Below are 97,334 nucleotides of genomic sequence, written 5' to 3' on the forward strand. Positions count from 1 at the left end.
CCGGGGCATGCCTTGCCCCATCAGAACTTCAACTTGCCGCAACTTCACGACAATCTCTTCCGGCTTGGGTCTCTTGATAGCCATTCTTGGTCCTCCGCTTTCCTAACTATAGGGGCGGACCACTTCAAAGGGGGAGGCTCAGGCGGGCCGGTCGAAGAGTTCAGGCAAGTTGTGCCATGCGTAACTCCTGAACAATTGACGGGCCGCTATTCCCGTATTGTACTGGCCGTCAAAGCGCATGCGACCGAAACGGCCATGACGCAATTGCTGCCTGATCTGCACGATGATAAGTATGTTCTGTCGGCACAGAACGGCCTGAATGAACGTGTGGGCTCTGCACGTACCATGGGTGCATTTGTGAACTATGGGGCGGATTGGATTTGTCCGGGGCGTATCTTGTTTTGCAACCGTGGCGCCGTGGTGGTTGGGGAAGTCGATGGCTCACCTCGACACCGAACAACCGAAATGCACAGGCTCTTGCAGATATTCGCACCCGAAGCTGTCCTGACACAGGACATCTTTGCCTACCGCTGGGGGAAACTCGGCTATAGCGCGATGCTGTTTGCCACCGCGCTCACCCCCGACAGCATGCAGGCGAACTCTGCCGATCCGGCACGCGCTCCGGCTTTGATTGCGTTTGCCCGCGAAGTGATGCAAACAGCTGTGGCTGAAGGCGTCAATCCAAAGCCATTCAACGGATTTGAACCCCGCGCCTTTCTGCCCGGTGCAGCAGACACCGCCGCCTTGCAAGGCCTTGCCGATCTGGCGTTTTTCAACTCTAAGACCGCAAAGACGCATACCGGCATCTATCGAGATCTGGCTGTGCGCAAACGCAAGACCGAAGCCGACCCGCAGGTCGGTGCGGTCGCAAATATTGCAGCAGGCCATGGTATCGACACACCGGCGCTTATCCGGCTTGTTGAGCTGATCCACGATATCGAAGATGGGCGCAGAGATATCTCGGCCAAGACCTTCCACGAGTTGACCAAGGTACTGACATGACGCGGCACATTGCTCTTGTTACCGGCGTTGTCGGCGGTATTGGCGCGGCTATTGCCAAGCGGCTGTGCCAGGATAGGGCCCGCGTCATCGTAAGTGACTTGCCCGGGGCTGCATTGGACGACGCCGCAAATCGGCTCGGTCTGCCAGCCATCGGTGCCGATCTGGGCGATCCGAGAGCAATGACTAGCATGCGCGATCGGATCATCTCGGCTCATGGTGCGCCTGACATTCTGGTGAACGCCGCAGGTGGTGTGCGCAATCAGGTTGGCACGCCACTTGAAAAGGTGGTTCCCGAAGAATGGCACAGCATTTTCGCCGCGAACGTGGATGCATCGCTGTATCTGGCTCAGGCTGTGGTTCCGGCTATGAGAGCGTCCGGTTGGGGCAGGATCGTGACCATAAGCTCCGGTACTGGGTTGCGCCCAAGTTTGACTGGCATCCACGCCTACACGGCGTCCAAACATGCATTGGTGGGTCTGACCAAGCAGTTAAGCCTTGAGTTGGGCCAGCACGGTATTACCGTCAACTCGATCGCGCCCGGCTTTGTCTTGTCCAATCCGGCCACACAGCGCCAATGGGAAGCTTACGGCCCCTACGGACAGGCAGAGCTGATAAGGCGAATCCATACCCGCAAGCTGGGCACCCCAGAAGATATCGCCGCCGCCGCGTTTCTCACATCCGAGGAGGCCGGATGGATCAGCGGCCAGATCCTGAGCGTTGATGGCGGTGTGAGCTGACATGGACGACAGGGGATCGCGATTTGTATAAGAATGGCACTCGCACTAGTTCTCGATATCAGTCCGCAAGGTTAAGCAATGGCTAATGCTCGTTATCGGATTGATCCATCACGAGGTTCTCCGGAAACGCGATAAATTGCTCCTGCGCTTCGGTATACATCTCTTTGAAGCGGGCTGACCATTTTGGATCATTTTACTTGAAGTCACTTTGAGCGACACGTTCAAGAACAACTTCGCCCAAAGCCGTAGTTGCTGATCCGCATGCGATCATCGCACACAGTGCAATAAGTCTCATTCTAGTCCCTCGCGCCCCTTCAAAAACTGTGCAGAGAAAAATCGGGCCTGAAACCCTTTGCTCAGAACCGCCCAGAGCCGCGTAACAGCGCCTCTTAGTGGGGCATCGTGCAACCCCCGTTAGGTTGGAACGCAAGCACACTACGAGTCAGGCCTTAATCTTGAGGTTTCCTACGGTGCGGGATCTCGGGCAGTTCGGGCACTTTCGGATCCGCGAGGTCTTCATGGCTGGCGGTTCCGTCAGCTTCGGGTGCGGCCGGGACCGGACCCGTTTCGATCATCCCTGTTGTGGACAGTGGGTCGGCCTGCCCGTCTAGCCCGTCCGGCACAGGGCTCAGAGACAACGGCGTTACATCCAACTGATCCAACGCTGATAGCTTGGTTGAGGCGGCGTAGGGCAATCCGGTAAAGCTGTCTTCGAGCGTAAAGACGAGGCGGTCACCCTGTCTGCTTGGTGCCGCAATTGATGTGAAGTCGGGGACGCCGAAGTCAACCCGTCGCGGGTGATCCTGGCGCCAGGGTTTGGTGGAATCCCCCTCTGCCAGTGCGGCCCGATAAGCTGCTTCGAATGCCTCCGGTTCGCTCACCACGCGAAACGCCCGGCCTTTTGCAAAATGCGTAACAAGGCGCGCAAGAGCAGCTTCGTTACCCGGATCGGTCAATGCAGGATACGCCTCCAATAGCTCCGTCATCGAAGTAAAGCGATCCTCGCCACAGCTTGCGAATGACGTCCCGTCTTCGATGTGAACAAAGGTCGAGATTTCAGGGATATCGGTCATTTCAATCTTCCTTTCTCAATTTAGAGATTTGCATACCACTTGGCGGCAAGCCAGTTTTCGTCGTTCTCCATTGGCATCAACTTTCCGGGCGGGTCGATTTTCCTGAACAAACGGGGTTGGCCAGACAACGGATCGGGGGCGAGCGCGAAGAAGACATGGCCTTCCGGGCTGCCCCAGTTGGTGTCGGCCAATACGATATGGGGCAGCTTGAAGTCGGCGATCAGCCGGTCGGTAAGCGCGCCGTCGCGCCAGTCTTCGAGGCCTGTCTTGCGCTTGGTCTTTTCTGCGGCCAATGCGGCGGCATCAGGCTGCCTGCCGGCTGCAATCTCGCGCGCGTTCCAGCGGTCGGCGCCGGCCTGTGCCTCATCATCGGCCCATTGATCGGTCGCAGCGGCGAGGTGATTGGCGAATTCGCGCGGTGTCATCGCTATTGTCGGTGTGTTCGCGGCCCAGGCGAGTTTGAGCGTATCGCGCGCGTCGCCTTCGGCCCCGCCGACCAGTGCCTCCATTTCCCTGTCAAAGAGATAGACAACCCGTTCTACAGGCATAGTCGTCGCTGCCGCCTGACGGCCCGGCACCAGCATCTTTGTCTCGACGTTTTCGGCCACCGTGTCTGAATCAGGCGAGTAGAACGGAGTCATCGTCGGATGATTGGGCAAAAGGTTGAAGGCGTGATTGTATTCGCCGCTTGTGCTGGCTCCGACGGTGGTCTCCCGGGTCAGACCGATATGCCCAGTGATATCGGCGACGAGTGCCTTGGCCCGGTTGCCCCGGTCAAGCGTCGCGGGATCGACACGCTCATTCATTTTTTCGGGCACCGTTTCCCGGCCTTCGAGAACAAGCGCGGCCTCGTCGTCAAAGCCCCCTGACTCAAGTGCCCAAGGTGTCTCTCCACGAACCGTCATCGCCGCTGCAAATCTAGGGTCCGCAGCGATTTTCCGCAGGCGCGTCATTTCGGATTTGCTCAGCTTGCCCTTGCGATCTGCCAGAGGCTTGACCACAGCGGCGACAAACGCGAGGGGGCTGTCGATTTCGCGCCCGTCCGATTTGCGCGTCAGGACGAAACGCCCGCGAGAGGACTGACCATCACCGCCGTCCGCTATTGCGTCTTGGCGATATTGGAAATCGACAGCATCCATCATCTGCTGATGGACTGCGTCCTGTTCGTCCTTTGGCAATTTTACTTTCAACGCCTTGCTCAGAACCTGAGCGGCGCGCCCTACCATTTTGCCAACCTTCTTCCGCTCCCGGCTGTCAGCCAACCGCGCGGTGGCCGTGGCAGCAGTGTATTCGAAACTGCGCATCAGCGCGTTTTCCTCGCGCGAAACATTCTGAACAGCGGGCAGCGGCTCGCCCACTATTGGCTCGAAAACACCTTCGGTTGCGAGTTTTGCGAACCCCCGCATAAGATCCAGGGGTTCGTCATCGCGCAATTTGAGCAGCGGACCCGTGGTAAAGCATGACCCGACGGGTCCCTGATAGACCGGAGTCATCATCGCAGTTACGACCGCGACCTGTGCATCCTTTTTGTCCACCTCGTTCATCGGTTTGCGGTTTGCACCCGCAAGCAGCGCTGCACCGCCGCCTTGTGGATCGGGTATCCGAAAGATCACGTCCTGCGCATCGTTTGACCCTTCGAGAAATTCCAGCGTCTCGCTCATGTGCTGCACTTGCGCCATCGACGGCGACGCGGTCACTGCATCGGGGTGGAATGTGACGTCCTGAAATGCAGCACGCGCCTGGTCAAAATCGAGCCTTCCGTCGTCACCGACAAGCGCCTTGCCCACATGGTCCACGCGCTTCTTGCCAGTGTATTCAGCGCTGTGCTCTGCAAGAACTGCGGGAACCGGCTGCAGATGGCGGTCGGCGTCCAAATAGGCGCCGAGCTCGACGGCTTGATCCGGCGCCAGACCCGCTGACATGTTCACGAGCGCTTCTGCATAGCGCTGCGCACCGGCATCGGTCGCCAGCGAACCTTGCGTTGCACCAAATTTCGTATCTACCCGGGCCGCCGCGCATTGCGCGACCGAGACCACGCTTTCAGGATGCTCTGCGCCAGCAGCGCGCTTGGCGGCACGGTCGGCGAGTTGCGGATTGACTCTATAAAGCTGCATTAGCGCGACTTGGTCTGCCGTAGACATGGCCGTCTTCCGCTCAGGGGACAGCGGACCGAATGCGATCGCATCAAGGAGGCGTTTCTTGCCTTCGATGCATCGTTGTTCTTCCAGCGCTTCATCGCGGTCGGACTTGGCGGTGACCAATTCGGCGCGCGTCTGATTGAGCGCTCCGTCCGCCGCCCGAAACTGCGCCGTTTCATCCGCAAGCAACCGCTGACGTTCCACGTCAAGCTCTGCTTTTGCGGCCTCGTACGGCGCCTCGAATTCAAGCTCATAGCGGTCCCAAACCGCGTCATAGTCATCATGGGTGTCATCTTCCATAATGACCTTGTTCCGCTCGTAGAAATCGGTCGCGGCGGCATTGGCCTCATTTTTGCGCATGATGATCGGGCTCTCGGCATCCCAACGTGCTTGCCGCAGAGTCGTTGCAAGTTGCCGCTTCGTCTGATCCGCCGCGTTGCGTGCGGCGCGCTTTAGGTTTACTTCGGTCTGTGCGTCTTTGACGCGCAGTTCAGCACGCATGACATCGGCCTGATCGACGGTGCGGCCTTGCAATGTCCTGTCAAAGTCATCGAGCGCGGCGGCAGCAGCATTCTTCAGTTCCGGATCAGCGACCGCAAGGTTTTTAAGGGCCTCGATCTCTGATGCGGCGCGGTAGCGCATGATCTCGATATCCAGCATGTCGTCCTTGAGCGCGGTCGCCGTGTCTGCGGCAAGCTGATCGAGTTGCGCGCGCACCTCGTCGATTTCCTCGACGTCACTGCTGAGCGGCGCCAGGTCGGTGGTCATCACAGCCTCTCTCATCGCGTCAATCTGTTCAACGAGACGGGCTGCTTCGCGTTCGAGCGTGTCTCGGCCGTTACCCTCCGCAACCCTGTCGATCTGCGCTTTTATCGTATTGAGCCGCGATCGGGCCTCGCGTTCGGCCTGGCTCAATAACAGCGCATCCCGGTCCCGGTCGCGCACTTCCGTCTCGGCGTTCGCGCGCAGATTCTTCAGGCGGGTGAGATCGGTCTCTGCAGCGTCCATGTCCTCAGTCGAGGGCGGATTGCCAGCGAGCGCCGCGGTGATCCTAGTCACCGTGTCGGTCATCAACCCGCGATACACGGCGCTGGCGGGATCGGGGATCGCCGTGCCATTCAGGCGTTGCAGGAGCGCGTTCTTACGCTTTGCGCGACGGTCTACTTCGGCTGCGTCAACGAGCGCCTGTTGCGCGGTGGCAAAGGCCTGATCGAAATGGCTGGCATTCTTCTGGTCCGTCGCTGTGCGCAGCAGCGCGGCGATCCGCGTGGCGTCGGGTCCGGCAGGATCAAGCTTGCCAAGGTACTCCTGCGCCGCCGCCTCGACCTTGATGAACTTCTTGTAGGCTTCGGTTGTTTCCCGGTCCTTACGCGGCACAAAGAATTTTCGGCCCGTAATAAACCTGCGCAAAAACTCCATCTGCACATCTGTCAGCACCACATCTGTTGCCCCGTCCGCCATGCCGTCTCTCCGATCTTCGTTGAGCGCAGATTGAGGCCGTTCAGCTCCGCCTGCGAGAAGTCCACTATCGGGGCAACTGCCCCATGTTGATCAGAGGTTGGTCGCGTCAGGTCGCTATTTGGTTCAAAGAAAATCGCGTTTTCACGAAAATATCTGGAAACCACTAGCCCTCTTTCCTCGCGGAGATTGCGTTTGGGCTGAGTTGGCGAAAGGGAGTCACATCGGGTGTTGTACGTGATGGAAGTAGGTATCTGCTATGGAGACCAGCGTGCGGTGACACTTGTTGGCCGACGAGCAATGGGCGCTTTCTGAAGGTTCCGTCCTCGTCGAAGAGGCTTAAACCCATGAACCGTCGCTACAAGGTTCCTCAGGGAGCGATCCGTCCACCTTTCCATGAAACTATCTTTTAACCTCATGCAGCGCATGAAAGCCGGGTCAGCCGCTCACTGTGCCGCACGGCGCCTTGATTGGAGAGCTATTGCGTGTGGCCGCGCAACCAGAAAAGGCCGGCAGAACCGAAAATATGTAAATAATTATTACTGAAGATAGCAGCATATGCATTGCAATTCTCAATAATGCCAACATTTATTATTACTAATCTTGACATATACTCACATTTTGCATACTGATTCTCGACAACTTGTTAGGGGGATGGGGCGATGCGTAAGCATTTGAGATTCGGTAGCGGGCGCATCACTGTGGACCGCAATGACAGCAATCGCGCGATGTTTAGGGCGACGCCTCGGTTGATTTAAGCCCAGCCCAATCGATCTGCCCCAAGGACGACGCAGGTCGATGCAACCGGATACCCGAAAAGCGGTGCGCGTTTGGGGGCGGGGCTCGTTGACTGAGTTCCTCTCGAGGTGAAGGCGCATCAAATCACGATAACCATGGCTGGCCAAAGCCACACAATAGGAAGAGACAATGACCGATTACATATTGTCCGATGAGACACGGGACAAACTAAAGAAAGTCTCCACGGCGTCTGTTGCAACGGCTCTGTACAAGCGCGGACTGCGCGGCCAGTTCGTTCAGGGCGTTGCTCCGCTGGAGAGGAAACCAGTCGTCATGGTTGGGCAGGCGTTCACGTTGCGCTATATCCCCGCCCGCGAAGACCGCAACCCGATCACCGTTTTCCGCAATCGCGATCACAAACAGCGCGTAGCAGTAGAAACCTGCCCTGAAGGTCATGTCCTCGTGATGGATGCGCGCAAAGATCGCCGAGCGGCCACAGCCGGATCTATCTTGGTGACCAGGCTGGGACAACGCGGTGCCGCAGGTGTCGTGTCGGACGGTGGAGTGCGCGACGCGGCAGGTATCGGTGCGCTCGACATACCTGCCTATTTCGCCTGCGCATCGGCCCCCACAAATCTCACGTTGCACGAAGCCATTGAAATTAACGTGCCGATTTCTTGCGGCGATGCACCGGTCTTTCCCGGCGATGTGATGTTGGGTGATGGCGATGGCGTCATGGTGATACCCGCGCACCTTGCCGATGAAATCGCCGACGAATGCACGAACATGGAATCGTATGAAGACTTCGTGCTGGAGCAGGTGAATGAAGGTGCCGGGATCATCGGCCTCTACCCGGCGACCGATGAAGAAAGCCTTGTGAAATATGACGCATGGCGCAAACGGACAGGACGATAGCATGACCTTTAGTCCCCATGGCGATCATTTGATCGCAGGCAAACGCGTCAGTTCGGAGACGTGGTTTTCTTCGGCACCCGCTACAGGCGAGGCCTTTGACTACTCGGCCGGCTCTCCTGATCTGGTGGCCCAGGCCTGTGCGGCGGCCCACGCGGCATCTCCTGGCTTTGCGGCCACGTCGCGCGAGGACCGCGCCAAGCTTTTGGAAACCATTGCGGATGAAATTGACGCCCGTGGCGAACAGATCACAGAGATCGGAAGTGCCGAAACCGGCTTGCCAGCAGCGCGCCTGCAGGGGGAACGGGGCCGGACGACTGGTCAGCTCCGACTCTTTGCGTCGCATATACTGGCCGGAGATTTTCTGGATCGACGACATGACAAGGCGCTGCCCGAGCGGCAGCCGCTTCCGCGTCCCGACCTGCGGATGATGCAGCGTCCGGTTGGCCCGGTGGCGGTCTTTGGGGCGTCCAACTTCCCGCTCGCCTTCTCAGTGGCCGGAGGTGACACTGCAGCCGCACTTGCCGCAGGTTGCCCGGTGGTCGTCAAAGGGCACGGCGCACACCCCGGCACCAGTGAAATTGTCGGAGATGCTATTGCTGCGGCGCTCGAAAAACTCGGCATGGATGCGGGCATCTTCAGCCTCGTTCAGGGCGGAAACCGCGCCGTGGGCGAAGCGCTGGTCACCGATCCACGCATCAAGGCCGTTGGTTTTACCGGCAGCCTTGGTGGCGGGCGCGCTCTCTTTAATCTTTGTGCGTCACGTCCCGAACCGATCCCGTTTTTCGGGGAACTCGGCAGTGTGAACCCTATGTTTGTCTTACCGCATGCAGCCTCTGATCGTGGCGCGGACATCGGTGCCGGCTGGGCTGGAAGCCTGACGATGGGCGTCGGACAATTTTGCACGAATCCGGGCATCGCGATCGTGATCGACGGTCCGGATGCGGATGCACTCGTCAAGGCGGCCACAGAAGGGCTCAAGGCAGTTTCCGGGCAAACCATGCTGACCGATGGGATGGCCGAAGCTTATCGTGATGGCGCCCGCCGGGTGTCTGAAGGCGCAGGTGTCAAGCCGTTGTTGGTGACGAACTGTGAAGGACGGAGCGCAGCACCGTATCTTTTCGACGTATCGGCAAGTGACTGGCAGGACAATGAAGAACTCTCCGAAGAAGTGTTCGGTCCGCTCGGGCTGGTGATCCGCGTCAAGGACGCGGCCCAAATGAAGGAGATCGCGGAGAGCTTCAAAGGACAATTGACCGCAACACTTCAAATGCAAGATGGTGACATTGACCTCGCTCGTGCCCTTTTGCCGGTGCTTGAGCGCATGGCTGGCCGCGTTCTGGCCAATGGCTTTCCAACTGGTGTCGAAGTCTGCGATTCCATGGTTCATGGGGGACCATACCCGGCAAGCACCAATTTTGGCGCCACTTCTGTCGGCACACTCTCCATCCGCCGGTTCCTGCGACCGGTGTGCTATCAGGATCTCCCCGAAGCGCTCCTCCCGGCCGATCTCGTGGAGGATTAACTTTCTCCCGGATCGGCACTATCGGCCCGCCACCGCGTCTGGTCGCGTTTGGCGGGCCGTTTTTAGACCGCGCTAGGTGCTCTCCAAGCGCATCGGAATGATGCCTAGGCAGCAACTAACAGAACGGTATACTCAAAGTTGTTATTACTAAGTACCAATTTTCCGATATATGCCTGACTAAATCTCAATATTAGTAATAAATTGCGTTGATTTGTAAATCTTGCTGCAGTATGGTGATTCGAGCTTGCATGAGCTTCCCGCCTGACGCGCTGACGGCATGAAAGGGGACAGCTCTGTAACAAATGGGAGGGGTTCTAGACTGCACCAGAGGCACTGATTTGCGTGCTTTGCGAAGTGCAATGAAGTGACTAGCTGTCGACGCGAAATTCGCCAGCTAATTTAACCCGGTCATCTTCAGAGCGCTCAATCAATATCCGGGGATGCTCCCCGCTTTCCATCCTGGAAAAATTTCGAAACCGAACTGGCGAGGCACCCTGTTTTTCCGGGCCAGTCGGTTCGTTCAACTAACCAGATTTATCTGGATGACGACATCTGAACTGGAGGAATATGATCATGCTATCTACAAACCTGAAAAGCAAACTCGTGCTGGCTCTTGGGGCCTGCATCGTCGGCACCACGGTCGCCGCTGCAGACTTTCCCACGCGCGACATTCGCCTGATCGTTCCGTGGCCGGCTGGCGGCGGGGCGGATGCGATTTCGCGCAAGATCAGCAACATCGCCGAGCAAGAACTGCCGAAATCCATCTATGTGGAAAACATCGCGGGCGCCGTGACTGCGACGGGCCTGATCCAGATGACCGGTTCGCGCCCTGATGGGCACACCGTCGGTGTTCTGACCTATGACAGCATCATCACCTTGCCGCGTGGTCAAATGGTACCCGGCTATTCGCTGGATAACATGACCCCCATCGCCCGCATCACAAGCGAAGCTGATGCAATCGTCGTTTCCAAACATTCGAGCATCAACACCTTTGAGGAACTGGTTGAAAAGGCCAAGGCCAACCCCGGCGAAGTGCGCGTCGGCGTGGCTCCAAAAGGGTCTGGTCCATATCTGTCGGTCAGCCAGCTCGAACAGCTGCTGGACGTCGATTTCAACGTGATCACCTATGCTGGGTCTTCCAGCGCCGAAGCCGAAGCGCTTCTGTCGGGTGAACTTGACGCGGCAATCTCCAGCCTGGGTGATTTCAGCGGCATTATCGGTTCCGGCGATGCCAAAGGCGTGGTCGAATTGACCTCGGTGCAGAACCAGACCTACACAGATGTGCCCACGATCAGTTCCAAGGGCTTTGATCTGCAAACCGGTAGCTTTATCGTTCTGGCAGCACCGAAAGACACGCCTGCTGAGTCCATCGCAACATTGGAAGCCGCATTCAAATCGGCCTACGACACCGCAGAGTTCCAGGATTGGTTGAAGCAGGTCGGCGTGACCGCCGATTGGCTTGGTTCTGATGGCGTTAATGTCTGGATCGACGAGCTGCAGAACAAGACGTTCACGCTCATGGATCAGCTGAACCTGTAATCCACCGAACAAACCTGTCTCCGGTCCAAGAGATCGGAGACAGGTCCCATTGTCCACGATCCCTGACGGGTTGTGTCGACATACGTTGCAGTGAAGCAAGACGGTTTGGACCAAGTTTGACCCTACGGCTTCTTCCGACCTGACACATACAGTCGCTTGGTGCTGACGCACCCCATCAAACACATCGCAGGAGAAGACGATGCTCTTGAACAGACAATTGTTATTTCTGTACGTCACTCTTGCAGTGTCGGTTGGTTATCTCATTACGGCTCTCAGCTTGGGCGCCCCCATTTCCGAGGGCAGACTGACGCCGTCCTTCTTCCCCATCGCTGTTGGTGCCTCGGCGATCGTCTTTGCCAGCATTCTCATCGTTCAGGCGCTACGTTCCGAACCCGATGACGTGCGATCGAGCGATCCGGGAAACTACACCCATGTGTGGGTTGTCGCGGCCATTTTCGTCTACATCGTGGCGTTCAAACCAGTTGGATATTTCATCTCGTCCGGCCTCTTCGTCTTTGCGCTGATCGTTATTTTCTCGTCCTTTGAGAAGCTTCTGGTGAAGGCCGCAATATCCGCCGCGATCGTGGTGATCGCCTTTGTCATGTTTCAGCAATTGTTCGGGGTTCGCCTCCCGACCCTGTGGGGTTAAGTCATGGATTTCATTTTACTTGTTTTCAGCAGCTTCTCGCTTCTGCTGGACCCGTTCAACCTGGCCTATGTGATCCTTGGCTTCATCATCGGCACGATCTTTGCCGCAATTCCCGGTTTGACGGCGACCCTGGCAATGGCGCTGTTGCTGCCGCTGACCTACACGCTCAGCGTCGAAACCGCGCTCATGGCCTGCGCCAGCATTTACATGGCGGGCATGTGTGGCGGCAGTATCACGGCAACGACGATCAACATTCCCGGCGCGCCGTCGTCGATGATGACTGCACTCGACGGCTATCCCATGCAGCAGCAGGGCAAGGGCGCCCTGGCTCTGGGACATGCGGCGCTAGGTTCCATGTTTGGTGGGGCCGTGGGAGCGCTTCTCCTGATCGCCCTTGCGCCTCTTGTGGCCGAGGTTTCGTTGCTCGTCAAAACGACAGGCAAGTTCTCTCTTCTGGCCTTTGCTATTATCGTTGTCGTGATCGCACAGCGCGGCCGCATCCCACAGGCCGGTCTCGCCGCCTGTATCGGACTCATGCTGGCCACCGTCGGTCTCGACACGATGGAGCCTGTCACCCGGTTCACATTTGGCTACAGTGACCTGACGGCCGGCATTGCCTTGATGCCCGTCATCATTGGCACATTTGCCATCGCAGAAGTGCTCATGCAGGCCAGTTCTTCGCGCGACCTCAGCGCTATCACTGCAGCCGCCAATAAGGTCAAGATCAGACGCAGGGATTTCCTGCCGCCATTGTCAGACATCCGTAAGATTGGATTTGGCTGCTATTTCAAATCCTGCTTGATTGGGTATTTCGTCGGCACCCTGCCGGGCGCCGGCGGTTCCATGGGGTCTTTCCTCGCCTATACCGAAGCAGTGCGCACCTCGTCCGAACCTGAGACATTCGGCAAGGGCAATCCGAAGGGCATCGCCGCTTCGGAAAGTGCCAACAACGCCGTCTGCGGCGGAGCGATGGTGCCGATGTTGACCTTTGGCATCCCGGGTGATCCGATCACGGCCATCATGCTTGGCGTTCTGGTGATCAATGGTATTCAGCCAGGGCCGCAGCTGATGACAGATCAGGCCGGACTGATCGCACCAATGCTGGCTGCGCTTCTGTTCAGCGCCGTGGTGCTAATCCCGCTGACGCTCTACCTCATCGGTCCGTATTTCATCAAGATTGTGTCGGTGCGCAAGGATGTGCTTTACGGCGTCATCGCTCTGCTCGCTGTCGTCGGAAGCTATGTTGCGACCTTTTCGACCTTTCAGATGTTCATGGCTCTGGCGATGGGTATTCTCGCCTTCTATCTGCGGCGCAACGGGTTCCCGGTGATCACCATGCTGCTGGGTTACATTCTGGGTCCCAATCTCGAGGAATTCCTGCGTCGGTCGCTGGCCCTCTCCAATGGTGATCCGACCACCTTTATCACCAGCCCGGACAGCCTGTTCTTTGTCATGTTGACCTTGGTGTTTTTCTACTTCCTCGTGATCAGGAAGCCAGCAGAGAAATCGCCGGTGACCGAATAGCAAGACCTTAAGATCAATCCGTTCCCGTGTTGGCATGGTCGTCATCATGGGAACGGCTATTCCTCGCTAACAGCACTAGGTGCGTGGCGGCATAGTCACGGCATCCTTCAAACGACGACATGCACGCCGGACCGTTACAACTGCCTGCTGCTGGCTTATAAGGGTTCTCATGCGCTTGGCCGGCATAAGTTCTGGTCGGTACCGAACCAAAGGAGATCACGTTGTCAGAGACGCGGCGCCCCACATTGGCGGATCAGGTTTACGATCAACTGTTGGCAAAAATCCTCGAGGAAGCATACCCGGTGCACAGCCGGTTGCCTGCTGAAGAGGTCTTGGCTCAAGAGTTCGGTGTTTCCCGCCCGATCGTGCGCGCGGCACTGTCCCGGCTCCGCGATGATGGAATTGTCCAGTCCCGTCGGGGCTCTGGCAGCTATGTTCTGCGCCGTCCCGATCGGCAATTGATCAGCTTTGTACCGCTGGAATCGATCTCTGATGTTCAACGGTGTTACGAATTCCGCATCGACGTCGAAGGCGCGGCAGCCGCTTGGGCGGCGCGTCGACGCGACGACGAGGACCTCGCTGCGATGGATCAGGCCTATGAGGTGATGGAGCAAACCTATGAGCAAAACGCCTTGGGTGTCGATTCCGATCAGATGCTTCACCTTGCCATTGCGCGTGCCTCGAAAAATCCATTCTTCGCGTCGGTTCTCGAATCTCTGGGGGAACAGATCGCATTTGGAGTAAAGCTCTCGCGATCCCTAACGCTACTGGATGCGCCGGGGCGTCAGCAGTTGGTTCTGGCAGAACACCGTGCAGTGCTCGAAGCGATCCGTCTCAAGCAACCCGCAGTCGCGGAAGCCACCATGCGCCACCATATTACCGCCGCCAAGGACCGGATGTTCGTTGGTACACAAGACTCCTAGGTGCCAAACCTGACAGATCCCGATTCCAAAACTTGGCCCTTAGTTAGCGACAGAGCCGCTTACATCAAATCCAGCGCTCGGGGAATTGCTAGCGACAGGTCCGGCCAAAACGTTGTCATCAGCATGACCGGGAATGCGACAAAGGTCATCAGACCGAGTGCGGGCATAACGGCCTGCATGATCGGTGCCCGCGTGATCTTGCAGGACAGAAACAGCGTCGGCGCGACCGGCGGGCTATTTGCGCCAATGACGACAGAGCACCCGACGATCGCGGCGAAATGCACAGGATCGACGCCATTCGCCACCATCAGGGGCAGGAACAACGGAGCAATCACAACAGTGACGGATATGTCGTCCATCAATGCGCCCGCGACGATCAAAACCAGATTGACGATCAACAACGCGCCGATCGGGCTGGTTACAACTGATTGGATTGCCTCGGTCAGATCCTGCGGCACGCGTTCAAAGGCCATAATCCGCGAAATCATGAAGGAAAACAGCAGGATCAGGATGATCGTTCCGGTTGTTTCAGCAGCTTGTACGACACTGCGGGTCAAGCTGCGCCATGTGAACTCGCGATAGATCAGCCCGCCGACAATTAAGGCCGCGACCGCTGCGACAGCGGCTGCTTCGGTCGGAGTAAAGACGCCGCCATAAATACCGCCAAGAATGATGATCGGCAGTGATAGTGCAGGTAATGCATGGAGCGTCACCTTACCGAAACTTTCGCGTGGCCCCGTACTTTCATCCGCGGGGAGCTCTTCAAAGACGCGTCCGACCAGAAAGCGGTTGTAGAGGATAAGACCAATGATCAGCAGAATCGCGGGGCCGATGGTGGCCGCAAAACAGGCCGCAACCGACTGACGGGTCACCACTGCAAAGAGGATCATGGTGATCGAAGGCGGGATCAGAATTCCCAGCAGTGATGATATCCCCAGTAACGCCGCAACCCGCCCTCGTGGATACCCGCGCGCGACCAGAGGTTCCGTCATGATGGACCCGATAGAAGCGATGGCCGCGGTCGCCGTGCCGGCGATAGCCCCAAAGACGCTCGATGACAGCACCATCGCGGAACCCATGCCGCCCTTGCCAGTCGCCAGACGCTCGATAAAGGAAATGATGCGCTGCGCAATACCGCCAGACTGCATCAGGAACCCCGTTAGGATGAAAAGTGGCAGCGCCACCAGCACCAGCGAGTTTAGCGAGCGAAAACCTTGTAGCATCAATGTATTAAGGTTCACGTCATAGATATAGGTCAGATAGGCCAACACCCCGGCAAAGGACCAGGCGACCGGCAAACCGATCCCCATGAGGAGGATGAGAAGCGGAAGGGCGACGAGTGCATACATTCAGGCACGCCTCAATCTTAGGAACGCGCCGATGACATCGCGCACTGCGTAACAAAAACACCCCACCGCGGCGAGGCCGATGGCCATCTGCGGTACCCACAGCGGGATCTGGTAGGCCGGGGTCGTCTGCGGACGCTTGAGCCCCCAGGAGAACATCCAGTAGGCCCAGACAATAAAGAATATGGTGATGATCATCGTCAGCGTCGCAATCAGCAGGTCATGCGCTGCCTTGCGTCGCGGGTCGGTGATGTTGCCGGCGATCCAGTCAACGGTCAGGTGATCGCGTTTGCGCGACGCAATGACCGCTCCGGTCATATAAAGCGCAACAGCGGCAAGCATGATCAATTCATGCAAGCCGACAACGGACAGGCCAAGCACGTAGCGGGCGACAACAAGAAAGGCCATCAGACCCGCCACGACCAAGGACGAAATGATTGCCGCGAGGTCGAGTATACGTGCAATGGCCCCGCCAATACGGGAGGTGGGGCCAATTTGTATGTCAGAGCTCTCCGGCATTGGCCCGGATTTTATCCATGATGTCTTTGCCGACACGGTCTTCCATCTGCGGCCAGACCTTTTCGCGCACAGTCTTGGCCATGGCCTTCAACTGTTCGTCCGACGGTTCAATATAGGTCATGCCAGCGTCCTTGGCCTGCTGGACGTAATACTCGTCGCGTTCCTTGGCCTGTTCGAAGGCTTCATTCATGACCGTGTCTGCCGCATCTGCGACAGCTTTTTGCTCGTCCTCGCTCAGCGAGGCCCAGGACCCTTCATTCATCGTCATGACGCCGGTAACGAATTGCATCTTGATCTGGTTGTAATAGTCCAGCACATCACGGAAATACTCATAATCCCAGTAGATGATGTTTGCGCCGTCCCCATCGACGACCCCGGTTTGAATCGCGGTGAACACCTCTGACCAGTCGATGGTCGCAGTTTGATAACCCAGAGCCTGCAGCGACTCGGCCATCGGGAACATCGCCGGAACGCGGATCTTGAGCGCGCTCGCCTCTTCCGGCGTCATCGCGAATTTATCACGCGAGGCAACTCCGTTGAAACCTTCGGGCCAGGGACCAAAGAACTTAACACCAAGATCGGCCCAAACTTCGGTCAGGACCTCGTTGACCCATCCACCCGGCTGGTAGGCTTCTAGGGCCTCTTCCCAACTGGTGACCATATATGGGGTGAAGAGCACACCAAGACGTTCGTCATATGCAGTGATCGGCCAGTTGATCATCATGTCCAAATCGCCGGCAACCAGCAGATCCAGAACCTCGGCCTGGCTACCCAATTCGTTCTGATAGAATACTTCGACCTGCACTTCGCCGTCAGTACTTTCCTCTATCAGCGCAGCCCAACGATCAAGCGCATCACCTGATGGCGAGCCTTTGGCCCCTGAATCCGTGGCAAGTTTCAGCGTCGTTTCGGCCACCACGGGCGCGGCCAATGCCAAGGCCATGGCGGTGCCAAGGCCTAGAAGAGTCTTGAAGAACATTTGCGAATTCCCCTGTCAAACAGACGCAACGGTGCGCCGAATCCTGTTGTGAGCCCACACTGGGCAGAACTGTCTAATTCTGTCAATAAGGATTTTTTGATCTGCGTAAAACTGTATTGCCCATGTCTTACGAACCATATTAGTTGCAGTGGCCCTGCCCTTCGGTTTGTAACTATCTGTATATCGCTTCCCTAAGGATCAAGCCTTTTTTTGGCGCAATATTAGCACTAGACAAGAGTGTCCAATTGGGGTCACGATCAAAAGACATTATTGTCTATTGCGTCAGCTGTGACCTGCATACTCAAGAGACACAGCGAAAATCAGGGAGAAGACCAATGCAGTCACATTACCGTGCCGTGGTGATCGGAGGCGGCGTTGTCGGCGCTTCGGTTTTGTACCACTTGGCAAAATTCGGCTGGAAAGACGTCTGCCTGATCGAGCGCAACGTTTTGACCGCAGGCTCAAGCTGGCATGCGGCGGGCGGATTTCATGCCCTGAACGCAGATCCCAACATTGCATCGCTTCAGGCCTATACGATTGATCTGCTGTCGGAGATCGAAAAGGAATCAGGGCAGTCGGTCGGGATGCATATGACGGGTGGCATGACGCTGGCCGGCACTCCGGATCGGTGGGAATGGCTGCAATCTGCTTACCGCACTTTTCAATCTATCGGCATCGACGATGTGCGGCTGATAACGCCGAAGGAAGCCGGAGAGTTGAACCCGCTGGTGTCGACCCATGGCATTCTGGGTGGCATGTTTGCCGACCGTGAAGGGTACGTCGACACCACAGGCACAGTGCATGCCTACGCTGGGGCCGCCAAGAAACACGGCGCCGAAGTGATCGAACATAACCGGGTGCTGGAGCTGATCCAGACCAACGATGGCTGGAATGTCGTGACCGAAAAAGGCACGATTCATGCCGAACATGTTGTCAATGCCGGGGGTCTCTGGGCCAAACAGGTTGGCCGCATGGCGGGGATCGAACTGCCGGTTTCCCCGCTCAACCACCACTATCTCATCTCTGACACGATCCCCGAGGTCGCAGCGCTCGACAAGGAAATGCCTCTGACGGTCGACCTTGAAGGCTTTACCTACATGCGGCAGGACCAGCAGGGCATGTTGCTGGGGATCTACGAAATCGATCACGAACACTGGATGATGGATGGCGCGCCGTGGGAATATGGGTTCGAGTTGCAACAGGAAGATACCGACCGGATTGAAAAAGAGCTTACGCTCGGCTTTGAACGCTATCCGGCGTTGCAGAATGTCGGCGTGAAAACCTGGGTCAACGGGGCCTTTACCTTTGCCCCCGACGGCAATCCGCTGGTTGGGCCCGTACGGGGCAAGCCCGGCTATTGGTGCGCCTGTGGTGTGATGGCTGGGTTTCTTCAGGGCGGCGGCGTCGGCAAATCGCTGGCCGAATGGATGATCCACGGCGAACCCGAGGCCGATGTCTTTGGCATGGATGTGGCACGGTTCGGCCCCTATGCGGCGAACAAGGAATACATCAAACAGACCACCGGGCAATTCTATACCCGCAGGTTCGTGATGACCTACCCCAACGAACAGCTGCCTGCTGGTCGCCCACTTAAGAAAGCCCCCGCCTATTCCGACATGACGGCGGCAGGGTGCCGTTGGGGCGCAAGCTGGGGGCTGGAGGTGCCGCTCTACTTTGCGCCCTCCGAAGATTTTGTCGAAACGCCGACCCTCAAACGCTCGAACGCCCACGCGATCATCGCGGAGGAGTGCAAAGCTGTGCGGGAGGCTGTCGGCCTGTTGGACATCTCGGGCTTCTCGCGCTTTGAGGTTTCGGACGCTGGAGCAGAGGCATGGCTGAATAAAATCATGGCTTCCAAACTGCCGGCCCCCGGTCGCGCCCGCCTCGCCCCGATGCTGTCCCCCGAAGGCAAGTTGAAGGGTGACCTAACCATATTCAACTGGGGTGACGGTACCTGGTGGATCATGGGCAGCTATTACCTGCGCGAATGGCACATGCGCTGGTTTACCGATCATATGAGCGAAAACGTGATCCTTCGCGACATCTCCGATGCAATCGTCGGCTTCAGCCTGTCCGGGCCCAACAGCTTGAAGGTTCTGGAAAAGCTGACGGATGGCCCGATTGCCGACCTGCCGTTCATGGGATGCGGCACCTTTGACGTCGGCCTGATCCGCGCCAAGGTCGGGCGGCTCTCGGTTTCTGGTGAATTGGGGTACGAGATCCACTGTTCGGCCGCAGAACACATCACGTTGCGCGAGACCTTTCTGGCAGCAGGCGCGGATCTCGGATTGCGCGAGGTCGGCTTCAACGCGTTGCTCAGTCTGCGGTTGGAAAAGAGTTTCGGCATCTGGGGCGCGGAGTTTACCCAAGGCTATACAGCGGCGCAGACCGGTATGGATCGCTGGATCGATTGGAGCAAATCCGACTTCATCGGACGCGACGCGGCTTTGATAGAACGTGATGGTACTGGCCCGGAACAGATTATCGTGACGCTGGAAATCGACGCATCGGATGCCGATGCCAGCGGGTATGAGCCAGTCTGGAAAAACGGCACATTGGTAGGCTTTGTCACCTCGGGCGGCTATGGTCATACGGTAGGCAAATCGCTGGCAATGGCCATGATCGACCGAACGGCCAGCACCGAAGGGACCGAATTGGCCGTGCATATCGTTGGTGCCGAACGTCCCGCGCGGGTGATTTCGGCCTCTCCTTATGACGCCGAAGGCAAAGGAATGCGAGGCGCAGGATGACACCCGAAACCCCGCCAGAACCACGGGCAAGGAGGCGACGCGGGCGCGGCGATGGCAAGCCACCCCCCTCAAAACGCGCAGTCAACTACAGCAAGTTGCGCAACCCCTTTCCCACGATGAACGTGTTCTCGGACGACGAGATCGAGAACATGCATCAAACCGCCCTGCGCATTCTTCAAGAGCTAGGCGTCAAGATCCTCTTGCCCGAAGCGCGCAAAATCTATGCGCAAGGCGGCGCGCGGGTCGATGAAGTCAGCCAGATGGTCTATCTCGGGCATGATATGGTGAAGGCGGCACTCGCTTCGGCCCCGAAATCGATCAACTGCATGGCCGGGGCGCGGGCGCGCGACATAAACATGGAGCTGGGCTGTCTGACCTTCCAACCCGGTGCTGGCTGCCCGAATGCAACCGATCTTGAGCGCGGACGCCGGCCCGGCAGTGGCAGCGATTTCCGCGAATTGATTCAGCTCACCCACCATTTTGACGTCTTCCAAATGGTTTCTCCGCTAGTCGAACCTCAGGATATACCAACCAACCTGCGCCACTATTTCACGGTTGAGGCGCAGCTGACCCTGACCGACAAATTCCCATTCTTCTTTTCGCGCGGCACGCCACAAGTCATGGACAGCTTTAAAATGCTGAAAGACTTCCGCGGGCTGTCAGACGACGCGTTTCAGGCCAACCCTTACTGCTACACGATCATTAACACCAACAGCCCTCGTACGCTGGACATTCCCATGGCGCAGGGGCTGATCGACTTTGCGCGCTATGGCCAGATGCCGATCGTCACGCCGTTTACCCTGATGGGGGCCATGGCGCCGATCACCGTGGCCGGGGCCATCACGCTTAGCCATGCCGAGGTGTTGGCCGCGATCACCCTGAACCAGCTTGTCCGTCCCGGCGCGCCGATCTGCTACGGCACCTTCACCTCGAATGTGGACATGAAATCGGGCGCGCCCGCGCTTGGCACCCCCACTCACTTTCAGGCAAGTCTAGCCGCCGGGCAGCTTGCTCGCTTCATCGGTCTGCCATGGAGGTCGGCAGCAGGGTCCGCCTCCAATCTTAACGACGTACAGGCGGCGAACGAGAACCAGATGGGGCTTTGGGGCTGTCTCATGGCGGGTGCGTCAGTGGTCATCCATTCCGCAGGCTGGCTCGAAAGCGGGCTGACCGTCTCTTACGAAAAGCTGATTACCGATGTCGAAGTCTTGAACATGATCGCCGAACTTTGCGCGGGCAACACCGCAAGCGCTGACGAAATCGGGTTTGAGGCGGCGATCAGCGAAGTGGACCCAAGCGGGCATTTTTTTGCCACCAGTCAGACGATGGCGCGGTATGACACGGCGTTCTACGAACCCGTCGTACATGATTACGCCAATTTCGGGACGTGGACGGAACACGGCGCGCCTGATGCCAACACCCGCGCCACGGCGGTCTGGAAAGGTATTCTTGCCGCGGACAACCGCCCTGACATCGACGAAGCTAAGGCCGAGGCCTTAGATGCCTTCATAGAAAAGCGCACCGCTGAGGGCGGTGCACCGACGGAGAGCTGATATGCCCGCAAGACTTACACCGCTTTTACATCGGGATGACCCGGACAAGGACCCGCTGGTCGGCCATGTAAAGGTCACACGCGAAGACTGGCTGAACGTGGCGCGCGACGTCCTCGTCAGCGAGGGAGTCGCCGAGGTCAAGGTTCTGGCGCTCGGCAGGCGCCTTGAGGTGTCCCGTTCCAGCTTTTATGGCTACTTCAAGAGCCGCAAACACCTGCTCGAAGCATTGCTGGACGACTGGGAAAACCGAAACACAAGGTCGATTGTGGAAAGCGTTGAGGCGCCTGCCGACTCCATTTCTGAAGCTGTCTGCAACTTCTTTCGCTGCTTTTTAGACCCGGGATTGTTTGATCACGGACTGGACTTTGCAGTCAGGGAATGGTCGCGCCGGGACGGTGCGGTGCGTCAACGCATCGACGCTGCCGATGCGGCACGCCTCAAGGCCCTCAGCGCCATGTTTGAACGCTTTGGATACTCTGAATATGACGCTGATACCCGCGCGCGCATTCTCTATTTCATGCAGCTTGGCTATCATGCGCTGGAACTGCGCGAACCGATGTCGGAACGGATCGCACGGCTCGAAGGTTATCTGCGCGGCTTTACAGGGGTTGACCCTGATCCACAGGTGATTGCCGATCTGCGTGATTTCGTGATCGACCTGAACACACAATGAAACGTTATTCTGCTTTCAACCTGCTCCGCGAAGGTTTGCGCGGTCACACCGGCTGGGGCAAGGCATGGCGCTCTCCTGTCCCTAAACCCTCTTATGATGCCGTGATCATCGGGGCTGGCGGCCACGGCTTGGCGACCGCATATTACCTTGCCAAGAACCACGGCCTGACCAATGTCGCGGTGGTCGAAAAAGGCTGGCTGGGCGGCGGCAATACCGGACGTAATACCACGGTGATCAGATCGAACTATTTCTATCCCGAAAGTGCGGCGCTCTATGATCTCTCGGTCAGGCTCTATGAAAACCTGTCGCGCGATCTGAACTATAACGTCATGTTCTCGCAGCGGGGCATGGTGGTGACCGCGCATTCTGACCCCGAAATGGAAATGGCGGCGCGGCAGGTCAACGCCATGCGGCTCAACGGGGTTGATGCGGAACTGCTCGACCGCGATCAGGTTCGCAAGCGGGCACCCTTGCTTAACTTCGGCGCAGATATGCGTGCGCCGATCCATGGTGGCGTGCTGCAACCCCGCGCAGGCACCGGACGGCATGACGCTGTTGCATGGGGCTATGCGCGGGCGGCAGACGCCTTGGGCGTCGACATCATCCAGAATTGCGAGGTTCAGGATTTCATCTTTGAGGCCGGGCGTTGTGTCGGCGTTCACACGTCACAAGGCGACATTCGTGCCGGTGTTGTGGGCGCGGCCGTGGCCGGGCATTCCTCGGTCCTTGCCAAGATGGCCGGGTATGACCTGCCGATCACCTCTTACGCCTTGCAGGCTTTTGTGTCGGAACCGCTCAAGCCGGTTCTGGATACGGTCGTTCTCTGCCCGCCTTACGGCACCTACGTCAGCCAATCCGACAAGGGTGGGTTGGTGATCGGTGGCGGGCTGGACCGGATCCCGTCTTACGCGCAACGCGGCAATCTGCCGGTGCAGGAAACCGTGTTGGCCGGATTGGTGGAAATGATGCCCGCGCTCGCGTCGGTCAAATTGCTGCGTCATTGGGCGGGCATCGTGGACGTGACACCCGACAGTTCGCCCATCATCGGTCCGTCCGGCGTCGACGGGCTGTATCTCAACTGCGGCTGGGGTACGGGTGGGTTCAAGGCGATCCCGGCGGGCGGATATCTATTTGCCCACATCCTCGCGACCGGCACCCACCACGAGATCAGTCGCCCGTTTGACCGCAACCGGTTCGTCACGGGTCATCTGATCGACGAAGGCGCGGCCTCTGGCATCGCACATTAGGACAGGCACATGCAGATTTTTCCATGCCCCTTTTGCGGCCCCCGCAACGAGACCGAGTTCCACTTTGCAGGCGAACTGGGCAAGCTCAGACCCGAAACCACTGAAAAGGTCGTTGAGCAGGACTGGGCCACCTACCTTTACGCGCAGCGCAACGACAAGGGCCTCGTGCGCGAGGTCTGGATGCATCTGACCTGTTCCGAACTCTTTGAGATGGAGCGCGACAGCGTGACCATGCAAGTGCTGGGCAGCCAATCCTTGAGAGAGGATGCAGAATGACCTCGCATCGTACATCTCGGGTCGCATTGATCGACCGCGCGCAACCACTGCGGTTCTCCTTTGATGGCCGCGATTATCAAGGCTTTGCAGGTGATACCCTTGCTTCTGCTCTGCTTGCCAATGGCGTACGCGTCATGGGGCGAAGCTTTAAATACCACCGCGCTCGTGGGCCGTGGGGGGGCGTGGGTCGATGATCCCAATGCGATCATGACCGTAACGCTGAACGGGCAAACATTTCCTAATTGTCCGGCAACCACGACACCGCTTGTTGATGGCATGCAGGCCCGTGCGGTCAATGCCTGGCCCTCGGCGGCCTTTGATATCAAAAGCGGTCTGGATGTGTTGCACCGCTGGTTGAGTGCCGGATTTTACTACAAGACATTCATGTGGCCCAACTGGCACCTGTTCGAGCCGATGATCCGCAAGATGGCGGGTCTGGGCGATATCAGCCGTGAAGTGCCCGAACGTTACAGCGCGGATCAAATCCATGAACACTGCGAGGTGCTGGTGGTCGGCGGCGGTGCTGCGGGGCTTGCGGCAGCCCGCACGGCGGCCGAGGCAGGCAAGGACGTTGTGCTGGTTGATGATCACCCAGTGCTGGGCGGCGGCCTGCACCAGATGCCAAAGGTCGAAGGCCTCGCGCCTGCTGATTGGATTGCGGAACAAGTCCGCGCGATCACATCTGCGGGTGGGCGCATCCTGACCAAGACAACGGCATTCGGCGTCTATGATCACGGCTTGGTCGGACTTGCCGAAAATGGCATCTTTGGCACCGCGCCGCGCCTGCGCCGGATGCGCGCGGACCGTATCGTCCTCGCCACCGGCGCCCTTGATCGGCCCATCACTTTCGCGGGGAACGACCGTCCCGGTGTGATGTCTGTGGACGGGGCCTGCGAGTATTTAGCGCGCTACGGTGTACTTGCAGGACACCGGATTGCGCTGGTCTCTAACAAAAGCCTGGCCGATGCGGCTGAAGTTCTCCTGACGAACGCCGGTACTCAGATTCTACGCTTGAACCCCGATGATGGCCGCTTGCGGGCATTGGGTGGCAAGCAGATCAAGGGGATAGCCCAAGGGGCGAGGCACCATGATGTCGATACGATCCTCGCTTCGGGCGGGATGAACCCTCTTGTGCATCTGTGGCGTCATGCGGGCGGCAAGCTGGATTGGTGCGAAGCGCGACAAGCGTTCCTGCCCGGCACGGCACCGGATGGAATGGTTGCAGTCGGTGCCGTGAACGGGGCGTTTGATCTTGACGTATCCTTGTCCGAGGCCCGAGCGGCCGGGGATGGCAACACTCCGGGCGTGTCGTCGACCAGTTATATGCTTGCCCCGCTCTGGCCCGATCCCGGCAGCAAGGGGCGGCAATGGATCGATTTCCAACATGACGTGACGCTCAAGGACGTCGAACTCGCCGCGCGCGAGAACTATGTCTCGGTCGAACATCTCAAACGCTACACTACCCTTGGCATGGCGTCCGATCAGGGCAAGACTTCGAACATGGCGGGGTTGGCGGCGATGGCTGCTGTGCAGGGACGCCCGCTGCCCGAGGTCGGCACGACAACTTTTCGCCCGCCATTCGTGCCGATGCCGCTTGAGATGTATCACGGTCTGCATACAAAACAGCTCTGGCATCCGCTCAAGCGTCTCGCGTTAGAACCTCAGCACCGTGCGGCCGAGGCTGCGCTAGGAGAGTTTGGTGGCTGGTTGCGGCCCGCATGGTACGGCAAGGGCGAGGCCAAGGACCTGATCCGCCAAGAGGTTCTGACCGCACGCGCCTCGGCAGGGATCTTCGATGCCTCGCCTCTTGGCAAGATCGAAGTGATGGGACCAGACGCCGAGGCATTTGTAAATTTCATCTACTACAACACGATCCGCACCCTGAAACCGGGCCACATCCGCTATGGCTTTATGCTGACCGAAGGTGGAATCGTCATGGATGACGGGGTGATTGCCCGGCTGGGTCAGGACCGTTTTGTCATCTCCTGCTCGTCCAGCCATGTCGATAGCGTATCCATGCATCTTGAGGCATGGCGGCAGGACGGCAATGACCCCGACCGAATATTCATCCATGATCTGACACAGCATTGGGCGACGATCACCGTCGCAGGCCCTAAAGCGCGCGAGATCCTTGCCGCGCTGGCGCTTGACGTTGACCTGTGCCGCGAAACCTTTCCGCATATGACCTTGCGAGAGACGCGTTTCAAAGACTCCCTCCTGCGGGTCGCGCGGGTCAGTTTCACCGGCGATCTCAGCTATGAGCTCTCCATTCGGCGGACCAAGGTCCCCGCGCTCTGGGATGCCGTGATCAAGGCTGGCACCGCGCAGGGAGCTGCGCCGATTGGAATCGAGGCGCTTTCGATCCTGCGCGCCGAAAAGGGCTATATCATGGTCGGCAAGGACACCGATGGCGAAACCATGCCCCATGATCTGGGCTTTGGCATTCCCCGTCTCAGGAAGGCTGCGGCTTTCATCGGCGACCGCAGCCTGCACTGCGACAAGGCCAATGCAACCAACCGCAAGACGCTGGTCGGGCTCGCCGTTACTCCGGACGCGACCCCTTTGCCCACTGGCGCCCATCTCGTCGAGGGCTCACCACTTCGGTCGCTGGGCTATGTTACCTCCAGCTACGACAGTCCGACACTTGGCCATCCCATTGCTCTCGGGCTGGTCGAAAACGGGGCGTCACGGATCGGGGAAACCATCACGGTCTGGCATTTGGGCGAGACTCAAAAGGCCACGATATGCGCGCCTTGCGCGTTCGATCTCAAAGGAGAGCGACTTAATGCGTGACGACAGTGAAAGATGGGACGCTGCTGACCCTAACGGCTACGTCCATGCGGCAAACGGCATAACGCTTGTCCCTGCCGCCGTCTCGCGGCAGACGCTGCTATCGGGATCGCGTGTTCTGACCCAAACAGAACAATCAATCGCAAGCTGGCCAGACATTGTGGCGGACGAGAGCTATGCGCTCTCAATCCGCCGGGATCGCGTTCTGCTGGTTAACGGTCCGGCGGTAGCGGAAGGTTGGCATGAAGACAGCTGCCAGGCAGTCTCCGACGCCAGCGACGCTTATGCTGTGTTGGACATGAGCGGCGAAAAATCACTGGAGGTCCTAAAACGCGGCGCCGAGCTGAACTTGAACATACCTTCCAAATCCACAGCACGGATTGTATTTGGTCTTGGTGTTTTTTTATACAGATATGACGCAGAAAACAGATTTCGCATTCATGTCGCCAGTGGTTATGCCGAAGCATTGGTTATCAGCTTGAAGGGCGCAATCGCCGCAGCGTGAGGCGTCGTTTGATCGATGCAACGAGCTGATATTCAAGCACCGTCGAGGAAGCCGCGTAGAAATCCCCGACCGAACGGTTGTTTTCTTCCTGATGCATCAGATCGAAGCCGCCGTCGATTTCGACCAACGCCCGCTTTTGAGTGATCGATCGCAATCTTTTCTGCCCTGTCGCAATCGTCGATCTTTGACACTTCGGCTTACCTTTGGGCGTCGTCAACAGGGCATCTTAGACTTGTTGTACCAATTCCCGAACGCGGGGGCGCTACGGCCGCTCGGAGAGCGGCCAATATTGGCCCGACAATCTAGCAGGGACTATGTCGAGCGGACGGCCCTTTCAAGTTGGTCCCTGTTCAGCGGCAGGCTCAAGAGTATGCGCCGTTTGAGTATGTCAGCTCGTAGCTATGACTGTAGAGTTCGAACACGATCCCGAACGGATCTTCGACATAGACCATGCGATAGGGCTTTTCGTCGGGGAAATATTCACGCACAGGCATGCGCTGTTTCCCTCCGGCCGCTACGATTTTCGCAAGCAGATCCTCAAGGTTTGGGTCCTGAATGGCGAAATGAAACATGCCGTTCTGTCTGAAGTTCAGATTGTCGTTCGGTGTCTCGTTCCCTTCGAATTCGAAGAGTTCAAACCCTATACGATCTGCCGTCGCAAGATGCGCGATACGGATGCGACTCCAGCCTTTGCCAAAGACATCCGTACACATCTGGCCGATATCGCTATCGTCTTCGATGATTTCAGTTGGTTCCATGATCACATAGAATCCGAGAACATCACGGTAGAATTCGACAGCCTTGTCCAAATCCGGAACCGAAAGACCGATATGCGAGAATGTTCGTGGTGTGGGCTTCATGGTGTTTCCTTTCAAAGCGGTTGAAAGAAATATAGATAGACCGCGCCATGATGAAAAATTATCATTTGATATGATTTTGATAAAGTTTGGTGGGATGGATGCTCAACGCGACCTGGCTTGAAACCTTCACGACACTCTGTGACGTCGGCCATTTCACGCGGACGGCGGAACTTCTTGGAATGACGCAGCCCGGTGTGTCACAGCATCTGCGAAAACTGGAGGCTCAGGTCGGCCAGCCGCTGATCTCGCAAGACGGCAAGTCCTTTACAGTCACACCTGCGGGCGAGGCCGTTCTCTTGGTCGGACTCTCGCGGCGCGAACAAGAGCGTCGTCTGACAGAGACTCTTCAAGTCGATGATCCAGACACCGGTGACATCAGTATCGGGTGTTCAGGCAGTTTTGCCATGTGGCTTTATCCGCGCCTTCTTGACCGGATGCACCAAGCGCCGAACCTGATTATGCGCGTTACCGCCGCGCCGCATACCAGTATTGTAACAGATGTATTGAACGGGAACCTCGACCTCGGGGTTGTAGCGGAACAGATACACCATCCCAGATTGGACGCGGTCAAGCTCGCCCGTGAAGAGTTGTGTTTAGTCGTCCCGCGGTCCTTTGCGACGCAAGGACCTGATCTATGCGAATTGGACGACCTCGGTTTTGTCGCGCACCCTGATGGGTATGCCTATGCAGATGACCTGTTCTCGTTGAATTTCTCCAAAGTCTACAAAGGTGCCGACCGCTTGAATACAAGGACTTACATCAATCAGATCGGCCAAATCCCCATTCCGGTCGCGCAGGGGCTGGGGTATACGATTTTACCGAAATCTGGCATCGATGCGTTTGCCAAAAAGCAGGATTTGGCGATCCTCCAACTGCCAAAACGGCGATTTCACGACCTGTGGCTTTTGTCCCGTAAAGGACGATCAGAATTCGCACGTTTCGAGGCCTTAAGCGCCCTCATCAGACGCGCAGCAGCAGAGCTTGATTGAATTCACTTGAAATTGCGAGCGCAGTTCGGCCTCGTTTGGACGCAAAGGTCATTCGGTAGTGCCGACGCTCTTTGCCGTGTGTTTCCCCAAATAGCCAGACCGAGGCCGGCAACCGAAGGGTCAGATCAGCGTGACAGACACCTTGCCCAACCCGGACATTTCGACTTCGATTTCGCCGGTTCCCCGATGGAACCAGATTGGGCTGTGTGTTCCGCACAAGACGATCTGGCCGGCCTCCAGCGTCAAGCAACGCGCGGCGAGATGACTCGCCAACCAGGCTACCGCGTCCAAGGGTGATTGCGGCGCGGCCCCGGTGACGTCATGTTCGACTTTCCCGCCGATGGTCAGCGTCGTGCGGATATTTGCCGTGTCCAATTCTTCGGGCGTGATGCCGGGCCCGCCGAGCACGGCGCCAACATTGGAAATATTCTGTGCGATGGCGTCGGGGATATGGGTGCTCGGCATATTGGTCAGGCGCATGTCCAGCAACTCCATCGCGGGAACGAACCGCTCGACCGCAGCCAACACTTCGTCGGGCTGCAACGGCGCATCGGACGGAGCCAGCGTAGATTTCATGATCGCTGCAATCTCGGGCTCGAACGCGAACTCGGTATAGTCTGCTACGTTCAACGTGGCCGGGCTGTCGTGTCGCTGATCAGCAAAGACCCGACCAGAGGCCGGCTCGTCAAGCTTGAAACGTTCCAACAATTGCTGGGAATTGGCGGCAATCTTCCATCCCGCAATCTCGCCGCGCGCGCCCGAACTCATCAGAGCCGCGACAACACCGTCTTGAATCTCATAGGCTTGGGCCACATTGCGCTCCGGTTGTGTGGCGTAAGCCTCAAACCGTGCTCCTGTCGTTACATCCTTCACGATTTCCTCGATCGTCCCTGATTGGTCGGTCATGTCATCATCCTCTTGAATTCGGACATCCACCCCAACCCTTCGGTCGCGGTGGATCGCGGATTATATTCGGCAGAGATTTCAGCGTCATAACCGATCTCCCGCAATGCGGCAAAGGCCGCGGCAAAGTCGGTGACGCCGGTGCCCGGCTCGTTCCGACCCGGTGTATCGGCGAATTGTACGTGGCCGATGCACGGTCCCGCACGCCTGATTGCGCCGGGCAGGTCGGGTTCGGTGATCGCCATATGGTACAGATCAAACTGCAGGGCCAGATTGGGGTGATCAATGCCGTCCAGCAAAGCCAAGCCGTCAGCAAGCCCCGAAAGAAAAAAGCCTGGAACATCCCCGCGATTGACCGGCTCGACCATAACGCGCACACCAATTTTCGCCATCACGTCTGCCGTGTGCATCAGGTTATGCCGCAACGTGTCCAGACATGCCCCATAGGCTGCATCCTTGGGTGGTCGGCCAGCCAGAACATTGACTTTGCGAACACCTAGCGCCTCGGCTTGCTCGGCACAGACAGCAACTGCAGCGCGATAGGCATCCTCCTGCCCCGGCAACGCAGCTAGTCCAACCGCGTCGCCCGGTCCGCGCGGGACATTGATCAACGTAACAGGTAGCCCGGTCGCATCCGAAGCCGCCCGAAGGGAGGTAACATCAGAAACCTCCGGAAACTGGATTTCGACGCCTTCAAAGCCTGCCCGTTGCGCCGCCTCCAGCCGGTCAGCGATGGCTGTTTCCGTAAACATCATCGAGATGTTGGCGATCAATTGCATGCGCGTTGCCCTAAATTCTTCGTTGACAGAAAACGACAAACGGTGGTTTGGTTCAAGTATAAATGTTCTTTGATGAAACTTTCTCCAAAGGTGACTACCCATGGCCCCGACACGCGAAAAGCCACTTCGGTCGCGCATCACTACCGATGGCATTGACCGCACACCGCACCGCGCCTTCATGCGCGCCATGGGGTTGGACGACGAAGCAATTGCCCGGCCAATGGTCGGCGTGGTCAGTCAAAAAGGCGAAGTGACGCCCTGCAACATGACCCACTATGCGCAGGTCGATTATGCCAAGGAAGGCGTCGCCATGGCAGGCGGCACACCACGTGAATTCACCACCATTTCGGTGTCTGACGGGGTCGGCATGAACCACGAGGGCATGAAATTCTCGCTGGTCAGCCGCGAGATCATTGCCGACAGCATCGAGGCGGTGATCCACGGCCACGCCTATGACGGCATCGTCGGCTATGGCGGGTGCGACAAGACGCTGCCGGGGGTCATCATGGGCATGGTACGCTGCAACGTGCCATCGGTGTTTGTCTATGGCGGTTCGGCTCTGCCGGGGCGGTTCCAAGGCAAGGATGTCAGCGTTCTGGACGCTTACGAGGCGGTTGGCGCGGTACAGGCCGGAACCATGACTCAGGACGAACTGACCCAACTCGAAGAGGCGTGTAAACCCACGATCGGTGCCTGCGCCGGACAGTTTACCGCAAATACGATGGCCATGGTCAGCGAGGCCTTGGGGCTGACGGTGCCCAATTCCGCGATGATCCCGGGCGTCTATTCCGAACGCAAGGGCGTCGGCCACCGGGCCGGAGCGTTGGTAATGGAGATGATCGAACGCGGCGGCCCGCTCCCGCGCGAGATCGTGACGCGCAAGGCGCTCGAAAACGCCTGCGCCATCGTCGCGGCAACGGGCGGTTCCACCAACACCGCGCTGCACATTCCGGCAATCGCAAACGAAGCGGGCATCAAGTTTACGGCCGATGACGTGGCCGAGGTTCTGCAACGCACGCCTTTCATTGGCAATCTGCGCCCCGGTGGCAAGTACCATGCCAAGGACGTCTATGAGATCGGCGGCGCGCATGTGGTCATCAAGGAGCTCATCGCGCACGGGTTCATGCATGGGGACACATTGACCGTGACAGGCCGCACTCTGGCCGAAGAGGTGGCTGATGCCCCCGCCCCCGATGGCGAGATCATCCGCCCCGTGTCTGACGCCATCATGGTGTCCGGCGGCGTCGTCGTTCTCAAGGGCAACCTGTGCCCTGATGGTGCGTTGCTTAAGGTAGCGGGTTTGAAATCGTTGACCTTCACTGGCACGGCGCGCGTCTTTGAAAGCGAGGATGACGCGGTCGAAGCCGTGCACAGCCGCGACTACAAGGCCGGACAGGTGCTGATCGTGCGCAACGAAGGCCCTGTCGGCGGCCCCGGCATGCGCGAAATGCTCGGCCTGACCGCGTTGATCTACGGACAAGGCATGGGCGAAAAAGTAGCGCTGTTGACGGACGGACGCTTTTCGGGGGCAACGCGCGGCATGTGCATCGGTCACGCGGCACCCGAAGCGGCGTCGGGCGGGCCGATGGGTCTGGTCCAGAATGGCGACACCATTACCATCGACGGCAAGGCCGCGACCATAACTCTGGATGTGAGCGACGCAGAACTGGACGCCCGTCGCGCCAACTGGACAGCGCCGGAAACACGCCACCGGGCGGGCCTGCTGTCCAAATACGCGGCGACCGTCGGGCAGGCGCATGAAGGGGCTGTCACACATCCGGGCAATGCCCAATGGCCGACACCCCGCAGAAAAGGGATGGACACATGACACAGAAACCAACGCTGGGCTATATCGGCACCGGTCTGATGGGCCTGCCAATGTCGGCGCGCCTGTTGGCAGCCGGATACGGACTGACCGTGTGGAACCGCACCGACGCCAAGGCGCAACCATTGGTAGACACGGGCGCGACCATGGGTGACAACCCGGCGGATGTGGCCAGCAAGTCGGACATCGTCTTTCTCTGCCTGACCGATACCAAAGCCGTGCAAGAGGCCGTGTTCGGCGAAAACGGCGTGGCCAGCGGCGCGCGCAAAGGGTCGATATTGGTCGACTTTTCATCCATTCAGCCGGACGCATCCCGCGAGATGGCCGAGCGTTTGAAAGCCGAGGCCGGTATGGACTGGATCGACGCGCCTGTGTCGGGCGGCGTGCCGGGGGCCGAGGCGGGAACGCTCGCTGTCATGGCGGGCGGCGATCAGGCGGCATTTGATCGTGTCGAAGATGTCGTACTCAAGATGGCGGCGCGGTTCACGCTGATGGGGCCGTCCGGCGCCGGGCAGACGACGAAACTGTGCAATCAGGTGATTGTCGGCTGCACCATGGCCGTTTTGGCCGAAGCCGCCCGCCTTGCCACCAACGCAGGCGTCGATGCCACGCGCCTGCCCGATGCACTGGCCGGTGGGTTTGCCGACAGTAAGCCCTTGCAGATTTTCCTGCCGCGCATGATCAATGCACAGCACGAGCCACCACTGGGACATGTCTACACAATGCTGAAAGATCTGGACTCGGTTTGCGATCTGGCGCGATCCTGTACTTCGCCAGTCCCATTCACCGCCATGGCTGCCGAGCAATTCCGACTGCTGAGTGCGCGCGGCGGTGACGAGGCCGACGCACTGGAGATCTATAAACTGAGCGGAGCGAGCAAGCTCTGATCAACATGGCCAACACGCGGTGACATCCGCCTATCAACAAGGGAGAATAAAATGAAGATATTCACAACATGGGCAGTGGCGGCGGCGATCAGCGCCGTCACCCTGCCCGCCTTTGCGCAGGATACCAAAACCATTCGCGTGGGTTCGTGGTTGCCGCCGCACCACCTGATTGTGTCCGGCATCCTGCAGCCCTGGGCCACTGCTATCGAAGAAGAGACCGGCGGCTCGCTCAAGTTCGAGATCATGACCTCTCCGCTGGGCCCGCCGCCGGCACAGTTCGACCTGTTGTTGGATCAAGCCTTTGACGTAGGCTATGGCGTTTCGGGCCATAACGCGGGCCGGTTCACAATGACACAGGTCATGGATCTGCCCTTCATGTCGCCTGATCCCTGGGCCGGTTCCGCCGCGTCCTGGCTGACCTATCAGAAGTTCGGCGCGGAATACGGCGAACACGAAGGTGCGCATGTCGTCGGCCTGTTCACCCACTCCAACCCCAATATCAACATGGCCAAGGGTCGTGTTGAGAAGCTGGACGACCTGAAGGACAAGACGATCCGGGTTGGCGGCAACGTCACCGGGCGTATGATGTCGGAACTGGGTGCCTCGCCGGTGCAGCTGCCCCCGACCGAAGCGCAAACCGCCATGTCGCGCGGTGTCGCGGACGGCATCACGTTCCCGTCCGAGTCCATCGACTTTTTCGGCATCACGCCAGTCATCTCGTCGATCACGCGCATTCCCGGCGGGCTCTATACCGACACGTTCTGGGTTGCCTTCAACCAAGACAGTTGGGACGGTCTGACCGATGACGAACGTGCCGCAGTCGAGAAGCACTCTGGCATGGCCATCGCATTGCTGGCTGGGTTCGCCTGGACCAATGGTGACATCGTTGGAGAAAAGAAGCTCAACGAAAAAGGTGTCGAATTCATCGTCCTCCCCGAAGAGGATGTCGCCGCCGCGCGCGAAAAGCTGAAATCGCTGGAAGCCGAGTGGATCGCTCAGGCGGATGAAAAAGGCTATGACGGTCAGCAGATCCTGACCTACGCGCGGGACATGGTCGAAAACTATCGCGCCGACAAAGAAGTGAACGCGGTCAAGTGACCCGTTCCGGCGGCACCGGGTCACTGGTGCCGCCACTTTTTTCTCTGACGCAGACCCAAAGGCGGCGAGGACCCGGTGACATTGGCAATTACCCTATTTGACAGGCTATGCCTGATTTTTGCATGGCTTTCAGGCCTCATCGCCTTTTTTGTGATGTCCGTCACCTTCATCGGCGTCGTCCTGCGGTATGGGCTGCGGCAACCGTTGATGGGCGGGTTCGAGATGATCGAGATTGGCATGGGGCTGATCGTGTTCACTGCAGTGCCCTTGATGATCCGCCGTCGCGGCAACGTCACAGTCACCATTCTGGCCGAAAAATTCCCGCCGATGCTGGCGCGTGTAACCAGCCTGATCTCTGATCTGATGGGTACCGTTCTGATGGGGTTCATCGCCTGGCGCGTTTGGCTGCAGGGCGAACGGCTGTTGACCTACAACGAGGTAACGATGGAATTGCGCGTTCCCAAGGGGCTGATCGCACAGGGCATGGCCGTGCTGCTGGCTGTCGCCGCGCTGGCGTTTCTGGTTTGTGCAATCGAGGCGCTGCGCCGCACCCCTCCTCCTTTGACCGAAAAGCCGGGCAGCCTCTGATGGGTGTCTGGGAAATCGCCGCGATCTCCTTTGGAGGCGTATTCGTGCTGATGATGGGTGGCATGCCCATTGCGTTAGCGATGCTGCTGGTCGGACTATCAGGCATCTGGATCAACATATCGGAACGCACGGCCATGGGCATGATCGGGCAATTGCCGATCAACGCCACCATGTCCTATGAACTGTCTGTCCTGCCGATGTTCATTCTGATGGGCGTGTTCGTGACCCGAGCCCGCATGTCCGAAGACCTGTACCGCCTGTGTCACGGCTTTGTCGGACATATGCGCGGAGGACTCGCGGCGGCGACCATTCTGGCGTGCGGTGGGTTCTCAGCCCTCAGTGGCTCGTCACTCGCCACAGCAGCCACCATGGCCAAGGTCGCCGTGCCTGAAATGCGACGCTATGGCTATTCCGACGGGTTTGCGGCCTCTGCCGTGGCGGCGGGCGGCACACTGGGCATTCTCATCCCCCCATCGGTTATTCTGGTTCTTTACGGGATCGCCACGGGAACAGATATTGGTTCCCTGTTTATTGCCGGCATTCTGCCGGGGGGTCTTGCCATCTTACTCTACCTCGCTGCGATCCGGATCACGGCGCAGATCGATCCAACCTGTGCGCCCGCAGCGCCGCGCGTCGCATGGGCCGAACGGGCGCGCCACCTGCGTAGCGTCGGGCCGATCCTCTTGCTGTTTCTCGGCATCATCGGCGGTTTGTACAAGGGCGTGTTTACTCCAACCGAGGCAGGCGGAGTCGGGGCCACCGGTGCACTGGCCTTTGCCTTGTGGCGCAGGTCGCTATCTTTTGGCGGATTGATCGCCTCTTTGGTGGAAACCGTGCTGACCACCGCCAGCCTGTTCTTGGTGCTGATCGGGGCGCTGGTGTTCGCCAATTTCATGAACCTTATTGGATTGCCGGCTGCGCTGGCGAACCTGATCACGTCTCTGGGTTTGGGACCGACGGCAGTGATCCTGGCGATCGTCGTGATCTACCTGATCCTCGGCATGTTCATGGAAAGCCTGTCGATGATCTTGCTGACCATCCCGATCTTCTTCCCCATCGTGACGCAACTGGGCTTTGACCCGGTGTGGTTCGGCATCTTTGCCGTGATGGTGACCGAACTGTCGCTGATCACGCCACCCGTGGGTCTGAATCTGTTTGTCATCAAATCGGTGATTGACGACCTGTCGGTGGGCGACATGTATCGTGGCGTTTTACCATTTGTGTTGGCCGATGTCGTTCGTATCCTCATCATCATCGCCTTCCCATGGCTTGTCATGGTATTGCCCGAGCTGGCGCAATAGCCATGGCTGCCCCAAAGAACCGGGACGCACCAGAGGACGAAGTTCTCTCCTATACTTCGGCACAGGCTCCGGACAGCGCGACACTGGACCACGGGATCCTGCATGAATTCGTCGGCATGTACCTGCGTCGTGCCCACGAAGTCGCCTATGAAGACTTCCGTTTCCGGTTGGGTCCGGACGCGCTGCAACCGGGGTACTTCACAATTCTCACCCTGATCGTACGTAACCCGCGCATCAGCCAGACCCAGATCGGCGCCGCATCGGCGCGCGACAAGTCCAGCGTCACCAAGGCGCTGCGGTGTATGGAAGATGAGGGATTGATCCTGCGCCTGCGGTCGGCCCGTGACCGGCGGATCCACCTGAGCGTTGCGACCGAAAAGGGTATCGCGCAACAGGCCCGGATGGAGGCAAAGGCCGTGGCGCATCTCAAGGCGCTGGACGATGCGATCGGGGCAGACAGATATGCCACATTCATCGCTACGTTAAAGGAACTGATCGGCAATCTGGAAAAGATGCGGTCATAGGCATTGGCAAGCGACGCCAGCAAATTGATGCGATAAACTGTTTTGCAGGAATGCCGTCCTTGGATACCGTGGCCAAATTACTATCCCGGCTGATCGGCATGAAGGTTTGCGCGACGGCCTACCATTGGGTTCGTGCGTACAGGCTCCTCCCGCCCGCCTAAGTGAAGCGTGACGTGAAATGGAAAGCTAATCCGTGCAAATTCTAAAACAGCGCGATCTAGTCGACGTTCCATGGAAAAACGGTGGCGGCATTACACGCAACATCGCCAGAGGTATGCGTGCCGATCAAGCCGTTTGGACGATCAGCCGCGCCGACGTCGCGCAGGATGGCCCGTTTTCGGATTTTGCCGGAATGATGCGGGTACTGACAGTTGTATCAGGCGGCCCGATGATCCTGGAAACACCGACCGCTGCTATCGACGCAGCACTGTGGCAACCAGTGCGCTTTGATGGTGGTCTCAAGGTTAATTCACGTCTGACGGGTGGCCCGTTGACCGACCTGAATTTAATGTTTGACCCGGCGCATTGCGACGGGGATGTTCTGGTGCGCCAAGGCGCGTTTGAAGATGAGATCGCCCGTCCCAAGCATGGCCTGCTCGCCTTCCACATTCTGTCAGGTGAACCTTTGATCGATGATACGCGTCTGACCACTGGCGATACGGCTATTGTCGACCAAGACTGCGCCGCAGTTCAACTGAGACCAGACGACGCCCTATTGGAAATTCGCCTGGCCTATCGGTCTCAAAGTGACGCGATCAAGCTTTGCATCGCCGATCGATAGGCTGCTGTGATTTCGCCGCGTTTGACGTGGCGACCGGATTGAACTGCGTGTCGTCCGGCGGACCAGACTTCGGTTACGACATCGTCCTTGGACGCGAACACAAGACCATCCAAGATCTGATCATGACGCAGAGCACATAGTGACGGAGCCGTGCTGTCAATCGCCACCAGATCGGCCAGCCCCCCGACAGAAATATCGCCCGCACCTCGCCCCAATGCCTGAGCACCGCCTATGGCCGCGCCACAGTAAAGTGTTTCACCGACCGAGCCTTCGTCAACAACCATCACGTTGCGCGCGATGTCACGCAAGCGTTGCGAATACTCCAATGTCCGCAACTCTTCGGTTAGCGAGATCAACACGTTGGAATCCGACCCGATGCCAAATGCTCCGCCAGCGCTCAGATATGCGGGGCCATTGAACGGTCCATCGCCGAGGTTCGCCTCGGTCACAGGGCAAAGCCCGGCAACCGTACCGGATTTGGCCAGGTTCGTCGTTTCATCTGCGGTCATGTGTGTCGCGTGAATCAGACACCAATCCGGTGTCACCTCGACATTGGCGAGCAACCAGTCAACCGGCCGCGCGCCGAGCCAGCCCTCTATATCGGCGACCTCTTTGGGTTGCTCGGCGATGTGCATGTGAACTGGCCCAGAACGATGTGCACCCAACACCGTCTTGAGATCATCAGGCGATGTCGCCCGCAGCGAATGCGGTGCGATTCCGACTTGGCAATCTGTTGGCAGGTCCGCGAATATCTCATTGGCCCGCGCCACAAGTGTGATGAACTGATCCACCGAATTGCCAAACCGAGCCTGCCCGTCCTGAAGCGATACCTGACCCGCGCCGCCATAAGTATACAGAACCGGAAGATGGGTCAGCCCAATACCGGTCTGCGCCGCAGCCGCAGCGATGCGACCCGACAACTCGCCCAAATCATCATAAGGCGCGCCGCCCGGCTGGTGGTGCAGGTAGTGGAATTCACCCACACTAGCATACCCGGCTTCCTGCATCTCAAGAAAGACGAAAGCGGCGATTGCCTCGACATGCTCGGGCGTCAGATTTGCCGTGAACCGGTACATAAGATCGCGCCATGTCCAAAAGCTGTCTTTGCCTGCCATCCGATATTCAGTCATGCCCGCCATCGCCCGCTGAAAACTGTGGCTGTGCAGGTTGGCAATCGCTGGCAGCAAGGTATCGACGGAAACATCGGATGGCTGCGCTTTTTGGTTGGTCTCTATCTGCGTGACCCGACCATCATCCATACTCAATCGGACATTTGCGGCCCATCCGGTCGACAGCTTGGCTTGTTTGGCAAAGATCATATTGCGCTCTTTCATTTTATGTATAGACATATTGCATGTTTATGCGTACTAGAAAAGCGAAATTTGACGAATGGTGAGCGGAAATGACTGAGAACAGCAAAGTCTTTGTTGATCTGGATGTCGCGACGATGCGCGAGTCAGATGTTGCCTACGGTATGATCCAAGACGCGGCGATCGTCGTGACGAACGGGGCCATTGATTGGGTCGGTCCGATTGCTGATTTGCCCTCAGGCTATGGTACCTTGGTCCGAACATCGCTTGCGGGGCGTCTGGTCACTCCCGGCCTGATCGACTGCCACACCCATATTGTTCATGGTGGTGACCGGGCTGTCGAATTCGAGATGCGGTTGAATGGGGCGTCTTATGAAGAGGTCGCGCGCGCTGGTGGCGGCATCGTTTCAACGGTGAAAGCCACCCGCAGCGCGACAGAAGATACGTCGCTCGCAGACGCGCTGCGTCGGGTGGATGTGCTGATTGCCGAGGGCGTGACGTCGATTGAGATCAAGTCCGGTTACGGTTTGGACCGGGAAACCGAACTGCGGATGCTGCGCGTTGCGCGCGCAATTGGCAACAAGCGTGACATCACGGTCCGCACCTCATTCCTCGGCGCCCATGCAACGCCGGCAGAATACAAGGGCCGCGACGACGCCTATATTGACGAGGTGTGCATTCCGACCCTGCGCGCCGCACATGCCGAAGGGCTGGTTGATGCGGTCGACGGGTTTTGCGAGGGCATCGCCTTTTCACCGGAGCAGATCGCGCGGGTGTTCGATGTGGCGAAGGAACTAGGACTGCCGGTCAAGCTGCATGCCGAACAGTTGTCCAATCTGGGTGGTGCAAAGCTGGCGGCCCGCTATGGCGCGCTTTCCGCGGATCATTTGGAGTATCTTGACGAGGATGGCGTCAGGGCGATGGCTGACGCTGGCACCGTTGCGGTTATCCTGCCCGGCGCGTTCTACACGCTGCGCGAAACGCAGGCTCCGCCAATCGCCGCATTCCGCAAGCACGGCGTGCCCATGGCGCTGGCGACGGATATCAACCCCGGATCGTCACCTTTGAACTCACTACTGTTGACGGTGAACATGGGCTGCACGCTGTTTCGTTTGACCCCCGAAGAGGCCCTGCGCGGCGTCACCTGCAACGCCGCCCGTGCCCTTGGCTTGACAGACGTTGGGGTCATCGAAAGCGGAAAGCGGGCGGACTTGGCTATCTGGGATGTCAAACATCCTGCCGAACTGGCCTATCGCATCGGTTTCAACCCGCTCCACACCCGCATTTTCGGAGGTGCCGCGTGACCACACTGACCCTCACACCTGGCGCTGTCACCTTGGATGATCTGGCCGCGATCTTCTGGAACGAGGCATCCGTGCGCCTTGATCCGGCGTGTCACCCGGCGATTGAGCTTGCGCACGCGCGGATCGCACAAGCCGTTGCCGGAACCGAAGCGGTTTACGGCGTCAACACCGGCTTTGGCAAACTGGCCTCGGTCAAGATCGCATCCGAGGACACGGCAACCCTACAGCGCAACCTGATCCTGTCCCATTGTTGCGGTGTCGGCCCGGCAATCTCGCGGCGTCACGCGCGTCTGCTCATGGCGTTAAAACTGCTCAGCCTCGGGCGTGGTGCATCGGGCGTTCGGCTTGAGGTTGTGACTCTGATCGAAGCGATGCTGGACAAGGGCGTAACGCCGGTCATTCCCGCGCAAGGCTCTGTCGGAGCGTCGGGTGATCTGGCCCCACTTGCACATATGGCCGCCGCCATGATGGGCCACGGCGAAGCAGAGTTTGACGGCAAAGTGATGTCAGGCGACAAGGCGCTGCAAGCGGCGGGCCTCACCCCCGTCGAACTCGGCCCCAAAGAGGGGCTGGCCCTGATCAACGGCACGCAATTTTCGACCGCCTTTGCCCTCGCTGGCCTGTTCGGCGCATGGCGCGGAGCGCATTCGGCGCTGGTGACCTCGGCCTTGTCGACCGACGCGATCATGGGGTCTACCGCGCCGTTGCAGCCGGAAATCCACGCGCTGCGCGGCCATCGCGGCCAGATCGAGGCGGGCGAGACCATGCGCGCCCTCCTCGCCGGGTCCGAAATCCGGCAGAGCCATGTCGTGGATGACGCGCGGGTTCAGGACCCCTATTGCATCCGCTGCCAGCCGCAGGTGACAGGCGCCGCAATGGACGTGTTGCGTATGGCCGCACGTACCTTGGAGGTCGAAGCCAACGCTGCAACGGACAACCCGCTCGTTCTGATTGATGCTGACGTCATCGTGTCCGGCGGCAATTTTCACGCCGAACCCGTTGGGTTTGCTGCCGACATGATCGCCTTGGCGATCGCCGAAATCGGTGCCATCGCACAGCGGCGCGTCGCCCTGATCGTCGACCCGGTGCTCAGCTTTAACCTGCCACCATTTCTGACACCCAATCCCGGCCTGAATTCGGGCTATATGATCGCCGAGGTCACCACCGCCGCCTTGATGAGCGAGAACAAGCATCTGGCCAATCCTTGTGTGACCGACAGCACGCCAACCTCGGCCAACCAGGAAGACCATGTCAGCATGGCGGCCCACGGCGCACGCAGGCTGGGCCAGATGACCGACAACCTCAATCGCATTCTGGGGGTAGAACTGCTGTGCGCCGCACAGGGGATCGATTTCCGCGCGCCATTGGCAACCAGCGACACCTTGCAGAACGTCGTGGCGCGGGTCCGAGAGGACGTCGCGACGCTAGGTGAAGATCGCTATCTTGCGCCGGATCTGGAACGGGCCGCTGCAATGATCGCCAGCGGCGATATCGTTTCGGCGGCGGGCGTCGACATGCCGGAGCTTCGCACATGAAACCAGTAGACATACATCAGGGCGACAGCCCGATCGTGTTGGGCCTCCCCCACACCGGCACCTACGTGCCCGACGAGATCAAAGCGCGGCTGAACGCGCGGGGTCTTGGTCTGGACGATACCGATTGGCACATCGACCGCCTCTATGACGACCTATTGTCGGGCGCCACAACCGTGCGCGCCACCTTTCACCGCTATGTCATTGACGCCAACCGCGACCCGAGTGGTGCGAGCCTTTATCCTGGCCAGAACACCACCGGGCTGGTTCCGCTGACGGATTTTGATGGGCACGACATTTGGGAAACACTCCCGACCGAGGCCGAGATCGAAGACAGGCGGGCAGCCTTTCATACCCCCTATCACGCCGCTCTGAATGCAGAGTTGTCGCGGGTGCACGCGCGACATGGGGTGGCGATCCTCTATGATTGCCACTCGATCCGGGGCGATATTCCGTTCCTGTTCGACGGCACCCTGCCCGACTTTAATATCGGCACCAATCTGGGAGCCACCTGTGATCCACGTATCGAACACGCGACGCGGGAGACCTGTGATAACGCGACCGGCTACACCAGCGTCCTGAACGGACGGTTCAAGGGCGGTTGGACCACGCGGCACTATGGTCAGCCACAGACCGGAATTCACGCGATTCAGATGGAATTGGCGCAATCCACCTATCTGGCGCAGGAAGCTGCGCCCTGGATCTATGATCAAAACAAGGCCGAACGCCTGCGCGTTCACCTCAAATCCATCCTGACAAAACTGGCCGACCTGGCCCCGACCCTGAAAGGCGCATCATGAGCGATCCCCGCAAGAACACCCGTGACATCTATCCCGCCACCGGGTCGGAGATAACCGCCAAAAGCTGGCTGACCGAAGCACCCATGCGGATGCTGATGAACAACCTGCACCCGGATGTGGCCGAAAACCCGCATGAATTGGTGGTGTATGGCGGCATCGGGCGCGCCGCGCGGACATGGGACGATTTCGACAAGATCGTCGCCAGCCTTCAGAACCTTGAAGAGGATGAAACCCTGTTGGTGCAATCCGGCAAGCCGGTCGGCGTGTTCCAGACCCACAAGGATGCGCCCCGCGTCCTGATTGCCAACAGCAACCTCGTGCCGCACTGGGCAAACTGGGACCACTTCAACGAGTTGGATAAGAAGGGTCTGGCGATGTACGGCCAGATGACCGCTGGATCATGGATCTACATCGGCTCGCAGGGCATCGTGCAAGGTACCTACGAAACCTTCGTCGAAGCCGGCCGCCAACACTATGACGGTGACCTCACCGGCAAATGGATCCTGACAGGCGGCCTTGGCGGAATGGGGGGCGCACAGCCGCTGGCCGCTGTCATGGCCGGGGCCTGCTGTCTCGCCGTCGAATGCAACCCAGATTCCATCGATTTCCGCCTGCGCACCCGCTATGTCGACGAGAAAACCGACAGCCTTGATAAGGCGTTGGAGATGATCGAGCGTTGGACGGCGGCTGGCGAAGCAAAATCCGTAGCTCTTCTGGGCAATGCGGCGGATGTGTATCCGGAATTGGTCAAACGGGGCGTGCGGCCTGATATCGTGACTGACCAGACATCTGCGCACGACCCGATCAACGGTTATCTGCCTCAGGGCTGGACCATGGGCGCATGGCGGCAAAAACGCGAAAGCGATCCGAAAGCGGTTGAACGGGCCGCGCGCGCGTCGATGAAGGTGCAGGTCAAGGCGATGGTTGATTTCCACGCCGCAGGCATTCCAACCGTCGATTATGGCAACAACATCCGCCAGATGGCGCTGGAAGAAGGTCTGGAAAACGCTTTTGATTTCCCCGGCTTTGTCCCGGCCTATATCCGCCCTCTGTTCTGCCGTGGGATCGGACCCTTCCGCTGGGCGGCCCTGTCAGGCGATCCCGAGGATATCTACAAGACCGATGCCAAGGTGAAGGAAATCCTTGCCGAAGACAGCCACCTGCACAACTGGCTGGATATGGCACGCGAGCGTATCGCGTTCCAAGGGCTGCCCGCCCGGATCTGCTGGGTTGGTCTTGGCGTGCGTCACAAGCTAGGTCTGGCTTTCAACGAGATGGTCCGCAATGGCGAGTTGTCCGCGCCTATCGTGATCGGTCGTGACCACCTTGACTCAGGCTCGGTTGCCTCGCCAAACCGCGAAACCGAAGCCATGAAGGATGGATCGGATGCGGTGTCTGACTGGCCTTTGCTGAACGCGCTGCTCAATACCGCGTCAGGTGCGACCTGGGTTTCGCTGCACCACGGCGGCGGCGTCGGCATGGGCTTTTCCCAACACTCCGGGATGGTCATTTGCTGTGACGGCTCCGAAGACGCTGACCGTCGGATCGGCCGCGTCCTCTGGAACGACCCCGCAACGGGTGTGATGCGCCACGCGGATGCAGGCTATGACGAGGCGCTGGACTGTGCTCGCGAGAACGGCCTGAACCTTCCCGGGATTCTCTGACTATGCGTACCGCCGCCAAACCCGGGCGGCGGTGCCCATGATCAATAGTGGGTCGTCAGGCGATGACCCGGTCGATAGGTGAACCGCACATAGGTGACTGCCCGATCTTCCCACCAAGTGGACCGTTCGATGTTGAACACCGGATCACCGACCGAGCAGGACATGTAGTCAGACAAGGCCCGGTCAGCCAATCCGGCGGACAGGTTGATCTCCACTTTTGAGTACGGAATGGTTGCAAGCAACCATTCGGTTGGTCCGAGTTGCGAAAAATCTGCGTCCTCTGCCTTGGGCAATGCGGCGAGGCTGATCCATCGGTCCTCGTGCTCATAGGGAACACCGTCGGAATAATGCATGCACACCAGATGCAGCGCCCTGCCCTCGGCCGGCAGGTTTAGCCGCGCGCGCAACCAATCCGGGGCCGGTTCCACCAGCCTGTTTACCAACGCATATCGATAGATCCCGCCCTTTTCTTCGATCTCGTCGCGCACAATCGGAATATCAAAACGCGCCTGACGGATTGGCGTCATGCGTACACGTGTACCCGCCTTGCGCCGTCGCTCGATGATGCCATCATCGGCCAGTTCTCGCATCGCCCGATTGACTGTCGCTCGAGCACATCCATAGGTCGTCGCCAGTTCGACCTCGTTCGGCACAAGATCGCCGGGTCCCCAATCACCCTTGGTGATCTTGGAAAGAATGTCTGATTTGACGTCCTTGTAGGTGGCTTTCATTTTTATCCAATCCGCCGGTCGCACGCCTGCCCCGCAAGACAGACCCCTTGTATTAAGGCGCCAAATTAAACAGTCATGCAGTCGACTTTTAATTGACCGCACAGGCTTGCTCATCTCATCTTTGTATAAATCTAGACATATAGCAATCTGCTAAGACAATAAGTGTTTGGGTGTCAGTCCATGCGTCAGTGCGACACGCGCGGCATCAGCGCAGCACTCATCGATTTGTTTCAGTCCCATCGCTCATCTCCTTTGTTGCAACAAATGCTATCAATGGAGCGGCGTCAAATCGTGACAGGTCCATGTTGACGATGCCCTTAACCGCTTTAGAATCATTGGCATAGGTATCACAGAAGCTATAGGATAAACCTGTCCGTGGGGTGGTTGCGCTCACCCTCAGAACCACTTCCGCGACCAAGGTTGCAAATGTAAAAAGTTCAATGGGAATGGGATACGCTTAAAATATGACGGACAGGCAGAAAATTATTGTTGCCGAAGACAATCTTGTGCAGCGGGTGTACCTGTCCAGACTGATCGAGACGCTAGGGTACGAGGCGATCCCCGTTGATGACGGTTTGGAAGCCTTGAAGCAGGTACGTGAAACCAAGGTCCAGATCCTGATCAGCGACTATCAAATGCCCAATTTGAACGGAATTGAGCTTACCCATGAAATACGTCAGCTTAATCTAGACCACTATGTTTATATTATCATGATCACTGGCAATGAGAATGATGATATAAGGAACGAGGCCCTAGAAGCAGGGGTAGATGATTTTCTGAACAAGATGCGCAGCCCCGTGATGCTCAAGGCGCGTATTCGGGCCGCAACCAGACTCATTCATCATGCCGAAGAGCTTGCAGAGCGGACCAGAATCTTGAAGGAATCCAACGACCGGATTCAGGATGATCTACACGCTGCAGCCGCCGCTCAGCGACGGCTATTGCCCAACATTCAGAAAGAAATGTTGGGGTTCACGATCGCCTCTGAATTTGTGCCATCATCGTTTGTTTCGGGAGACATGTTCGGCTGCTTTCCACTAAATGATGACACGCTTGGATTCTACGCCATCGACGTATCTGGCCATGGGGTTCATGCCTCTCTCTTGTCTGTCGCATTGGGCTATCTGATCACGCCCGAATTTTTCGGCTATGTCGCGATGGAAGAGGGGAAACCCTTTGACCCTGCAGCATTGGTCACCAATTTGAATGATCGCTTCTGCAGTGATGACAGCGATGAATACTTTACGATGTTCTGTGGGATGATTGATACCTCTACTGGCAAGCTGGATTATTGTCAGGCCGCATACCCGTCCCCTCACTACGTCGATGCAGCCGGAAACATCCATAACGTCGGCGACGGCGGGTTTCCTGTCGGAATGTTGCCGGGGGTTCCCTACGAGAACAACTCGTTGGTGATGGATGCGGGTGGTGCCATTGTAATTTGCTCGGATGCCGCTTCAGAAGCTGAAAATGAAAGCAACAAGCCCTTTGGTCTGGACCGTTTGCGTGACATTGTGGCAACGATTCCTGATGTTGGCACCGAAAACATGCCCGCTAAGGTTGTAAGGACTTTGACCGATTGGCGTGGCGGCAACACACTGGAAGATGACCTTACGGTTGTCGCTCTTGAAAGGAATATCCCTGATGATCCACACAACGCTACATGATCCCGACATTACTGTCGTGCGGCCAGGTGTTGAGCGTCTAACAGCAGCAAATGCGACTGCCTTCAAAAGTGAAGTGATTGCGTTGGTTGACGATGGGGCAAACCAGATCATCATTGATTTTTCTGCGGTCTCGTTCTTGGACTCATCGGGTTTGGGGGCGCTTGTGAGTGCGCTCAAAAAGGTCGGGCATCGGGGTGACTTGCTTGTGTGCGGATTGAACGGAGACGTCCATCAGATGTTTCGTGTCTGTCGTATGGATCGGGTCTTTCCAATTCACAGCACTGTTGAAGCAGCCATCCAAATGCTCAAGGAGCGTCAGTGAGCCATCGTATCTTTGAGATGTCTAACAGGATTGATGCGGTGGACCCTATGGTTCTCACACTTCGGGAAGAGGTCGAAGCGGATCTTGCCGACGATACAAGGTTTCGCTTTGAAATCTGCATAACCGAAATTCTGGCGAATTTGGTAAATCACGCTCAAACAAAGATCTCTGACGCTGCCATCAAGATCAGCCTTTCTGTCAAACCGGGCAGCGCCTCAATCGAGATTTTTGATCCAATCGGCGCAAAGCCATTCGATATACGCGAATATGCAACGGACCTGTCTCAGGTGGATGCCATGGCAGAGGGCGGGCGCGGACTTGGCCTCATTATGGAATGCGCTGACGAGGTCAAATACAGCCGGTCCGGTGACCGCAACAGCCTGCGGCTCGAATTTTGGGACGAATCGCAGACTGAGACAAGCGAGCTACCCTAGAACGGAGCAAGTGAATGAAACGAACAGTATTGGTCAGGTCCGTATTGACGCTGGCAGCATCATTTGTTGCGTTGACGGCCGCGCCGCACCTGCAGGCACAAGAAACCACTGACGCACCATCTTCTGTGACGATCGGGAATATCGTTGTCGAAGGGACAGCCTACGACAGTATGACAATCCGCTCGACCGCGCCGTTGATCATCGAATTTGATGGCGATGGTGATCTGCGAAAGGAATGTAACCGCGGTGCGCGTTTTGATGCCGAGACCCACTTTGGGCGCAATGGACAGCTGACAGATCGTGAATACCAAATGGCCAAAACGGCTTGGTCATATTTTGAAAAGCGATTTCAGCCCGAAACAGGGTTGGTGAACGCTGTCGGGTCTTATCCATCAACCACCCTGTGGGACACGGCGTCATACATCAGCGCATTGGTTGCAGCCTATGAGTTATGTGTAATCGACAAGCGCGACTTTGACACACGCGCGACCAAGCTGATCAACACTTTGCGGAACCTTGACCTTTACCAAGGGGAAGCCCCCAATAAGGTGTACAACGCAAAAACAGGAGAGAAAGTGAACTATGCCAACGAGGCTGGCGAGGTTGGCATGTCTGCCCTCGATATCGGTCGCATGTTGGTCTGGCTGCGTATTCTCAAGGAACGTCATCCGCATCTGGCCAACAGCGTTGATAACATCCCGATGCGGTGGAATTTCTGCAACCTTATCAATGATGATGGCCGCATGTTCGGCTCGTTCAAACGAGGCGATGGGACAACTCGCTACGTGCAAGAGGGCCGTTTGGGATACGAGGAATACGCTGCCAAAGGGTTTGCGTTGTGGGGGTTCGATGTTGATCGCGCCCTGTCGCCAGAACCATTGGACTATACCAACATCTATGATGTGAAAGTCCCCTATGATGGTCGGGATCCACGGGTCTTCAAGAACCAGAACTATGTCCTGACAGAGGGGTATATTCTGGACGGTCTTGAGCTGGGGTGGGATCTGCCGTCAGATATCGAGAATGACGGCGAAACCGCCAGCCACGGGTGGCGCGCTGAATTTGCGAACCGGATTTACCTGGTTCAGCAGCGTCGGTTTGAACAGACGGGCATCGTCACAGCGCGCTCTGAACATCAGGTCAACGGCAAGCCCTATTTCGTCTATGATACGATCTTTGCGGATGGCTATCCATGGAACACGCTGGACCCGACGGGTGAATATCAACCTGACCGCTCGGCAATCGCTGCCAAAGCCGCAATCGGCATGTGGGCGCTGTGGGAGACGGACTATACCGACCTGCTGTTTGAAAGCGTCGCTGACCTCTATGAGCCTGATGTTGGTTTCTACGAAGGTCTTTATGAAAACGGAAACGGCTTCATTCCGCTCCAGTCATCCAACAACAACGGCATCATTCTTGCCGCGCTTTTGTACAAGGTACAGGGTCCGATCCTGAAGAAGGCGAACAACAACACCCAGACCTGGGACATGGCCTTTAACGGAACCGACATTCGCGACAACAAATGCCACCCAAACAAGATGATCAAAGAGGTGCCGTGCTGCGGATGTGAAAACCCAACGCGGATTGACCCTGTCATTCCAGTTGAAGAGTTCATCTATTGTCGCCCGGTCCTGACCGGTGGTGAGATCGGCGCAACAGAGTGCCAGCCTACCGAACATGAACTCGCTCCGCCGAAAGTGCGCAAGGTTCTAAATCAATCATGCCCTATCCCGTCTGATGATGAGCAATGAGCGGGAGCGGAAAACCCAGACTACTCTGGTTTGATTCAAACAGAGTCTTCGCCGCGATGGGCGTGGTCCTGATCCACTCTTCGACGGATTTCGCTGGCCAACCCTTTGCGGCTGCAGAGCCATCCGCGCGATTGATACCTGTTTTCCTGCGTTCCTTGGGAGAGTTCTCGGGATCAGAGATGTTCTTTATGTTCTCGCTGTTCTTGATGGCGATGCGAGTCGATAAAAAGATGCCCGATTACGGGACGGCGATAGGCCAACAGGCGAAACGCCTGCTTATCCCGTTTCTGTTCTGGACTGTTTTCTATGTCTTTTTCAGATTGGTAAAGGCGGATGCCTTTGGCTATGTGCCTTATATCTGGGATCAGATTACCGACGTCAAGAACTGGGCTGGGTACCTCATACTGGGTAAGTCTCAGTACCATATGCACTTTTTGCCCACCCTGTTTGCGCTCTTTCTGTTCTATCCCGTGATGAAGGTCGCAACACGCTATCCGGTGTTCGGGTTTGGTCTGTTGATCACACTTGGTGTGATGAACAGCGCACAGGCGTGGGTGTGGGGTCTTGATCTTGATCCAAGCGTCCGGGACTATGTTGTTCGTGCCCTCAAGATTTTTGGCTATGTCGGATATGGATTGGCCGCTTTTGCGATCTACGGGTTGTGGAAAGACGGTATTCCGCGTGGTGAATCGCGTCTTATCAGGCGAGTTGCATTCTACCTTGCCTGTCTGGCGTACATTGCCACGCTTCCGTTCTATGCGGTCGCCTATGAAACAGGTGGCTGGGGCATAAGAGGTGGCTGGGATTTCTACGGCCATTTCCTGATGCCGGTTTGTGTCTTCTTTATCTTTCTGGGCGGGCAGTATTTGCACTGGTCCAAACGTTGGTCCTTTTTGGCTCAATTCAGTTTTGGCGTGTATCTCGTTCATCCCTTGGTCATCGACCTGATTGATGTTTTCCTGTTCAAGACGGGATTGTCACAAATGATGGCACCGTGGGGCATAGTCGTATCGCGGTACTGCATGGCGCTGCCGATGTCGTTTGGCCTTGCATATGTCATATCAAAGGTCGCGCTGTTGGCGTGGACAATCGGGTTGGGCCCCACTCCGTGGGAACGGTCCAAATCCAGTTCCGCGGCAGGTACCTAGGTATGGATGACTACTTTCTGAAGTTCGAAGATCGGCAGCCCGAGCCACCGCTGCCTTACTCCGCACCGCGTGAAATGCTTTGGCAGGCACTGGCTACCGTCGCGCTGGTCGTCGGAGGCTGGTACATCTGGTGGCGTTGGGCGCATTCGCTGAACCCTGACGCCATGTGGTTCGCGATCCCGTTGGTGCTCGCGGAGAGTTGCGCCTACTTTGGCATGATCCTGTTCGTCTTTAACCTCTGGAAAGACGATCCGCTCAAGATTGAGAGCCCGCCAAAGATACTCGCAAATGTCGTCGACAAGCACCCCGAAGGTGACCGCGAAATCACCGTTGATGTGATGTTTGCAACCTACGACGAAGACCCAGAACTGGTCCGTTTAGGCATCATTGATGCCAAAAAGATGACCTACCCGCATCCAATTGATATTCGAATACACATTCTTGACGATGGGCGTCGCCCCGAAATGCGCGCCGTGACCGAAGATGAGGGCGCGAATTACATCACCAGAACCACGAATGAGGGTTTCAAGGCGGGCAATCTACGCAACGCCATGGAACAAACCTCGGGTGATTTCATGGTGATCTGTGATGCCGATACGCGCCCGTTTCCAACATTGCTGGAACACACATTAGGCTATTTCCGCGATACAAAGATGGCCTGGGTGCAAACACCGCAATGGTTTTATGACCTGCCGGAGGGGGAGCATCTAACGGCCAAGATTAGGCGCCGGTTTGGGGCAAAAGGCGGCAAGATCGGCTGCGCAATTGAACGTTTCATTGGTCCGGTCGTTTATGGTGCCGACCCGTTCGTGAATGACCCCAAGATGTTCTACGATGTCATTTTGCGTCGCCGAAACTGGGTGAATGCGGCCTTCTGTTGCGGCGCGGGTTCCATCCACCGTCGCGAGGCCGTGATGGAGGCTGCCCTGCGGAGTTTTGGCGAAAAGGTCGAGCAACGATCATTTGGGGTCGAAGAAATCGTCACCGTATCCAGCAAGGAACGCGTGATCGCACCCGATCTGCTTGCGGCTATCCGTACGGAATCCGCGGCCACAGAAGTACTGACACCTTATCGTTTTCACGTCTCAGAGGATATCTATACCTCGATTGTCTTGCACTCAGACAGCGAGCGTGGGTGGAAATCCAAACAGCACCCCATTGTTGAAAGCAAGATGCTGTCACCACAGGACTTGCTGACATGGACAGTCCAGCGTTTCAAATACGCTGGCGGCAGTCTGGATATTCTGAAGAATGATAATCCGTTGTTTCGTCGCGGTTTGTCGCTTGGCCAGCGACTGATGTATGGAACCACCTTCTATTCATACCTCGCGCCACTGTGGAACATTGTGTTTCTCTTTGCGCCAGTCATCTATCTGCTCACAGGCATTTCGCCCGTCACTGCATATTCGGATGAGTTCTTTTTTCGACTGATCCCCTTTCTGGTTACACTTGAACTCGCCATCATGGTGGGGACTTGGGGCATCGCAGGATACGCGGCCAAGGCAAGTTATCTGGCGTTCTTTCCGCTTGGGCTAAAGGCGCTGCTTGCTGTCGCAAAGGGCGAAAAAATCTCGTTCAAGGTCACACCCAAGGTCCGCCAAACAGGAAATTTTCTAGCACTTGTGCGACCTCAAATTGCGGTGGTTGTTCTAACTGCTTTTGGCGCCATCTGGGGTTTAGGTGCATTGATCTATGGCGGCACCTCGCATTCGGCAGGCGGCGTTGTCGCGAATATCCTCTGGGGCATTAACAACTGTCTGGCCATGGCCGGAATGATCCGTGCCGCTTTGTGGAAGCCGGACAACACAGAAGAGGTACCAACAGCATGAGCTTTCGTTCGAACCTCATAAAAGCGCGTAGTCATATCACATTCCTGATGGCTCTCGGTCTTGGACTGACACTTGTCATTTTCCTTGAAAGGACAATTGACGCACGCAAGGACCCTTCGACAGAAACGGCGGTTACCCCTCCCGTGGAACTCCAATCTCCGCTCGCAGCCTTCGATGATGTAACACCTTTACCTTTGGCGGTTACAGGAACCAGCGCCAAAGATGATCTCGCGTTTGCTCAGATTGCGTGGAAGTATTTTGAGAACAACACGCATCCCGAAACAGGTCTGGTCAATTCGGCGGACAGGTATCCGTCTACAACGATGTGGGAAACCGGCTCGTATTTTATTGCGGTGATCTCGGCGAATTTATTGGGCCTGATCGATAAAGAGGAGGCGGAGGCGCGCATTTCCCTTGCTCTGAAGACGCTGACGCAGATGCGGCTGTTTGATGATATCCTGCCGAATAAGGCTTACAACGTCCAAACCGGCGAGTTGGTGGACTATGGCAATCGGCCCGTAGAACGCGGTTTGGGCTGGTCTGCATTGGACATTGCGAGAATGGTCGGCGCTTTGGGACAGGTCCAGAACAGCTATCCCGATCTTGCACCCGAAGTTGCGGTGCTGCTTGAAAAGTGGGATCTGGCGCAGATGGTAACGGATGGCCAGCTGATCGGCGGCAATATTGCTGACGACAAATTACGTCGCGATCAAGAAGGTCGCGTTGGATATGAACAATACGCCGCCAAAGCCATGATGCTGTTTGGTTTTGACATGTTTAACGCCTACCGCGCCGAGGACCATCTGATGGTCAAAGACGTATTGGGCCAGCCCATTCCGGTCGATACGCGCCTGCACCGGAACGTGACCCCTGCATTCACCGTTAGCGAACCCTATATTTTCGATGGTTTGGAATTCGGCTTTGATGCCCGCTCACATCGGTTCGCCACCGCGATCTACAAGGCCCAGGAGGCGCGTTATAACGAAACTGGCGTTCTGACCGCCGTCAGTGAATCCCATCTCGATGAGGCTCCGTACTTTGTTTACTCATCCATTTGGGGCGGAGGTGAACCCTGGGCGGTGATGACATTCAAGGGCGACCGTCTGGACAGCAAGCGCACAGTCACAACCAAGGTTGCCTTTGCTTTTGATGCCCTGTTCGGAACCGACTACAGTCGTGAACTTGTTGCCGCTATCGCCCCATTGGGTGATCCTGAACGTGGTTGGCCGGAAGGTATTTACGAGATTGATGGCGCGACAAATGCGTCGATAACAACCAATACAAACGCCACCGTGCTGGCAGCGCTTGCATTTAGAGTGCACGGCCCTGTGATCCATTCAGAACCATGAAATTCCCAGCTCTCTACATAGGTCTGCTGCTGGCATGTGGCGTCACCAAGGGAATGGCCGAACCCTGCGTCTCATCGACTTTTGACGTTCCGATCCCAGGCGCCGTTGACGTCGTTACCCGACACGCGGATGTCCCGTCTCCAAAGTTTCCGGGGCTTTGGCAGGAAGGGAGCTTGGATGGCTACTTTTATGCGTTGTATGCCAATGGCGAAGGTATCCTGAAATCAGCGCGAGAAACCTCGGAGTGGGATATCCGCGTTGTATGCGAAGCAGATCAAGAGGACTGTTCAATCAAGACCAACGGCGTTCCACCGGAGGACGCGCAAGACGTAGTAGATATTCTGACTCAATGTCTGCAAGGTCAGCCACTGACCTCGCCAGAGATCCCAACACCAGACCCCGAAACGCCGCAACCACAGGAAGTCATTCCCTGCGGCCTTGCAACAATTCCTGAAGGACCAGCAGGCTTGTCGCTTCAACGTCTGCTTGTCATCGCAGGCCAAGACCCCGGCCCCGTCGATGGCCTGATCGGAAGGAACACACGAAACGCGCTGGCCGCGATCTTGGGTGCGGAAGCATACGAGATGGAGGTCTTAGAAGCTGTTAGTGCGTTGGATCGTTGGATGTGCAATCCGAGCGAAAACTGAGAGCAACAACACTCAGTAGATGGACTTCAATTTCGCCATCTCTGATCAAGTTCTGGATATTGGGCAATGATGATCCGTCGCTATCTGACTATACTTCTGGCTCACGCGTGCATAGCGAGCTTCCTTGTCACCGGGTGGGCCACGGCAGAAGTTCGGTTTGACAATGTCGTCGGCAGCGACACATTTGGACGCCCCGTCAACTATGCACTTTATCTGCCACCCGATTATGATGAGAGCAGTCGCACATACCCCGTGCTTTATCTGTTGCATGGAGGCGGTAGCGGGCAGCCCAGCGATTGGTTCACGCTCGCGGGGCTGGATCAGATTCTGGACCGGATGATTGAAGAAGGGGAAATCCGGCCATTGATCGCTATTGCACCGGATGGACGCCGAGACTCGGCCAACGAAATCGCGACATATTTTCTCGACGATCAAAACGGTGAGACCTTGTGGGAAACCATGTTTTTCGAGGATTTCATGCCTGCAGTAGAGAAGCGGCATCGCGCGATTGGCGGTGGCGAGGCCCGCGCCCTTCTGGGGATATCGATGGGCGGCGTTGCCGCGACGGTTTACCAACTCCGAGAACCCGAGACTTTCGCCGGCAGCGCCGCAATCAGTGTGGCCTTTAGGACCGAACAGCAGGTCCTTGGCCTTTCGACCGAGGCCTATCGCAGCCGTTACGCGGGTGTATTGGGCACTGATCTAGAAGGACCTGACCGTCTCAATGAGAATTGGACTGCGCTGTTGCCAGAGACGTTGGTGACTGCAACGAACACTGCGTATTTTCAACGCATACCGCGGCTATACTTTGACATCGGTGCCGACGACCCGTTCTTTGAGGCAACCGCCGATCTTCATGTAACGTTACGCGCGGCGGGGATCAAACACCGGTTCCAAGTCAATGAAGGTGGTCATGACTGGGTCTTCTGGCGGCAATCGCTAGTGGGAGCGCTCCTGCATGTCGACGCGGTTCTGACTCGCAAATACGGCGAGTGATGCAGGAAAGCGACTGACCGACTCAAAGATGGAGGGTTTGTCACGCAAGCCGACGTTGGATTGCTCGGACGACCATTTGGACGTGGCTGACAATGATCTCCACACCATCCCTGTGCGCCGCGCGCTACCGTTTCTCATCTTATACCATCGGGGAGTGTTTTATATGTGGAAGTCCCGTCGCGTCTTTTGGGATGAGCAGGCGCCGCTAACGGATACAACATCTGGAAACCCAAACAGCCTCGATTTTCACCGGATGCTTGTGTGAAGAACAGACCAAAAGCGGGAAATGGCATAAACGGGTAGGTGCCATGTTCTTGCGGATATCAAACGTGCGCAGAGGTTTAGCTTTGCCTGTTGCCCAGTTGCGGGAACTCAACAATTTTGCGATGCCCGATTACATTCGCAACTGCGCAGCTTGATACGGTGCGATTTTGCGACAACTTTTAGAAAACGCGGCACCATAGCTCAAGAATTCTGGCCAAACCTGCCACTATCGAAAGCTAAGGAGGTCCTCAAACACAGTCAGAGGAACGAAATCTTGTTATCCGCCCCGCCCATCAACCCGAGGAACAGCACAAAGTTGCGTTGTCTGGGTATGTGCGCGTGATGGAGACATATCGTTTCGGGAACTGGAAAGAGAAATTGCTGTGCGGTGCGGCGGTACTGCTGGTTGGGTCAACAAGTGGGCTGGCTCAAACAGCAGAGCAGATGGCACCAACGTCTTTGTTGGGTTCGGGCCAGGTGGATACCACAAAACCCGCGATACCGACTGCTCAGGAAATAATCCTTGATATACCGAGCGCGGTTCACATGTCGCGTCATCAGCGGGGCGAAATCAACGGGCTGCGATATGTCCTGTTTCCGGATGGTACGGGAACAGTTATGCAGGCCGGAGAATTGCGCACGGCTCTCTATCGATTGAAATGCACTAAAGGTGTTTCCTGTACGATTACCGGGGAAGGCGGCGTCAGCATAAATGTCCCCGCGCGCGGTGCTCCAGAACCGGAGCTGCCCATCGCACCAAATGGTGAGGCGCTCGCTCGTTATCTTTCGGAATGGATACTCGCCGGAACGGGAACGCCGGTCGAAACCACGCCTCCGGTAGAGGTTGCAGAAAACAAGGCGCCTGCGCCCACTTCACTTATTGTTGAGCGTGCAGGCGAATCCATCGCACAAACCTCAGACGAACCCGCCGAACAAAGCCCAAGCGAACCTGCCGCGCAAGATCCAGAGCCGGCAAAGTCGACGACAATTTCATCGGGTCAGACTCCGCCCGTCGAAGAGAGCGCTACCCCGCCCTGTCCGGTTCGGGAAGAAAATGGTGGGTGTGCCCCCGCCCCCGTCGAGGAACGCCAAGTCGAGCAAATACGCAAAGTAACCTATGAGCCCATCACACCGGCGTCTCAACCCGCGCCTCTAGCGCAAAAATCCGCTAGAAAACAAGAGCCAGCGGAACAACCCAAAGAACTCGAACGTCCTTCGTTCATCAAGCGCATTGGCTTGGCGTGTTCCATCACGGGTAGTGTTACCTCACGCTATAAAAATCATAACACTGGCTCTGAACGTTTTGGAAAGCCGCGTGTCAGCTTTGGATGTGGTGCACGTTTTTCCAAGAAGTTTTCGGTACGCTTGTCGGTAATCGGCTACGGAGACAAGAACGAAAAATCGCCATCAGATGCCGATTTCACATACGCGTTCGCTTACCGTGCCACAGATAAGATTACGTTGACGTATACGAACTACTCTGCGCGTTTCGATGGTGCGGGCGGCGGGATTGCATATCCTTTTACCTCGGGTGCCCTTCGAGCAAGCTATAAGTTGCCAAGAATTCCGCTGCCCAACGACAAGACCATAGGTTGCTCAACCAGCCTGAGCTTGCTCCGCCCACACGAGAATTCGCTAAACCTGTCATGCAGCTATCAGGTAACAGATCGTTTTCGGATCAGTGGTACCGCCTATGCATATTCTTCCGGAAAACAAGAAAACTGGGAACCCGATTTTGCATATGTTGCAAGCTACAAAATTAACGACGATTTGAACTTGGTTTATAGCAATTACGCAAACAACAGGTTCTTCTGGAATGACAGCAGCAGCCCCGGTGAAGGCATATATGGCGGTACACTATCGTTAACTTATAACTTCAAGTTCTGAACGACTTCTACGGGTGAGCGATCTCTTAGAAGCAGGCAGAAAGCTCCGCCAGTTCCGTCTGTATCTTCCGAATACACTCAGCGGACTCTTGTCCACCTGTCGGGTTAAGTTCGAGCTGTTTCGCCCAGCCCGAAATATCCGAGAACCCTAAGACCAAAGACGATCCCTTGATCGAATGAGCTTGCTCCGAGATCGTCTTGGCGTCCTCGCGTTCGACAGCATCAAGGATTTTTTCAAGCCGCGCCAGTGTATCATCAACATATTCCTGGGCCAGTTCGACAAGATTTTCTTCCGAAAACAGGGTCAACATTTCAGCTAAGGTTTCCGCCGATATCTTGGATAGAATGGAAGCACTCCCCTTTTCTTTGGGGTCGTCTTCTGCCGGGCTGACTTCATCGAGCGTTTCAGGGTCGCGATCCAACAAGGCAACCTCGAGCGCACTCTTGAGTTCATTGAACGGGATTGGTTTCGATAGAATGGTATCTATCCCGACAATTGCAGCTTCTTCTTCGATTGCATCCATCACATGCGCAGTAAGCGCCAGGATTGGAGGCATGTCGGCATCGGCCCATTTGAGCCTTATACGTCGCGTTGCCTCAAGCCCATCCATTTCGGGCATTGCAACGTCCATCAGAACCAAATCAAATTTATCGGGGTCGAACATCTCTAGTGCAATGCGACCGTTTTCAGCCAGTTCGGCCTTTAGGTTCATACGGTCAGCGTAGGTAAGCAACAGCTTTTGATTGATGATGTTGTCTTCAGCGATCAGAACCCGTTTCCCGTCCAGAACGTCCTGGGGATGATCTAGCGTTGAGGATTTTGATTTTTTACCGGAACCGGCGCCGATGACCACGGGAAGTTCAAACCAAAAGGTCGACCCAACGCCAATCTTGCTCTCGACTCCGACCGTTCCTCCGGATCCTTCAAGTATACGTTTGCAGATTGCCAAGCCAAGGCCAGTGCCTTGCGCTGCAGCCGTCAGGGGATTGGCAACCTGAGAGAAGTCTTTGAATAGGTTCAGGACGCCATCGTCCGATATGCCAACACCAAAATCTTCCACCTCGACCCGCAGCAATGCGCCCTTTTCGTGCGGTGATGCGCTGGCCCGAACAAAGATCGGACCTTCTGTAGAATAACGTACAGCGTTGTTTACCAGGTTTGAAATTACCTGCCGTATCCGCGTGGCGTCACCCAGAAAAATCTCCGGAACGCCGTCATCTACTTTGGTGATGATTGCGCGGTGGGCACTTTTTTCGTTTGAACGCGCCAACATCCGAACGCTTTCGATCAAAGCACGCACATCGACATCTTCTTCTTCAAATACAAATACGCCGGCTTCCATCTTGGAAAAGTCCAAAACGTCGTTCACGATGCGGCCAAGACTTGCCCCGGCAGTACTGGCATAGGTCAACAGTTCTTTTTTGGACGGATCAGTTTCGTCCATTGCGAGCAGGTCGATCATCCCCAGCATCCCGCCTAACGGCGTTCTGATTTCGTGACTCATCGTTGCAACAAAACGGCTTTTGGCTTTGCCAGCGGCTTCCGCTTGTTGAAGCGCCACCTCCAACTCTTTGGTGCGGTCACGCACAGCTTGCTCCAGTTGTGCAGAATGATTGCTCAATTTCTGGTTCGCCATATACAACTCTCGGCTTTTCGCCTCCAAGAGCTGCTCTGCCTCTGCACGCGCGGCGCGCTCGCGTTGATATCGACGGCGAGATACAAAATCTGCTGATTGGGACGTGTCTTCGCTCATCTCATTCGCGCCTGATTACTTCTCTAACTGGATATCAAAAGTCGTCGCGTTCGGTTGATGTGCAACAGGACAACGGTCAATCTTGGCGGTTTGATTATAGCGTTCCAAAGATGCTTCGATCATACCGTGGCAGAATTCGACGAGTGGCCGGGGCGATGAATAGGTCAATTTCAACCGATCCCCTTCGACCCGGTCCGTGGCGAACACTGGCAGTTCTGCTTCCGGATAGAGCTTTTTGACTTCGACATGAATTTCACCATCCACCGCTTCCAACAGGGAAAAGCTGTCGTCTTTTCCGCTAAAGAACTCTGAATAATGTTCAACAAAGTGTTTCAGCATCCAGTGCCCGAACATGCGCTGGAGTGCCTCCGGGCTAATACCCGAGTGATCGCTAAAAGCGACTACAATCTTGACCAATTCGGAACAGGGATAGTTTCCGACTGCGGTGAACGCCCCCCCATTCTCCAGATCCGCCTTATCCAGCACCTGATCAACGACGTCCTCACCAAATGCGTCCTCGGCCATGTTGACGAGTTCTACAAAAATCGTGCCTTTCATGGGGTGTCACTTTCTCTTTTATCGGTCGGGGCAGATCTATCGCAGTTGGCTGGTCTCAAGATCAGTCCGGCATTGTGGTTGTCGTTTTAGGCCGGCTGCCATTCGCCCGTAGTTCCAACTCAGTGTGTTCAACATACCCTATGAACTCAAGGGGAACTATCCATTTGCCCCAATCCATACCCGGAATTGGCTGAAGATGCTTGCAAGCGGAGCGACTGCAAATGTCGATCTCACGTTCGGCTCTTTAGATCATCGACGGGCCCGACCTGTTCGCCATTAAATGCAAACGGCCATTTCACAATCGGGCCGAAGACGACAGAAACAAAGCGGAAACCCTGATCTTAAGGGCTACTGCGTATCTCAGAGCATCACCGCCCGGCGACTTGTTAGACCCCGGTGCGCAGATAGCAGTCGGCGTATTCGCTGACTCATTTGGAAAGAACCCTCAGAAAAGACCCGCCTCGCGGGCAATCATCGCGGCCTGCGTACGATTTGAGGCGTCGATCTTGCGATAGAGAGTCTTCATGTGCAGCTTGACTGTCGGTTCGCTGATGTCAAAGTCACGGGCGATTTCCTTGTTCGACTTGCCTTCTGTCAGACCTTTAAGCATCTGAAGCTCGCGTTCTGACAGCTTGTCCGCCAGTGGATGCGCTGGTCCGGTTTCGTCGGCGGTCATGAAATCGAGCGGTGCGTATTGTTCACCCATTGCCATGAACTTTACCGCGTTGACCATCGACTTTGCAGGCAGCGTCTTGGGTACAAAACCGGCGGCCCCAGCGTCGAGCGCCTTCTGCGCGATTTCCTTGGTCGCTTCGCCTGACATCAGGGCAACACGCTGCCCGCCGTCGAACTCCAGTGCGCGGGACAGCCCCGACAATCCATTCATGCCCGGCATGTTGAGATCGAGTAGCACCAAGTCAAAAGGCCCGTCACTGCGGATACTTGCGCAGGCGGCATCAAAGTCAGCCGCAGTCGCAGTTTCAAAGCCACCCTGCCCCTCCAGGAACAGAACCAACGTGTCACGCAGCAGATCGTGGTCATCCGCAATCAGTATTTTCATGTTCGGCAACCCTTTTACTTAATCATACGTAGCCAGTTCACGCGGAGATTGCATCAAAAACCCGCTCCCAATCGACGAAGAACCTACCCCTTTCGGATAGGTCCGCCCGCGCCCGGATGGATTATGTTTTCCTCCGGAGAGGACGACAAGACCAACGTCCCCGCCTCCTGTTCGTTCGCCACGTTGCGATGAAAACGGCAATCGATCACCTATTGGCCAAGCCACCTTCAAACGGGATCGACACCATGATGCGCACAGAAATTGAAGCTGAATTCGCACTGACTGCTCCGGCAATCGAACCGCGTGTGAAAACAGCGTTCTGCTTGATGCTTGGCCTCGATCTTGCTGACGACGCAACGGAACAGCCGCTCGCAGCCCCGCAACAGCGGGCGTTGGACCTTGCCCTATCCTATGTCGCTATCATTCTGCTTTTTCCGCTGCTGTTGCTGACTGTTCTGGCGGTCAAGCTCGACAGTCGAGGGCCTGCCTTGTTCAGACAGACGCGCGTCGGTCGCGATGGCAGCCAGTTCACGCTGTACAAGTTCCGCTCGATGCATATCGACGCCGAAGAACGCCGCGCTGCGCTTTTGGAAACATCGGACCGTGACGGCATCTGCTTTAAGTCCCGCAACGACCCACGCATCACCCGCGTCGGGCGGTTCATTCGCCGGTTTTCCATCGATGAGCTGCCGCAAATCCTGAACGTGTTGCATGGAGATATGTCGATTGTCGGTCCGCGCCCCGCCCTGCCTTCAGAAGTTGCCGCCTATCCTCCGCATGCTTTCGGACGTCTGGCCGTAAACCCCGGCATCACGGGTCTCTGGCAAGTCTCGGGGCGGGCTGAGGTTTCGTTCGATAGAATGATCGACATGGATATCGAATATGCGAGGAACCGTAACCTGAGCATGGATGTAGCGTTGATCCTCTCGACCTTTCGCGCGGTTCTTTCGGGACGAGGCGCTTACTGAATACGACCGGGCGCTCATCCCTCAACACTCTTCACTCTGAGCGCACGATCGGGAGTGGGCCTATCCAAACGGATAGGTCCATATCCGTCGTCGTCATGGATGCAAGTGCAGAAACGTGCAAAAACGGTGCATCATTTCATAGCGAGGTTTTTCCATGCGGAATATCAATATTGCCGCTTCATTGTTTGCCGTCGCATTTACTGCGGCAGCCTGGGCCGAAGAACTTGCGGCTCCGACAGGTGAAGTGCTCCTGACGGTATCGGGAAACGTGGAGCATACGAATGTCGACGCGACCGCGCAGTTTGATATGGAACTGTTGGAGCAGCTGCCTGTCACGCAATTTGAGACAGCAACGATTTGGACCGAAGGCACACATGTGTTCGAAGGTGTCGAACTGGCGGCCTTGGTCGAACAACTGGGATTGGAAGGCGAGACGCTCTTTGCCAGCGCAATCAACGACTATACGGTCGAAATTCCGTTCAGCGACGCGGCCGAGGGGGGACCAATCGTAGCCTATCGGTTGGACGGCAAGGAAATGTCAGTTCGCGAAAAGGGTCCGCTGTGGATCATCTATCCCTATGATAAAAGTTCGGACTATCAGACCGAGGTGATCTATTCTCGCAGCATCTGGCAGCTGGATCGGATCGAAAGCCGCTAGACCCTGACTGTTCATCGGGTACCGTTGGCCCGAACATACCGGAGTTTAGAGATTGCTGTTCAAACGCCTGCCCCTCCGCATTCAGTATCTGGCGATGGTCTCTTTGGTGGTTCTGGGTATGGGGGTGTCGATCTATCTATCCTTGAATGTCGTCCGCGATCTGAACCTTCTGGATGCTGCTCAGTCGGACAACGTACAATGGAGCCTGTCGCAGGCCGAGGTTGAGGCGCTGCGGTATCAGCAGGCCGTTAGCAAGAGCCTGGACCAGCCCGAAACGGACTTGGACGACCTTCGGCGTGCCTTCGATATCTTCTACAGCCGCATCAACACTATCAAGACCGCTTCGATCTATGAAAGGCTGCGTCAAGACGAGGAACTGGCGCAGAATCTCGCGTTGGTACGGGCCCTTCTTGACGAAACGATTCCGCTGATGGACGGGTCAGATACATCGCTGAGGTGGGCCCTGCCCGGGCTCGAAGCCGACGTCGGTGAACTGCCGGTTCTGGTGCGGGCAATGTCAACGCGTGGTCTCAAGTATTTCGCAGAATGGGCGGATCAGCAGAGAGAAACCGTTTCACAGACGCTTGTGCATCTCGGTGCGGCCGTCGGGGTGCTGATGCTGACCCTGATCTTTCTTGCGCTCAATCTCGGCTCTCTCAATCGTGCCAATGTGCGCAGACGCAGGCAGGTCAAAGAGGCCTCGCAGCGCATGGAAGTTGTCATCGACACGGCGCTGGATGCGGTAATCGTTAGCGACACCTATGGTCAGGTGCTGGAGTTCAATTCGGCCGCAGAACAGATCTTTGGATACAAGGCCAAATTTGCCATTGGCCGCAGCCTTGAGCAGCTGATCATTCCTGACAAATACCGTGAAGCGCATGTGGCCGGTATGAAACGCATGCGGGACAAGGGTGAGAAACGAGTCGTGGGCAAAGGGCGGATCAGGCTGGAAGGCAAGCGCGCGAATGGCGAGATCTTTCCTCTGGAATTCGCGGTCCAGACAGCAGAAACCCGCAACGGTCAGCTGTTCGTATCGTTTTTGCGCGATATCACAAATCTGGTTGAAGCGGAAAACGAGCTGGTTTCAGCCCGCGATCAAGCGTTAGCCAACGAGCGGGCCAAGACCGATTTCCTCGCAACCATGAGCCACGAAATACGCACCCCGCTGAACGGTTTGCTCGGCAATCTGACCCTGCTTGGGGATACACCGCTGAAAGAGCGGCAGAAACTCTATGTCCAGAACATGAACACGTCCAGTGAACTGCTGCTTCGCCATGTAACGGACGTACTGGACATCACCAAATACGATGCTGGCAAGCTGCAATTGCACATGAAAACCATGAACTTGTCCAAGCTTCTGCAGGATATCGTCGACAATCAAGGAGGCGCGGCAGCAAACGGCACTGAACTGAGTTGGAACTGGGAGGGCACGCCGCAGGAGTGGATCGTTTCGGATGCGGACAGACTACAACATGTTCTGATGAACATCATTGGCAACGCGGTCAAGTTCACCCATGATGGATCGGTCACCGTGACAGCGAAATTGACTGACAATTCGCCCGAGTTGTCAGAGCTTCAGATCTATGTCGTCGACACCGGTATCGGAATGGATGAGGATCTTCGGTCGCGCATATTCGAAGATTTCACCACTGGTGACAGCTCTTATGACAGGGCGGTTGGTGGCACTGGCCTGGGTCTGGGGATCGCCAAACGGTTCGTCGACGCGATGAAGGGCGAGATCCACGTGGACAGCGAGCAAGACAAAGGCAGCCGGTTCATCATTCGCCTGCCCGTGCAGGCCGTTGAACCCCCCGAGGAGATCGAAGAGGTCGAATCCCCGCAAGTCGAGATCGTAACAGGCGCACGGATACTGCTGGTCGAAGACAATGCGATCAACCGCTTTGTCGCGCGCGAAATGCTAACCGCAGGTGGCCATAAGATGGACGAGGCCCATGATGGTCGGAGGGCGGTCGAGATGGCCCAAGAGACACGCTATGATTTGATCCTCATGGATATCAGCATGCCGGTGATGGACGGTCGCACAGCAACACGGGCAATCCGCGCCAGCGCAGGAAAATCGAGCAACACGCCGATTGTAGCGCTGACTGCGAATGCCATGGAGAGTGAACAGAAAGCCTTTATTCAAGACGGTATGAATGACGTTCTGATCAAACCGTTGTCGCGTGACACGATGTTGCGGATCATCTCCGAGCAAGTGGGCCAGTTACCGAGCGATATCGCACCCGAAGACCCCGACCCAATCGCGGAAGGTTCGCCCATAGACATGTCCTACATCGACGATCTGCGAAAGGATCTGGGTGCGGAGGCGGTCAACGAATTGCTCGTGTGGTTTGGTAATGAGGCCCAGTCTTTGCTGGATTGGCTGTCTGATCCTTCTGCCCTGCCGCTTGATGAGATAGGTCAACGCACTCACGCCATCGCAGGGAGTGCCGCTATGCTGGGCACCCAAGAATTTCACGCTGCACTTCTGGAGGTCGAGAACGCAGCCAAGGCCGGGGATGCGCCAAGTGTAAACGAAGGGTGTATCGACCTGAGAGAAGCGTGGGAAAGAACGCAAAGCGCCCTTACTTGATCAAGGTCTAAAGATGTTTTCGGGTGTGGGCGTATCTGGAACCGATAATGGTAAACTGGGCTGGGCTGAAGACAAAGCAATTGCCAGCGGTATGGACCTTTCTCACACCATTTAAATTCGACGCTTCCCCATACACAAGTTTGCGACGAGGTGGTTTGACTGTCAGATTCCGCACGGTGGTGCTCAAATTCTGAACTACGCCTTGCCATAAAATTGTCGGCAATGAGTGGCGATATTCGGATATTCCGATCACGATTTGCATGACGTTGGTCTTGGTTTACAAACAGCGCCTGAACAAGACGCAGGAGCTGATGTAAGTCACTACTTCTCGACCTCTTGGCGGCACGACGCGTTGACCTAAAGCAACATCGGGCGTGGACAGTTCTTGGCAAATCGCGGGCCGATCAAGCCCTGCCACGCCCGTGCAGCACCGTCCTCATTAACAGATAAAGCTGTCCTGGCTCAAATCGTCGAGAGCGACCGATTTGAGGATCAGCTGATCGCCCGCAAGACCGCCGTCCAATTCGGACAACTCGATGATTGTTGCCCAGCCCTGATCGGTGCTGGCGGCTCGTACGCTTTCCACATCGGTGTCATAGGCCGAGAGGTCCAGGACATCATGTTCTGCTTCGAAATCATGAACAAAGTCCCTGCCCGAGCCGGCTGCGAAGACAAACACGTCTTCCGAACCGTCGGCGGACCAGTTCCCACCCCAGATGTGGTCGTCACCAGCGCCGCCCTCCAGAACGTCAGAACCCGAACCACCAACCAGCTTGTCGTTGCCCGCGCCACCATCCAGCACGTCGTCATCCGTTCCACCGTTCATGTAGTCGTCGCCTGCGTTGCCTTCCATAACGTCCGATCCGGCTTCACCCAGCAGGCTGTCGTTGCCTTCGCCGCCGAACAGGAAATCGTCGCCTATGGATGCGAGGATATTGTCGGCCCCGGCGTCGCCATAGAGTTCATCGTTGCCGGAACCGCCGTTGATATCGTCATTGCCTTCATTCCCATAGATCAGATCGTTGCCATCGCCACCGCGCAGGGTGTCGTCACCACCAGCGACAAGCGACAGGACCGGATCACGCAGAAGAACGGCCGCATCGGCATCAACCTCGATAAACGCATCCGAAGAGCGTGGGTCGACCGCACCGTCGTTGGAGCCGGTCGCTGGAGCTTCGGACATGAATTCGGAATAGGCGGTGCCCTTGTCCCAATCCGCGTTGATGCGGAAGATCGCGCCGGTGTTGCCGGTGGAGGCGTCCATGTCTGCGTCACCGCGGTTCAAACCGTAGTAAAGGTTGCCGTCACCATCAAAGAACACCGCGCCATAGGCGCCTTTGGTCATGCCGTTCTGCATCTCGCCGTCTAGCAATGTGCCAGTCACTGTGATTTCGGAAAAGGTCGGCTGGCCACCGTTTTCAACGTCGCTGACATCGATGCGGACAACCCTGCCATTCCCGCCATAGGTTGTCGGAGCAACCACGGCGTAAAACGAGGTGGTCGCGGCATCATAGGCAAGATCGAATGTCCGGTCGGTGAACATGCCCGCAGGAAACTTGTGGTAGGTGATTTGTGGGTTGCCGTCCTGATCCCTGTTGTCGACATCGACCACGCTGATGCGGTCCAGCGAAGAGTGAAACGTCCAGAGGTTGCCGCTGTCGTCAAAGTCGCCGACGTAGTCGCCGTAAAAGCCTTCACCGATCCGATAGGTGGCCCCCTCCGAATCAACCATCACGATGTCGGATGTGCTGACCGGGTTGCCCAGCGAATCCGTACCGTTGGATTTCGCAACGCCGTAGATCAGGTCGTCTTCGATGTTGAAGCCCAAAGCGTTGATGTTGAAGCTCGGGGCATCGCCGATCGCGGTGTAGGTGTTGGCGACCGTGTCAAAGACATGCAACTGACCATCGATCACCTGATAGAGCTTGGACTGGCCCGGGGCGTATGCACTCACGGTGACGTCCGCGCCAGCGATCGTCATGGTCTTCTCATAAGAAACGATCTCACCGGAATAGTCGTATTCGATCGCGTCTACGGGCTCTACAGCGCGAAAGCTTAGATTGCCTGCCTCGCCGGTGCAGACGACATCAACTTCGAATGTGGTGTAGGCCCCGGAATTGGTTTGCACGGTCTCTACGACTTCGTCGTTCCAAAGCACTTCGACCATCGCGGCCGAATAACCGCCGGACAGGTTCGCCGCCAGGTCAAATGAGATCTTGTAGGTCTCACCGGCCAGAGTCGCAGCGGATTGCGAAATGGTCTCCTGCTCCAAATCGTCTGAGAAGGTCCATGCACTCCCTTGGGCAAGATCATTGAATGTTGTTGCGCTCCCGGCATCCACCAGGACATTCAGGCCGTTGTTGTCACCATAGATGACATCATCGCCTGCGCCGCCGTTCACGATATCGGCGCCAAAGCCGCCCTCGGCATAGTCATTGCCCTCTTCAAGGTTCAAGACGTCGTCGCCTTCACCACCAAAGAGATCGTCTGCACCGAAACCGCCGTTCAGGATATCGTTGCCAAGACCGGCATAGAGGCGGTCGTTGCCTCGGTTGCCCAGCAGAACATCATCGCCAGCGCCCGTTTCAATTACATCGTCAAAGGAAAACTCATGGCCGTAGGTGCTCACAACGATGGCAGCCGCGTTGTAAACCCAGCGACCATTCTCCAGTGCCCACTCATCGCCAACCATGTCGCCCGCAGCAAGGTCATTGCCCAGACCGGTTGCGATCAGATCGTCACCTTCGAGACCGTTCGCCTTGTCTACAACGTCTGCATTCAGTTCAAGCGTATCGCCATTTTCGGTGGCAAAGCCATCTACGATATCGTTGTTAAGCGAGGTACCCAAAATGGCGTTGAAAGGCTGGTTTACAATCGCAGGCATTGGCTAATCCGTTCTCAAGAGGCACACTATGGCGCGGGTTTACTATTTCGCAGTCAGGTAGGCTTGTGTGCCTCAGCTCAGGACCGCCGATCATTCGATGACCGAGTTCTGTCAGACGGATCGAACAAAGTGAAAACCGCAGAGGGGTAATGAATGACCCAAAAGGATAGTGGGGTTAAACTCTTGTCCCAAATTGGGACAATAAGTGTGCAACGGCTGTCTTTTGGCGTCACAACTCACGAGTTTTTTGCACGGATCATCGGGCCGCGATAAGTTTCCCAGAGCACGCTACCTTGTCGCGAATTGGTCATCATACAATGAACGTCTCCGGCGTCGCGATGATTTGACTGACAGTAAACTCGCTGACTTTGCGTGTCGGTGTTCGACCGGCAATTCGACATACTCAGGGTTTCGAGCGATCGATTGCGTTGCTGAAGGACGTGTCGCAAAGTTACGGCTTCCAGCTGCCTAGCCGTGCGTGTCGCGCCAGACGGCATGCTTTCGCTTCCGCAACCCGCCTTGGAAACGGCCCTTGCGAGTGCCGATGCTGGCCTTGGTACCGATCTCCTAGAACACATTTTCGGGAATGCGACGCACCCCAGATTGTCAGGATGATGTGCCTATGAATACCGTTTCCCAACTATGGGCACGAACCACTTCAAAGGGAGATGCTCATGCATAGTTGCCCCCGCACCGTTGCCCGATCGACCGAAGCGGACAGGGAACCTTTTGATAGGTGACGGACACGTGGCTAGACGCTTATTCGGCGTGATCGCCCCTTACAGTTCGCCGCGATCTGTTTATCCAGCAATCGTCGCGCAGGTCTTTCCTGCGCGACGAAACTTTATTTGAGGGGCAGATGATCCCTTCGCGGAGATATGTATACGTGTCTACTCTATCATATGCGCGCGATATCCGCCTTGCCGTTCCAGCATCCAGCCCGGGTATTCCGCTGGCAGCTTGGTCACCTTGTCGAGCGCATCGAGTTCCTCTGGCGCCAAAGACACCTGCGTCGCGCCAATATTGTCCGTTAACTGATCGCTCCGCTTCGCGCCCACGATCACACTGGTCACAGCCTTCTGGTGCAGCAGCCACGCCAGCGCCACCTGGGCTGTGGAGCATCCCTTTGTCGCGGCAATACTGCGCATCACTTCTATTGCTTCATAAGCGCGGTCTTTGTTGATCGGCGGGAAATCAAAGTCGACACGCCGACCCTCCGCCGTTTTTCCGTCACGATCATACTTACCAGATAGGAAACCACCGGCGAGTGGGCTCCATACCATCAGCCCGATATCTTCCGATTGCAGCATCGGGACGATCTCACGCTCAAGATCACGGCCTGCCAGAGTATAGTGGGCCTGAAGCGAAACAATCGGCATCAGCCTCCTTGCCTCGGCAATCCCCACTGCTTTGACAATTTGCCATGCTGCCCAGTTGGACAGGCCCACATAGCGGACAAGCCCCTGCCGAACCAGCGTATCAAGCGCTTCCAATGTTTCGATCATGGGCGTCGCCGGGTCAAAGCCGTGGATCTGGTAAAGGTCGATGTGGTCGAGTTGGAGCCGCGCGAGACTCGCCTTGGCCTGATCCATGATATGTCCACGCGAGGCACCCCGGGCGTTGGGTCCTTCTCCCATAGGTCCCATCACTTTGGTTGCGATCACCACATCCTCGCGAGCGACGCCGAGATTTCGTAATGACTGACCAAGGATCGCCTCGCTACGCCCATTTGCGTAGACGTTGGCAGTGTCTATGAAGTTAATGCCCGCGTCGAGCGCGGTTCGAACCAAGCCATCCGCCTCCTCTTGCTGAAGTTGCCCGATCTGGCCCCACATGCCATCTGACCCACCGAAGGTCATGGTGCCAAGACAGAGTTCGGAAACGAAGAGACCGCTATGGCCAAGACGACGGTAACGCATGATTGTATCCTTTGACATAATGCCGATCCGAGTAACGGTGGCATGATGTCAATCTAGGCGTGATCCGCCTGTATCGACCACGCCGATCCTCGCGAAATCCTGCCCAATCCTCTCATACCGGCCGACTTGCTGATGGCAAGGCTTGGGGAATTGGCTACAAAGCGGTCATGGATAATTGTTCGCTCAACGCTCTCAAGATGCGCGCATTGGCGCTTTGGCATGAACACGGCCGCGAAACCCCACTGCCTGGTCTGTTCTTCGCCGTCACAGAAGTTCCGACGGGGCCGTTTCATGGTGTCTACCAACCCTCACTCATCGTTGTTCTGCAGGGTGCCAAGATCAGCCGTCTCGGAGATCGCGCCTATCGCTACGACGCAGGAAAGTGCCTGATCGCGTCACTCGATGTCCCGATCCGCGCAGAAATCGTGGCGGCATCTCGTGAAACTCCGTATGTCGCCTTTGGGCTCAATATCGATCCGGCGGTTATTGCCGAGTTGTTATTGGAAATGGCTGGAGATACTGCGCGCGCGGCGCCAAAGGTCGATGCCCTGGGTGTCCATCCTTTGCCCGATATAATTGTCGATCCGCTCGAACGCCTTCTGGCATTGGCCGAACGGCCACAAGATATTCCGATCCTGGCTCCAATGATACGGCGGGAAATTATCTGGCATCTTCTGAATGGTTCCCAAGGAACAATGCTGCGTCAAATCGGTCTGGCCGATAGCCGCATGGCCCGCATCGGGCGCTCGATCGCCTGGGTTCGCGACAACTTTACCGAGACGGCGAATATCGCACATCTCGCGGCGCTGGCCGGAATGAGTCCGGCCACGTTTCACCGTCATTTCAAGGCTGCGACGGCGATGACCCCGGTGCAATTTCAAAAGCAGCTGCGCTTACAGGAAGCCCGTCGGCTATTGCTCTGCGAAGGATCGGACGTCGCGCAAGTTGGATTTTCCATTGGATACGAAAGCCCCTCTCATTTTAGCCGCGAGTATCGCCGAATGTTCGGTGCGCCGCCGGGCCGGGACAGCGCCGATATCCGCCGTTCTGTCACAAGTGAAACCAGCGTTTAAAGCCGTGGCCGGACCACGGTCCCGGCCATTCGCGCGTCATGCTGCATTGGCAAGTACTAGGTCGAAGCAATGCGAACGTAGAAACAGACGGCATACAGGATCGTGAATTTCGGTTGCTTTGCCCCTTTGAAACTGATCAGGACTTTCCATCCTGATACTGGTTTCCGAAAGTATGCCTATTGGACGAGGCTGGAGCCAGTTGCAGCTGCACTCTGAAAGTTTGCCACACTACCCGATCCCAGTGACGGCCATGAGGTCAGCTCAAAACGTAGTTCAGTTCTGCGAAACGCGGGTCGTAGAGTTATTGGCATTCTGCTGTTCTTGCATCAGTTGGGGCAAGATTGCTTTCCAGGCCTCCAGCATCGAACGGAAGTAGGCCGGATCGTCCTTCAGAACGGTCTGAACTCCCATGCCACGCATCAGACAGACGGTCAGATTCAGCGCGACTCGAGTTGCGTGGGGCATACCTTCGGCTTGTTTTTCGAATTCATCCCAGATGCTGTTCAATGCTGCGTGGAAGTCTTGGACGACAGGAATCATCCGGGTCCGCAACTCGGCATCAGTCCGGGCCTCGGTGATGAATTCCAATGATATATAGAAGAACTTCCCAGAGAACATTTCCCAGAGGAATTCGACGAAATCCTCAAGGCTGACTTCTTGGCTCGCTACCTTTTTGGCGACGTCCCGGATCTCGCGGGTGCCATCCCTTAAAAGGCGCTCCATCGCGGCGACGATGATGTCGGATCGGGTGGGAAAGTGGTGGAGCAGCGCCCCTCGCGACACACCGGCACGCCGTACGAATTCCGGCGTCGACGCAGACCTGTAGCCAAGATCGTAGATCACGTCGAGCGTGCTTTCGACCAGCTTCTCGCGCATCACGATACTGCGGGCTTGCGCCGGTTTGTCCTTGCGCGTCGACTCAGCCGATGGTTTTTTCATTCGTCCTCCCAGATCGATCACACCTTACCACTCAATATGCGAGTGATGGCAGCCAAAGTGTCAGGATCGGGAACAAGATGAGGATAATCAGCGTCAGCAGATCCATCGCCAGAAACCAAGTGATCCCTTTGAAGATTTCAGGCAGGGTGACGCGATTGTTTAGAGCCCCGTTGATCATGTAAACATTCAACCCGATTGGCGGCGTGATAAGTCCGATCTCCAGAAGCTTGATCACGATGATCCCAAACCAGACCGGATTGATCCCGGCCTCGTTCACCAGCGGCACGAGGATCGGCAGCGTCAGCAGAAGCAGCCCGATGCTGTCGATTAGCATTCCAAGCACTAGAAAGATCACCGACACAGCGAACAGGATCCACCAGGTTTCAGTACTGACCGACAGGATCGCATCTGCAAAGGCACGCGGAAACCCCGACAACGCCAGAAAACGAGTAAAGAATAGCGAGCCGATCAGAATGATAAAGATCGACGCCGTCGAAACCACCGCCTGAGAAACAGCTTCAATCAATGCCGCACGGGTCAGTTTGCGCCGCACGATGGCGATCAGCAACGCCGCAAAGGCCCCTAGCGCACCCGCTTCGGTCGGAGAAAATACGCCGGAGAAAATGCCACCCAAAACGACAAGGATCAGCGTAGGAAGAGGCCAGACGTCGCGAAAGGCCTCTCGCCGCTCTTCGGGTGTCGGGTCGATTTGAACGGTGCCAGCCAGAGACGGGTTCACTTTCACGCGGATCATGATCATCGCCATGTAGATCATTGCCGACAGCAGCCCCGGGATAAATCCGGCCATGAACAATTGCCCGACCGACACCTGTGCATAGACGCCGTAGAGGATCAGCAAGACCGAAGGCGGTATCAGTGATCCCAGCGTACCAGAGGCGGCAATTGTCCCCGTGGCCAGCCCGCGATCATAGCCGTTGTCGAGCATCTCGGGAACCGCCATCCGCGACATCGCTGATGCCGTGGCAACGGACGACCCAGAGGCCGCGGCAAAGAACGCGCAGGCGCCGACGGACGTGATCGCCAAACCGCCGGGCAGTCGTGCGAGGTAGAGTCGTAGGGATAAGAAGAGGCCCCGAGTCATATCAGTCGAAGAACAGATGAAGCCCATCAACAGGAACATCGGTGCGGCGGACAGCTCCCATTGGCCGACATAGTCAAACGGAGTAGCCGAGATCATCCCCCAAGCCACAGTCCCGTTGAACATGATGCCGATGCCCGCGATCGACACGAGGCCGAGCGCCAGCCCGATCGGGACACGGACCGCGATCAACGCCAGGGCGACGAAGACACCTGCGATGCCGATTTCGAGATTGCTCATGCCGGGGACTCCGAGGAAGGGGGGACGCGGTGCATCAAAGCGCTTGGCGGCGGCTGACAGCGCGCAGAAGATTGGCCAAAACTGCCAAAAGCGCACCTGCAAAACCAATGGGCAGGGCCCAGCGGGCGGGCCAGATCAAAAAGCGAAAGTTGCTCATCGCTTCTTCGGCGCGCTGTGTGGCGCGGATGGCGTCAAGCAGGGATTGCCAGAAAAGCATCCCGAAAAAGATCAGCCCGAGAATACAGGCAAAGACATAGAGCCCCAACTGAACCGACTTCGGCATCATTTGGGCAAACAGGTCGACACGGATATTCTCGTTCTTGTATTCAACATAGCCGAGCGCAAGAAACACCAGTGCCACCATGTAATAGAACGACACCCATTCCAGCGTGCCTACGATCTGCCCATTGAAGAAATACCGCACGCCGACGTCCAGCGTTATATGCATCATCATCAACAATATCACCAAGCAGGCTGCGGTGATGGTGCCAATGTTCAGCCAACGGATGATTCCGAGGACCAGTTGCATCGCGAACCTCCGCGTTCGGAATGGGAATTACAAGCGTCCTGTCGGTACCGGAACTGCTCGGAAGCAAAGGGGCCCGCGTCAGGCGCGAGCCCCGATAGGGATCAGTTCACGCCGTAGCTGCTTGCGTCGATCTTGTTGAAGATTTCCTGCATGGCAAGCGCTGTCAACGCGTCTTCGTCGGTGGTGTCGACTTCAGCGAGAAGGTCTTGCCACTTTGTCATCGTTGCCACGAAATCGTCGATCAACGCCTGAGGCTCGGCCACACCATAGTCGGTGCCGGCCTTATCCGCGGCAGCTTCGGTCGTCCGGTCACGGAACTCGGTCACATGGTCGACAAGGTCTTGCTCTGGTTCATAGACGTTGCCGCCCGCAGCCTTTGACGCCTCAAGTCCTGCATCGACCTTTTCATTGTAGGCAATGACCATGCGGGCCATGGACCGGGCCGAGGCTTCCATCAGAACTTCGCGTTGTGCAGGTGTCAGGGTTTCCCAGAACCCCGGGTTAAAGCCCCATTGAGGTCCGGAATAATACATGCCGGTCGACAACAGCGTGGTGTGTTCGGCCACTTCAAGCAACGAACGGTCCACCAGATCACTTGCCGCGTTTGTCGCGCAGTCAAGGGTGCCACGCTCAAGACCGGTATACATCTCGCTCGACGGAACGTTGACAGGGATGCCTCCGGCCTCTTCGACCCAGACCGAGACGGCAGAACCGGCGGTACGAATGCGTTTACCCTTCATCTCTTCGAGGTTGCGCACCGGGCTGGAACACATCAGAACATATCCCGGCGTCGCATAGGCCCCGAGATAGACGACCCCCTTGTCTTTCCACTCTTCCAGCTGGGTTTCATTGTTCATTGAAAAGTCGGTGACGGCAAAGATCGCGGCCATCGGATCAGAATAGGCAAAGCCCAATTCCTGCACAGCGTTCGACACCGGCAGGTCCGACGGCGTATAAACAGCTGCGTGGTGCGCGACTTGCACTACGTTGTCCTGAATGCCCTGAAGTGAGGCGCGAGGCGCCAACAGAACAGTGCCGGTAAAGACTTCGGGGACGAGATCGCCGTCCGACAGCTCCTTGACCAGTTCCGCCCAGCGGATATAGCCCTCGCCTGACATCGGCACGGCACCGTCGTAAAAGCTGTTGGCGATAAAATCTGTCTGCGCCGAAGCGGCTCCGGCGATGAGGCCGGCCAGCGCGGTATAAGTCAGCAATCGTTTCATTGTTGTTTCCCGTTGGTTAAATGTTGCAGAACGCCCCCGTTCTATGCGTGGGCGGGTCGTTTCTTAGTTATGGTCGTTCTCGTGCGCCTCGGCCATTTCCCGAATGGAGTTGAAGCGAAAACGCGTCTCGGCCAGTTGACCGGGGTCCATTGTGGCTCCAAATCCTGTCTTGGCATGACGTCGGAAAATCCAAGCGTTGTCCAGACCGTTGGCCCGGGCGGGCACATGATCATGGAACATACTTTCGGCAGTGTGGAGAAGTTGGGCTTTGGCGATCCCCATCCGCTTTATCTGTGTCAGAAGATAATCAAAATTGCGCTGTGCGGGCTTGTAACTTCCTATGTCCTCGGCGGTGAACACGCCATCCCATGCGATCCCCAGTTTTGCGGCTGCGCCGGCAAAGCTGCGATTGTCGACGTTGGACAGAACGATCATCCGATAGTGTTGTTTCAGATAGGCGAGCGCATCGGCGCTGTCTGGAAACGCCGGCCAGTCAGGTACGCTGGCACCATACCGCTCGCATTCGTCCCAATCGACGCCCAGTCGCAGCTCCTCTGCGCAGCGGCGATAGACAGTTGCCAGAAGGTCGGCATAGGGCCGTGCCGGCGTCTGCGCCTGAGCGGCGCTCTCGTTTCGTGCGTGCATCTCTAAAACGGCATCATCGGACATCTCGATGTCCAAACGATCTGTCAGTGGACGCAGCCCGGTGAGCATCCCTCTTTCCCAGTCAATGAGCGTGCCGTAAACGTCAAAACTCAGCGCGGAATATTCAGTTAGTGTGGCCATCAGAGCGAGGCTGCCTTTTTGATCGCTATGCCGTCTTTCATAATCAGCGGCATGTGCGCCCCTTGACCTGTCAGCAGGTCGAGGTTTTCCAGTGGGTTGCCATCGACTGCAACAACATCGGCAAAGGCTCCGGGCGCAATTGTTCCAATTTGCCCCTCCATTCGCAGCACCTTGGCCGCGTCCACCGTCGCTGACCGGATCACCGCATCGGAAGGTATATAGCGACCGCGCAGGGGAAACTCTCCCGATTGTTCGGTCTGCATTCCACCAAGAAGATCAGAACCATATCCCATGAGAACCCCGGCCTCATGCATTTTGTCGAGACGTTCCAGTCCCGCTTCACGCACATCGGAAACCTTGGCCACCGATTCAGGCGGCAGCCCAAATTCTGCGCCTTTCCGGGCGAGAAGGTCATATGTGATGTTGGTGGGAACCACCGGGATGCCATCTTTTGCGATGCGCGCAATGGTGTCATCAGCGATCAAATTGCCGTGCTCGATGCACTCAAACCCGCAATCCAGCGCACGCACGATCGCCTCGTCAGTGTACAGGTGACCCGTGGCATAGGTCCCGAAGCCTTTCGCGATTTCAACCATGGCTTTCAGTTCGTCGACCGAGAACACCAGATAACCAACCGGATCGGACGGCGACGAGATACCCCCGTCAGCCATCGCCTTCACGAACTGCGCCCCATTCTTGATTTCTTCACGCACAGCACGTTGAACCCCTGGAACGCCATCACAGATGCGGCCCATGGCACCCAGGCTCTGGTCATACCAGGCAGCAGACTTGTTGTCATAAGGGCCGCGATAGTCTGTGTGGCCACCGGTCTGTGATAGCGCCTTGCCGCAGATCACAAGTCGCGGTCCGACAAAGGCACCTTCGTCAACCGCCTGTTGCAACCCTCGGTCGGCACCGCCCAGATCGCGCACCGTGGTAAAGCCGCGCATCACCATACTCCGCATCAAGAGGCTGCTGCGCGCGGCTACGAGCGATGACGGAAGTGACGCATTCAGGCCAAGGTTGGCAGTTGTCGCGATGACATGCACGTGGCAGTCGATCAGGCCCGGCAATACGGTCAGGCCCTTCAAGTCGATAGCGTCATCGGTATCGGCAGTGACATTCGGACCAACGTCGCTGAACTTTCCGTTTTCGATAACGATGCTCATTGGCTCGGTTGGTTCGGTCGCGGTTCCGTCAACGATCCGGGCATTCTTCAGGAGCTTCAGGGACATCAAGTCTCTTTCTGTAGGTGCGTGGTGGGTGGGGCGGGATCTAAGAGGCGGCGGCCATCTTCAGCCCGTCGTCGCGGGTCTTGGCCCAGCGTTCGAGATAAGCGAGGGTGTAGTCAAGATCGACGACATCAACATAGCGCCGCCCAATGTCACGCAGATTGTCGTGGTGAGGCTGCTCCTCAATGTCGCCAACGCAGTCTTCGGGTACCAGCGTGCGGTACCGGTGACTGAAGGAATCAATGGATGTGGCCCGAATACATCCGCTGGTGTTGCAGCCAGTCACGATCACCGTATCAACGCGCTCTTTTGCAAAATAATCAGAAACGGGCGTGTTGAAGAATATAGACGGGCCCTTTTTGCAAACCACCAGATCATACTCAGGATCATGAATTCGCGGGTCTAACGCGGCGCTTGGATGGTCGTGACGAAACGTCTCGCGCACTGCTGTGATCTTCCAATAGGGCATCTCGCGTTCGTTCATGTAGGCTGTATTGCAGCTTGCCACCGGCACACCGTAGGCCCGCGCGACCTTCAACAACTTTTCGGTATTCGCCAATGCCCGCATGACCAAGGGGGCGCCACCTAGCGGATACTTCTCTTCGGTAAAACCCTTTTGAAAATCCACGACCACGACCCCCGGCTTGGCACCTGTGCCCACCGGGATCTCGCCATAGCTACGGTTTTGATAGTCGTCTTGAATAGTCATCCCGTCATTCCTCGCCAATAAGATGAGATTACGATAATCCCCAATAACAAACAGTCAAGACTGTTTGTATATACGCTATCATGATTCAAACTGATCAACCCAACGACATGCCCACGCCGATATTTCCTGAGAAACATTGGTTCTGTCGCAGAGCATTCGCCGAGAGGTATGCTCTAGGATACTGATGAAATGTTCCGTTCTAGGAAACGCGATCAAACAACACCAGTCGCACATCAAGAGCAGGCAATTCATATTGTAAGCCGGAGGGCGCGCTCGACGTGACAGGCAACGCAACTCAAATACGAAACTTTGCGGCACTACACTCAGCAATGCTCCAGAAGCCTGGCAATCCAAGACCAGTTGTCCGCTATCGTCGAATTGGGGCGGCCGCGGTCGAGCTTCGCACCACCAGCGAACCGGGCAGCAGCAGATCACTCATGTTTTCAGCCGAACCGAAAAGCGCTGCAATTGCGGTCTCGGCCAGCTTGGTGACAGGTTGGCGGAGTGTCGTAAGGCGGGGCACAACAAGTGATGCCAGTTCGATATCGTCAAAACCCGCAACAGAGAGGTCGTCAGGTACCGAAATGCCCAAGTCGCGCGCGACACGCAGGACACCGATGGCCAGTTGGTCGCTGGCTGTTGCAATCGCAGTAGGCCATGTGTCGGCGCGACCGGAAAAGATTTGCCGCGCGATGTCTTCGCCGGACTGGTAATCGAATTGACCTTGGTGGGTCTGCAACCGCAGTTTCTGGTCCTGTCGGGCAAGGTTTTTGATCCGACCTTGAAAGCCAGTGAGTCGTGCGCGTCCTGCCATCGTGTTCTGGGGGCCTGCGATATAGGCAATGTGCCGGTGCCCAAGTTCAAAAAGATGATCCGCGATTTGAGCCGCGCCATCGGCATGGTCAGTGGAGATCAGGGGGTAGTGATCCAGCCGACGGTCGATTGATAGAATTGGTATGTCGCTTCTATAGGTAGGAGCACCCTCATCCGACGCAGAACAGATCACGATGCCACGGGGGGAACGATCCAGAAGCGCCAATAATTGCCGTCTCTCGGTGTCCGGACAATCGTGGGAATTGGCCAGCATGACTGTGTGGCCCCGACTGGCCGCCTCGGTCTCAATGGCCTTGGCAAGTTGCGCAAAGAAGGGGTTGGTGATGTCTGGCACCACCAATCCGATCACGTCGACCCGGTTTGTGCGAAGCGCGCGTGCAGCAAGATTGGGGCGGTAGCCCAACTGGTCTATCGCGGTCATGACCCGGTCGCGCAAAACTTTCTTGACGGTTGGATCGCCGCTCAGAACCTTTGAAACCGTTCCGACAGACACACCAGCAGATTGTGCAACATCCCGGATCGTGGCCATTCTCTACTCCAATTGATACGCCGCTCAGCAGCCCTAGGGCGACGTCAGGCTCGTTTGGAACGCCGTCACTTGGTCCAATGTTGGCAAAGACGCCGACGCTCCGCGTCGAGTGGTTGCGAGCGCACCGGCTGTCACCGCAAAAGAGATCACATCAGCAACCGGCCCACCGCGCGCGAGTGCTACGGCAAGCGCGCCGTTGAAGCAATCACCTGCGGCAACAGTATCGATCGCATCCACAGACGGTGCAGGAATGCGGCCAACCTGCCCGTCTATACACCAGACTACGCCTTGGTCCCCCATCGTCACAACAGCGCCGCGTGCGCAAAGGCGGGCAAGAGAAACGGCAGCCGTTTCGGGCTCAGCGCTGGAATTCGAACCCTTTCCAAGCAGACCCTGCGCCTCCTGCAGGTTGGGCGTGATGATGTCAAAGGCCGCATAGGTATCGGTCCCCCAAGGGGGATCGGGCACCGGAGCAGGATCCATGATGACAACAGCGCCCGCCTGCCGCGCGGCCTCTGCGGCGGCAAGCGACGCGCGAAGCGGAATCTCGTTCTGAAGCAGGAGCACTTTGCAATCGCCAAACAAGCTCGCCTGGCTTTGCACTATTTGGCCCGTCAATTCGGCATTTGCTCCGGGCAAGAGCCGGATCATGTTGCGCCCATCGGGACCCACATCGATGCAGGCGATGCCCGTGGGCGTGTCTGGAAAGCACTCGGTCTGCAATGCGATGCCCGCATCAAGGAGTTCTTCAGCGGCCTGGGCACCAAAGGCGTCGTCACCAAGCGCGCCCAACATTGAAACCCGTGCACCAAGCCGTGCCGAAGCGATCGCCTGATTGGCGCCCTTCCCGCCCAGCGAAATGGCGCTGCTGACAGCGCTTATGGTCTCGCCCACTTCCGGCCAGCGATCCAGATACAATGTTACGTCCATATTGATGCTGCCAACGACCACGATGCTCAAAACGCAACTCCGCTAACGAGGATGAGATTGGCATAGGGCGTAACCTCGCCGGTACGGATAATCGCGCGGGCGGCCCCGGTTTCAACTTTGAAATCTTCGTGGCCAGTTGCGCGTCTGTCGATCTCGCGCCCTTGATCTTTGGCCCAAGTTGCAAGCGCCGTGTCAATGGAATTTGACAGGTCTGGCGACGCTTCGGTAGCGCGTGTCGCAGCCTCGATCATCAATTCGCCTTTGATCGCGTTCAGGACATCCAACAGAGTGGGGAGACCGGCGACAACGGCAAGATCAATGACCGGAACGCCGGGAGGCATGGGCAGTCCTGCATCGGCGAGAACGATCCGGTCCCCATGGCCAAGCGTCGCGATCAACGCGCTCAGGTGGCGATTTAACAACGGCGTACGCTTCATGATGCAGAGTACTTTGCGCGATAATAATCGAGGATAACTGCGATGATGATGACAACGCCGGTGATCATCTGGCGCATGAAATCACTCAGCCCCATCAGGATCAGGCCGTTGGCCAAGACCCCGATGATGAACGCCCCTAAGAGCGTTCCGATCACCGATCCGCGCCCTCCCGCGAGACTTGTCCCGCCGATGATGACGGCGGCGATCGCGTTCAGCTCAAAACCGATACCCGCGATCGGACTGGAAATATTGAGTCTCGCCATATAGATGATCGCCGCAATGCCTGCCGCAAGGCCGCTGATCGTAAACGCCGCAACCTTGTACCAAAACACTGGGTGCCCGGCGAGGCGGACCGCTTCTTCGTTGTTGCCGATGCCATAGAGCAGGCGGCCGAAAACTGTTCTGTTCAATACGAACCAAGCGATCAACGTGATGACCAGCGCGACCAAAAACACCACCGGGATCCCCCAGATCAGCGCCGAACCGAACTCCTCAAAGGCGAAGGGAAAGGAATAGATCGTCTTGGCTTCGGAAACCTGAAGCGCAGCGCCCCGCGCAATGTTCAGCATTCCCAAAGTAATGATGAACGATGGCAAGCCCCAATACGCGCTGATGACACCATTCATAAGGCCACAGATCAACCCGGTCGCCAGCCCGGCGACGCAGGCCAGCAGGATCAGTTCGGTATCGCCCATGCCCGGAATCGTGATGGCCTTGCCCGCGACGACGGCGGCGAATGCCATTACTGATCCCACCGACAGGTCGATACCTCCGATCAGGATCACAAAGGTCATTCCGACAGCCAAAATCAGGTTGATCGTGATCTGAGTCAGAATGTTGGTGATGTTGTTGGGCGTCAGAAAAAACTCTGTAGAGAGTGAGAAAAACGCAATCAGAGCCAGCAACGCCAGCCCGATACCGGCGTTGTTGACCAACGCGCGCAGCGTAAAGATGCGCGGATTGGCACCGGTTGGATCATCGGTTTGGATGGCCATCAGATTGATCCTTTGTGAGTAGTGTTGTCAGTTGGGGTCGCTTGCCCATAAGCCAGCCTTAGAATTTTCTCTTCTGAGAATTCACCCCGGTCGAGGGTGCCCGCTATGCGGTGGTTCGCCATCACCAGAATGCGATCAGACAAGGCGGTGAGTTCAGGCATTTCGGACGAAACGATCAAGAGAGCGGTTCCTTTTGCGGCAAGGTCGCGCAGGATGGCATAGATCTCGGCTTTGGCACCTACATCGACACCACGTGTGGGTTCATCGAGGATCAGAACGCGCGGCGACCGGGCCAGCCATTTGGCCAAGACCACCTTTTGTTGGTTCCCCCCCGACAGGCTGGACGCATTGTCGGTGACCGCACCGCATTTGAGGCGCAGCTTCCGGCCGCCCTCCTCCGCTTGCCTGCGTTCGCGCCCAAACTGCAACAGCCCGCGGGTCGACACCGCATCCATACTGGCGAGCGAGATGTTGGCAGCGATCGGCATGTCGAGGATAAGTCCCTCGTCCTTGCGATCTTCGGTGACGAAGGCGATGCCCGACGCTATGGCGTCTGCTGGACCCTTGAACCGTACCGGAACGCCGTCGCGTTCGAGCCCCCCGGATAAGACGGGGTCCGCTCCAAAAATTCCGCGCAACAGTTCGCTACGACCTGCGCCGACCAAACCGGCAATACCCAGAATTTCGCCATAGCGTAGGTCCAAACTCACCCCCACTTCATGCGGGTCGGCCTGCACACGCAGGGATTTCAGCGAAAGGGCAACCTCACCGAATTCGTGAGCGATGCTTGCGGTACCCATTTGCACCTCAAGCTCGCGCCCAACCATGTGATGGACGACCTTCTGCGGCGTTGTCTCGGGTATATTCTTGGTGACAATGGTCTGACCGCTGCGAAAGACCGTGACGCGGTCGCAAATCGCAAATACCTCGTCGAGGTGATGGGTGACAAACACCACCGTCACACCGCGATTCCGAATGCCATTGACGATTTCGAACAGACGACTGGTTTCGCGTTCGGTCAGTGTTGCGGTTGGTTCGTCAAGAATGAGGATCGCGCTTTCCGATTGCAGCGCGCGGGCAATCTCGATCAATTGCCGATGCGCGATTCCAAGCGCGCTGACAGGCGCGCGGACGTCGACATCGCGCAGCCCGATGGCATCCAAGGCCGCGCGGGCGCGGCAGTTCATTTCCGCCCGGTCCAACAGGCCAAGACGCGTGCGTGGCATCGCTTCGATCGAAATATTTTCGGCAACGCTCAGATGGTTGAGTAGGTTGAATTCTTGATGCACGACTTGAAGCCCGTGGGCCTTGGCATCGTGAGGATGGGCCGGTTGATATGACTCCCCGTTCAGCATGATTTGCCCGGCGTCAAAGGGGAAAACCCCCGACAAGATCTTGATCAGCGTCGATTTTCCCGCGCCGTTCTCACCGACGAGCGCATGGATTTCTCCGCGCCGCAAGGAAAAGCTGACCCCATCCAGGGCGCGCACGCCACCAAAGTGCTTCTTCAGCCCGGTGACATCGAGAATCTCGTCAACGCCCGTGGTTGGATCGGGAACAGTCTGGGTCATGCTCATAGACACGGCCGCCTGTGTTGTTGGTGGCGATCTGCGGCGCGCCTGCTTGGCAAGCGCGCCGCGCGATATTTACTTGGTCACAAGCTCAATGGGGGTTTTCACCCAGCCTTCCAGTTCCGGACCACCCGCAACAACTTCGAGCGCAAGATCGATTGCGTTTGCAGCCATCTGTTGGCCAAACTGATCGACCGAAGCCAACATGCGACCATCTTCGATCATTGGCAGCACAGCGGGAATGGCATCAAATCCGACAACGACAATGTCGTCGCGTCCCGCGTTCTCAAGCGCCTTAACAACGCCAATGGCCATGGAATCGTTGGCAGCCATCACGCCTTGTAGGTCAGGATTGGCTGTCAGCATAGTCGAAAAGACCTGATTTGCTTCCTCTGTCTCCCAATGTGCTGTGCGGCTGTCCAGAAGATCGAGATTGTACTCCGCGACAGTATCTTCAAAGCCCAACCGACGCTGGGTTGCGTTGTCTGCGCCGGGGTTGCCTTCGATGATCACGACCTTAGCGCCCTCGCCGAGTGCCTCGGCCAGAGCATCGCCAGCCATTTTTGCGCCACCGCGGTTATCCGGGCCAACGAATGCAAGTTCCAGACCCTGTTGTTCCTTGGCATCGGTATCCAGCGCCACATCAAAGTTCACAACGACGATCCCCGCCTCGATCGCCTTTTTGATCGGCCGCACCATCGCCTTGGAATCCGCCGGAGCAATCACGATGGCCTGGACACCCTGCGTGATAAAGTTTTCAACCGCGTTGATCTGGCTTTCAAAATCGGTCTCGTTCTGCATGCCGACGGCCCGCAATTCGTAATCGCCCCGCTCTTCTGCATGAGCTTCGGCACCGACCAGCATGTTCTGAAAGAATTCGTTGGCAAGCGACTTCATGACCAGACCGACGACAGGCTTGTCCTGCGCAGCCACGGGAGCGGCAAGCAAAGCAATAGCGGTCGCAGCCGTGGCTGCGATTTTGATGAATTTCATTGGATCCTCCCAAAGATATATAGCGAGTCGGCACCCTAAGAATGCCAATCTCGGTGACGGGAGCAGATCATAAGGGTCGCGGCTCTGTCAATATGAAACGTTTCATAAATGACGCGCAAAGGCGGCACCCACTCCAATCCTGAGGTTGGCAGACGGGATGCAATCCAGCCTTTGGTTGCGAGTTGGTGTTTGCAAAATGCCTGCAAGCGACTAAAAAATGACGCAAGAACGCCGTCTTTAGGCTTGGTCAGTCAGGGACCTCCGGGCGGGGTTGCCCCGCCCGGAAATACGAATTGAAATCAATTGCGTAGATACGCTTCCATGCTATCGTCCAGCGCATCTTTCCACGGGGTATGGTGCACCGGAGCAAGCGTTCCTGTGATGACAGATTTGTAGCTATTGTTGCGGAACGACATGATGTCTTCGGATTTGTGCTTTTTCCATTCGTAGAACGCCTCGCAGGCGCCATCGATGTCAAAGCTTGGATAATCGGTCTCTGCAACAAGTTCCTGCACGTAGTCGGCCTGATACCGGATGGCATATTTCACGTCGTCACTGGCCTCTTCGCGGTCTTCACGTTCCTTCACATCCGCCAGCATTTCTTCTTTGGAAATGTTGGAGATGTCGATCTTGCCCATAATGGCATCGCGGACCCACCACGCCTGCGCGTCAAACATATTGAATGTGAACCATTGGTCTTGCATGCCGAGATAGAATATCGCTGGATTGTGCACAAAAACGACACCCTTATAGAGATCCGATGCCGCCAGTCGGTTGGCGGTCTTCAGGCGCAGATCGTCGGGCAGGAAGTTGAAGAAATGCTTGTATCCGGTGCACAGGATGATTGCGTCGACATCGCGGGTCGTGCCATCCGAGAAATAAACGGTGCTGCCATCCACCTTCTCCATCGCGGACTTTTCTTCCCAGTTGTCGGGCCATTTAAAGCCCATGGGCGCCGAGCGATAGCATGACGTGACGGTCTTGGCGCCGTACTTCCAGCATTGCGATCCAATGTCTTCAGCGGAATAGGACGAGCCGACCACCAGAATGTCCTTGCCTGAGAACTCACGCGCGTCGCGAAAGTCATGGGCGTGTACGAGGCGGCCATTGAATGATTCAAATCCGGGGTAATAGGGTACATTTGGAGTTGAGAAGTGGCCCGACGCACCGATCACATGGTCAAACTCTTCGGAATAGGTGTGGTCCTTGGTGTGATCATGAACCGTCACGGTAAATTTCCGTGTCGCGTCATCAAAGGTCACCCAACGCACGGCGGTATTGAAACGGATCCAATCGCGGACGTTCGCCTTTTTCACGCGGCCTTCGATATAGTCGAAAAGAACGGCGCGAGGTGGGTAGGAGGCGATCTGCTTTCCGAAATGCTCCTCAAAGGAATAATCCGCAAATTCAAGACCTTCCTTGGGCCCATTCGACCAAAGATACCGGTACATCGAGCAATGGACCGGCTCTCCGTTCTCATCCAGACCAGTGCGCCATGTATAGTTCCACAGACCTCCCCAGTTATCCTGCTTTTCAAAGCAAACGATGTCAGGGATTACTTCTCCTTTTTCTGCCGCGGATTGGAACGCACGAAGTTGTGCCAAACCGGACGGGCCTGCACCGATGATTGCGACGCGTTTCTGGGTCATACATGTCTCCCTGGAGAGCTAAAGCTTCAATTGGTTCTTTTTGGTTGAACCAAATGTCGCCTCTGTTCAGGGCACATGTCAAGATTTTTTCACGTCAGGGAACAATGTTCCCTGACAATAAAGAGCATTTTGTTTTGACTCGATAGGTTTGGGTGGTAGCAATTGGTATGCTCAACACCAGCTTCGCACATCGTATCGCACTGTCTTCATTGTTTCCCAACGACCAGGTTGGGATGACAGAGCCTGTGAGCATAGGCTTTCTCGCCCCCCTGACCGGCCCTGTCAGTTCGTGGGGGCTTCCGGGGCTGAACGGGGTCCAATTATGGGCTGAGTGGCTCAACCGGGCGGGTGGTATTCTGATCGGTGGCAGGCGGTATCCGTTGCGGATTGTGCCCTTTGATTGCGGATACGATCCTGAACGCGCGGTCGAAGGTGCTCGCCACCTTGTTCTGAGCGAACAGGTCAAATTGCTGATGATGCTGGGGGGCGACACCTTTACTCCCATCCGCAGCTTTCTAAATGAACAGCGGGTTCTGACATCAACACTTTTGCCCAGCGACCTGTCCCCTGACACGCGGTATTTGATCGCGCCGTCAGAGGTGCATCCCGTCTACAACGTGACCGGGGTGCAATGGCTGGCCCGGAACGAACCGCACCTGAAACGTGTAGCCATGTGCAGCCAGAAAGATGCGCTCGGCCTGCCGTCTACCGCCACCTATCGTGCGGCGTTTGAGGCCGCAGAGCGCGAGGTCATTAAAGATATCCAGTATTCCCCAGAACAAACGGACGTCGCGACCATTGTGGGTCCTATGCTCCAAGCGGCCCCAGACATCCTGTGCTGGTGCACCAGCTATACGCCAATGGTCCATGAGATGACAGAATATGCCTATGCACAGGGTTTCAAAGGGCGAATCCTATCCTGCACATTGGACAACTACCAAAGGATCGTTGCGCGCACGTCACAGGATTTTATGGACGGAACTGTCTTTCAGTTTCCGGATTTCGACGATCCCAAGCTGGCGCGCAAAGCATTTTTCTTCAACAGACCCAGCACGTTTTTCAAAGAATACAACGCCCGCTATCCCGGTACTTGGAGCGCCGTGAGCTGGGAATACGTGTCCATTCTCGAAATCTGGCATGCGGCGGTTGAAAAGATTGCCTCGGTGAATCCTGTCTCCGTTTTGACAGCGATGAAACAGATGGAACCCGTGACCCATGCCTTTGGGCCAGCCAATTGGTGGGGCGAGCATCTCTTTGGAATCGACAATGCGCTGATCGGGGATTGGCCTGTGGTGCGGCTGCAGGACGGGAAAGCGCGGATTGCCGATTTCCTTTCAATTCCCGCTTGGCTTGAACAACACGAAAACCGCCTCCGCGATCATATGGGCAAGGTGGGGCAGCTCTGGCAACAGAGGATCGAAGCGGGCGCGCAGCAACCGGGGCTGGCTGCGCGGGAATTCGTGGATTGAACGCGATATTATAGGCTTAGCAAGTATTTGGTCAGCCGTTGTGCAGGAACAGTTTCTGCTCTTCCACCAGATGCAACTTGGTGATTTCAACCGCCGCCTCGACATCACGTGTGGCGATGGCGTTGAACAGCGAGTTGAACCGCGTCTGATAGGTTTGAATGCGCCCCGGTGTCAGGTGCTTGCGCATCAGCGCGGTTCGAAAGCTCTGGCGGCACACATCGATCGTCAACTCATAGCACGCTTCAAGCAACGGATTGCGGGTGGCCCGGGCGATGGAGCGATAGAATTCTTCCTCACATCGGATGAATTCGTTCAGATCGGTGCGCACGGCTTCAATCTGGGCAACCACCTTTGCCAATCCGTCGAGGTCTTTTGGCGTCATGTTCATCACTGCCATGCGTATCATCTCGGGCTCGATGATTGACCGCACGATCAAATGATCCAGGGGGCTGGTGCGTTCACCGACTGAGCCGGGAACGGGCGCCTCGGTGCGGTGCGATTGATAGGTGACAAAGCTGCCGCTGCCCTGCCTGCGACGGATCATTTCGCGGCTTTCCAACACGTCCAGCGCTTCGCGTACGGTGTTGCGTGACACGCCCAGTTCGGCCGCCAGCGCACGTTCGCTGGGCAAGCGGGAGTCGGGCGGGTACTCGCCGGATTGGATCGTGACGAAAATCTTGTCCGCCACGATACGGACTGTTTCACCGATCTTCTGATCGGTCGCCAGGTCGGCTTTGCGGATAGAGCTCATCTGATTTCTGTCGCGACTTCTGGTTGGGCACTGGATGCAATGATAAGCAATAGGTCATCCAACCCGAAAGCAAAAGGCCCCGGCGCGAACCGGGGCCTCAGCAGTTCGTGCTCTACGCGGCGTCCCTCGCAATGGGGCGCGGCACGTCGTCGGCATGGGTGACAACGTCTGGCTCCAGCCCCCAATAGACCTTGTCCAGCCCGTCAATCTGATCATCTTCATCCACGGTCAGCCCAATGGTCGCCTTGAAGATCATCGACAGGATCAATGCCGTAACGATGCCAGTGCCCAGACAAAGAGCCACGCCGGCCAACTGCATGACCAGCGAGATTTCACCATGCTGGAAGGCATAGGCCCCTTCTTCGATGCCCAGATACCCACCACGCGGCGTACCGGCCTTGAAAATCCCGACCGCGATCATGCCAAATGTTCCTGCACCGATAAAAAGCGGGAAGAGCTTGTGCTCGTCAATGCCGCGCTTCAGCGTGAATTCATACACGAAGTAAGCAGCAAACGGCGCAGCGAGACCGACAATCAAGGCTTGCCAGGGCAGGTAAACGTCAAAGCCCGACGCACCGGCGACATAGCCAGCAAGCGGACCAAGCAGGGTGTAGGCATAGTTGCGTGTCTTGTACGCGATCAGCATGCCAGTGATTGCACCGCCAGCCCATACAAGCGCATAGTTGTTCAAGGCGATACCGACGCTGGTTTCCGCCATGGTCACACTGACGGCCAAGGCTTGTGGATCAAAGAAGAACAGGCAGGACAGTATAACCATCGGAAGACCTGCAAAAACCATGAGCAAGCCGGGGGCAGCCAGACCGATCGACGGGGCGAGATAGGCCGACACGCGTGCATGCGGCTCCATCATGCCCGGCCGCGCTTTCAGCATTGGGGTAAAGACCAGCGCCATGCCAGCGGGGAACATGTAAACGAAACCTACGCCAAAGAAGTCGTGAAAGCCTGCATTGGTCAGCGGGCCGACAGAGCCCCAGACGGCGAAGCTCAGCATCGAAGAAACCACCGTGGCGACCACGCAGGTCACGTAATAGGCGGCGGGCTTCATCCGTTCGGACACCGAGAAATGAAGCAGGATGTTGATGATCCCTGCAAACACCGCCAAGAAGAAAATGAATATCTGAAAGGTGTTAAGCCCCGGAAAAATCGCTGGATCCACCTGATGCGCCAGACCGTTGGTCATACCGCCGCCAAGCCACCAGTCTTTCAGGGAGTCCATGATCGTGGCGTCGACCATGACATAGTATTGTGCGGCCCAGAAACCGAAGCCGATGAAATAGTAGGTGGCAAAGCCAAGGAAAAACCCAAGGGTCTTTTCAATGGTGGAGTTGAACAGGCTCTTGCGACGCGCGGTTCCCGCGTCAATCAGCAAAAGCCCTACGACGACCAGAATCGCGCCCACAGTTCCCGATGCATATAGAATGTTCTGCACCAACGAATTGAGCGTCACCTGTTCGGCATATATTGTGCTCACGTCGAGTGTCATTTCCTCTTCCCTCTTGGATCTTAGTTATATGCCGGCTGTTCGGCTCCGGCGTGCCGAGCCGACATCGAAAGCCCGGAAGGAAGACCAATGTCAGCATGAACCAACCAATTAAACCACTTTGGCGGTCAAATCGTGGTTCTGGTATGATGACAAGAAATTGGTACTTTTCAAACATATTATTTAACTTGTGGGAATATTTTTTTATTGCCGATCATCGGATCGGCCGATCACTGCTTTAAGAAACCTTGTGATCGCACACCTTGCTTTGCCTCTTGTGGCCAAGGTGACAACGCCCACAGCACCTGAAATGGTCAAATAGCTGGCAGGTCTCAATCTCTTGGTCCCGCTTTCGCGTGTTGGGGATCGTCTTTGAACAGGTTCAGCATCGTCACAATAATCAAAAGGACCGGGATGGCGATGATCCCCCCGACCGGGCCCCAAAACCAAAGCCAGAACAGAAGTGAAACGAATACCAGCAGTGGATTGATGGATGTGTGTTTGCCGACAAAGCTGGGCGTCACGACCTGCGATTCGACTATGTTCAGGCCTAGAAAGATCGCCGGTGGCACAACTACCATCACGCCGTTGAAAGCGACGAGGCCGGCAAGAAGCAAGCCAATTGCGATGAACATTGGCCCTAGATAAAGCACAAAATTGAATAGCGCCGCCGCAACACCCCAGACGATCGGCGCGGGCAATCCCACGATCCACAACAGCAGAGCCAAGGTCGCGCCTAGACCGACGTTAATGATGGAAATCGTCAATACATACCGAGAGACCATCTGTTCCGAGTTCGTAATGCGGTCGGCAACAGAGCGATAGTCGTCGCCTCCAAGTTGGTGAGAAAACCAGTCGTAGATGTTCTTTCGGGTGAGCAAGAAAAAGAACAGTGTCCCGACAAAAATCAGGAGATGAGTTACAAGCACGGGCGCAAGGAAGAGTGCATCTGTGACAGTCGGCATAGACGTTGTGGCAGCTTCGTCATCCCCGGCACTTGCCCCTGTCCCGGTTCCCAGAACCTCTTCAACTTCTTGGTTAACCTGATTTAACCCACTGATGATTTCGCGAAATTCATCAATGAGGCTGCGAATTTCCCATTTGAGTTTTGGCAATTCATCGACGATGCGCCAGATGACGGGTTCCGCAAGTACCGCAAGTACAGCCACGGCCAGAATCCCCAGGACGAGAACCGATACCGCGGCCAACGCTACGGGCAGCCCCAATCGCTGAAGGAAATCTGTGAAAGGCCCTAGGATGACGCCTGTAACCAACGCAAGAACAAGAGGCGCAAAAAAGTCCTGCCCCACCTTGAGCGCGGCAAAGGTCGCGATGGTTGCGATTGCCAAGATAGCGATACGCTCGGCTGGATCCTTGGAAGATTGGCGATCAGACATGAACGTGGTGCCTTTTTTATATAGTTTACCGGTACGCGCGTGAGAATGATACGTGCTGTGTGAACCTTCCCTCCTCAATGCTGTACCTGCTTTGGCCGTAAACCCGCCAACCTTGGCGGGTTGCGTCACATGACATCACGAGCACTTACATTGTCGAAGAGGCGCTTTTCACGCGGCGGAAACGGCTTTCATATTATTAGCTAAACAATCTCTGTTCGTATGTCATAGATTAATGCACAGAGCTGCATTTTGTTCCAAGAGAGACCGAAGAGCAAAGGTAGAATAATGGATTTTGACTTGAGTACAGCACCTCGGTCTGCGGCGGCACAAACCGAGCGCCCCGTTTTTGTGTTGGTGGAATCCAACCCGATCATCGCAAAGGATATGGTCGGTATCCTCGAGCTGTCCTGCGAGTGTCGCGTCGTGCACGTCTCCGATGCTGATGCCCTGTTGGACGCTGCACCGCAAATGCCCAAAATAACTGCGGCCTTTCTGGAGATTGGCGTCACCGAGTTTCTGGGCAGTGAGGTCGAAAACCTGCTAAACCACCATGGCGCCGAGATCATTTTGACTAAGGGAGAGAGCCTTCAGTCGGAGGCACAGGAACGTGGCTGGCACATGTTGATCCGTCCGTTCACGGAGCAGATGCTAAGGGATCTACTGAATGAAATGCGTATCTCTCTGCAGTAGGGAGATGCGCATTTCATTCGTTCTTCGTTCTGCGTTTTATCTTTGTCTGGCGGAACGACCGGCTTTCATTCCCATCGCAAACCCTTCGGCCAGTTGCATGAAGGGCTCTCGTTGCTCGTTCGCCGGGGCTGCGCCGCTTCGCCCGGAACTGAATTCCGGTTCTGATGCGGACGATGTAGCGCTGGCAGAGGTTCCGAAGGCAAGAAAAAGAAACCCAACCGCGCAGTAGAGTGCTCCGATAACCGTTGCTGCGAACAGCGCGGTTTGAAGACTCACCAACAGCAGCCACAGCGCAACCGTTAGAAAACCGGTTCCGACCAGCGCAAAGACAGCGCCGAGAGTCGAGAGAGCAGCGGCGCGGGCTGTGGCCCGCGCACTGTCTTTCACGTCGGATGCGATTTGCTGAAACATCTATTTGCGACCGCTCAGGAAGCCGAGAAGAAAGCCCACGCCCACGGCTATACCCACGGCCGATGCGGGTTGTTGGCGAACAGCTTCCACGGATTGATGCGCGATGTCCTCGGCCCGATGCTGCGCTTCCTTGACATATTTTTCGCCAGTCGATCGCAAGAGCGCAACGTTGTCTGACGCAGTGTCGGCAATCGCCTCCTTGCGGCTTGACCCCATGTCGACCAGGGTCTTGGAAATCATAGAGATGTCCGCTTTCAGTGCATTGATCTGCTCGGAGAGCTGTTCAGCTTCACTGTTGCTCACTTTGGTGGCTGCCTTGGACTGTGTCATCGAAAGATCCTTTCCTTATGGGTCTGGCTGATCAACGCAGCCCCCCTGTGAAAAGTTCCGGATATTATTCAAATTTTGCTGCAGCGTTCTGTCGTTTCAGATTTTTCGGAACCTCTGCGCTTGCTGCACGTTGATCTCTCGTCAACAAAAGAAAGGAAATCAAAAATGCTTGGTTGGGCACTTACATTCTTGGTCGTCGCGCTCATCGCTGCAGTGTTCGGGTTTAGCGGAATCGCGTCTGCGTCTGCAGGTATCGCACAAATCCTCTTCTTCATCTTCGTCGCGCTGTTTGTCATCGCTATGATTGTTCGCGCACTTAAAGGTCGTGCGCCTTGATGTGTAGGCGGGCTTCGCCGCTAAATAGGCGCAGCCCGCAACGGCCGTGACGGCGATTTAAAGACGTACGAGAACACATACAGAGCGTGCTCCAGCAGCGGTAGAGCTCGCAACAGGACACGCGGATATCACGCGCTAACGAAATAGATGTTGCGCGCAGAAGCAGAAGCGGCGGGAAAGCAGCGGATTTGTACCACAACGGCGCTGCCTACCCGGTACCCTTAATCCGTCGTCTTCTCAGCTTTCTATCTGTTCGGAACTTGAGAAGAACATCGCCTGACTTACCGCTGATTGCACCTGATCCTCGGTATAAGGCTTGGTGATGAGAAACGCGGGTTCGGGGCGCTCGCCAGTCAACAGACGTTCTGGGAATGCCGTGATAAAGACAACGGGACGTTCCCCCATCTGCGCAAAAATATCATTCACAGCATCAATCCCAGACGACTTATCTGCCAATTGGATGTCGGCAAGGATCATGTCAGGTGGTTGTTGATTGGCCAGTTTGACCGCGCCATCACGAGTCCGAGCCACACCGGTGACCTCATGCCCCATCAGTTCCACGATAGCTGAGATATCCATGGCGATAATCGCCTCATCTTCGATGACCATGACCCGTCCCTGGATGCTTTGGTGCATTTCGCGGCGGGCGATCTCAAGAAGTTCAGACACCTCGTTTTCGTCAACATCGACGATCTGGGCGATTTCGAACGTGGAAAACCGCTCTATACTGCGCAGCAATAAGGCTTCACGTGTGTTCTGCGTCAGTTCCGACAAGTGCTTTTGTGCACGCGCCTCGCGTTCGCTCAGATTTTCTTCTGCAATGATTTTTGAGCCTGAGGATTTCCAGATTGAACTGAATGTCTTGAATAGCAGCAGTTTGATCGGTGTGTCAGGATCGACCCAACTTGCGTCTTGCAAGAGCGCTTCGAGGGTCGCGGCCGCGTATTTGTCCCCGCTGTCCTGGTTGCCGGTCAGAGCCCGCGCGTATCGCCGCAAAAATGGCAGCTCTGCACCAATCGCCGAAGCCAGACTGCCCTGTTGCTCGAGTTCACTCATGTCGCCCTCTCAAAAAAAATTCCGAAACTCGGGAACCAAACGCCTCACAGGCGCGTTGGGTTCCAAGAAAAGTTAGTGTTAAGTTAGAATTCTAATCGGACAGAGCCACGGACGCGATGAAAAAGAAACGCAAGAACCCAGCAGTGGACCACCAAATCGATGAAAACCTCCGCCGGGTGTATTCGGAAGCGGCCGAAGAGCCCGTTCCCGACCGGTTCACTCAGTTGCTTGAGCAGTTGCGGCAGCAGGAGCAGTCAAAGCAGTCGAGCGGAAACGGAGGGTCCTCGTGACCCATTCAAAGAATCCAAAAGACGAACTGGTTGACCACTTACCGGCAATGCGTGCCTTTGCGCTCAGCCTTGCGCGCAATTCGGCGACTGCGGATGACCTGGTGCAAGACACAGTTGTCAAGGCATGGAGCAATCTTGACAAATTCCAGGAAGGCACCAACCTCCGAGCGTGGCTCTTCACCATCTTGCGCAACACCTACTACTCGATGCATCGCAAGCAAAAGCGTGAGGTGGGAGATCCCGAAGGCGTGATGACAGAAGCCATGTCAGAAAAACCCCACCATGATGGACGTCTGGCCCTCAATGATTTCCGGGACGCATTTGCGCAATTGCCTGCTGAACAGCGAGAGGCATTGGTTTTGGTCGGTGCCGAGGGTTTTTCCTACGAAGATGCCGCCGAAATGTGCGGATGCGCCGTCGGTACAATCAAAAGCCGTACCAATCGTGCCCGCAAACGCCTAGCCGAACTGATGCATCTTGATGACGAGGATGATCTGGAGTTGACGGATGCAGCGACAATGGCTGTTGTGACGAGACAGCCCGCCGCATGAATGACAAGCGGCTCCCCGAGAGCAAACTCGCTAGCTCTCGTTTGGCTCTTCAGCTTCTTGTCATTCTTACCGTGGCCATTCTGCCGCTTGGGCTGATCTCGATCTATCAGACGTCGAAGGTTCTTGAGGAATCTCGGGCCCTATCTGAAATCGCGCTGCTTGATCGTACCCGACGTGCAGCGTCGGAAGAACGAGAACTGATTCAATCTGCGTTTGGTGCGGTTGAGGCGATCAGCGCGGCATCCGGCATCTTTCAGGGCCGTTTGGGTCTTTGCGATGACATCCTCAGACAACTCATCGAGGTCGACCAGCGCTATATCTTTGCAGGCTTTGTTGATCTGGAAGGAAACATGACCTGCGCGTCTACGGGCGAACGATCTGACATCAGCCAGACAGAGTTTTTTCAGAATCTCGGCATTGCGCTAGAAAAACGCGTCGATACTCAACCCCTCGCGGCACTGGATGGCCGCATCGCTCTCAATATCAGTATTCCGGTCGCGGAAAGGTCAGAGCAAATTGGGTTCGTCTGGATTTCGATACCACTAAAAATTGCAAACGAGTTGCTGCTGGAAGGTGATGAAGCAGCCGATCTGCTTGTTTTCAATGGTTCGGGCGACATACTGGCAACCGAAACTTTTACCGATGACAGGCGGAAAATTCTGCCGCAGGAACGAACCTTGCAGGAATTGGCTCAAGACAAGCGCCAAACCTTCAGAGCACTGGATCACGCAGGCAATATACGCGATTTCGCCGTGGTCCCGATCGTCGATAATACGGTCTTTGTTCTTGGCAGTTGGGAACCCGGCGAAAAGATAAACCTGACCGGTCGCGGTGAATCATACGCCCTGTATTTTCCGCTGTTGATGTGGATCACGGCGATGGCGGTTGCATATGTCGGAATTCATCGCCTGGTCATTCGCCATGTTCGTAAACTGGGGCGTTGGATGAAACTCTATGCAGGCGGACATACCGATTTTGCAGATGCACAGCTCAACCATGCCCCCGCGGAAATCGAAGTTGTCGCACAAGCCTTTCGGTCCATGACAACCCGTCTGGCGGAACAAGATAGGTTACTGAAAGACGAGTTGGACGAAAAAACCACGCTTCTTCGCGAGGTCCACCACCGCGTCAAAAACAATCTTCAATTGATTTCCAGCATCATGAACATTCAGATCCGCAACACTCGGAGTGACGAAGCCAAGCACCTTTTGCGCCGGGTTCAGGATCGTGTCATGGCACTTTCGGCCATTCACCGCTATCTTTACCTGTCGCGGAAACTCTCGATGGTGCGCGCAGACCAGCTGCTGGATGACATTATCAAACAATTGGTCATCGTGGGAAGTGTTGACGACGCCAACAGCAAGATTGAAATTGCCACAAAGCTCGCACCGATAGAGATATCGCCAGATCAATCGGTTCCCTTGACGCTATTGGCGACCGAGGCTGCGACCAATGCCGTCAAGTATTGCGGTGCACCGCAGGGGCAGAAGCCATGGATCAACATCGTTCTCAATGATTTGGGGGATGCGTATGTTGGGTTGACCATTGTGAACTCTTTTGATCCTGACGCCGATCAGGAAGAGGATGAAAACAAGGGGACCGGATTGGGTTCTCAATTGATTGAATCTTTCGTCTCGCAACTCGGAGGCACGCTGGAAACCAAACGGCTCGATACGCGTTTTGAGCTGCATGTGACATTCGAACTTTTGCAGGACGATGACTACACGCCGTAGGCGCGGCGTGGTTTTCACATGTGGTATGGAAACACACCCGCCGGTTCAGTGGCCACCTGAGCCTCCCCCTTTAAAGTGGTCCGCCCTTATAGTTAGGAAAAACGATAAAAATACGCGGTGACCGTCAGAGCCGAAGGCCACCATCAACTTCCAGAATGCGCCCATTGAAATAATCGTCTTCCAGAATGAAACGTGCCGCGCGCGCGATCTCATCAGGGCGCCAAAGCGGCGGGCCGGGATCGTGGCGGTGATCCGATCCTGAATATCTGATGGAATGGCCGAAACCATGCGCGTTTCACAGAAGCCTGGCGCAATGCCAGCCGCACGGATTCCATAGCGTGCAAGTTCTTTCGCCCACGTTACCGTCATCGCGGCAACACCTGCTTTTGCAGCGGTATAGTTGCTTTGGCCGATATTCCCGGCCCGCGAAATACTTGAGATGTTGATGATCGCGCCACCATGACCGCCCTCGATCATCTGAACAGCGGCTTCACGTCCACACAAGAACACCGCAACCATATCCACATCGATGACTTTCCGGAAATCTGGGAGCGCCATTTTCTTGGAAACCTTGCCGTTCTTTCCTTTCACCAACAGGCCATCGTTCGTAATGCCTGCGTTGTTGATCAGACCATCAACGCTGCGAAAGTCTGACTTAACAGAGGCGAACAACGTCTCGACGGCGCTTTCGTTCGTCACGTCGACCGCGTACCCCTCTGCCCGAACGCCTGCGCTGGAACAGGCGCGTACAGTCTCATCGAGCTTGCTTTTGTCCAGATCGACCAACGCCAGATTGGCGCCTTGCTGTGCGATCTCTCTTGCCATTTCCGCGCCGAGCCCCTGAGCTGCGCCGGTGATCACGATTGTCTTTTCTTTCAAGTCCATCTCAAAACTCGTTCTGATGCGTTTTGTTTTTCAGCGCCCTGCCGCGGCAAAAAAACGGACGCGGCGGAGTGCGACTACTGGACTATGTCTTTTTCGCCGCCGTCTTTTCGACGTCCGCTTGGGAGATGTTTGCGAGTTTGATCATTGCCTGTTCACCCAGTTCCGTCATTTCTGCGAACTCGAGGCGATAGTCTTGGGCCGCCTCATTATAGAACTCGGACTGAACCGCGCTCACATCTTCAGGTTTGGTGCACTTGCTGAGTTGTTCCATCAAAGCCGCGTCTTTTTTGAACCGCTCGCCCAGGAAATTCATCCAGTGCTGGTTCATCGCCAGCCAGCCCGCCGCGGGATTTTCACTGGCGGTTGCGCTGTCAGCAAACTTGGACATGAAGCTCTGAATCATTGCCGCTGGATCAAGGACGGGACCCGCGGAAGTCTCTTTTGTGCTCTTGCTGGTTTGAGGTTGTTTGGTCACGACGCTCTCCTATGGGTCAGGTAACGGATGACCTAGAACTTCGCATGTTAGGGGAGACCACGATTGATGTGCATCAATTCAGGAACAAAGTGCGCAGAATGGTGTTGCCAGCAATCAACGCAACACTTTGGATTAGGGTCTGGACCCATTGATTTCAGGCGAGCATCATGATTCACCGCCGGAAAACTGAGCGGTGATATGTCTGATCTTTTCTGGTTGAGCGACGCGCAGATGGCGCGTTTGAAGCCCTATTTTCCGAAGTCGCACGGCAA

The 97,334-nt window shown here is 56.6% G+C and carries 85 protein-coding genes; 47 read left to right on the top strand and 38 right to left on the bottom strand.

All coding sequences use genetic code 11. From position 1 onward, the window contains the following. The first annotated feature begins 171 nt into the window (after positions 1–171). Positions 172–1,002 (top strand): ketopantoate reductase C-terminal domain-containing protein, encoded by an 831-nt coding sequence (locus ABJO75_RS24580; RefSeq protein WP_348129277.1) that lies wholly within the window; start codon positions 172–174, stop codon positions 1,000–1,002. After that, positions 999–1,739 (top strand): SDR family NAD(P)-dependent oxidoreductase, encoded by a 741-nt coding sequence (locus ABJO75_RS24585; protein WP_348129049.1) that lies wholly within the window; start codon positions 999–1,001, stop codon positions 1,737–1,739. The genes ABJO75_RS24580 and ABJO75_RS24585 overlap by 4 nt, the downstream gene beginning before the upstream one ends. A gap of 449 nt (positions 1,740–2,188) precedes the next feature. Here the strand turns inward: ABJO75_RS24585 and ABJO75_RS24590 are convergent, their stop codons facing one another. After that, a complete protein-coding gene (locus ABJO75_RS24590; RefSeq protein WP_348129052.1) occupies positions 2,189–2,812 on the bottom strand; it encodes a hypothetical protein in 624 nt (207 codons plus the stop codon). Between the two features lie 20 nt (positions 2,813–2,832). Beyond that, positions 2,833–6,411, bottom strand: a complete 3,579-nt coding sequence (locus tag ABJO75_RS24595; RefSeq protein WP_348129055.1) for a hypothetical protein — start codon at positions 6,409–6,411, stop codon at positions 2,833–2,835. Positions 6,412–7,335: 924 nt separating this feature from the next. On the opposite strand from ABJO75_RS24595, the gene ABJO75_RS24600 reads away from it, so the two are divergent. The 6 genes from ABJO75_RS24600 (at position 7,336) to ABJO75_RS24625 (ending at position 14,218) form a co-directional block, all read left to right on the top strand. Next, positions 7,336–8,061, top strand: coding sequence for a ribonuclease activity regulator RraA (locus ABJO75_RS24600; RefSeq protein ID WP_348129057.1), 726 nt, complete (start codon positions 7,336–7,338; stop codon positions 8,059–8,061). Between the two features lies 1 nt (position 8,062). Continuing rightward, positions 8,063–9,583, top strand: coding sequence for an aldehyde dehydrogenase (NADP(+)) (locus tag ABJO75_RS24605; RefSeq protein ID WP_348129059.1), 1,521 nt, complete (start codon positions 8,063–8,065; stop codon positions 9,581–9,583). A 573-nt stretch (positions 9,584–10,156) separates the two neighbouring features. Then, positions 10,157–11,122: a tripartite tricarboxylate transporter substrate binding protein gene (locus ABJO75_RS24610; RefSeq protein WP_348129062.1), complete on the top strand. Its 966-nt coding sequence runs from the start codon at positions 10,157–10,159 to the stop codon at positions 11,120–11,122. A 199-nt stretch (positions 11,123–11,321) separates the two neighbouring features. Further along, entirely contained in the window at positions 11,322–11,771 is a 450-nt protein-coding gene (locus tag ABJO75_RS24615) for a tripartite tricarboxylate transporter TctB family protein (RefSeq protein ID WP_348129065.1), read from the top strand. Between the two features lie 3 nt (positions 11,772–11,774). Further along, positions 11,775–13,295: a tripartite tricarboxylate transporter permease gene (locus ABJO75_RS24620; protein WP_348129068.1), complete on the top strand. Its 1,521-nt coding sequence runs from the start codon at positions 11,775–11,777 to the stop codon at positions 13,293–13,295. 221 nt (positions 13,296–13,516) lie between these two features. Beyond that, the gene (locus ABJO75_RS24625) at positions 13,517–14,218 is read left to right on the top strand and encodes a FadR/GntR family transcriptional regulator (protein WP_348129071.1); all 702 of its coding nucleotides are present in this window, start codon (positions 13,517–13,519) and stop codon (positions 14,216–14,218) included. A gap of 59 nt (positions 14,219–14,277) precedes the next feature. Here the strand turns inward: ABJO75_RS24625 and ABJO75_RS24630 are convergent, their stop codons facing one another. From ABJO75_RS24630 to dctP, 3 genes are read right to left on the bottom strand one after another with little or no spacing between them, the layout of a single operon-like run. Beyond that, the gene (locus tag ABJO75_RS24630; RefSeq protein WP_348129074.1) at positions 14,278–15,567 is read right to left on the bottom strand and encodes a TRAP transporter large permease; all 1,290 of its coding nucleotides are present in this window, start codon (positions 15,565–15,567) and stop codon (positions 14,278–14,280) included. Then, the gene (locus ABJO75_RS24635) at positions 15,568–16,083 is read right to left on the bottom strand and encodes a TRAP transporter small permease (RefSeq protein ID WP_348129076.1); all 516 of its coding nucleotides are present in this window, start codon (positions 16,081–16,083) and stop codon (positions 15,568–15,570) included. It lies immediately after the preceding gene. Continuing rightward, positions 16,067–17,062 (bottom strand): TRAP transporter substrate-binding protein DctP, encoded by a 996-nt coding sequence (gene dctP, locus ABJO75_RS24640; RefSeq protein ID WP_348129078.1) that lies wholly within the window; start codon positions 17,060–17,062, stop codon positions 16,067–16,069. The genes ABJO75_RS24635 and dctP overlap by 17 nt, the downstream gene beginning before the upstream one ends. Positions 17,063–17,397: 335 nt before the next feature. On the opposite strand from dctP, the gene ABJO75_RS24645 reads away from it, so the two are divergent. From ABJO75_RS24645 to ABJO75_RS24675, 7 genes are all read left to right on the top strand, one after another. Further along, complete coding sequence (locus ABJO75_RS24645; RefSeq protein WP_348129080.1) at positions 17,398–19,812, top strand: FAD-dependent oxidoreductase; 2,415 nt, start codon at positions 17,398–17,400, stop codon at positions 19,810–19,812. Then, on the top strand, positions 19,809–21,365 hold the full coding sequence (locus ABJO75_RS24650) for a trimethylamine methyltransferase family protein (protein ID WP_348129082.1): 1,557 nt from the start codon (positions 19,809–19,811) through the stop codon (positions 21,363–21,365). The genes ABJO75_RS24645 and ABJO75_RS24650 overlap by 4 nt, the downstream gene beginning before the upstream one ends. A 1-nt stretch (position 21,366) precedes the next feature. After that, positions 21,367–22,038: a TetR/AcrR family transcriptional regulator gene (locus tag ABJO75_RS24655; protein WP_348129085.1), complete on the top strand. Its 672-nt coding sequence runs from the start codon at positions 21,367–21,369 to the stop codon at positions 22,036–22,038. Beyond that, on the top strand, positions 22,035–23,285 hold the full coding sequence (locus ABJO75_RS24660; protein WP_348129088.1) for a sarcosine oxidase subunit beta family protein: 1,251 nt from the start codon (positions 22,035–22,037) through the stop codon (positions 23,283–23,285). The genes ABJO75_RS24655 and ABJO75_RS24660 overlap by 4 nt, the downstream gene beginning before the upstream one ends. 9 nt (positions 23,286–23,294) lie before the next feature. Then, positions 23,295–23,561, top strand: coding sequence for a sarcosine oxidase subunit delta (locus ABJO75_RS24665; RefSeq protein ID WP_348129091.1), 267 nt, complete (start codon positions 23,295–23,297; stop codon positions 23,559–23,561). 63 nt (positions 23,562–23,624) lie between these two features. Next, positions 23,625–26,354 (top strand): glycine cleavage T C-terminal barrel domain-containing protein, encoded by a 2,730-nt coding sequence (locus ABJO75_RS24670; RefSeq protein WP_348129093.1) that lies wholly within the window; start codon positions 23,625–23,627, stop codon positions 26,352–26,354. Further along, the gene (locus tag ABJO75_RS24675) at positions 26,347–26,856 is read left to right on the top strand and encodes a hypothetical protein (RefSeq protein ID WP_348129095.1); all 510 of its coding nucleotides are present in this window, start codon (positions 26,347–26,349) and stop codon (positions 26,854–26,856) included. Before ABJO75_RS24670 ends, ABJO75_RS24675 begins: the two co-directional genes overlap by 8 nt. Here the strand turns inward: ABJO75_RS24675 and ABJO75_RS24680 are convergent. Together ABJO75_RS24680 and ABJO75_RS24685 are read right to left on the bottom strand one after the other, a co-directional pair. Beyond that, positions 26,825–27,073, bottom strand: a complete 249-nt coding sequence (locus ABJO75_RS24680; protein WP_348129098.1) for a hypothetical protein — start codon at positions 27,071–27,073, stop codon at positions 26,825–26,827. The two genes, ABJO75_RS24675 and ABJO75_RS24680, sit on opposite strands and share 32 nt — an antisense overlap. A gap of 145 nt (positions 27,074–27,218) precedes the next feature. Next, positions 27,219–27,716 carry a lactoylglutathione lyase family protein gene (locus ABJO75_RS24685; RefSeq protein WP_348129100.1) on the bottom strand — a complete coding sequence of 166 codons (498 nt, stop codon included), beginning with the start codon at positions 27,714–27,716 and terminating at the stop codon, positions 27,219–27,221. Between the two features lie 98 nt (positions 27,717–27,814). On the opposite strand from ABJO75_RS24685, the gene ABJO75_RS24690 reads away from it, so the two are divergent. Next, entirely contained in the window at positions 27,815–28,705 is an 891-nt protein-coding gene (locus ABJO75_RS24690) for a LysR family transcriptional regulator (protein ID WP_348129103.1), read from the top strand. Positions 28,706–28,825: 120 nt separating this feature from the next. Here the strand turns inward: ABJO75_RS24690 and ABJO75_RS24695 are convergent, their stop codons facing one another. Next, positions 28,826–29,611, bottom strand: coding sequence for a fumarylacetoacetate hydrolase family protein (locus tag ABJO75_RS24695; protein WP_348129106.1), 786 nt, complete (start codon positions 29,609–29,611; stop codon positions 28,826–28,828). Beyond that, positions 29,608–30,387, bottom strand: coding sequence for a TIM barrel protein (locus ABJO75_RS24700; RefSeq protein WP_348129109.1), 780 nt, complete (start codon positions 30,385–30,387; stop codon positions 29,608–29,610). Before ABJO75_RS24700 ends, ABJO75_RS24695 begins: the two co-directional genes overlap by 4 nt. A gap of 100 nt (positions 30,388–30,487) precedes the next feature. On the opposite strand from ABJO75_RS24700, the gene ilvD reads away from it, so the two are divergent. From ilvD to ABJO75_RS24735, 7 genes are all read left to right on the top strand, one after another. Further along, positions 30,488–32,215 (top strand): dihydroxy-acid dehydratase, encoded by a 1,728-nt coding sequence (ilvD, locus tag ABJO75_RS24705; RefSeq protein WP_348129112.1) that lies wholly within the window; start codon positions 30,488–30,490, stop codon positions 32,213–32,215. Beyond that, entirely contained in the window at positions 32,212–33,099 is an 888-nt protein-coding gene (locus ABJO75_RS24710) for an NAD(P)-dependent oxidoreductase (RefSeq protein ID WP_348129115.1), read from the top strand. Before ilvD ends, ABJO75_RS24710 begins: the two co-directional genes overlap by 4 nt. A 51-nt stretch (positions 33,100–33,150) precedes the next feature. Then, entirely contained in the window at positions 33,151–34,197 is a 1,047-nt protein-coding gene (locus tag ABJO75_RS24715; protein ID WP_348129117.1) for a TRAP transporter substrate-binding protein, read from the top strand. 81 nt (positions 34,198–34,278) lie between these two features. Continuing rightward, the gene (locus ABJO75_RS24720; RefSeq protein WP_348129119.1) at positions 34,279–34,785 is read left to right on the top strand and encodes a TRAP transporter small permease; all 507 of its coding nucleotides are present in this window, start codon (positions 34,279–34,281) and stop codon (positions 34,783–34,785) included. Continuing rightward, a complete protein-coding gene (locus ABJO75_RS24725; protein ID WP_348129122.1) occupies positions 34,785–36,086 on the top strand; it encodes a TRAP transporter large permease in 1,302 nt (433 codons plus the stop codon). Before ABJO75_RS24720 ends, ABJO75_RS24725 begins: the two co-directional genes overlap by 1 nt. A gap of 2 nt (positions 36,087–36,088) precedes the next feature. After that, positions 36,089–36,610: a MarR family transcriptional regulator gene (locus ABJO75_RS24730; protein ID WP_348129124.1), complete on the top strand. Its 522-nt coding sequence runs from the start codon at positions 36,089–36,091 to the stop codon at positions 36,608–36,610. Positions 36,611–36,803: 193 nt separating this feature from the next. Then, the gene (locus ABJO75_RS24735) at positions 36,804–37,391 is read left to right on the top strand and encodes a HutD family protein (protein ID WP_348129127.1); all 588 of its coding nucleotides are present in this window, start codon (positions 36,804–36,806) and stop codon (positions 37,389–37,391) included. On the opposite strand, the gene ABJO75_RS24740 is transcribed toward ABJO75_RS24735, so the two are convergent. Further along, complete coding sequence (locus ABJO75_RS24740) at positions 37,352–38,710, bottom strand: formimidoylglutamate deiminase (protein ID WP_348129130.1); 1,359 nt, start codon at positions 38,708–38,710, stop codon at positions 37,352–37,354. The genes ABJO75_RS24735 and ABJO75_RS24740 overlap by 40 nt on opposite strands. An 83-nt stretch (positions 38,711–38,793) precedes the next feature. On the opposite strand from ABJO75_RS24740, the gene hutI reads away from it, so the two are divergent. The 4 genes from hutI to hutU are packed head-to-tail and all read left to right on the top strand — an operon-like array spanning position 38,794 to position 44,001. Continuing rightward, positions 38,794–40,005 (top strand): imidazolonepropionase, encoded by a 1,212-nt coding sequence (gene hutI, locus ABJO75_RS24745; protein WP_348129133.1) that lies wholly within the window; start codon positions 38,794–38,796, stop codon positions 40,003–40,005. Next, positions 40,002–41,540 (top strand): histidine ammonia-lyase, encoded by a 1,539-nt coding sequence (hutH, locus tag ABJO75_RS24750; protein WP_348129136.1) that lies wholly within the window; start codon positions 40,002–40,004, stop codon positions 41,538–41,540. Before hutI ends, hutH begins: the two co-directional genes overlap by 4 nt. Further along, a complete protein-coding gene (gene hutG / locus ABJO75_RS24755; RefSeq protein WP_348129139.1) occupies positions 41,537–42,337 on the top strand; it encodes an N-formylglutamate deformylase in 801 nt (266 codons plus the stop codon). The genes hutH and hutG overlap by 4 nt, the downstream gene beginning before the upstream one ends. Beyond that, positions 42,334–44,001: a urocanate hydratase gene (gene hutU / locus ABJO75_RS24760; protein ID WP_348129142.1), complete on the top strand. Its 1,668-nt coding sequence runs from the start codon at positions 42,334–42,336 to the stop codon at positions 43,999–44,001. The genes hutG and hutU overlap by 4 nt, the downstream gene beginning before the upstream one ends. Positions 44,002–44,042: 41 nt before the next feature. On the opposite strand, the gene ABJO75_RS24765 is transcribed toward hutU, so the two are convergent. Continuing rightward, a complete protein-coding gene (locus tag ABJO75_RS24765) occupies positions 44,043–44,732 on the bottom strand; it encodes a UTRA domain-containing protein (RefSeq protein ID WP_348129145.1) in 690 nt (229 codons plus the stop codon). A gap of 464 nt (positions 44,733–45,196) precedes the next feature. On the opposite strand from ABJO75_RS24765, the gene ABJO75_RS24770 reads away from it, so the two are divergent. From ABJO75_RS24770 to ABJO75_RS24815, 10 genes are all read left to right on the top strand, one after another. Beyond that, positions 45,197–46,399, top strand: a complete 1,203-nt coding sequence (locus ABJO75_RS24770) for a SpoIIE family protein phosphatase (RefSeq protein ID WP_348129148.1) — start codon at positions 45,197–45,199, stop codon at positions 46,397–46,399. Then, entirely contained in the window at positions 46,377–46,721 is a 345-nt protein-coding gene (locus ABJO75_RS24775; protein ID WP_348129151.1) for an STAS domain-containing protein, read from the top strand. Before ABJO75_RS24770 ends, ABJO75_RS24775 begins: the two co-directional genes overlap by 23 nt. After that, positions 46,718–47,155: an ATP-binding protein gene (locus tag ABJO75_RS24780; protein ID WP_348129154.1), complete on the top strand. Its 438-nt coding sequence runs from the start codon at positions 46,718–46,720 to the stop codon at positions 47,153–47,155. Before ABJO75_RS24775 ends, ABJO75_RS24780 begins: the two co-directional genes overlap by 4 nt. A 14-nt stretch (positions 47,156–47,169) precedes the next feature. Continuing rightward, positions 47,170–48,906 carry a DUF3131 domain-containing protein gene (locus tag ABJO75_RS24785; RefSeq protein WP_348129157.1) on the top strand — a complete coding sequence of 579 codons (1,737 nt, stop codon included), beginning with the start codon at positions 47,170–47,172 and terminating at the stop codon, positions 48,904–48,906. Beyond that, complete coding sequence (locus tag ABJO75_RS24790) at positions 48,903–50,054, top strand: acyltransferase (protein WP_348129159.1); 1,152 nt, start codon at positions 48,903–48,905, stop codon at positions 50,052–50,054. The genes ABJO75_RS24785 and ABJO75_RS24790 overlap by 4 nt, the downstream gene beginning before the upstream one ends. 2 nt (positions 50,055–50,056) lie before the next feature. Beyond that, a complete protein-coding gene (locus tag ABJO75_RS24795; protein ID WP_348129162.1) occupies positions 50,057–51,883 on the top strand; it encodes a cellulose synthase catalytic subunit in 1,827 nt (608 codons plus the stop codon). Next, positions 51,844–53,232 (top strand): DUF3131 domain-containing protein, encoded by a 1,389-nt coding sequence (locus ABJO75_RS24800; RefSeq protein WP_348129165.1) that lies wholly within the window; start codon positions 51,844–51,846, stop codon positions 53,230–53,232. Before ABJO75_RS24795 ends, ABJO75_RS24800 begins: the two co-directional genes overlap by 40 nt. Before the next feature lie 173 nt (positions 53,233–53,405). After that, on the top strand, positions 53,406–53,879 hold the full coding sequence (locus ABJO75_RS24805; RefSeq protein WP_348129168.1) for a hypothetical protein: 474 nt from the start codon (positions 53,406–53,408) through the stop codon (positions 53,877–53,879). A 66-nt stretch (positions 53,880–53,945) separates the two neighbouring features. Continuing rightward, on the top strand, positions 53,946–54,875 hold the full coding sequence (locus ABJO75_RS24810; RefSeq protein WP_348129170.1) for an alpha/beta hydrolase-fold protein: 930 nt from the start codon (positions 53,946–53,948) through the stop codon (positions 54,873–54,875). Between the two features lie 603 nt (positions 54,876–55,478). After that, positions 55,479–57,026, top strand: coding sequence for a hypothetical protein (locus ABJO75_RS24815; protein WP_348129173.1), 1,548 nt, complete (start codon positions 55,479–55,481; stop codon positions 57,024–57,026). Positions 57,027–57,051: 25 nt separating this feature from the next. Here the strand turns inward: ABJO75_RS24815 and ABJO75_RS24820 are convergent, their stop codons facing one another. From ABJO75_RS24820 to ABJO75_RS24830, 3 genes are all read right to left on the bottom strand, one after another. Then, positions 57,052–58,779, bottom strand: a complete 1,728-nt coding sequence (locus ABJO75_RS24820; RefSeq protein WP_348129176.1) for an ATP-binding protein — start codon at positions 58,777–58,779, stop codon at positions 57,052–57,054. Positions 58,780–58,794: 15 nt separating this feature from the next. After that, positions 58,795–59,337 (bottom strand): heme NO-binding domain-containing protein, encoded by a 543-nt coding sequence (locus tag ABJO75_RS24825; RefSeq protein ID WP_348129178.1) that lies wholly within the window; start codon positions 59,335–59,337, stop codon positions 58,795–58,797. Positions 59,338–59,782: 445 nt separating this feature from the next. Continuing rightward, on the bottom strand, positions 59,783–60,397 hold the full coding sequence (locus ABJO75_RS24830) for a response regulator transcription factor (RefSeq protein WP_348129181.1): 615 nt from the start codon (positions 60,395–60,397) through the stop codon (positions 59,783–59,785). A 245-nt stretch (positions 60,398–60,642) separates the two neighbouring features. On the opposite strand from ABJO75_RS24830, the gene ABJO75_RS24835 reads away from it, so the two are divergent. From ABJO75_RS24835 to ABJO75_RS24845, 3 genes are all read left to right on the top strand, one after another. Continuing rightward, entirely contained in the window at positions 60,643–61,365 is a 723-nt protein-coding gene (locus ABJO75_RS24835) for a sugar transferase (RefSeq protein WP_348129184.1), read from the top strand. 154 nt (positions 61,366–61,519) lie between these two features. Then, entirely contained in the window at positions 61,520–62,023 is a 504-nt protein-coding gene (locus ABJO75_RS24840; protein ID WP_348129187.1) for a molybdopterin-dependent oxidoreductase, read from the top strand. A gap of 52 nt (positions 62,024–62,075) precedes the next feature. Further along, a complete protein-coding gene (locus tag ABJO75_RS24845) occupies positions 62,076–64,616 on the top strand; it encodes an ATP-binding protein (RefSeq protein WP_348129190.1) in 2,541 nt (846 codons plus the stop codon). Positions 64,617–65,055: 439 nt separating this feature from the next. On the opposite strand, the gene ABJO75_RS24850 is transcribed toward ABJO75_RS24845, so the two are convergent. Next, positions 65,056–67,500 carry a calcium-binding protein gene (locus ABJO75_RS24850; RefSeq protein ID WP_348129193.1) on the bottom strand — a complete coding sequence of 815 codons (2,445 nt, stop codon included), beginning with the start codon at positions 67,498–67,500 and terminating at the stop codon, positions 65,056–65,058. An 890-nt stretch (positions 67,501–68,390) separates the two neighbouring features. After that, positions 68,391–69,419, bottom strand: a complete 1,029-nt coding sequence (locus tag ABJO75_RS24855; protein ID WP_348129196.1) for an aldo/keto reductase — start codon at positions 69,417–69,419, stop codon at positions 68,391–68,393. Positions 69,420–69,586: 167 nt separating this feature from the next. Between ABJO75_RS24855 and ABJO75_RS24860 the strand changes: the two genes are divergently transcribed. Beyond that, positions 69,587–70,492: an AraC family transcriptional regulator gene (locus ABJO75_RS24860; protein WP_348129199.1), complete on the top strand. Its 906-nt coding sequence runs from the start codon at positions 69,587–69,589 to the stop codon at positions 70,490–70,492. Between the two features lie 273 nt (positions 70,493–70,765). Here the strand turns inward: ABJO75_RS24860 and ABJO75_RS24865 are convergent, their stop codons facing one another. The 14 genes from ABJO75_RS24865 to ABJO75_RS24930 all read right to left on the bottom strand — a co-directional run bounded on the left by ABJO75_RS24865 (position 70,766) and on the right by ABJO75_RS24930 (position 85,187). Continuing rightward, positions 70,766–71,431, bottom strand: coding sequence for a TetR/AcrR family transcriptional regulator (locus ABJO75_RS24865; protein WP_348129202.1), 666 nt, complete (start codon positions 71,429–71,431; stop codon positions 70,766–70,768). 31 nt (positions 71,432–71,462) lie between these two features. After that, positions 71,463–72,770 carry a TRAP transporter large permease gene (locus ABJO75_RS24870; protein ID WP_348129205.1) on the bottom strand — a complete coding sequence of 436 codons (1,308 nt, stop codon included), beginning with the start codon at positions 72,768–72,770 and terminating at the stop codon, positions 71,463–71,465. A gap of 34 nt (positions 72,771–72,804) precedes the next feature. Continuing rightward, on the bottom strand, positions 72,805–73,299 hold the full coding sequence (locus tag ABJO75_RS24875; RefSeq protein ID WP_348129208.1) for a TRAP transporter small permease: 495 nt from the start codon (positions 73,297–73,299) through the stop codon (positions 72,805–72,807). Between the two features lie 101 nt (positions 73,300–73,400). Further along, a complete protein-coding gene (locus tag ABJO75_RS24880) occupies positions 73,401–74,522 on the bottom strand; it encodes a C4-dicarboxylate TRAP transporter substrate-binding protein (protein WP_348129211.1) in 1,122 nt (373 codons plus the stop codon). A gap of 63 nt (positions 74,523–74,585) precedes the next feature. Next, on the bottom strand, positions 74,586–75,308 hold the full coding sequence (locus ABJO75_RS24885; protein ID WP_348129214.1) for a haloacid dehalogenase type II: 723 nt from the start codon (positions 75,306–75,308) through the stop codon (positions 74,586–74,588). Then, positions 75,308–76,543 carry an amidohydrolase family protein gene (locus ABJO75_RS24890; RefSeq protein WP_348129217.1) on the bottom strand — a complete coding sequence of 412 codons (1,236 nt, stop codon included), beginning with the start codon at positions 76,541–76,543 and terminating at the stop codon, positions 75,308–75,310. The genes ABJO75_RS24885 and ABJO75_RS24890 overlap by 1 nt, the downstream gene beginning before the upstream one ends. 40 nt (positions 76,544–76,583) lie before the next feature. After that, entirely contained in the window at positions 76,584–77,249 is a 666-nt protein-coding gene (locus ABJO75_RS24895; RefSeq protein WP_348129220.1) for an isochorismatase family protein, read from the bottom strand. Positions 77,250–77,616: 367 nt separating this feature from the next. Beyond that, the gene (locus ABJO75_RS24900) at positions 77,617–78,612 is read right to left on the bottom strand and encodes a LacI family DNA-binding transcriptional regulator (protein ID WP_348129223.1); all 996 of its coding nucleotides are present in this window, start codon (positions 78,610–78,612) and stop codon (positions 77,617–77,619) included. Positions 78,613–78,645: 33 nt separating this feature from the next. After that, on the bottom strand, positions 78,646–79,563 hold the full coding sequence (locus ABJO75_RS24905) for a ribokinase (RefSeq protein WP_348129280.1): 918 nt from the start codon (positions 79,561–79,563) through the stop codon (positions 78,646–78,648). Positions 79,564–79,568: 5 nt separating this feature from the next. Beyond that, complete coding sequence (gene rbsD / locus ABJO75_RS24910; protein ID WP_348129226.1) at positions 79,569–79,979, bottom strand: D-ribose pyranase; 411 nt, start codon at positions 79,977–79,979, stop codon at positions 79,569–79,571. After that, positions 79,976–80,974: an ABC transporter permease gene (locus ABJO75_RS24915; protein WP_348129229.1), complete on the bottom strand. Its 999-nt coding sequence runs from the start codon at positions 80,972–80,974 to the stop codon at positions 79,976–79,978. Before ABJO75_RS24915 ends, rbsD begins: the two co-directional genes overlap by 4 nt. Further along, entirely contained in the window at positions 80,974–82,551 is a 1,578-nt protein-coding gene (locus ABJO75_RS24920; RefSeq protein ID WP_348129233.1) for a sugar ABC transporter ATP-binding protein, read from the bottom strand. Before ABJO75_RS24920 ends, ABJO75_RS24915 begins: the two co-directional genes overlap by 1 nt. 69 nt (positions 82,552–82,620) lie before the next feature. Beyond that, positions 82,621–83,538, bottom strand: coding sequence for a sugar ABC transporter substrate-binding protein (locus tag ABJO75_RS24925; RefSeq protein WP_348129235.1), 918 nt, complete (start codon positions 83,536–83,538; stop codon positions 82,621–82,623). Between the two features lie 299 nt (positions 83,539–83,837). Further along, positions 83,838–85,187 carry an NAD(P)/FAD-dependent oxidoreductase gene (locus ABJO75_RS24930; protein WP_348129238.1) on the bottom strand — a complete coding sequence of 450 codons (1,350 nt, stop codon included), beginning with the start codon at positions 85,185–85,187 and terminating at the stop codon, positions 83,838–83,840. A 167-nt stretch (positions 85,188–85,354) separates the two neighbouring features. On the opposite strand from ABJO75_RS24930, the gene ABJO75_RS24935 reads away from it, so the two are divergent. After that, positions 85,355–86,656, top strand: coding sequence for an ABC transporter substrate-binding protein (locus tag ABJO75_RS24935; protein ID WP_348129241.1), 1,302 nt, complete (start codon positions 85,355–85,357; stop codon positions 86,654–86,656). Between the two features lie 31 nt (positions 86,657–86,687). Here the strand turns inward: ABJO75_RS24935 and ABJO75_RS24940 are convergent, their stop codons facing one another. From ABJO75_RS24940 to ABJO75_RS24950, 3 genes are all read right to left on the bottom strand, one after another. Next, positions 86,688–87,407: an FCD domain-containing protein gene (locus ABJO75_RS24940; protein WP_348129244.1), complete on the bottom strand. Its 720-nt coding sequence runs from the start codon at positions 87,405–87,407 to the stop codon at positions 86,688–86,690. A gap of 112 nt (positions 87,408–87,519) precedes the next feature. After that, complete coding sequence (locus ABJO75_RS24945) at positions 87,520–88,911, bottom strand: ammonium transporter (RefSeq protein WP_348129247.1); 1,392 nt, start codon at positions 88,909–88,911, stop codon at positions 87,520–87,522. Positions 88,912–89,240: 329 nt separating this feature from the next. Then, positions 89,241–90,434 carry an AI-2E family transporter gene (locus tag ABJO75_RS24950; protein WP_348129249.1) on the bottom strand — a complete coding sequence of 398 codons (1,194 nt, stop codon included), beginning with the start codon at positions 90,432–90,434 and terminating at the stop codon, positions 89,241–89,243. A 168-nt stretch (positions 90,435–90,602) separates the two neighbouring features. Here ABJO75_RS24950 and ABJO75_RS24955 point away from each other — a divergent pair, with 168 nt between their 5' ends. Further along, positions 90,603–90,995 (top strand): hypothetical protein, encoded by a 393-nt coding sequence (locus tag ABJO75_RS24955; protein WP_348129252.1) that lies wholly within the window; start codon positions 90,603–90,605, stop codon positions 90,993–90,995. Positions 90,996–91,031: 36 nt separating this feature from the next. Here ABJO75_RS24955 and ABJO75_RS24960 read toward each other — a convergent pair whose 3' ends face one another. Continuing rightward, positions 91,032–91,406 carry a phage holin family protein gene (locus ABJO75_RS24960; protein ID WP_348129255.1) on the bottom strand — a complete coding sequence of 125 codons (375 nt, stop codon included), beginning with the start codon at positions 91,404–91,406 and terminating at the stop codon, positions 91,032–91,034. Beyond that, positions 91,407–91,736, bottom strand: coding sequence for a hypothetical protein (locus tag ABJO75_RS24965; RefSeq protein WP_348129258.1), 330 nt, complete (start codon positions 91,734–91,736; stop codon positions 91,407–91,409). Between the two features lie 165 nt (positions 91,737–91,901). On the opposite strand from ABJO75_RS24965, the gene ABJO75_RS24970 reads away from it, so the two are divergent. Continuing rightward, a complete protein-coding gene (locus ABJO75_RS24970; protein ID WP_348129283.1) occupies positions 91,902–92,072 on the top strand; it encodes a DUF1328 domain-containing protein in 171 nt (56 codons plus the stop codon). 237 nt (positions 92,073–92,309) lie between these two features. Here the strand turns inward: ABJO75_RS24970 and ABJO75_RS24975 are convergent, their stop codons facing one another. Beyond that, positions 92,310–93,128 (bottom strand): response regulator, encoded by an 819-nt coding sequence (locus ABJO75_RS24975; protein WP_348129260.1) that lies wholly within the window; start codon positions 93,126–93,128, stop codon positions 92,310–92,312. A gap of 116 nt (positions 93,129–93,244) precedes the next feature. Here ABJO75_RS24975 and ABJO75_RS24980 point away from each other — a divergent pair, with 116 nt between their 5' ends. The 3 genes from ABJO75_RS24980 to ABJO75_RS24990 are packed head-to-tail and all read left to right on the top strand — an operon-like array spanning position 93,245 to position 95,702. Further along, a complete protein-coding gene (locus ABJO75_RS24980) occupies positions 93,245–93,418 on the top strand; it encodes a NepR family anti-sigma factor (protein ID WP_348129263.1) in 174 nt (57 codons plus the stop codon). After that, complete coding sequence (locus ABJO75_RS24985) at positions 93,415–93,969, top strand: RNA polymerase sigma factor (RefSeq protein WP_348129265.1); 555 nt, start codon at positions 93,415–93,417, stop codon at positions 93,967–93,969. Before ABJO75_RS24980 ends, ABJO75_RS24985 begins: the two co-directional genes overlap by 4 nt. After that, positions 93,966–95,702: a sensor histidine kinase gene (locus tag ABJO75_RS24990; RefSeq protein WP_348129268.1), complete on the top strand. Its 1,737-nt coding sequence runs from the start codon at positions 93,966–93,968 to the stop codon at positions 95,700–95,702. Before ABJO75_RS24985 ends, ABJO75_RS24990 begins: the two co-directional genes overlap by 4 nt. A gap of 45 nt (positions 95,703–95,747) precedes the next feature. On the opposite strand, the gene ABJO75_RS24995 is transcribed toward ABJO75_RS24990, so the two are convergent. Together ABJO75_RS24995 and ABJO75_RS25000 are read right to left on the bottom strand one after the other, a co-directional pair. Next, positions 95,748–96,587: an SDR family NAD(P)-dependent oxidoreductase gene (locus ABJO75_RS24995; RefSeq protein WP_348129271.1), complete on the bottom strand. Its 840-nt coding sequence runs from the start codon at positions 96,585–96,587 to the stop codon at positions 95,748–95,750. 82 nt (positions 96,588–96,669) lie between these two features. Continuing rightward, positions 96,670–96,975, bottom strand: coding sequence for a phasin family protein (locus ABJO75_RS25000; RefSeq protein WP_348432634.1), 306 nt, complete (start codon positions 96,973–96,975; stop codon positions 96,670–96,672). Positions 96,976–97,334 lie beyond the last annotated feature (359 nt).

It is taken from the genome of Sedimentitalea sp. (assembly GCF_039973035.1).
Taxonomy (GTDB): domain Bacteria; phylum Pseudomonadota; class Alphaproteobacteria; order Rhodobacterales; family Rhodobacteraceae; genus Sedimentitalea.

Coding starts and splice junctions, on each gene's coding strand:
- hutG (WP_348129139.1), top strand. CDS start 41,537: ATGAAACCAGTAGACATACATCAGGGCGACAGCCCGATCGTGTTGGGC.
- hutI (WP_348129133.1), top strand. CDS start 38,794: ATGACTGAGAACAGCAAAGTCTTTGTTGATCTGGATGTCGCGACGATG.
- ABJO75_RS24840 (WP_348129187.1), top strand. CDS start 61,520: ATGCGGAATATCAATATTGCCGCTTCATTGTTTGCCGTCGCATTTACT.
- ABJO75_RS24725 (WP_348129122.1), top strand. CDS start 34,785: ATGGGTGTCTGGGAAATCGCCGCGATCTCCTTTGGAGGCGTATTCGTG.
- ABJO75_RS24675 (WP_348129095.1), top strand. CDS start 26,347: ATGCGTGACGACAGTGAAAGATGGGACGCTGCTGACCCTAACGGCTAC.
- ABJO75_RS24785 (WP_348129157.1), top strand. CDS start 47,170: ATGAAACGAACAGTATTGGTCAGGTCCGTATTGACGCTGGCAGCATCA.
- ABJO75_RS24615 (WP_348129065.1), top strand. CDS start 11,322: ATGCTCTTGAACAGACAATTGTTATTTCTGTACGTCACTCTTGCAGTG.
- ABJO75_RS24875 (WP_348129208.1), bottom strand. CDS start 73,299: ATGCAACTGGTCCTCGGAATCATCCGTTGGCTGAACATTGGCACCATC.
- ABJO75_RS24795 (WP_348129162.1), top strand. CDS start 50,057: ATGGATGACTACTTTCTGAAGTTCGAAGATCGGCAGCCCGAGCCACCG.
- ABJO75_RS24690 (WP_348129103.1), top strand. CDS start 27,815: ATGCTCAACGCGACCTGGCTTGAAACCTTCACGACACTCTGTGACGTC.
- ABJO75_RS24620 (WP_348129068.1), top strand. CDS start 11,775: ATGGATTTCATTTTACTTGTTTTCAGCAGCTTCTCGCTTCTGCTGGAC.
- ABJO75_RS24740 (WP_348129130.1), bottom strand. CDS start 38,710: ATGATCTTTGCCAAACAAGCCAAGCTGTCGACCGGATGGGCCGCAAAT.
- ABJO75_RS24925 (WP_348129235.1), bottom strand. CDS start 83,538: ATGAAATTCATCAAAATCGCAGCCACGGCTGCGACCGCTATTGCTTTG.
- ABJO75_RS24730 (WP_348129124.1), top strand. CDS start 36,089: ATGGCTGCCCCAAAGAACCGGGACGCACCAGAGGACGAAGTTCTCTCC.
- ABJO75_RS24870 (WP_348129205.1), bottom strand. CDS start 72,770: ATGAGCAATCTCGAAATCGGCATCGCAGGTGTCTTCGTCGCCCTGGCG.
- ABJO75_RS24770 (WP_348129148.1), top strand. CDS start 45,197: ATGACGGACAGGCAGAAAATTATTGTTGCCGAAGACAATCTTGTGCAG.
- ABJO75_RS24685 (WP_348129100.1), bottom strand. CDS start 27,716: ATGAAGCCCACACCACGAACATTCTCGCATATCGGTCTTTCGGTTCCG.
- ABJO75_RS24600 (WP_348129057.1), top strand. CDS start 7,336: ATGACCGATTACATATTGTCCGATGAGACACGGGACAAACTAAAGAAA.
- ABJO75_RS24920 (WP_348129233.1), bottom strand. CDS start 82,551: ATGAGCATGACCCAGACTGTTCCCGATCCAACCACGGGCGTTGACGAG.
- ABJO75_RS24900 (WP_348129223.1), bottom strand. CDS start 78,612: ATGGCCACGATCCGGGATGTTGCACAATCTGCTGGTGTGTCTGTCGGA.
- ABJO75_RS24585 (WP_348129049.1), top strand. CDS start 999: ATGACGCGGCACATTGCTCTTGTTACCGGCGTTGTCGGCGGTATTGGC.
- ABJO75_RS24790 (WP_348129159.1), top strand. CDS start 48,903: ATGAGCGGGAGCGGAAAACCCAGACTACTCTGGTTTGATTCAAACAGA.
- ABJO75_RS24885 (WP_348129214.1), bottom strand. CDS start 75,308: ATGGCCACACTAACTGAATATTCCGCGCTGAGTTTTGACGTTTACGGC.
- ilvD (WP_348129112.1), top strand. CDS start 30,488: ATGGCCCCGACACGCGAAAAGCCACTTCGGTCGCGCATCACTACCGAT.
- ABJO75_RS24665 (WP_348129091.1), top strand. CDS start 23,295: ATGCAGATTTTTCCATGCCCCTTTTGCGGCCCCCGCAACGAGACCGAG.
- ABJO75_RS24935 (WP_348129241.1), top strand. CDS start 85,355: ATGCTCAACACCAGCTTCGCACATCGTATCGCACTGTCTTCATTGTTT.
- ABJO75_RS24630 (WP_348129074.1), bottom strand. CDS start 15,567: ATGTATGCACTCGTCGCCCTTCCGCTTCTCATCCTCCTCATGGGGATC.
- ABJO75_RS24650 (WP_348129082.1), top strand. CDS start 19,809: ATGACACCCGAAACCCCGCCAGAACCACGGGCAAGGAGGCGACGCGGG.
- hutU (WP_348129142.1), top strand. CDS start 42,334: ATGAGCGATCCCCGCAAGAACACCCGTGACATCTATCCCGCCACCGGG.
- ABJO75_RS24715 (WP_348129117.1), top strand. CDS start 33,151: ATGAAGATATTCACAACATGGGCAGTGGCGGCGGCGATCAGCGCCGTC.
- rbsD (WP_348129226.1), bottom strand. CDS start 79,979: ATGAAGCGTACGCCGTTGTTAAATCGCCACCTGAGCGCGTTGATCGCG.
- ABJO75_RS24880 (WP_348129211.1), bottom strand. CDS start 74,522: ATGAAACGATTGCTGACTTATACCGCGCTGGCCGGCCTCATCGCCGGA.
- ABJO75_RS24655 (WP_348129085.1), top strand. CDS start 21,367: ATGCCCGCAAGACTTACACCGCTTTTACATCGGGATGACCCGGACAAG.
- ABJO75_RS24850 (WP_348129193.1), bottom strand. CDS start 67,500: ATGCCTGCGATTGTAAACCAGCCTTTCAACGCCATTTTGGGTACCTCG.
- ABJO75_RS24610 (WP_348129062.1), top strand. CDS start 10,157: ATGCTATCTACAAACCTGAAAAGCAAACTCGTGCTGGCTCTTGGGGCC.
- ABJO75_RS24660 (WP_348129088.1), top strand. CDS start 22,035: ATGAAACGTTATTCTGCTTTCAACCTGCTCCGCGAAGGTTTGCGCGGT.
- ABJO75_RS24965 (WP_348129258.1), bottom strand. CDS start 91,736: ATGACACAGTCCAAGGCAGCCACCAAAGTGAGCAACAGTGAAGCTGAA.
- ABJO75_RS24595 (WP_348129055.1), bottom strand. CDS start 6,411: ATGGCGGACGGGGCAACAGATGTGGTGCTGACAGATGTGCAGATGGAG.
- ABJO75_RS24670 (WP_348129093.1), top strand. CDS start 23,625: ATGGCCGCGATTATCAAGGCTTTGCAGGTGATACCCTTGCTTCTGCTC.
- ABJO75_RS24975 (WP_348129260.1), bottom strand. CDS start 93,128: ATGAGTGAACTCGAGCAACAGGGCAGTCTGGCTTCGGCGATTGGTGCA.
- ABJO75_RS24860 (WP_348129199.1), top strand. CDS start 69,587: ATGGATAATTGTTCGCTCAACGCTCTCAAGATGCGCGCATTGGCGCTT.
- ABJO75_RS24890 (WP_348129217.1), bottom strand. CDS start 76,543: ATGTCCCTGAAGCTCCTGAAGAATGCCCGGATCGTTGACGGAACCGCG.
- ABJO75_RS25000 (WP_348432634.1), bottom strand. CDS start 96,975: ATGTCCAAGTTTGCTGACAGCGCAACCGCCAGTGAAAATCCCGCGGCG.
- ABJO75_RS24970 (WP_348129283.1), top strand. CDS start 91,902: ATGCTTGGTTGGGCACTTACATTCTTGGTCGTCGCGCTCATCGCTGCA.
- ABJO75_RS24940 (WP_348129244.1), bottom strand. CDS start 87,407: ATGAGCTCTATCCGCAAAGCCGACCTGGCGACCGATCAGAAGATCGGT.
- ABJO75_RS24990 (WP_348129268.1), top strand. CDS start 93,966: ATGAATGACAAGCGGCTCCCCGAGAGCAAACTCGCTAGCTCTCGTTTG.
- ABJO75_RS24980 (WP_348129263.1), top strand. CDS start 93,245: ATGAAAAAGAAACGCAAGAACCCAGCAGTGGACCACCAAATCGATGAA.
- ABJO75_RS24960 (WP_348129255.1), bottom strand. CDS start 91,406: ATGTTTCAGCAAATCGCATCCGACGTGAAAGACAGTGCGCGGGCCACA.
- ABJO75_RS24695 (WP_348129106.1), bottom strand. CDS start 29,611: ATGACCGACCAATCAGGGACGATCGAGGAAATCGTGAAGGATGTAACG.
- ABJO75_RS24945 (WP_348129247.1), bottom strand. CDS start 88,911: ATGACACTCGACGTGAGCACAATATATGCCGAACAGGTGACGCTCAAT.
- ABJO75_RS24635 (WP_348129076.1), bottom strand. CDS start 16,083: ATGCCGGAGAGCTCTGACATACAAATTGGCCCCACCTCCCGTATTGGC.
- ABJO75_RS24645 (WP_348129080.1), top strand. CDS start 17,398: ATGCAGTCACATTACCGTGCCGTGGTGATCGGAGGCGGCGTTGTCGGC.
- ABJO75_RS24710 (WP_348129115.1), top strand. CDS start 32,212: ATGACACAGAAACCAACGCTGGGCTATATCGGCACCGGTCTGATGGGC.
- ABJO75_RS24820 (WP_348129176.1), bottom strand. CDS start 58,779: ATGAGCGAAGACACGTCCCAATCAGCAGATTTTGTATCTCGCCGTCGA.
- ABJO75_RS24700 (WP_348129109.1), bottom strand. CDS start 30,387: ATGCAATTGATCGCCAACATCTCGATGATGTTTACGGAAACAGCCATC.
- ABJO75_RS24865 (WP_348129202.1), bottom strand. CDS start 71,431: ATGAAAAAACCATCGGCTGAGTCGACGCGCAAGGACAAACCGGCGCAA.
- ABJO75_RS24930 (WP_348129238.1), bottom strand. CDS start 85,187: ATGACCCAGAAACGCGTCGCAATCATCGGTGCAGGCCCGTCCGGTTTG.
- dctP (WP_348129078.1), bottom strand. CDS start 17,062: ATGTTCTTCAAGACTCTTCTAGGCCTTGGCACCGCCATGGCCTTGGCA.
- ABJO75_RS24995 (WP_348129271.1), bottom strand. CDS start 96,587: ATGGACTTGAAAGAAAAGACAATCGTGATCACCGGCGCAGCTCAGGGG.
- ABJO75_RS24895 (WP_348129220.1), bottom strand. CDS start 77,249: ATGACTATTCAAGACGACTATCAAAACCGTAGCTATGGCGAGATCCCG.
- ABJO75_RS24775 (WP_348129151.1), top strand. CDS start 46,377: ATGATCCACACAACGCTACATGATCCCGACATTACTGTCGTGCGGCCA.
- ABJO75_RS24830 (WP_348129181.1), bottom strand. CDS start 60,397: ATGAAAATACTGATTGCGGATGACCACGATCTGCTGCGTGACACGTTG.
- ABJO75_RS24915 (WP_348129229.1), bottom strand. CDS start 80,974: ATGGCCATCCAAACCGATGATCCAACCGGTGCCAATCCGCGCATCTTT.
- ABJO75_RS24810 (WP_348129170.1), top strand. CDS start 53,946: ATGATGATCCGTCGCTATCTGACTATACTTCTGGCTCACGCGTGCATA.
- ABJO75_RS24855 (WP_348129196.1), bottom strand. CDS start 69,419: ATGCGTTACCGTCGTCTTGGCCATAGCGGTCTCTTCGTTTCCGAACTC.
- ABJO75_RS24835 (WP_348129184.1), top strand. CDS start 60,643: ATGATGCGCACAGAAATTGAAGCTGAATTCGCACTGACTGCTCCGGCA.
- ABJO75_RS24825 (WP_348129178.1), bottom strand. CDS start 59,337: ATGAAAGGCACGATTTTTGTAGAACTCGTCAACATGGCCGAGGACGCA.
- ABJO75_RS24590 (WP_348129052.1), bottom strand. CDS start 2,812: ATGACCGATATCCCTGAAATCTCGACCTTTGTTCACATCGAAGACGGG.
- ABJO75_RS24765 (WP_348129145.1), bottom strand. CDS start 44,732: ATGAAAGCCACCTACAAGGACGTCAAATCAGACATTCTTTCCAAGATC.
- ABJO75_RS24605 (WP_348129059.1), top strand. CDS start 8,063: ATGACCTTTAGTCCCCATGGCGATCATTTGATCGCAGGCAAACGCGTC.